Origin of the sequence: Solwaraspora sp. WMMD937 (assembly GCF_029581175.1) — a bacterium.
GTDB lineage: Bacteria > Actinomycetota > Actinomycetes > Mycobacteriales > Micromonosporaceae > Micromonospora_E.
This window is the reverse complement of sequence record NZ_CP120738.1, coordinates 922,746-1,036,916: the sequence shown is the minus strand read 5'-3', so window position 1 is coordinate 1,036,916 and position 114,171 is coordinate 922,746. Positions and strand designations below refer to the sequence as shown.

Below are 114,171 nucleotides of genomic sequence, written 5' to 3'. Positions count from 1 at the left end.
GTCAGGCCGAGACACTGTTTTCGGTCACGACCGGCTCTACTGCTGAGCTGATCGCAGCCACTGCCGACGAGATCGCCGGGTGGCGGGCGGACGGGATCGGCGTACACACCTTCTCAGACGACAGCTACCCGGCCCAGTTGCGCGGCATCAAGGAGGCGCCTCCGCTGCTGTTTACCCGTGGCCAGCTCTGGGCCAACGACCCTTCCATAGCCGTCATCGGCAGCCGCAAGGCGTCAGCGCGTGGACTGAGCATCGCGCGATCGGTAGCCGAGTCGCTGATCAACCGGGGAGTGACGGTCGCCAGCGGGTTGGCTCACGGCATCGACACCGCCGCCCACACCGCAGCCCTCGCCGCTGGTGGCCGGACCGTCGCGGTCATCGGCACCGGCATCCGCAACTACTATCCGTCGGCCAACCGGCGGCTGCAGGACCACATCGCCGAAGTCGGCCTGGTGGTCAGCCAGTTCTGGCCCGACGCCGGCCCCACCAGGCAGAGCTTTCCGATGCGCAACGCGGTGATGAGCGGGTACGCGGCGGCGACCCTCGTCGTCGAAGCCAGCGAGACCAGCGGCGCCCGCATCCAGGCTCGCCTTGCCCTCGGGCACGGCCGGCCGGTGATCTTGACCAGCCACGCCATGCAAAGCAAATGGGCGCAAGCCCTCGCCACCAAGCCGGGCGTCCACGTCGTACGCGGCACAGCAGAGCTGATCGAAGCCGTCGACGGCATCCTCAACCGACTGCCCGCCGAAACCGGCGGGAGGGCGCTACGACTCCGCGAGCGCAAGCCACGTGGTAACGATGGCAATGACCAAGAACCAGCCGCCGACCCATCCGGTGACCAGCCCTCGCTTGAACATTCGATTGCCGCGTTCGGACCAGACGAAGACGAGGCCGACGTTCAACAGGAGCACATGTACGACAGCGTAGGTGCACAACACCCCGTAGAAGACGCCGAACCGGTCCCCGGCATCCAGGTTCGCGTTGGGATCTGACGGGCCGAGCTTCGTAACCGGGATCGCGAGGGCTGCGACGGCCAGTGCGTGACCCAGCGTGGCAACGCCAAAGCCGCCAGCCAACGGCCACCAGCCCTTGCTGCGGACTGCCTGGGTTGCGCTGCTCGGATCCGCCACCCGCACTCCGCTTCGACGCTGCGTCAACCTGCCGACAGAGATCCTATGGGGTCAGCCCCAGCGAAAGCGTTCGCTGATCGAGCGCGTGACGCTGGTGATGGTATGCAGCATGGCGAACTCGCCGCCACCGGTCAGGCAGTCGGGGGAGACGTCGGGCAGGTCGAGGTCGCTGGTCGACGGGTTGGCGTAGCCGCCACCGCCGACGACCCGGCTGCCGATCGCGATCGGCTCCCGGCCCGGCACGTCGACCCCGGCGACCTGCCCGCCGTCCCGCCACACCTTCGTGTCGGGCGGCCAGACGGCGACGTTGCGCATCCCGTCCGGCCCGGTCGTCGCGTCCGGTTCGAGGACGAAGCAGTCCGCGTCGGCGAGGTGGCGCAGGTACCCGTCGATCTGCGCGTCGTCGCCGCCGCGCCGGACGTCGTGGACGAGCAGCGCCGGGTCCGACTCGGCCATGGAGACCGGCGGACCCGACGTACAGCCGAAGCACACTGCGGCGGACAGGGCAGCGAGGAACACCCGAGCGGTCCGGCTACACCGGAGGCAGCTTTCCCGCCCGGTCATGTCGTCGCGGGTTGCGTCGAACCGGAGACGAGGTCACGCCAGCGGGTGATCGTCGCTTTGTACAGTGCCGGCATGTGCAGGTCGGGCACCTCGTCGTAGCTGAACACACCGAGTTCCTTGTGCTCGTCGGTGTAGGTCAACTTCTCGGCGCCGGTGTAGACCGCACCGAAGCTGACGATGAACACGTGCCGGAGCGGGGTGATCTCGTACACCCACGAGTCGATGATCTGTACGCCGGTGATGGTCAGGCCCAGCTCCTCGGCTACCTCTCGGCAGACGCCCTGCTCCGGGGATTCGCCGACCTCCAGCTTGCCGCCGGGTAGCTCCCACTCGTCGCGCTCGTTCTTCAGCAGCGGCACCCGACCGCGGTGGTCGACGACCAGCTTCACCGAGATCGGCAACTGGTACTCGAAGTAGCCCGGGTTGCGTTCGACGAGGTACGGCGGCCGGTCGGACATGGCAGGTGCTCCCATCTGTACTGCCTCAGCCCGCGCAGATCAGGACGGCGGCGACGTCGTCGGCGCGTTTGAAACGGTCACCGCCGACGGCCGGGTCGCTCTCCGTCTGCCGGATCAACTTCTCCAGGTACGCCACCCCACGCTCCCGGGCCTCGGCGACGACCTCGGACCACCCGGCGAAGAGCTGGTAATCGGTGACCAGCCGGGCGAACCCGTCCGTGCAGAGCAGGATGTGGCCGGTCCCTGCCCAGTCCGCGGTGATCCGGTGCGGGACGAGGCGGCGTTGCGGGTGGCCGGAGAAGACCGACTCGACGTCACCGGAGGTCATGGTGTGCCGGCGTCGCTGCTGCATGGCGGCGACGACCATCGCCGGGTCGGTCTCGCGGGCCCGCACCGCCGCCGCCTCTCGCCCGTCGAAGTAGCTGGTGGCGAGGACGCGGGTGGTGTCACCGTCGATGACAGCGGTGGCGTCGCCGATGCGGGTCAGCTCGAAGCCGTGGCCCCGGTCGACGCAGAGACCGATCGAGCAGGCCGGCGGCATCCGGTCCGACGGGAAGCCGTACGCGTCCTGCCGCCACTGCACCTCGACGGCGATCCGCTCCAACAGATCGGTGGCACCGTCGATCACCCAGGCCAGCGAACCTGCGTGGCCCACTCGGTCCTCGTTCGACCTGGCCCCGCCGGCTGTGGCGACCGAATCCCGGATCTTCATCTTGATCATCCGTCCTGTGGCGTCGCCGCTCTCCTGCAGCATTGTCGAGCCAAACGATGATCGACAAGGGTGATAGTCGATGTACGGCGAGTCGATCAACAGGGCTGCCGGATCGTCGACCGGACAAAAGACCGTAGCGGCGGGAGCCGTACTCTGCCGTCGGCTGTACGCCTGTCGATCCTGCACTGCCTGATCGGACCTTACATCGGTCGGTGGGCGTCAATAGCGTCGTAGTTCAAGATGGATGGTCAACTGGCCCTCGTCAGCCTGACTGCCCTGCGGCGCAAGTTCGGGAGGAAGCATGACCGGGCGCACGATCGGAGACTGGTATGCCGACGCCGAGGGTAGGCATTGGGATGTTCCTGGTTACGACTGGGAGAACGATGACAAGCCTGACCAGACTCCTGATTCGTGGATAGACCGCCTGCCGCCACAGACTCAGCGAGTCCCTCCGGCAAGGTCGGGTTCGCCCCGCAAACCAGGTCCGTCCCGGCGGCGGGCTACGACGGGCTCGACCGCCTCGGCGGCCGACAGGCGTGTGGCTCCGGCCAGTGCGCCGGTCTTGAAGGAGGCGGCTCGGCTGCTCCGGTCGCAGCTGCCTGGCGCCAAGGCCAAGACCATCGCGCGCAAGCTGCGGGAGAAGGGCTGGCTGAATGCCACCACCGCCCAGGTGCAAGCAGTCGTCGGCGACCCGGTGCCGCAAACAGGTAAGAAGAACCGAGCGGAACCCGCTCGACAGCCGGCAAAGAAGCTGAGCCCTGTGGCCCGTACACGGCAAAGTCCGAGCCGAGGGGCGACACCGACTCGCAAGGCCAGCCGGACAAGCCCTCAGTCAACGAAGTACGGCAAGGACTTTTCGCAGTTCATCGCGGCGGTGCGGGATGCCCGCCAGCCGGAGGGTAGCGGCCAGGTGCGGAAAACGGCAGAGGTGGTCCGCATCCTCCGAGTCAATGGTTGGCCGCAGGCTTCCAAGGAAGATGTCTCGAAGGCGCTCACCCTGGCCTCGTCGCAGGATGCATCAGCGCGTCGCCGGCCGGCGAAGTCCTCTCAGCCGGCACGTGGCCGCAGTAAGCCGCAACCGGAGCAGAAAATGGTCCGTCCTGATGTCTGTGCAGCCTGTGGCATTGTGCCCAGTCCGCTGGGGCAGTGTCGATGCTCATGACTCCCTCGCACGAGGGGCCGATCGCATGAGGACGGTGTCGTGGGGAGCCGTTACGGTGGCGGGCATGGGTGAGGCGGGCGTACTCGGCAGACCAGACGCGGGCGTGATCCGCGACGAGCTGCAGGCGCTGGTCCTGGCCGACCTGCTCGGGCCGCTCGACGGGCCGGACGAGGAGTTCGGCACCCAGGAGAGCCCGCTCGACCGCTACCTGCTCGGCCGGCTCGCCCCCAACGGCCAAGCCGTCGAGCCCGACACCCAGGACGAGCTCTCCGACGCCAGCGCACCGGACATCATGGAGGGCCAGCCGGAGCCGAGCGCGCCCAACGTGCCCAGCCTCGCCCCGTCTGCGCTCGGCTTCACCGCCACCGTGGACGGTGCCGCCACCGCGCTGCGGGTCACCGGCGGCTGGGGTCGCTACGACCGGGCCACCTCGCAGCGCGAGGAACACGCCGGCCGGGTCTGGCAGCGCCAGAGCCACGGCGGCACCATCATCGTCGTACTCGCCGAAGGCCCGCTGCCGCCGCAGGCCCCCGACCCGGACCAACCCGACATCGTGGTACGCGGCCGGGCCCGCCGCCGCGACGGCCGCTGGCTGATCTCCCTGTTCCTGGAGAACCGGCAGCGGCCCGGCGCGCGGCGCGACGCCAGCTCCTGGATCTTCCAGGTGGAGCTGTCCGCCACCGGCGACGGCGACCAGCCGGTCTTCTGGCCCCGACCCGAGCAGATCACCGGCGGCGACGCCTCCGACCAGGCCGAACGCCGCCGGCTCGCGATGGCCTACCGCTTCCACCCCGAGTACGCCGTCGGCCACGGCACCGCCGTGCGGGCCGACCCGGCAGCCGCCGGTGACCCCGCGCTGCGCGCCCACCGGATCCGCACCTGCCCGGTGCCCGTACACGAACTGCCGTTCACCGACGTGCCGACCGCCGACACCGACCCCGATCTGCCGGAGCTGGCCGCCGTCGAGCTCGACATGAAACGCCTCGCCGAGCTGGCCGCCACCCCGCCGGCCGCCCCGGCCAGAGGCACGGCACGCGGTCCGGCCGGTGATCCGCTGCTGGCGGCGCTGACCCCGCTCGTCGACGGCTACCGGGCCTGGATCGCCGGCAACGAAGCCGCCGCCGACCAGCCGCACCGCTGGCTCACCGAACACCGGCAGCAGGTCACCGAGGCGCTGCGCGACGCCCGCCGGGCCGCCGACCGGATCGCCGCCGGCATCGGCCTGCTCGCCACCGACCCGGCCGCCCGCCGCGCCTTCGGCTTCGCCAACCAGGCGATGTACCTGCAGCGGGTGCACACCAGGGTCGCCGACGCCCGTCGCGAACACCCCGGCCTCGGGCTCGCGGCGGCGACCGCCGCCGCCGACCAGCCCGTCAACCACCGCTGGCGGCCGTTCCAGCTCGCCTTCCTGCTGATCAATCTGCCGGCGCTGGCCGACCCCCGGCACGCCGAACGCACCGAGGACCCGCAGCGGGCCGTCGCCGACCTGCTGTGGTTCCCCACCGGTGGCGGCAAGACCGAGGCGTACCTCGGGTTGACCGCCTTCACCATCGCGATCCGCCGGCTGCAACCCGCCCACGGCGGACTGGTCGCCGCCGGCGGCCTCGCCGTGCTGATGCGCTACACGCTGCGGCTGCTCACCATCCAACAGTTCGAGCGGGCCGCCACCCTGATCTGCGCCGCCGAGACGCTGCGCCTGGCCGACGAAACCACCTGGGGCGACACGCCGATCCGGATCGGACTGTGGGTCGGCGGCAAGGTCACCCCCAACCACACCGACCAGGCCCGGCAGTGGCAGCAGCAGCAGCGTGGCCGGCGCGGCGCCGCCACCCGGGGCCACGGCTCACCGCACCAGCTGACCAGCTGCCCGTGGTGCGGCAGCCGGATCGAACCCGGCCGGGACATCGTGATCGACCCGACGTACCGCCGGACCCTGGTCCGCTGCCCCGACGTCGAATGCCCGTTCAGCGACCTCGCCGGCTTCGGCCGGCCCGACGACCAGCGCGGGCTGCCGGTGCTCGTCGTCGACGAGGAGATCTACCGGCACCCGCCGGCCCTGCTGATCGCCACCGTCGACAAGTTCGCCCAACTGGCCTGGAAAGGCGCGACAGCAGCGTTGTTCGGGCAGGTCAGCCGGCGCTGCGAACGGCACGGCTACGTCACCGAAGACCTGGAACACGCCGACTGGGAAGCGACGTACCACCGGGCCGCCGGCACCGCCGGGCCGGCCAGCATCGTCGACTGCCCCCGGCTGCGACCCCCCGACCTGATCATCCAGGACGAGCTGCACCTGATCTCCGGTCCGCTCGGCTCCCTCGTCGGCCTCTACGAGACCGCCGTCGACCGGCTCGCCACCTGGCAGCCGGTGACCGGTCACTCGACCCGGCCCAAGGTGATCGCCTCCACCGCGACCGTCCGCCGCGCCCACCAGCAGATCGGCGCACTGTTCCACCGCTCGACCAGCGTCTTCCCACCGCCCGGCCTGGACGCCGCCGACAGCTTCTTCGCCCGCCAGCGCGACCCCGACCAGCGTCCCGGCCGGCGCTACATCGGCATCTGCGCCCACGGCACCCGGATCAAGTCGGCCCTGATCCGGGTGTACGTGTCGGTCCTCGGTGCCGCCCAGAAACTGCACGAACGCTACGGCCGCAACGACGTCACCGACCCGTACATGACCCTGGTCGGCTACTTCAACAGCCTGCGCGACCTCGGCGGCATGCGACGCCTCGTCGAAGACGACGTCACCACCCGACTCGCCCGCGCCGACGAACGCGGCCTGGCCCGCCGCTACGACCCGCTGCTGGAGGAGCTGACCTCCCGGATGCCCTCCGACGCGATCCGGCCACTGCTGGACCGGCTCGCCGTCCGGTTCACCGGCGGGCGCGGCAAAGCCGGCCCGCGCCCGATCGACGTGCTCCTCGCCACCAGCATGATCTCCGTCGGGGTCGACGTGTCCCGGCTCGGCGTGATGGTCGTCGCCAACCAGCCCAAGTCGGCCGCCGAGTACATCCAGGCCACCAGCCGGGTCGGCCGCGCCGCCCCCGGCATCGTCTTCACCGTCTACAACTGGGCCCGCCCCCGCGACCTGTCACACTACGAACGCTTCGACCACTTCCACGCCACCGTCTACCGGCAGGTCGAAGCGCTGTCGGTCACCCCGTTCGCCGAACGGGCCATCGACCGCGGATTGACCGGGGTGCTGGTCGCCCTGATCCGCAACCTGGAACGCACCTACAACGGCAACCTGAGCGCCCAGCACTTCGACCGCTACGGCCCCCTCGCCGACCACGTGGTGCGTTTCCTCGCCCGGCGCAGCGACGTCGCCGCCGACAACGCCGTACGGCTACGCGTCGAGGACGAGCTGGAAGCGCGGCTCGACGCGTGGGCGCGGGAACGGGCCATGCCCGCCCGGCGGCTCGCGTACGACAAACCACGCCGCAGCGACGACACCGCCGGGCTGCTGCACCGCCCCGAGGAGGGCCGCTGGCGGCAGACCACCTGCCCCACCTCGCTGCGCGACGTCGAACCCGGCGTACAGCTGCAGCTGCAGCTCGCCGGGGCCGCCATGGCGGAACCACCGCCACCGTTCGTGCCCCGCGTCGATCCGGCGACCGGCACCGGGGCCGCTGCCGGTGGGGCCGCTGGCGGAGCCGACGGGCCGGAGGCGCTGGCGTGAGCGAACCACAGCTACGGCAACTGCGGGTCGGCGCGCTGCGCCCCAACCAGCTGCTGCACACCTACGGCATAGGCTCCGTCGCCGACCTGCCCAGCCTGTCGGTGATGCCGCTCGGCCTCGACCACTGGGAGCTGGCCCGCGCCACCGTCATCACCGAGGACCGGCTGCTCGCCGCGATGCGCGCCAAACTCGGTCACCAGGTGCAGGCGCTGCGGCTGCCGCCGCACCTGCCGGAAACCTCCGACCCGTACGCCGAATGGGCCCGCATCGGGGTGCCGGTCGCGTTGTTCCCCGCCTGGTTGCGTTGCTCCGACACCCGGTGCAACCAACTCGCCCCAGTCGAGTCGGGTCTGTTCGAGCTGGTCTCGGCGCCGACGCCGGACAAGGTCCGCTACGTGCACACCTGCCGCGGCAACGGCGGCGGCCGACCCACCGCCGTACCGGCCCGGTTCGTGCTGGCCTGCGGCAACGGCCACCTCGACGACTTCCCCTGGTCGTACTTCGCGCACCGGGGCAGCGACCCCGGTGCCGGGCACCCGCTGCAACTGTCCGAACGCGGCAGCACCGGCGAGACCACCAACATCTTCGTCACCTGCGGCCAGTGCGAGGCGGCGCGGCCCATCTCGGACGCGATCGGGGCGCTCGCCGACCGCAACCTGCCCGCCTGCCGGGGCCGCCACCCGCACCTGGGCAGCTACGAACCGTGCGACGCGCCGCCGCGCACCCTGGCGCTCGGCGCCACCAACAGCTGGTTCGCCATGCAGGCGGCGGTGTTCAGCGTGCCGAAGGCCGAACACCCGGTGGACCACCTGGTCGCCGAATTCTGGCCGACGCTGAGCGTGCTCGCCCCGCTGCCAGCGCAGACCGGGACGATGATCCTGCCCACCCAGACCTGCTGGCCCGAGCTGCAACCGCACGGAGTGGACAAGGTGTGGGCGGCGATCCAGCGGCGGCACGAAGCCGGCGACGCCCCCGGCGGCGGTGACTGGGACAATCTCGACCTGCACCTGCCCGAGTGGCGCGCGTTCACCGCCAGCGTCGGCGCGGCACTGCCGGACTTCACCACCCGGCCGGAGCCGGTCCCGGCCGGGCACCGGGACTGGCTGAGCCAGGTGGTGCTGGTGCCCCGGCTGCGTCGGGTCGCCGCACTGTACGGCTTCACCCGCATCGACGCCCCCGAACGGGACGTGCTCGACACCCCCGACCAGTGCCGCGCACCGCTGTCCGCCGAGCCGCCCACCTGGGTGCCGTGCGCCGAAACCCGCGGTGAAGGCATCTTCCTGCGGTTCGCCGAGGAACGCATTGTCGCCTGGGAGCACGACCCCGCGGTCAAAGCCCGCGAACACCTGCTGATCCGGGCCCACGACAAGTGGCGGGCGCAGCGTCAACTACCCCCCGGAGGCTGGCCCGGCCTGCGCTACCTGCTGCTGCACACCCTCGCGCACACCCTGATCCGGGAGCTGGCGCTGGAATGCGGCTACAGCGCCTCCGGCATCGGCGAGCGGGTGTACGCGCGTGCCGGCGACTCGCCGATGGCCGGGGTGCTGCTCTACACCGCCGCCCCGGACAGTGAAGGCACCCTCGGTGGCCTGGTCACCCTCGGCCGGGCCGACCGGCTCGGCCCACTCATCGACCGCGCGTTGCACGGTGCCCGGCTGTGCAGCTCCGACCCGCTCTGCGCCGAACACGACCCGACGGTGCACGGCCGGCTCGCCGGAGCCGCCTGCCATGCCTGCCTGTACGCCGCCGAAACGTCCTGCGAAGGCGGCAACCACTACCTGGACCGGTCGTTGCTGGTCGACACCCTCGCCGACAACGAGTGCGGCTTCTTCCGGTGACCGGCTGCCAGCGGTGAACCCGTCCGAGGCCATGGCGCAGACCGTCGCCGAGCTGGCCGCCGAGCTGCCGGCCGGACACGTCGCCGCGTGGGCCGGCGTCCTGGCGTCGGTCGCCCGGCCGGACGCCACTGTGGAAGCCGCGTTGACCGACGCCCGACCGGGGTACGCGGTCGCCGGTCACGCCCGGCGGCTGGTCACCGCCTGGCGGACCCACGCCCCCGGCCTGCCCGGCCCGGCCGTCGCGCTCGCTCTGCGCAGCGCCGCCCACCTGCAGCGACGGGCCGAGGCACGGCGTACCGAACTGGTGGTCAGCGGGCCGAGTAGCCCGGCTGTCGCGGTTCGGCTGACCCGGTCGGTGGTGGTCGAGTTGATCCGGCAGGCCCGCCGGTCGCTGCTGATGGTCAGTTTCGCCGCGTACGGCGTCGCCGAGGTCGTCGCCGAGGTGTCCGCCGCCGCCGATCGCGGCGTCCGGGTCGACCTGGTGTCCGAGAGCGGCGCCGCCGACGGCGGACCGCTGCGTGGGGTGACCGGAGCCGACGTCTTCGCCGGCCTCGGTGACCGGGTCACCTGCTGGCACTGGCCGGTGGCGGCGCGGCGACAGTCCAGCCGGTCACTTCCGGCCCTGCACGCCAAGGTGATCGCCGCCGACACCGACGTCGCGCTGGTCAGCAGCGCCAACCTGACCGACCGGGCGCTGTCGGACAACCTGGAAGTCGGGGTCGTGGTGCGGGACCCGGACGCGGTACGGCGACTCGTCGACCACTTCGCCGCGCTGACGGACCCGCGCGCCGGAGTCCTGCGGCGACTCTGACCGGTAGGTCGCGGCCCCACAAGGCACCCCGGCCCGGGGGTGTCCGCCAGCGGACACCCCCGGGCCGGAAGGCGGGGCAGGGATCAGCTGGCGGTGGCCGGCCGGTCGTCGGCGAGCTCGCGGCGGGTCTCGAAGCGGGTCGGCGCGGCGGCGCGGCGGGCCGGGTCGGAGCAGAGCTCAGCGATCTGGGCCTCGGTCATCGGGCCGCCCCGGGACCGGGTGACGCCCAGGTGGTCGGGGACCTCGACGGTCGCCTCGAAGTCCCAGATGTACCACTCCTTGCGGCCCCAGGCCTTATTCTTCAGCTTGATCTCGATCGTGCCCTGGGCGGTCTGCAGCTTGGGGCTGCGGTCCAGCGCGGCCCAGCCCGACGGGCCGGCGTTGAGCGACGTGGTCCGGGAGACCGTCGACTCCCAGTTCCACTGCCGGCCGATGCTCTGGCTGATGCTCGTCGACACGTTGCTCAGCGCGCTGGAGCCGAAGGTGGTCGCGGGCACCTTGGCGGTCATGCTGATCGACCCACCGGTGGTGTCGGACCATTCGACCGACAGGCTGTTGTCGTACGGGGTGCAGTTGAAGTGCGAGGCGACCTCGTGGAAGCCGGCGGTGGTCTCGGTCACCGGCGTTCCCGAAACGAACTGGCAGGACACGGCCCGGCTGTCGCAGTGCTCGAAAAGCTCCGCGCGGGACGGTCCGTCCCAGAACCTGACCGAGCTGTACTGGTTGTCGGCGGGCACCCGCGCGAGCTGGTCGTTCGAGTACCACATGTGGGGGGTGCCGGACTGGTTGGTGTTGACGTAGTAGTTGCTGGCGCAGTCGGTGACGTTCTTGTACGAGCTGATCACGTCGCTCCAGCCGGCGCCGGCGCCGGCAAGGTTGTTGAAGTAGAAGTACTTGCCGCCACTGCAGGTGCCGGATTGCGAGATCATGCTCAGCGAGCCGCCCAAGAAGTTGGGGTCCCGGTACGCGATCCCGAGCACCACCTGGGCGGCTGCGGCCCTACCCGCGGCCATGGCGCGGGTGGCGGTCTCGCCGGCGGCGGCGATCCGCTCGGTGGTCGCCGCGTCGAGTCGGCTGCCGTCGCGCGGGGCGTCGGTCACCGCGCCGTCGGTCGCCACCTTCATCGCGGTCTGGAAGTCGCGGTAGCAGGCCAGCTCGTCGGTCGACTCGTAGAGCAGGCAGTCGGCCATCTCCGCGGTGGGCACGGTGGAGGAGGCGGCGGCCGGGGTGCTCACGGCGAGCATCGGACCCAGCATCAGTACGGACAGGACGGTCGCGGTGCGGGCGTGTCGGAACATCCGACGGCGTTGCAGGAATGTCATAGCACCAAGCCTTGCAGCGCTGAACCGCGCAGACTTGGTGGCGATCGAAGGATTCACTGAGGAAAATGTGAGGAAGGATTGCGGTCGGTGACCCGTGCGGTGGATTTATGTGATCACTGCAACGCCAATTCTGACCGGAACGCTACACCATTTCTGTCGGGTCTCAAACAGTCCGACTGTGAGAGGTGCCGCTGACCTGCGCATCCGGGCCCAGACCAGTCGGAGCTCAAGATCGTCCGCCGAGGGGTGGGCGCGGACCGGGCGGTACGCTCAGCCGATGGCCGGCGACACCTACCGCTTCGGCGAGTACGAACTGGACATGGCCCGCTACCAGCTGCGGCGATCCGGTGAGCCGGTCCACGTGGAGCCCCGGGCACTCGACCTCCTGCAGTACCTCATCGAACACCGGGACCGGGTGGTGTCGAAGAACGAGCTGCTCGACAAGGTGTGGGGCGACCGTTTCGTCAGCGAGGCGGCGCTGACCACCGGGCTGCGTACCGCCCGGATCGCCGTCGGTGACACCGGCCGTCACCAACGGCTGATCCGAACCGTGCACCGGCGGGGCTACCAGTTCGCGGCGTCGGTGACGGTGACCCGGGCCGGTGACCCGGCCGACCCTGGGCCGGAGCCCGCCGCGTACCCGACCCGACCGGCACCGGCCCGGTCGGTCGTCGCTGGGGAGACCGGCGGTGCGGACCGCCAGGTCGTCCGGTTCTGCCGAGCCGACGACGGCACCCGGATCGCCTACGCCACCGTCGGATCCGGTCCGCCGCTGCTCAAGGCGGCCAACTGGATGACCCATCTCGATCTGGAATGGACCACCCCGGTGTGGTCGCACTGGCTCAACGGGCTCGCCCGGGACCGGCAGTTGGTCCGCTACGACGAGCGGGGGTGCGGGCTGTCCGACTGGGATGTGCCGAGCTTCTCCTTTGACGACTGGGTCGACGACCTGGACACCGTGGTCGAGGCGGTGGGGCTGGACCGGTTTCCGCTGCTCGGCGTCTCCCAGGGCGGTGCGGTGGCGGTCGCCTACGCCGTCCGCCGACCGGAGCGGGTCAGTCGGCTGATTCTTGCCGGCGCGTACGCCCGGGGCCGCCAGGTCCGGGCCCGCAGCCAGGCCGAGCAGGACGAGGCGGCCCTCGACCTGAACCTGGCCCGGGTCGGCTGGGCGCATCAGGATCCGAGTTTCCTCGGCGTCTTCGCTTCCCAGTTTCTGCCCGAGGGCACCCCGGAGGAGTTGGAGGAGTTCATCGGCTTCCAACGGCGGACCACCTCGGCGGCCAACGGGGTCCGGTTCCTGGAGGAGTTCGCCCGGATCGACGTCTCGGACATCGCCCACCGGGTGCAGTGTCCGACGCTGATCCTGCACTGCCGCGACGACATGCGGGTGCCGACCTCGCAGGCCAGCGAGCTGGCCACCCTGATTCCGGACAGTCAACTGGTGCTGCTGGACAGCCGTAACCATCTGCTCACCGCGTCCGAGCCGGCCTGGCCGGAGTTCCTGGCCCAGATCGACGCCTTCCTGACCGATTGACCAGCGGAGAGCCAGCATGAGGATCCTTGTCGTGGGCGGGTCCGGCCTGATCGGTACGCACGTCGTCGACCTGCTGCGCGAGCGCGGCCACGCGGTGACCACGGTGGCGCGGACCGCCCGTACCGGGGTCGACCACGTGCTCGACGTCGAGACCGCCTCGGTCGACGACCTGCGGCCGCTGCTCGCCGGCCACGACGGCGTCGTGTACGGCACCCGGGTCGACGAGCAGCGGGTGCTCCCCGCGCCGATCCATCGCGTGCTGCGCAGTGAACTCGTCGATCCCGTGGCGCGGATGTTCACCGCTGCCCGGCACGCCGGCCTGACCCGTGGGGTCCTGCTCGGCTCCTACTACACCTACCACGACCGGCTTCGTCCCGAGTGGCGGCTCGGCGAGCGGCACGCGTACATCCGGTGCCGGCTGGAACAGGCCCGGCAGGTGCGGACGGCGGCCGGAACCGACCTGCCGGTCACCGTGCTGGAGCTGCCGTTCGTCTTCGGTCGAGCCGGTGACCGGCTACCGAACTGGGCCGGTCCACTGGACCGGTGGGCACGGTCGGCGGCGCCGCTGCTGGTCCCGGTCGGCGGAACCGCCGCGGCCTCGGCCGGCAGCGTCGCCGTCGCGGCGGTCGACGCGATCGAGGGAGCGTACGGCGGGGACGTTCCGGTCGCCGACGCCAACCTGACCTGGGTCGAGATGCTCGGGCGGATCGCCGATGCGGTGGGCCGGCCACGCCCGGTCCGGCGGCTGCCCGCCGGTGCGGTCCGCGTGGCCCTGCGGGCCGGCGGCGCACTGCAGGCGCTCGCCCGCAGGGAATCTGGGCTCAACCCCGCTCACCTGGCCGACCTGCTCCTCGCCGAGCTGTTCATCGAGCCGCTGACCGGCCGGTCGCTCGAACCGTCGTTGCAGGAGACCTTCCGCGCGTCACCTGCCGGCAGGTGAGCGGGTCACTCCGCCGGCTGCAGGGGTTCGCAGGCGGCCAGCGCCGCGGCGACGGTCGGATCCGAGGAGTCCAGGTCGTCGGCCCACTCGACGTCGTTCTCCGCCAGGCAGTTGCGGTACGCGACGATGCCGCTGGCGTCCGCCCCGTTCTCGGTGCCGCCGCCGGGTCCACGGGCCGGTAGCTCGGACTGACACGCCTCCTGCGCCGCCGCCCAGGTGTCGTCGTCGACGTCGTCAGGTCGGAGCATGTCGCCGAATCCGCCGCCCATCCTGCCGCCGCCCGGTCCCGCACCGCCTGGCCCGCCGGACGGGAACCCCGACGGCGCGCCGGACGGCAACCCCGACGGCCGGTCGCCGGGCTGCCCCGACGGCATCCCGTTCGGGGCACCACGTCGGAAACCTCCTCCGGCCTCGGGAACCTCCACGCCGTCGACCCCGTTGTCCCGCAGGCAGTCCACGTACTCCGCCATGGCTCCGGCGCCAGCTGCCGCGGTTTCGCTGTCCGAGTCCGGGTCGGACGCTCCACAGGCGGCAAGTAGCAGCAGGCAGACGCCTCCGGCAGTGCCCCACATCGAACGACTGAGCGCAACGTGCACGATCATGCCCTCCCCATCAGATGGCCTGCGACGGACGTCGCCGGTGCGGGCGTCAGCAGAGCTGACGAACCTCCGCGTCACGTCAGGGTTTGCTGTGACGGCGCTGGGGATGGCGACCAACGCGGGGAGGGCACCGGCGAACCGTCGGTTCACAGGAAACGCCGAGCTGTCACCGAGCCGGTCCTGAGCCGGTGCCGGAACACTTCCCGGTCATGAGACTCGGCTCCATCAGGGCGCTGGTCAGCCGGCTGCCCGCGAGCCGGTGGCTTGTCGCCGTGGCGGCCGGTGCGACGCTGATCCCGGCGGGTGTCGTCGCCTACGCGGTCGCCGTCCCGACGAGCACCGACGACGCCGTACCCGTAGCCATGACGCAGGTGGACAGAGGGACGGTCACCGTGGCGATCGCCGCGGCCGGCTCGGTCGCACCGGCCGAGGACCGCCAACTCGGCTTCGCGGTTGCCGGCACGGTGACCAGGCTGGACGTACGGCTCGGGCAGGACGTCGCCGCCGGTGACGTGCTCGCCGCCGTCGACGACAGCAACGCGGCGGCAGCTGTCGAACAGGCTGAAGAGGCGCTGACGGCAGCGCGGGAAGCCCTCGCCGAGGCGCAGGCGGACGCCCGCACGGACGGGACGGACACCGACGTGAGCACCGGGTGCACGACGACCGCGCTGGCGGCCTGGACCGCTTCCGACCCCTCCACCAGCCCGACGCCGGAGGCGACTAGGTCGGCCACCCCGGACCCGTCCCCTACTGTCGGCACCACCACCTCGCCGGCACCTTCGCCCACCGCGTCCGTACCGGCGGAATCGCCCACCCCGACCCCACCGGCCACGCCGGCGAACTCGCCGGCCGCGCCCACCGGCGACCCCGGGGACCGGGCCGACGGTTCCGACAGCGGTTGCGGTAGGGCGGCGGACGGGCGCTCCAGCGGAGACCCGGTGCTGCGGGCCCGGCAGCAGGTCACCGCGGCGCAGCTACGACTCGCCGCCGCCGAGGACGATCTCGCCGGTACGGTGATCAGCGCTCCAGTCGACGGCAAGGTGCTCGGTGTCTCCGGCACCGTCGGCAGCACGGTACGAGCCGGTGACACCTTCATCGAACTCGGCGCGGTCGCCCAGATGCAGGTGACCGCGAGTTTTCCCGAGGCCGACGCCGCGCGGTTGTCGGTCGGCCAGCCGGCCGTCGTCACCCTGGCCACCCGGCCGGGCGAGGAGTTCCCCGCCCACCTCGGTCAGGTCGACCCGGTGGGCAGCGTCGACGGCCAGCTGGTGCGCTACGGCGTGATCGTCGACTTCGACGACGTCCCGGCCGGCCTGCTGGTCGGTCAGAGCGCCGGGGTACGGGTCGTCGTTGACGAGGTGACCGACGTGGTACGAGTCCCGGTCACCGCGGTGAGCCGCAGCAGCGTCGGCGGCGAGGACATCGTCGTCGTGCGGGACGGATCCGGCGTTGAGCAGCAGCGGGTGGTGACCGTCGGCGTCCGTGGCGACCAGTACGTCGAGGTCATCGACGGCCTGGCGGTCGGCGACGAAGTGGTGGATGGGTGATGCGATCCGCCGGTCGGCTCTCAGCCGCCACCGAGCCCGCTCCGAGTCCGCGTCGAGGAAGTCACCAGAAGCTGTCCGCCATGCCTGTGCGTCGCCTCGCCGGCCTTCGCCGGCCGTTGATCCTCAATGCGATTCTTGTCCTGGCCGTACTCGGCCTGCTCGGCTGGACGTACCACACAGTGGTCGGGCCGGACAACACCGCTGTCGCCGCCGGCTCGGCGGCAACCGCGACCGTCGTCGTCGAGCAGGCCACGGTCACGGCGACGGTCACCGCCTCCGGTTCGGTACGCAGTGCGAAGACGGCGGTCGCTGACTTCGTCACCGGCGGCACGGTCACGGAGATCCTGGTGTCCGTCGGGCAGCAGGTCGACGAGGGCGCGGTCCTCGCCCGGGTCGACGACACGGTGGCCCAGCGGGAACTGGACGCCGCGCGGGCCAACCTCGACGCCGCGCAGGACGCCCTCGACACCGCCGAGGTCGCTGGCGTGTCGACGGCTGACGCCGTCGCCGCGGTGACCGAGGCGGAACTCGCGGTCGACGAGGCGCAGGCGGCCGTCGACGGCACGACGTTGACAGCCCCGGTGGCCGGTACGGTCGTCGCGGTCAACGGCAGCGTCGGCGCGTCGACCGGAGGCGGCACCGGGTCGTCGTCGGCGGGTGGCGGCACCGGGTCGTCGTCGGCGGGTGGCGGCACCGGGTCGTCCTCGTCGTCGGGTGCCAGTGGGTTCGTGGATCTGGCCGACCTGACCCAGTTGGAGGTGACCGCCTCGGTGTCGGAAACCGATGCGACGCGGCTCGAGACCGGTCAGCCGGCGACCGTACGGTGGAACGCGCTGCCGGACACCGAGGCCACCGCGAGCATCGGGGTCATCGACCCGAACGCGGCCACCACCAACGGCGTGGTGAGCTATCCGATCACCCTCGACCTGGACTCGCTGCCCGAAGGCGTCCGGCCTGGACAGACCGTGGAAGTGACGGTGGTTGTCGGCGAGGCGGTGGACGTGCTGACCGTCAGCCCGGCCGCGCTGACCGGCACCGGCACCCGGCAGTCGGTCACCGTGCTGGTCGACGGCGCACAGGTCAGCCGTACCGTCGAGGTCGGCCTGCAGGGCGACGACGCGGTGGAGATCATCTCCGGGCTGGCCGTCGGCGAACAGGTGGTGGTCGTCATCCCCACCGAGTCGGAGAGCGGGTCCGGCGGCTTCCCCGGTGGCGGCGGGTTGACCGGCGGTGGCGGCTTCCCCGGCGGGGGCGGACCGGGTGCCGGTGGCTTCTCCGGTGGCGGCAGGCCGGGGGGTGGCCGGTGAGCCCGGTTCTGGACGTACGGGACGTGACCAAGGTGTACGGCGTCGGTGAGTCGGCGGTCGCCGCTCTGCGGGGCGTGTCGCTGCAGGTCGACCGGGGTGAGTTCATCGCCGTGATGGGCTCGTCCGGCTCCGGCAAGTCGACGCTGATGAACATCCTCGGCTGTCTGGACGTGCCCAGCACCGGCCGCTACCTGATCGACGGGGTGGACGTCAGCCAACTCACCGAGCGGCAGCTGGCCATGGTCCGTAACCGCCGGATCGGCTTCGTCTTCCAGTCGTTCAACCTGATCCCGCGGACCACCGCCGTGGCGAACGTCGAGCTGCCGCTGGCGTACGCCGGGGTCCGTCCGACCGTGCGACGCCGGCGGGCGCTGGCCGCGCTCGACCTGGTCGGGCTGGCCGGACGGGCTGGGCATCTGCCGAACCAGCTCTCCGGCGGCCAGCAGCAGCGGGTCGCGGTCGCCCGCGCGTTGGTGACCGAACCGGCGCTGGTGCTGGCGGACGAACCGACCGGAAACCTGGACAGCGCGTCCACCGAGGAGGTGCTGACCATCTTCGACCAGCTCAACGCCGACGGCCGCACCATCATGCTGATCACCCATGAACCGGAGGTCGCTGACCGGACCCGCCGGCTGCTACGGGTCCGCGACGGGCGGATCGTCTCCGACGACCGACGCCACGGTGCCGGTCAGCCGGGTGCGGGCAGACCGTACCGGGAGGTCGCCCAGTGGGGCCCGTAGAGATTGTCCGCTCCGGGCTGCGCGGCATCGGCGCGAACAAGCTGCGTTCGGCGTTGACCACACTCGGCATCCTGATCGGCGTGGCCGCGGTGATCCTGCTCGTCGCCGTGGGCAACGGGTCGGCGCAGACGGTCAACGAGCGGATCGAGGCGCTCGGCACCAACACGATCACCGTGTCGGCGTCCAGCGGTGGCGGCGCCGGGCTGACCGTCGCGGTCGCCGAGGCGCTGCACGATCCGGTGCTCGCCCCGGACGTCCGTTCGGTGTCGCCGGTGGTCAGCACCTCGGCGACCCTCACCTACGGCGACGCCGACCACTCCGTCGGGCAGTTCGTCGGCAGCTACCCGAGCTACCTGGCGGCGTCGAACACGCCGGTCGGCGAGGGGGTCACCTTCACCGAGGCCGATGTCGCGCAGGGCCGCCGGGTGGCGCTCGTCGGGCAGACCGTGGTCGACGAGCTATTCGCCGGAGCGGATCCGCTGGGCAGTCAGATGATGGTCGACGGCACCCTGTTCACCGTGGTCGGCGTGCTCGCCGAGAAGACCTCCACCGGCGGTCTGCAGGACGCCAACGACCTGGTGGTGGCGCCGTTGACCGCGGTGCGCCAGACATTGACCGGGTACGGGTCGATCAACTCGGTGCTGGTGGAGGCGGCTGGGCCGGACCGGGTCGACGCCGCGCAGGCACAGGTCAGCGCGATCCTGGACCGCAAGCTGGCCACGGACGGCGCTGCCGGCTCCGGCGGCGTCTCCGGCGGTTCCTCGTACCGGATTCAGAACGCGGCACAGCTGCTGGAGACGCAGGCGTCGACGGCGGAGACGTTCACTGTGCTGCTCGGCGCGGTCGCGGCGATCAGCCTGCTGGTCGGCGGGATCGGCATCACCAACATCATGCTGGTGACGGTGACCGAACGGACCCGCGAGATCGGTGTCCGCAAGGCGCTCGGCGCCCCACCCGGCACCATCATGGCCCAGTTTCTTGTCGAGGCGACGCTGCTCAGCGCGATCGGCGGCGGGGCGGGGGTCGCGGTCGCGGTGATCGGCAGCCGGTTCACCATCGTCGGGGTGGAGCCGGTGATCGTGCCGAGTTCGGTGCTGCTGGCGCTGGGCGTGTCGGTGGCGATCGGCCTCTTCTTCGGCAGCGTCCCGGCCCGCCGGGCGGCGAATCTGCGACCCATCGACGCCCTGCGGTACGAGTAGGTGACCGACTGATGACAACGGGTGGAGATGACGTGCGCGACGACGACACCGAATGGCTGGCCGCGGCGACGCCTCGGCCGTGGACGAACCGGCTCACTCCGTGGCTGGTTGCCGTGCTGCTGTTGGTCGCCGGGTTCGCCGTCGGCGTGGCGGTGCCGTCCAACGACGACACTGGCGCGGGTGCCGGGCCCGGACTGCGCGGATCCGGCGCCGGGCAGTTTCAGCCGGGGGCGGGGCAGTTGCAGCGGGGCGGCGCGGCCGACGCGACGGGTGCGGAAGGGGGCGGCCCGCAACCGGCAGCGGTCGGCACGGTCAAGCTGGTCGACGGCGACACGGTGTACGTGGAGACCGAGGCCGGGGAGGTGGTGATTGTGCGCACCGATGGCGGGACGGCCGTTCGGGTGCCTGGTGACCTCGACGGGTTGGCCGTCGGCGTGCCGGTGTCGGTGGCCGGCGAAACCGCGACGGACGGCACCGTCAGCGCCGAGTCGATCGTCGCCGGTGACTGACAGCTGACGCTGATCACATCCAGATCGACAAGATCAACAGTAGTTGGCAACATTGATGTGACGTCGGCAACACGATAGCGCAACGTCGATTTCCCACTCTTGGGCAATGGGCGACCACGGCAGTCCCGACCTGGTCGGGAACGTGCCGACCCACTGCCCGTACTGCTCGCTGCAGTGCGGCGTACGGATGCGGCCGGCGCCGCCCCGACCGCCCGTCATCGAGCCGGCGGACTTCCCCACCAACCGGGGCGGCCTGTGCGCCAAGGGCTGGAGCGCGCCGGAACTGCTCGACCACCCCGACCGGCTGCTCACCCCGCTGGTGCGCGCCGACCCGGCCGACCGGCGCAGCCCGCTGCGCCCGGCCAGTTGGGACGAGGCCCTCGACCGGATCACCGCCGCTGTACAGACCAGCCAGCACCGGTACGGCGCGGCCAGCGTCGGCCTGTTCGGCGGCGGCGGGCTGACCAACGAGAAGGCGTACCAGCTCGGCAAGTTCGCCCGGGTCGGGCTGCGCACCCCGCACATCGACTACAACGGCCGGTTCTGCATGTCGTCGGCGGCCACCGCCGGCAACCGGGCCTTCGGCATCGACCGGGGCCTGCCGTTTCCGCTGGCCGACATCGCCGACGCCCGCGCGGTGCTGGTCGTCGGCGGCAACCCGGCCGACACCATGCCGCCGGCGATGCAGTACTTCGACGCCGGCCGGGCCGCCGGCGCGGTCCACATCGTCGCCGACCCGCGCCGCTCGGCGACCGCCCGGGGCGCCGGCATCCACCTGCCGGTGGCGCCCGGCACCGACCTGGCCCTGGCCAACGGGCTGCTGCACATCGCCATCCGGGCCGGCCACGTCGACCAGGCGTACGTGCGGGACCGCACCACCGGGTTCGACGCGGTCCGCACCGCCGTCGCCGGCTACTGGCCGGATCGGGTGGAGCGGATCACCGGTGTGTCCGAGGAGTTGCTGCAGCGTACGGTGCACGCGCTGGCCACCGCGCCGACCGCGATGATCCTCACCGCCCGCGGTGCAGAGCAGCACAGCAGCGGTACCGACACCGCCCAGGCGTACATCAACCTCGCCCTCGCCCTCGGCCTGCCCGGCCGGCCCGGCAGCGGCTACGGCACCATCACCGGGCAGGGCAACGGCCAGGGCGGCCGGGAACACGGCCAGAAGGCCGACCAGCTGCCCGGCTACCGGCGCCTCGACGACCCGGCCGCCCGCGCCCACGTCGCCGCCGTGTGGGGCGTCGACCCGGCCGACCTGCCCGGCCCGGGGGTCTCCGCCACCGAGATGATCGACCGGATCGGTACCCCCGGCGGGGTGCGCACCATGCTGGTGTTCGCCTCGAACATCCTGGTCTCCGCGCCCGACCGGGACCGGGTCGCCGACCGGCTGGCCGCGCTGGACTTCCTCGCGGTGTCGGACATCTTCCGGTCCGAGACGGCCGCCGTCGCCGACGTGGTGCTGCCCACCGCCCAGTGGGCGGAGGAGGAGGGCACCATGACCAACCTGGAGGGTCGGGTGCTGCGCCGCCGCCGGGTGCTGCCACCACCGGACGGGGTACGCGACGACCTGAGCGTGCTGGCCGCGCTCGCCGACCGGCTCGGCCGGGGCAAACACTTCTCCACCGACCCGCAGACCGTCTACGACGAGCTGCGCCGGGCCAGCGCCGGCGGGATCGCCGACTACGCCGGCATCAGCTACCAGCGGATCGAGGCCGAGGACGGGGTGTTCTGGCCGTGCCCGGCCGACGGCCATCCGGGTACGCCGCGACTGTTCACCGAACGGTTCGCCACCGCCGACGGGCGGGCCCGGTTCATCCGCGTGGAGCACCGTGACCCGGCCGAACTGCCCGACCGCAGCTACCCGTACCTGCTCACCACCGGCCGGATCATGGGCCAGTACCAGAGCGGCAACCAGACCCGCCGCTCGCCGTCGCTGGCCAGCACCGCCAGCGATCCGAAGGCCGAGATCCACCCCGACCTGGCCCGCCGGCTCGGCATCGGCACCGCCGACCTGGTCGAGTTGACCACCCGGCGGGGTCGGGCGGTGTTCCGGGCGTACCTGACCGAGCACATCCGGCCGGACACCGTCTTCGTGCCGTTCCACTGGGGCGGCACGGCCAGCGCCAACGCCCTGACCGATCCGACGTTGGACCGGTATTCCCGGATGCCGGCGTTCAAGGTCTGCGCGGTGGCGGTCCGCCGCCTCGCCGGACCCGACGGAGCCGGCCGGGCCACCGCCGGCCCGGACGAAGCCGGCCGGAGCAGCGCCGCCCCGGACGATCCCGCCATGTGACGAAGGGACCCATGATGCAGTCGACCCCACGTTTCCTGCAAGGAGTGTTCGCGTTCGACGGCAAAGGGTTGGACACGCCGCTGCCGCTGGACGGCACCCTGCGCTACACGGTGCCGGACGGGCAGGTCGCGCAGACCGTCTACTTCCGGGGCGGCAACAGCTGCGGTGAGCTGGTCTACGTCCTGCTGCTGCGCGACGGCGACCCGATGCGCTACTTCCCGATCGGTGCCCGCGACGCGGTGCACGTGCCGTTGCGGGTGGTCGAGGACCTGGTCGCCGGCACCGTGGTGGAGCTGCAACTCGCCGCGCCGGCCGGCGTCACCGGCACCGTCGTGCTCGATCTCGGTCTGGTGGAGGTGTGAGGTGACGCAGCGACGACCGCGGCTGGTGGTGGTCGGCAACGGCATGGCCGGTGCCCGTACCGTCGAGGAGATCATCGACCGGGTCGGCCCGGACCGGTACGACATCACCATGTTCGGCGCCGAACCGTACGGCAACTACAACCGGATCCTGCTGTCCAACGTGCTCTCCGGCGCCGAGGAAGAGGACGGCATCTTCCTCAACAGCCTGCCCTGGTACCAGGAGAACGGCATCGCCCTGCGGGCCGGGGTGGAGGTGACCCGGATCGACCGGTTCGCCAAGGTCGTCCACGCCGTCGACGGCACCCTTACTCCGTACGACAAGTTGGTCATCGCCACCGGCAGCGTGCCGTTCGTGCCGCCGATCGACGGCGCCCACCACCCACGACGCGGCTTCCACCAGGGCGTATTCACCTTCCGCACGCTCGACGACACCCGGGCGATGATCCGCTACGCCCGCGACCACGAGCGGGCGGTGGTGATCGGCGGCGGCCTGCTCGGCCTGGAAGCCGCCCGCGGCCTGCAGCAGTACGGCGTGTCGGTGACCCTGCTGCACGCCGCCGGGCACCTGATGAACGCCCAGCTCGACGCAACCGGCGGGGACATCCTGCGGCGCAGCGTCGAACGGCTCGGCATCGACGTGGTCACCAAAGCCCGCACCGAACGGATCCTCGGCCGCGACGCCGTCGAAGGGGTCCGGCTCGCCGACGGGCGCACGTTCGCCGCCGACATGGTGGTGATCGCTGCGGGGATCCGGCCCAACACCACCCTCGCGCAGGTCAGCGGCCTGCCGGTGGAGCGGGGAATCGTCGTCGACGACCAGCTGCGGGTGCTCGACGAGCCGGACATCTACGCGGTCGGTGAGTGCGTGCAGCACCGAGGGCAGACGTACGGCCTGGTCGCGCCGCTGTGGGACCAGGCGAAGGTGCTCGCCGGCCAGCTCACCGGCACCGACCCGACGGCGGCGTACCACGGCTCGCGGACCGCGACCAAGCTGAAGGTCGCCGGGGTCGACGTGGCCGCCATGGGGGTGACCGCGCCGGAACGCGACGACGACGAGTTCGTGGTCTTCGCCGAACCCCGGCGCGGCGTCTACAAGAGCGTGGTGGTCCGCGACGACCGGCTGATCGGTGCCACCCTGGTCGGCGACGTCGGCAAGGTCGGCTTCCTGATGCAGGCGTTCGACCGGGGTTCGCCGCTACCGGAGGAGCGGGTCCGGCTGCTGTTCGACCTCGGCGGGCCGCCGGCCGAGGTGTCCGCCGCCGAACTCGACGACGACGCCCAGGTGTGCAACTGCAACGGGGTCAGCAAGGGCACGCTGGTCGCCACCGTCGCCGGCGGGGTCCGCACGGTGACCGGGGTGATGGACGCCACCCGGGCCGGCAAGGGCTGCGGCTCGTGCAAGAGCCTGGTTGGCCAGATCGTCGAGTGGGCGGCCGGCGGCGAGGTCGCGGAGGACCCGGCCGCCAACTGGTACGTGCCCGGGGTGCCGATGGACAAGCCGACCCTGATGGCCGAGATCCGCGCCCGCGGGCTGCGCAGCGTGTCGGCCGTCTTCGACGCGCTCGCCGACGGCCGCGAGGACGCCAGGAGCAAGATGGGGCTGGTGTCGCTGCTGCGGATGATGTGGGGCGACGAGTACGTCGACGAGCGCGGCGCCCGGTTCATCAACGACCGGGTGCATGCCAACATCCAACGCGACGGCACCTTCTCGGTGGTGCCGCAGATGAAAGGCGGCTGCACCACTCCGGCCCAGCTGCGTCGGATCGCCGATGTGGCGGAGAAGCACCAGGTGCCGTTGGTCAAGCTGACCGGTGGGCAGCGCATCGACCTGCTCGGCATCCGCAAGGAGGACCTGCCGCAGGTGTGGGCCGACCTGGACATGCCGTCCGGGTACGCGTACGGCAAGAGTTTCCGGACCGTGAAGACCTGCGTGGGCAGCGAATTCTGCCGGTTCGGCCTGGGTGACTCGACCGCGCTCGGCATCGCGATCGAGGAACGGTTCCAGGGGCTGGAGGCGCCGGGCAAGCTCAAGCTGGCGGTCACCGGGTGCCCGCGCAACTGCGCCGAGGCGTACGTCAAGGACCTCGGGGTGGTCGCGATCGAGGGCGGCCGTTGGGAGATCTACGTCGGCGGCGCGGCCGGTGCCCATGTCCGCAAGGGCGACCTGCTGGCCACCGTCGACACGCCGGCTGAGGTGATGACGCTGACCGGCCGGTTCCTGCAGTACTACCGGGAGAACGCGAACTGGCTGGAACGCACTTACGCGTTCGTGCCCCGGGTCGGCGTCGACCGGCTGCGGGAGCTGATCGTCGACGACGTCGACGGGCTCGGCCCCGGACTCGACGAACGGATGGCGGCGGCGGTGGCCGGCTACCGGGATCCGTGGCGGGAACGGGACGCCCCGGCGACCCCGGGCCAGTTCCGGACCGCGTTGCCGCTGGTGCCGCTGCCGGCGGTACCGGTCCGCGCCGAGAGCAGCCGGTCGTGACCGCAGCGAACGGCGGCCGGCCGACCGACGGTGAGCCAGCCGTGACCGCCGTCGACGACGGCCGGCTGGTCGAGCACCGGATCGGACCCGGCGACGACATCCCACCCGGCGAGGGCCGGGCCTACCCGGTCGCAGGTGACCTGGTGGCGGTGTTCCGGCTGACGTCGGGGCAGTTGCGGGCGGTGTCGGCGGTCTGCCCGCACGCCGGCGGTCCGCTCGCCGACGGGCTGATCGACGCCGAGGTGGTTGTCTGCCCGCTGCACCAGCACGTCTTCGAGTTGGCGACCGGATGCTCGCGCACCGGGCAGCCGGCACTGCGCAGCTATCCGGTCCGGCAGGACCCAGCCGGCACGGTGTGGGTCTCGGTGCCGGCGACACGGGTCTCGGCACCGCCCGCCGGTGGCGGCGGCGAAGACGGCGACGCCCGGTAGATCTCACAACGTCGGGGCCGGACCGGTGCGAACCACGACCACGCCCCGACATCACCGTCTTCCACGCCAGGAAACATTCGGTTCATAACCTGATTCCCCAATGCCACCCCGGCCGATGCCGATCATCGCCGATCCGCAAACGTCGCTCGGCAGCATCTCGATCGCCACCCTACGGCACCCGATGGCTAAGGAGCCAACCTGATGGCCAACGAGACAGTCAACGCGGAGACCATCGAGACCCGCCCCCCGGAGAACCGGAAACGGTGGATCGCCCATTGGGAGCCGGAGGACCCCACCTTCTGGCGTACGGTGGGCCGGCCGGTGGCCCGGCGCAACCTCATCTTCTCCATCTTCGCCGAACACATCGGCTTCTCGGTGTGGCTGCTCTGGAGCATCGTGGTGGTGCGGCTGAGCAGCGCCGGATGGGACCTCAGCGTCAGCCAGACGCTCTGGCTGACCGCCGTACCGAGCGGTGTCGGGGCGTTCCTGCGGCTGCCCTACACCTTCGCGGTGCCGATCTTCGGCGGCCGCAACTGGACGGTCGTCTCCGCCCTGCTGCTGATCATCCCGTGCGCCGGTCTCGCCTGGGCGGTCAACAATCCGGAAATCGGGTACGGCACCCTTCTGGTGATCGCCGCGACAGCCGGATTCGGCGGCGGAAACTTTGCATCCAGCATGGCCAACATTTCGTTCTTCTACCCGGAACGGGAAAAAGGCTGGGCGCTCGGCCTGAACGCCGCCGGCGGCAACATCGGCGTCGCGGTGGTGCAGTTCCTGGTGCCGAAGGTGATCGTGCTCGGCGGTGGGCTGGCGTTGTCCCGGGCCGGTCTGATGTACATCCCGCTGGCGGTCATCGCGGCGGTCTGCGCCTACCTCTACATGGACAACCTGGCCGAGGCGAAGGCGGACGTCGAACCGGTCTGGTCGTCGCTGCGCCACCCCGACACCTGGATCATGTCGCTGCTCTACATCGGTACGTTCGGCTCGTTCATCGGCTACTCGGCGGCGTTCCCGACCCTGCTGAACGCGGTGTTCGACCGGGCGGACATCGCGCTCGGCTGGGCGTTCCTCGGCGCCGGGATCGGCTCGGTCGCCCGGCCGCTCGGCGGCCGGCTGTCCGACCGGATGGGCGGCGCCCGGGTGACCGCGGCCAGCTTCGTCGTCCTCGCCGCCGGTGCCTACGCGGCCCTGTGGGCGGTGCAGCAGCAGAACCTGGGCGTCTTCTTCGTCAGCTTCATGGTGCTGTTCGTCGCCACCGGCGTCGGCAACGGGTCGACGTACCGGATGATCTCGAAGATCTTCCGGGTGAAGGGTGAGGACCGGGGCGGCTCTGCGGAGACGATGCTGCGGATGCGCCGGGAGGCGGCCGGCGCGCTCGGCATCATCTCGTCGGTCGGCGCATTCGGCGGCTTCCTGGTGCCGATCTGCTATGCCTGGGCCAAGTCGACATACGGCAACATCGAGCCGGCGCTGCGCTTCTACGTCGTGCTGTTCGTGGTGATGCTGGCCGTCACCTGGTTCGCCTATCTGCGGCGGGGTTCCCGGATGGCGCAGGCCGGCGTCTAGGATCGGCCGTTGTGCGCGTACTTCTCATCGGCAGCGGCGGACGCGAGCACGCGCTCGCGTCCAGCCTGGCCGTCGACCCCGCCGTCGACCAGTTGATCGCAGCTCCGGGCAATCCGGGCATCGCGGCGGAGGCCGAGCTGCGCCCGGTCACCGCCACCGACCCGCAGGCGGTCGCCGCCCTCGCCGTCGAGGCGGCGGCCGACCTGGTCGTGGTCGGCCCGGAGGCACCGCTGGTCGCCGGGGTCGCCGACGCGGTACGCGCAAAGGGCATCGCCTGCTTCGGGCCGTCCGGCGCGGCCGCCGTCCTGGAAGGTTCGAAGAGCTTCGCCAAGGACGTGATGGCCGCTGCCGGCGTGCCGACCGCCCGCGCCGTGACCTGCCGGAGCGCCGACGAGGTGGCCGCCGCGCTGGACGCGTTCGGCACCCCGTACGTGGTGAAGAACGACGGGCTGGCCGCCGGCAAGGGGGTGGTGGTGACCGACGACCGGGCCGCCGCCCTCGGCCACGCCGACTCCTGCGGGCAGGTGGTGGTCGAGGAGTACCTGGCCGGGCCGGAGGTGTCGCTGTTCGTCGTCACCGACGGCACAGCGGCGGTGCCGCTGCTGCCGGCCCAGGACTTCAAGCGGGTCGGCGTCGGCGACACCGGCCCCAACACCGGCGGCATGGGTGCGTACGCGCCGCTGCCGTGGGCACCGTCGGACCTGGTCGACCAGGTGATGGCCGAGGTGGTGCACCCGACACTGGCCGAGATGCGCCACCGGGGCACCCCGTTCGCCGGGCTGCTCTACGTCGGGCTGGCGGTCACCGCCGCCGGCCCCCGGGTGATCGAGTTCAACGCCCGGTTCGGCGACCCGGAGACCCAGGTGGTGCTGGCGCTGCTGGAGACCCCGCTGGCCGGCCTGCTGTACGCGGCGGCGACCGGTACGCTCGCCGACCACCCGCCGCTGCGTTGGCGGGACGGGGCAGCGGTGACCGTGGTCCTCGCGTCGGCCGGTTACCCGGCGGCGGCCCGCACCGGCGACGTGATCACCGGTGCCGGGCAGGCCGGGATCAGCCACGCCGGCACCGCCCGCGACGCCACGGGGCGGTTGGTCTCGGCCGGTGGTCGGGTGCTCAGCGCCACCGGCGTCGGTGCCGACCTGGCCGGCGCGCGGGACGCCGCGTACCGGCTGCTGGCCGGGGTCGACCTGCCCGGTGGGCACTTCCGGGCGGACATCGCCCTGGCCGCCGCCGAAGGCCGGATCACCCTGCCCTGACCCGGGTGCCGGATCACCCCGTGCCGGCCGGATAGCGGCCCGCTCGGCGGGTACGCCCCGGCGCATGGGGACGAGCTACCAGGACGTGCTGGACAGCCTGAACGAGCTGGACTTTCCCGCCGACAAGGAACAGATCGTCGCGGAGGCGCGGCGGGTCGGCGCCAGCCCCGGCGTGGTACGCGCGTTGCGCGGCCTGCCGCCGGTCGAGTACGCCAACCGTACGGAGGCGGCCCGCTCGGCGCACATCGACGCCGCGCCGGAGCAGGACCCGGCCCAGCGGGCGGCGCGGGCGCGGTTCCGGGACCATCAGCGGGTGGCGCAGCATCTGCGCCAGCCGTGAGTGCCGGGGTTCACCAAGTCCGGGCCGGGGGTCAGCTGCCCGAGGGCCGGGGCAGGTCCCGGGTGACAACCTTGCCGGCGGCGTTGCGCGGCAGCGCCGACAGGAAGATCACATGCCGGGGGACGGCGAACCGGGCGCGGTAGCGGCGCACGTACTCCCGGACCGCCTCGGCGTCGAGCGTCTCCTCCGGGTGCAGCACCAGGTACGCGGCGAGCCGCTGGCCGTACTCCGCGTCGGGCAGGCCGACCACCGCGGCCTCGCGTACCTGCGGTAGCTGGGCCAGCAGGTCGGCGACGTCGGACGGGAAGACGTTCTCCCCGCCGGAGACGATCATGTCGTCGGCCCGGCCGCCGACGAAGAGCAGCCCGTCGGCGTCGACGTGGCCGAGGTCGCCGGTGCCGAGCAGCCCGTGCCGGCGTTCGGCCGTGCCGTCGTCGCTGGTGGTGTAGCCGTCGAAGAGCAGCTCGTTGCCGACGAAGATCTGCCCGACCTGCCCGGTCGGCACCGGTTCGCCGTTCGGCCCGAGCACCGCCAGCCGGGTGCCGTACGGCGGCCGGCCGGCGGTGTTCGGTGCCCGGCGCAGGTCGGCCGGGGTGGCGATGGCCGCCCAGGAGACCTCGGTCGACCCGTACAGGTTGTAGAGCACGTCGCCGTACCGGTCCATGAACCGGGTGGCGATGCCGCCGCCGAGCGCCGATCCGCTGACCGCGACCACCCGCAGCCCGGTCGGCTGCTGCCGAGACTCCGGTACGTCGTGCAGGAGCCGTTGCAGCATCACCGGCACGGCGAACAACGCGGTGCAGTCGTGCCGGTCGACGGCGGCCAGCGCGGCTACCGGCTCGAATCGTCGGTGCAGCACCACCGTGGCCCGCAGCGCGAACGCGATCTGCAGGGCGGCGTACCCCCAGGTGTGGAAGACCGGCGTCGCGATCATGATCCGGTCGTGGACCCGCAGCGGGATCCGGTCGATGATCGACGCCAGCGGTCCGAACCCGGTCGGGGTCCGTCGCCGGGCGCCCTTCGGGGTGCCGGTGGTGCCGGAGGTGAGCACGATGGTGCGGCCGTCGCGGCGCGGCGGCTCCAGCCGGGTGTCCGTCGGCGCGTCGCGCTGCAGTTGCGCGACCCGGGTCTCGTCGACCCGGATCACTGCGGTGTCGACCTCGACGACCTGTTCGCCGAACTCGCGGTCGTGCAGCAGAACCCGCAGCCGCAGCTCATCGGCGACGGCGGCGAGCTGCGGCCCGGCCAGCCCGGTGTGCAGCAGTACGGTGTCCGCGCCGAGTAGTCCGGCGGCGACCATCGCGGCCACCATGTCGGGGTGGTTGCGGCAGAGCAGGCCGATCCGGTCCCCGGCGGAGACGTCCAGCGCGGTACGCAGCGCGCCCGCCAACCGCTCGGCGCGGTCCAGCAGCTCCCGGTAGGTCAGCTGTCGTCCGCCGTCGTCGATGAGCGCGACCCGGCGCGGATCGCGGGCGGCGGCCTGGCGCAGTTCGCCGACGAGGGTGAACCCCCAGCGACGCAGTGCGGCGAGTTGGGCGACGGTCCGCACCGGCGAGCCGGGGGTGAGCACCCCGCGTCGGGTCAGCGTGGAAATCAGGAACGGCAGGTCCACCGGCACACACCCCCAGCTGCGGGCGTGACCGGTCGGAGGGATGGTCGACCCCGCTGATACAGGACACGTATCAGGCGGGGTTACGGATCGGTGGTCAGCTCTTGGGGATGTCGAACAGGTTGGGGATCTGGGCGGCAAGTCCGAGATCGCCCTTAGCCTTGAGTTTGCCGGTCATGAACATCATCATCGGGTTCGCCGTGCCGGCGACGACCTTGAGGAAGTCGACCGGTCCGAGGGTCAGGCTCAGCCGCGGTTCGCGCTCGGCGGCCGGGGATACCACGCAGGTGCCGTTGTCGACGACGATCTCGTAGGTGTCGGTGCCGCCGTCCGGTCGGCCGGTGATGTTCCAGTGGATCACCGCGCTGGTGGCGCCGGCCTTCTCCGGACGGAACAGCACGGGCATCCGGTTGAACACCTCGTCGAGGACCTTGCCGCGCAGGTCGCCCTGCATCACCTCGGCGATCTTGGAATCCGGGGTGGTCTTGACCAGCTTGCTGAACTCCTTGGCGTCGATGGACGCGAAGTTGGCCGGGTCGAACTCGGTCATCGCATACCCCTCCAGATCGGAACGTCGGGCCTACCTTAGCGTAATGTTACGCGTCGGTAGGTTCGGTCGGTGGGGCCTGACGCGACCCCAGCCGCTGCGGGGGCCCGACCACCCGTAGAGTCGGGCGTGCTCAGTCCTCGCCTCGGTAGACGCAGCCGGAGGTGCAGGTTTCCCGGACCGTAACCGCTGACAACGGCAACTGACCGGCAAGTCGCTGCCAGATCCATCGGGCCAGCACTTCGCTCGTCGGGTTCTCCAGCCCGGCGATCTCGTTGAGATAGTGGTGGTCGAGTTGCTCTCGGACCGGTGCGAACGCCTGCTTGAGGTCACCGAAGTCGATCACCCAACCGGTTCGCGCTCCGACCTGGCCACTGACGTGCACGGTGACCCGGTACGAGTGTCCGTGCAGGCGGGCGCACTTGTGGCCTTCGGGTACGTAAGGCAGCCGGTGTGCGGCCTCGAAGGTGAACTCCCGAAAGATCTCCATCAGGCAATCCCAATGTATTTGTGAGTCTGTAAACTCAGACGCCACTGCGGATTCTCTAGGCAGTACCGCACCGCAGCCGCAGTATTGGCGACTCGATCCGGCCCGTCCATCGGCTGCAGCAGAAAATGGCCGAAGTCGAGGTGCTCGAAGCGAGCCGGGTCGGCCTCCGGCTGGGGAAAGACGAGCTTCAGGTCGTCACCCCGGGTGAGTACCACATTCGCGCCGGCCTTGGGACTGACACAGATCCAGTCGATGCCCGCAGGTGCGGGCAGAGTGCCGTTGGTCTCGACCGCGACCTCGAAGCCTGCTTCGTGCAGGGCGGTCACGGCCGCCTCGTCCAGCTGCAACAAGGGTTCGCCGCCGGTGCACACCACATACCGTCGGCTGCGGGGGTGCGCCCGCCCTCGCCAAGCCTCGGCGACGGCGGTGGCCAGCTCGGCGGCGGACGAGAACCGCCCGCCCCCGGTGCCGTCCGTGCCGACGAAGTCGGTATCGCAGAATTGGCAGATCGCACGATGTCGATCGCGTTCCCGCCCGGTCCAGAGGTTGCAACTAGTGAATCGGCAAAATACTGCGGGGCGACCGGCATGCGTACCCTCGCCCTGAAGCGTGTAAAAAATCTCCTTGACCCGGTACACGCCGATCATCCGTCGCCGGAGATGGCAGGATCGATCATGCCGAGCTCGGCGAAACCGCGTTGACGGAGCAGGCAGGAGTCGCAGCTGCCGCAGGCCCTGTCGTCGATCGGGTCGTAGCAGCTGTGAGTCCAGGCGAAGTCGACCCCCAGCTCCAGGCCCCGCTGGATGATCGCGGCCTTGGTCAGCCGGATCAGCGGGGTGTGGATGCGCAACCGCTGTTGCCCCTCGACGCCGGCCTTGGTGGCAAGATTGGCCATCGCCTCGTACGCAGCGATGTACTCAGGGCGGCAGTCCGGGTAGCCGCTGTAGTCCAGTGCGTTGACCCCGATGAATATGTCCGACGCGTTCAGGGTCTCCGCCCAGGCCAGCGCGAACGATAGGAAGATCGTGTTGCGTGCCGGTACGTAAGTGACCGGGATGGTGTCGTCCATCTCGTCGGGGTTGGTACGGTGCGGTACCGCGAGCGCGTCGTCGGTCAGTGCGGACCCGCCGAAGGCCCGCAGATCGATGTCGGCGACGATGTGTTGGGCCGCGCCGAGCGCCTTCGTCACGCGGGCGGCGGCGTCAAGTTCGACAGTGTGTCGCTGCCCGTACCGAAAACTGAGCGTGTGGGCCCGGTAGCCCTCGTGTATCGCGATCGCGAGCGCCGTCGTGGAGTCGAGGCCGCCGCTGAGCAGCACCACAGCATTCCGCGTCCCTGTCGGCAGGTGCTCCGTCACCTTCCACCCCCGTCCATCGGCACAGGTCTAGCCAGCTGGCAAGCATACCCAGCGTGCCGCCGGAGCCTCGCTCAGGGCCGGCGTTCCGGCCGGGAGCGGAGTCCTCGTATCAGTCCATTCGAGTGGGGTGTTGTTCCGTTGGTGACCAGGGGAATACCCGTTCCTTGCGGGCGGGGAGGAAGCCAAGCGTTGTGGGCGTTCAGACAGGCCCTTCATCAGGCGGCCGTGGCTCAGCGCCGGTAGGTGCTCGACGCTGCCAGCGCGATGCCGCCCCGGACGTTGAAGTCAACCGTGACCTTGAGAAAGACGGGGTCGAGTGCGGCTACCAGATCATCCCGCATCCTCGTGGCCAGGTGCTCGTGGAAGATGCCTTCATCCCGGAAGGTCTCCAGGTAGAGCTTGAGGCTTTTGGTTTCCACACCCCGGTCACCCGGACGGTAGTCGATCCGGATGGTCGCCCAGTCCGGCTGCCCCGTGATGGGGCAGCGGCAGGTGAACTCCCGGCAGTCGATCGTGATTTCCTGCGAGCTGTCCGTGATCGGAAAGGTGTCGAGTGTCCCGTCAGGCTTGGCCTGCGCCTGCCCGAGCTTAGTCAGCGCCATGGACCGATCATAGGCTCTGCCGTAATGTGTCCATCTTGTCCCTGGTCCCGGCCGCTGCGTGCGGCATGCCCGGTACGTCCACTCGCTGCTGGTGACCCGGGAAGCCGCCCGCACCCGAGGTCATGATCTTGCTAGTTTCGAAGCCGGGTGGCAGCGTCACGTACCGTGGTGCTGCATGGAGATGGAGGCTGCTTGACCCTTCGGTGCCGGTTGCGGAAACAAGCCTCACACCACCACGAGAGGCGTTGGCTGAAGACCGTCGTCCTGAGCGTGGTTGGAAAGCGCACGGCCGGGATCGCGTCAGGTACGGACGGGGAAGGTCGGAGGTGATTCTCGGGATGAACCTGGGGGAAATTTGCCCACTTCCCCGGTCCGCTCTGGGCGGTGGAGATCCTGAGGAGGGGTGGTGCCAGGATTCCGGGCATTCCCAACGCGGTCGGCCGGGTGGCGCAGACCGCCTTCGTGCACTATGGATCAAGCAATGACGCAATCTGCGGGCGACAGCCGAGTCGACGAGATCGAGCAGGCCATCGTGAAGAGTCGGCGCTACCAGACGGTGGCTTCAGCCACCGTGCGACGTCTGGCCGGAGCAGCTCTCGTCGCGGCTCGCGGCGATGTTCCCGATGCGGTGAAACGCACCAAGCGCGGGCTACATGAGATTTACGGTGCGTTTCTACCGCCCAAGCCGCCCAACTATGCAGCGTTACTCAGGCAGATCGAATCTGCCGTTGACACCGGAGACGACGAAGCGGTACAGGCGGCCCTCCGACGTGCGATGACGGTGCATCTATCCACCCGGGAGCGGCTGCCACACCTGACGGGGTTCTACCAAGAAGTCTTCCGTGAACTGCCCGAGCCGAGTACGGTGCGTGATTTAGCCTGCGGCCTCAGCCCGCTGGCTGTGCCGTGGATGGGCCTACCCGAGCAGGCCGTGTACGTCGCGTCCGACATCGACGCCCGCCTGATCGACTTCGTGGGTTCCGTGCTGACGAGATTGGGTGTAAAACACCGGGTGGGGGTGGCTGACATCCTTGAGGATCGCGCTCGCGAGCCGATCGATGTCACACTGCTGCTGAAGACGTTGCCCTGCCTGGAAACTCAGCGCAGGGGATCCGGTTGGGAAGCGATCGACCTCGTCAACTCGCCGATCATCGTGGCTACCTTTCCGACCAGATCTCTCGGTCAGCGGTCGAAAGGGATGTTCCAGACCTATTCGCGGAACTTTGAGTCGCAGGTCCGGGAGCGGTCATACAGCTTTCGGCAACTGGAAATTGGCAACGAGCTGGTCTACATCATTCAGAAGTAGCTTTCGCTGAGCCTTCAGAAGAACTGGAACGAGCGGAGTCGCGGCTCAGGGAGGACTGAGACCACCTGGTCTCACCCCTTGTGGATCGCTATCAGCTCCTCCGACGCCAGGCTGGCCCGTGAAATGCGCCAACCCCGATCGCGGGCCAGCTCGGCGAGCTCCTCGACATGTCGAGACACGAAGACCGCAGCTCGACCGTTCATGGCCCGGGTGGGGAACGAAACCACCACGTCGCGGCAGTCCAGTCGGTCGATGAGCGCCTGCCCGGCACCAGTACGGCGTCCCTCCATGCAGTGGTACGTCTTGAGCAGTAGCGCCAGGTCGGCGCTCACCTGCCGGCCGTCGGCGAGCACATCCTCGTGCTGCACCTCGCAGTCCGGGTAGGCTCGCGCCAGAAATGCGTTACCCAACCCTACGAACGACGCGTTGAAGTCGTAGCCGACGTACCGGGCCTCGCTGAGCTGCCTCAACCAGGGCAGGGTGAACGGGTTCAGCGCGCACGCGAGGTCCGCCACCGTCCGTGGCGGCGGTACCAGTCCGAACAGGACGGGGTAGAAGTCGTCGAGGTCGGGCAGACGCTCGGCGGTGGAGAAGTGGCCGCCCAGTATCTGCCGGCACCAGTCCCGCCGGCCTTGGGGATCGTCGAGATCGGCTCGGTCGACCGCCCGTCGTAGCGCCGGTGGCCGGGCGGTGAGCAGATGCAACGCAGCCACTTTGTGCAACCGGGCCCGGACCCGCCGTTCCAGCTCGGCCGGGTCGCCGGTGCCCCGCCCTTCCCGCCGTACCAGGTCGACAATGGTCTCCGGGTGGATGTCGCGGTATTTGGCGGCCGAGGTGATCCGGGCGATCACCTTGTGGACGGCGGGAGGTTCGGCGGTTCGTGCTGGGGACGCGGTGATGCCCGGCGGGTGGGCACCTGCTGGTCGCAGCCTGGCCAGTGGTTGGTCGTGGTCCGGCGCCTGGTCCGGTGGAGGTGCGGTCACCGGCCGGTCATCCCTGCCCGCCCGGCTCGGGTGCGGCGGATCCGGCAAGCTGGCCGGACCGGATCATCTCCAGCAGGCGGGTGTAGAAGCGAAGATTGTGCAGGGTGGCGAGCCGGTCCGCCAGTCCGTCCTTCACCCGGAACAGGTGGTGCAGATAGCTGCGGCTGTACCGCTGGCAGGTCGGACAGTCGCAGGTCGGGCAGATCGGCTGGTCCTTGCGGGAATTCTCCTCGTCGAGGATGTAGATGTTCTGGTAGAAGCTCCGATCCGGAGTGAGCTGCCGGCTGGCGATATCAGGTTTGAACGCGTAAAGGCGGCCATGCCGGGCATCCCGGGTCGGGATCGTGCAGTCGAAGATCCATCGAGTGTCGAGTTCGCAGAGGGAGACCAGATGCTCGGGCCGGCCGACTCCGAGGGCGAACAGCGGCGCGTCGGGTGGAGTGATCCGGGCGAGCAGGGCGAACATGTCGCGCTCCAACTCGCCAGCGGAGTTCAGCGGCCAGCCGCCGAATCCGAACCCCTGCGCCCCCGACTCGACGAGGGCGTCGACGCAGCGTTGGCGCAGCGTCGGATCGGTACCGCCCTGGACCACCCCGACCAACAGGGGCGGCTCCGATGTCCGGCGCTGCCGACACTGGAGGTCGTACGCCTGTCGGGCCTGCCGGAACCAGCGGATCGTGCGCTCGGTGGAAGCGAGCTGCTGAGCCGGGGAGTCCTCCGGGCCGGTACAGTCATCGAGGGCGATCACCACGTCGGATCGGAGGCCGAACTGCCATTCGATGACCTTCTCGGGGGTGAGCACGATCTTCTTCGTGTCCGGCGACTCTTGGAAAGTCACCCCGTTCGATCGAATTGACCCGACTTGTCCCCGTTTGCGGATCAGGGAGAGGATCTGAAACCCGCCGGAATCTGAGACGATCACACCGTCCCAGGCCATGAAGTGGTGTAGCCCGCCGGCCCGTCGGACGGCCTGGAGCCCGGGGCGCTGCGCCAGGTGCATGGCGTTCACCATCACCGCCTGGATTCCCACTGTTGCCAGATCACGGCTGTCGACCGCGCGGACCGAGGCCCGTGTGCCGTCGGGCAGGAAGGTCGGCAGAACGATCGAACCGTGCCCGGTTTCCAGCTGGTGCCCGGCCTGCAATCGGTGCCCAGCGGGAGCGGCAGGGTCTGCGGAGATCATCAGGTCGCAGCTCCTCGACGGCGGCAGACGGCTTCCCCACGATACGCGACCCGCCGGACGCCATCTCGGCCGCCACCTGGACGGGCGGCGGACTGGTAGGTCTTGACCGGGCTGTCCTTGCCGGACCGGCATATGTCCTTCTCGGACATGAACGTGCAGGGGCTCGAACGCTACCACTGTCCGGCGGCATTTTCCTGGCCGGCCCTACGGTGAATCCTGCTGGACAGCATTTCCTTATGGTCCGATCATAAACTGGCGTCCCGGTCGTCGGATGGCAGCCGGGCTCAACCGACTCCATCACCCTGATGCGCATTTACTCTGGTCGGCCAACACAAGGGTGACCATTGGCCGTGGAGCATCTACTCGGTCGGCGGCTGATACGAAAGTGCCTGCGGCGGGCGGACGTCGCCGATCCGTCGCGTCCCGGGGCCGAGTAGTCCGCCGGCGGCGAACCGCAGGGCGGCGCCAACCAGGATCGCCAGAAGGCCGCTGACAACGAGCGGACCCAGCGTGCGCCCAGTGACCGGAAGGCCGTCATCCGAGGTGCCGTCGCCCGGTTCGTCGCTCACCGGCGGTCCTTCCCCGACGTACCGGAATGCGATCTCGTTGGAGGTGCCGACCGGGGTGCGGACGGAGATCGTCGTCTCGCCGGCCTCGCAGGCTGGGGTCGGGAAGGTCAACACGTTGAACGCGCCACTGACCATGACGACCTCCGGCCCGAGCGTCTGGCCGCAGATTGTCACCCGGGTCTGCCCGGGAACGAAGCCAGTACCGCTTACCGTCGCCGTGGTGCCGCCGGCGGCGGTTCCTTCACCGGGGTTCACCGAGTCGATCCAGGGCGTGGCAGCGCTGCGATACGTGGAGTCGGTGAGCGTGTCGACGCCCGTAGGTCCTGCTGCTTCCGGGTCGGCCGGCTGTGCTGGCCGCGCGCACGCCACCTCGGCGACGGTCACCGTGCCGGCCGAAACCGTGACCGAGCCATCGGCCGTGTCGCCGGTGATCTCGAAGGTCGCCGTGGCGGCGGTGACGGCGGTGACGCGGGTGCCGAGCTCGCGGATCTCGGTTCCGGTGACGCTCGCGGTCAGCCGTGCGCCGGTCAGCCCGGTAACCGGCAGCGGCCGGCTCGACGTGATCGGTGACCCTTCGACAGGCAGGCTGACGGCTGCACCGAACACGGTCAGCCCGTCGAGCGCCGTCTCCACCGCCGCCCGCCGGTCCGCTCCACAGCTCACCGAGGCGGAAGCTTCGGTCACCGTCAGCGCGGGTACGCCGAGAACACTGACGGCCAGGTCGCTGACCGTGCCGGACCCGGTGCTGTGGTACGGCCATCTGGTGACGGACACCTCCTCGACCGTCCCGCTGGCTGATACACCGACGGCCGTCGGCAGGACGACCTCGATCGCGGGTCCGCTGTCGGTGCCGGGCTTCGGCGGGGCGGTGGCGCTGCCGACGACGGCGTCCGCGTCGATCACGGTGGTGCCGAGAATGTCTGCGGCGAGGTCGAACCGGACGCCGACGGCGTGCCCGTCACCTTCCGTTGCCGTGACGGGCCCGGACACGGACAGGCTGGCGAGCGCTCCGGCCAGGGCTGCGACGGTGAGCATGGATGTATTGCGGCGTGTGGTGGTACGCACAGTTCCTCGTCTCGGACTTCGGCATCACACCGCGCCAGGTGGGGATACGACTCGCACTGGCGGGCAGGAGCAGGAGTGGTGTGGCCGGAAGAATTCGGCAACGACAGGCTGAACGAGAGAAAATGCGACCAGTTACGCAATTATCGCTAGATTGGCCAGATCGGTCAGATCGCGACCGACTGCCAGGGTGCTGGTGCAGCTACGGAGCACGAGGAACGCCGAGAGGGTCAGCGGTCCGCGGGTGCTCGCCGGCTGCCCGGCGGTGCCGGCAGGTCGGCATGTCAGACTGCCGTACGTGACATCGCGTCCGCAGATTCCCAACGTGCTCGCCGCCCGGTACGCCTCCGTCGAGCTCGCCGATCTCTGGTCCCCGCAGGAGAAGATCCGGCTGGAGCGCAGGCTCTGGCTCGCCGTCCTGCGCGCCCAGCGCGACCTCGGCATCGCGGTGCCGGACGGGGTGATCGACGCGTACGAGCGGGTCGTCGACCAGGTCGACCTGGTCGCCATCGCCGAGCGCGAGCGGGTCACCCGGCACGACGTCAAGGCCCGGATCGAGGAGTTCAGCGCGCTCGCCGGTTACGAGCACATCCACAAGGGGATGACTTCCCGGGACCTGACTGAGAACGTCGAACAGCTGCAGATCCGGGCATCGCTGGAACTGATCCGCGACCGGGTCGTCAGCACGCTGGCCCGGCTGGCCCGGCTCGCCGTCGAGCACACCGATCTGGTCCTCGTCGGCCGCTCACACAACGTCGCCGCCCAGGCCACCACGCTGGGCAAGCGGTTCGCGTCGGCGGCCGAGGAACTGCTCATCGCGTACGAACGGTTGACCGACCTGATCGACCGCTACCCGCTGCGCGGCGTCAAGGGGCCGGTCGGCACCGCCGCCGACCAGCTGGACCTCTTCGACGGTGACGCCGCCAAGGTCGCCGAGCTGGAGCGCCGGGTCGCCGGTCACCTCGGCTTCCGGCGGGTGCTGGACAGCGTCGGCCAGGTCTACCCCCGATCCCTCGACCTGGACGTGCTCTCCGCCCTGGCCCAGGTCGCCGCCGCCCCGTCCTCGCTGGCCACCACCATCCGGCTGATGGTCGGCCACGAGCTGGTCACCGAGGGCTTTCGGCCCGGGCAGGTCGGCTCCAGCGCCATGCCGCACAAGATGAACACCCGCTCCAGCGAGCGGGTGAACGGGCTGGCCGTGGTGATCCGGGGCTACCTGTCGATGGTGGGCGAGCTCGCTGGCGACCAGTGGAACGAGGGCGACGTCTCGTGCTCGGTGGTACGTCGGGTGGCGCTGCCGGACGCGTTCTTCGCCGCCGACGGGCTGTTCCAGACCTTCCTCACCGTGCTTGACGAGTTCGGCGCGTACCCGGCGGTGGTCGCCCGGGAACTCGACCGCTATCTGCCCTTCCTGGCCACCACCCGGATTCTCGTCGCGGCGGTGCGTGGCGGCGTCGGCCGGGAGACAGCGCACGAGGTGATCAAGGAGCACGCGGTCGCGGTGGCGCTGGCCATGCGGGAGCAGGGTGCCGCCGACAACGACCTGTTCGACCGGCTCGCCGCCGACGGGCGGCTCGGGTTGAGCCGGGACGAGATCGCCCTGGTGGTCGCCGACCGGGCTGGCTTCGTCGGCGCCGCGCCGTCGCAGGTGCGGGCGGTGGCGGACCGGGTGGCCGCGGTGGTCGCCGACCACCCGGTGGCCGCCGCCTACCAACCGGCCCCGATCCTGTAGAGCTAGCTGCTGCCGGCCCCGATTCGGTGGACCTATCTGCCGCCGGAGCCGGCCGAGCCGCTGGTGTCGTTGCCGGCGCTGGCGTCGGAGTGACTCGCGTCGACCTTGGACTGCTTCGAGTCGTCGCCGGCGTCGGGCCGGAGCTGCAGCACCACGGCGGCCGTCCCGTACGCGCAGAGCTCCATGTGGGTGCTGCCCACCTGCCGGGTGTCGAACCGCATTCCGATGACGGCGTTCGCGCCCTTCTTCTTGGCGGCATCGCCCAGCTTGCCGATGATCTCGGTCCGGTACTTGGTGAGGCTGGCCGGTCCGCCCGGGTCGGACTTGCCGCCCCGCAGCGCCTTGACGCCTTCCTTGAAGGGGTTGATCGAGCGGACCACCGAGGTGACCACCTCACCCAGCACGATCCGGATCTCGTATCCCGGTAGATCGTTCGTCGTCACGATCAGCACGGAACCGATGCTATGAGTGATGGTGTGCCCTGCTCGCGGGCATTGGTGGGGCCTGCGCCATCCGTCAAACGGCACAGCGCGGCCACTTGGTACCTCAGCGGAGCCCGCGCCAGCTAACGGTCAGCGGACACCCGCTGGGCAGGCACTAGTCAACTGCCGGGAATAGAGGATCCACGGCCGCGGAGCGACGGCCCTCCTCGCCAACGAAACGGCAGTTCATCCGTTTCTTGGCTGGTTGGGGCTACTGGGCGGTTCTTGGGCACTCCTGCCAGGATTGCCGCCGTGTCCGACTACGACTACGCGTACCGCGGGCTCTCCCGCCTCCAGGGAGATGCAGGCCGGCTGACCATGCTGCTGGAGACATCCGGCGGGGTGACCCCCGAGGGCCCGGTGACGCATCCGCAGCTGTTCACAGGTTTCCTTACCGCCCCCGTCGCTGCCGCGACCGCGTTCCTCGTCGTCGCCGACGTGGCGGCGACGCGTTACTACCGGCCACAGCTCGCCGCCTCGCTGGACCCGGTGGTCACGGCCAACGGCGACCGGCTGCGGATCGAGTCCTTCTCCGGATGCTGCGGGGTCTACGCCCGCCTCGACATCCTCGACGACGGCCTGGACGGCGAGGTGATCCGGCACGGCACCACCAACGTCGACGTCAACTCGGATTTCCGCCGAGCGCTCAACCGGGTCGGTGCTGCCACGCCGCTGCACCTGCTCGTCGGGGCGGACGAGGTTGCCGTCACGACGCTCGACGGGCGGTACGTGGAAAAGCAGGTACCCCTGCCGTCGCGGTGGGTGCGCGGCTTCGCCGAGGCGCAGGTGCTGGCCACCGGGCTGAGCCTGCGGGCGGAGGTGTCGCCGGCGGACGCGGAGGCGGTCCTGCGGGCAGCGCCACGCCCTACCACCCGGTCAGTCATCGGCACCACGCACTGGGTGAGCGTGACCGGCCGCGGCCTGCGCCCGGCCACCCGCCCCGGACCGGGCACGATCGGCCTGCCCGGCGTCGAGCGGCTGACCACGCTGTGGCCGGTCCTACCGTACGCGGACGCCGTCCGGATCTACGCCCCAGCCGACGGGACCCTCGGGCCCGTCGCGTGGGAGGCACGGCTGCCGGGGATGCGGCTGACCTTGATGCTCTCGCCGGCGGCGGCACGGGGCTTCTCCGGCGAGGGCGGGGTGCTCGACGATCTGGCCACTTCGACGGCGACCGAGGACGCCGCCCTGGTGTCCGCGCTGCTGGCCTGGGACCCGACGATCGATGTCGACCAGCTGGCCCGGATGGCGGACCTGCCGTCACACCGGGTCCGGGCAGCCCTGACCACCCTGGGCACGGCAGGTCAGGTCGGCTATGACCTCGCCGAGCAGTCGCACTTCCACCGCGACCTGCCGTACCGGCCGCAGCAGGTCGAAAGGTTCAATCCGCGGCTGCGGGCAGCGCGCAAGCTGGTCGCAGCCGGTGCCGTCACGATCGCCGACGGGTTGGCGACCGTCGGTACGGGCAAGGAGATCCACACCGTACGGTTCGGTGCCGCCGGCTGGGTGAGCTGCACCTGCCTCTGGTGGGCGAAGTACCAGGGCGGACGGGGGCCGTGCAAGCACGTGCTCGCCGCCCGTATCACCACGAACTCGATGTGAGGCTACAGTGGACATGATGGACCGGATCGTCGCTGGTGACGTGGCCGGGGTGGGCCGGGCGATGAGAAAGCTCACCTCGGCGCAGCGCGCCGGACATGCCGAGACGCTTGCCGAGTTCCGGACGGCACTGCTGTGTCACAAGTGGGAGGAACTGCCTCAGCCGGAGCGGTTCGCGCGCCTCGCCGCCGAATTCGCCGCGCAACCCGACCCCAGCACAGCCGGAAAATGGCTCACCCGGATGGAGAACCACTACTGCCAGAAGGCTGACATCAGTTGGGAGGACGACAAGAACAAGACCGCTGGGCCGCACCGGTGGGTGGTCGAGGTGGTCGACCACTGGACGGCCGAGCAGCAGACCGAGCTGGTCGCCGCGATCGACAGTGCAAGGAAACTCTTCCCGCTTGCCGACTACCTGATCCGGCGCACCGGCTGCCCCCCGCCGACCTCCCGCTCGTTCCTGCTCAACTGGCTCTCAGCCCGATGGTACGGCGGGGACCCGGATCTGGTCCCCAACCCGCCCGGCATGACATTCGGAGAACGGGTGCGAAACGATCCGCTCGCCCCGATCCTGTTGCCTATCGCCCGAACGAACCCAGACAGATATATGTCGGACTCTGCACAGGCCGAACTCATCGAGGCTGGCCTGATCAGCGGCGACTACGTCGTCGACCTCGTCTTCCGCCGAGTGGACTGGGGCCATCTCTGCTCGCCGCGAGGGGACAAGGCGCTGGTGCGGTTGATCGCTGATGATCCGCGGTGGCGTGCCCTGGCGGCGGAGTACTGGTCGACGAGGCTGCAGGGGTGGTTGGAGCGGGTCCGGCAGACGAGCGAACGCAGGGAGCTGCGGAGCTGCCTCGAGATGATCAACGACCTACCCCCCGCCTTGGCGCAACATGCCGCAGTGGGCCGCGACTATCTCACCTTTCTGGACCTGTGGGTTCCGGTGGCCGAGTACGCCCGGGTCCGCCTCGCCGAGCTTGACGAGGCCGGCCTGATCGAGCCGGAGCTGGTCACCGAAACGACCCGACGACTCCTTCGCCGAGCGGACAAGAAGCTCATCCGGGCGCACCTGACGTGGCTCGACCGGACAGCGCGACGAGACCCGGCACGAGCCGGCCAGCTGGTGCGATCGGCAGCTCTGGCGTTCGGACATCCGGACATCGCTGTGCAGGAGCAGGCGCTCAAGGTGGTCGCCCGGCATCTGGATACCGCGTCGGCGGCGGAGCACGCCGGTGCCGACGAGCCGATCCGGACTGCCCTTGCGGCAGCGGCGGCCCGGCTGACGCCCGCACTGTTGGCGCAGGCCGCTGACCTGTTCGGACCGGTGGCGCGGTGCGACGAGCCGTACGTCGAGACGCTGCCGCTGGTCGAGGCACCCGCCGCAGTGCCCGAACCGCTCGGCACGCCCGCCGAGGTCGCCGAACAGGTGGCGGCCGTGCTGGCCGGCAGTCAGGACATCGTGGTGTTCGAGCAGGCGCTCGACGGACTCGTCCGCCACTCGGCCCGCAACCGGGCCGGGCTCGCCGCGGCGCTGGTCCCCGTCGTACGGCGGGTACCGGGACGGCCGAGTGACTGCACACCCGAACACCTGTGGGTCGTCGTCCAGGCGGTGACCGGAGCGGTGCCGGACGACGACTGGCTCGTTGCGCGCTGCTGCTGTTGCCGCGGCGAGCTCTCGCCCCCAGGTCAGCTGCTCGCCGCACGTATTCGGGAGGTCGCCGGGGCGGTACGCGCCGGTGACCTTCCGTACCTGCTGGCGGTCCCGACCGACGCCACCGGAGCCCTCGACGCGGCGGTACTCGTGGAGCGCCTGACGGGGTATGCCGAGCGTGGCATCGCCGCGCGATCGGCCGATCTGGGTCAGGCCCTGCTGCGGGTCATTCCCACCACCGACGAGCGGATCATCGATGCGGCCGACAGGCTGCCGGGCGACGCCGGTCGCCGCCTGTCCAGCTGGCTACGGGCCGGCGGCTACCCGCATCAGCCGTCGACACCGGACGACTGGGAAAAAATCAGTGCCTACAACATCGTGCACAACTTGATCGACCTGCCCGCGGCCGTGACCGATCTACAGCTACCGGCCGACGCCGAGCGGCTCTTCCGCACCGGCACGAGGTGGGACCGGCAGTGCCGCAACCAGTTGGCGGCCTGGGTGGCCACGTTGCCGCACCACCGGGACAGGGTGGCGAACTGCTACTACGACTACAGCGCTCGTGAGCCCTACACGGAGCGGGACAGGCGGGCCTGGATGCGTCTGCTTCCGCAACTGGCCGAGTCGGGCGGCCCGGCCGATTTCGCCCTGCATCTCAGACTCGCGCTGGCCATGGACGCCGACCGTCCTCGGGAACGCGCGGCGGCGATTGACGCGATCCTGGTCCTGGCTGCCCGCGGTGACCTCAACGGCGAACTGCTCGGCCGGCAGATCGTGAAGCTTGGTCCCGAGGGGTATTCGTTTGTGACTCTCAGCCGGGCAGTCGAGACTCTGAGGGAGATGGCCGCTACCGGTGCGTACGCCACGGTGTGGTCGGTGTGTCGAGGCGCGCTCCCCAACCTGCTCGAAGGCGAACCGGTGGCGCGGGGGGTAGGGAAGTTGCTGACCCTTGCGGTGGAGTGCGTGCTGCGGTGCGGGGCGAGCGGCGAGATTCCGCAGGTGACCACCGTGGCGGCGCGTCGTGGGTCGAGCGAGCTGGTCAAGAGCGCCCGAGCGCTGGTGGCGGCGCTCGCCGGCACCAGCCGGTAGCGACCGGATGCCGCACAGCCGGTTGGAGCAGGGCGGCGCGGACTCCGTGGTCAGTCCACGGGGTCCGCGCCGTCGCGCGCCAGAACCAGTCGGTCCCAGACCAGGTTCAGCTCGGATCAGACGCCGGTCACCGACCGGATCCAGGACCGGTTGTACGCGACACTGCCGTAGTTCTGGATGTTGACGCCGTTGGCGGTCGACGCCACCCCGACCTGCTGGCCGTTGTAGAACTGCGGGCCGCCGGAGTCGCCCCGCCAGGCGTTGCCGTTGATCCGGGTGCTGCGGATCGCCCGGCCGCCGTACGCGTCGCTGACGCTGGTGCTGGTCACCTGGACCGAGGCGGTCTTCAGCTGGGTCGACGCGCCGCAGCCGCTGTAGCAGGTCATGCCCCAGCCGTAGATGCTGTTGGTCGAGCCGACCGGCGGGTAGCTGCTGGACAGCGTCACGTAGCTGGTGCTGACCGGGCTGGAGAAGTAGAGCAGCGCCAGGTCGTAGCGGCCGTACGCGGAGCTGATCGTACGGGTGACGCCGCCGGAGGAGCGGTAGACGCTGCCGATCCGGACCGACATCGAGCCGCCGACACAGTGCCGTGCGGTGAGTACCCAGTTGGCGGCGATGATCGTGCCGGAACAGGTGAACGAGCCGTTGCTGAAGACCGCAGCAGCCCACGGGGCGGACGACACCGTCCCGCCGCCAATGATCTCTTCCGGTGCGGCCGTCGCCGCGGTCGGCGTGGCCAGCAGGCCGATCAGGGTGGTGGCGACTGCTGCCGCAGCCAGGCGAACACGCATGGGTGGGGCTCCTTCCGAGGGGCGACCCGGGGTACGGGTGGTGAGCCACGCCGCCGGACCTGTCATCCGGCGGCAGAGTGTTGCAGCGCCCGTCCGACGGTCGTCATCGGGCGTTTGACGAATGACGTTAAGCGCTTCGACGGTCATCTACAAGAATCAAATCGAAGTCATACGATGCATTGATGTCCCGCGGTGGCGTCCCGCGCCCCTCGAGGTCCCGCGCTGCGTCCGGTGGCGGTCGCCAACGGGGTGCGGCAGGCCGTCCGTGGCTGCCCGGTCCGCCCAGTGACCCGGTCCGTCGGCGGTGGCGAATGTCGTCGTTACCGGTTCGTGGCTGATTTGTGGCCCGATCACCGATTCGGCTCTTCGACCGCCGGTGCGTCGTACCCGGTGCCACCAGGTAGGCTGAGGGGTGCGCGGCCCGTTCGAGGCCGGCACCCCCAACGCGTACACGGTCAGGAGTGCCACGTGGCTCGCGTCGTCGTCGACGTCATGCTCAAGCCGGAAATTCTCGATCCTCAGGGTCAGGCTGTCGCGAACGCGCTGCCGAGGCTCGGTGTCAGCGACGTCTCGGCGGTGCGCATCGGCCGGCGGATCGAGATCGAGTTTGCCGGCGAGCCCGACCTGGATCGGGCTCGTGAGATCGCGGACAAGCTGCTGGCCAACCCGGTCATCGAGGACTACCAGGTCCGGCTGGCTGAGCAGCCTGAGACAGCCGGTGATCCGTCATGAGCGCCCGGATCGGGGTGGTCACCTTCCCAGGCTCGCTCGACGACGGCGACGCCGCCCGCGCGGTGCGGCTCGCCGGTGGGGAGCCGGTCCGGCTGTGGCACGGCGACGCCGATCTGCGCGGCGTCGAGGCGGTGGTGCTGCCCGGTGGCTTCTCGTACGGCGACTATCTGCGCTGCGGAGCCATCGCCCGGTTCGCCCCGGTCATGCAGTCGATCGTCGCCGCCGCCGGTGACGGCCTACCGGTGCTCGGCATCTGCAACGGCTTCCAGATCCTTTGCGAGGCCCACCTGCTGCCCGGCGCGCTCACCCGCAACCAGCACCTGCACTTCCGCAACCGGGACCAGATGCTCCGCATCGAGACCGCCGGGACCGCGTTCACCAACGCGTTCTCCCCGAAACAGGAAGTCCTCGTCCCGCTCAAGAGCGGCGAAGGCTGCTACGTGGCCGACCAACAGACCCTCGACGAGTTGGAGTCGACCGGCCGGGTGGTGGCCCGCTACGTCGGCGGCAACCCCAACGGTTCGCTGCGGGACATCGCTGGCATCACCAACCCCGCCGGCAACGTCGTCGGGCTGATGCCCCACCCGGAACACGCCGTCGAGGACCTGACCGGCCCGTCCCGGGACGGACTGGGCTTTTTCACCTCCATCCTCAAGTACCTCGCGGGAGTGCCGGCATGACCACCCAGTCGGAGGCGGCGGCCGCCGTCGGCCCGGCAGCGACCGACCTCGCCGTACCGGTCGACCGGTACGCCGGTGGCCCGGACACCGTCGAACGCGCCACCGACACCCCTGGCGAGCTGCAGCCGTACACCGAGCTGGGGCTGCGCGACGACGAGTACGAGCGGATCCAGCAGATCCTCGGCCGCCGGCCGACCCAGTCCGAGCTCGCCATGTACTCGATCATGTGGAGCGAACACTGCTCCTACAAGTCGAGCAAGGTGCACCTGCGGCAGTTCAGCGAGAAGGCCCCGGCCAGTGAGCTGATGCTCGCCGGCATCGGGGAGAACGCCGGCGTCATCCGGGTCTCCGACACCCTTGCCGTCACCTTCAAGGTCGAGTCGCACAACCACCCCAGCTTCGTCGAGCCGTACCAGGGGGCGGCCACCGGCGTCGGCGGCATCGTCCGGGACATCCTCGCCATGGGCGCCCGCCCGGTCGCGGTGATGGACCCGTTGCGGTTCGGCGCCGCCGATCACCCGGACACGGCCCGGGTGCTGCCCGGCGTCGTCGCCGGGGTCGGCGGTTACGGCAACTGCCTGGGCCTGCCCAACATCGGCGGCGAGGTCGTGTTCGACCCCTGCTATCAGGGGAACCCGCTGGTCAACGCGCTCTGCCTCGGCGTACTGCCGGTGGACCGGCTGCAGAACAAGGCCGCCGCCGGCGCCGGCAACGTCGTGGTGCTGATGGGTGCCAAGACCGGTCGGGACGGCATCGGCGGGGTGTCGGTGCTGGCCAGCGCCACCTTCGACGACGCCAGCCAGCAGCGTCGCCCGTCGGTGCAGGTCGGCGATCCGTTCATGGAGAAGCTGCTGATCGAGTCGTGCCTGGAGCTGTACGACGCCGGGCTGGTCGTCGGCATCCAGGACCTCGGCGGTGCCGGCCTGACCTGCGCGCTCACCGAGACCGCCGCCGCTGCCGGCACCGGTATGCGGGTCTGGCTGGAGCGGGTCCCGCTGCGTGAGCCTTCGATGGAGCCGCACGAGATCCTGGCCAGCGAGTCACAGGAACGGATGCTGCTGATCGTCGAGCCGGCGCAGCTCGACGCGGTGCTCGCCACCGCGGAGAAGTGGGGCGTGCTGGCCACCGCGATCGGTGAGGTCACCCCGGCCGAGCCGGACGGTCGCCCCGGGCGGCTGGTGATCAGCTGGCGTGACCACGTGGTGGTCGACGTACCGCCGGGGTCGCTGGCCGACGACGGCCCGGTCTACGCCCGGCCGATGCGTGAGCCGGCTGACCTGATCCTGCTGCAGGCCGACCGGGCGGAGACGCTGCCCCGCCCCGGCACCCCGGACGAGCTGCGGGAAACCCTGCTGCGGATGATCGCCTCGCCGAACCTGTGCGACCGCAGTTGGGTGACCGAGCAGTACGACCGGTATGTGCTGGGCAACACCGTGCTGGCCCAGCCCGAGGACGCCGGGGTGATCCGGATCGACGAGCAGAGCGGCCTCGGTGTCGCCCTGTCGGTCGACGGCAACGGCCGGTACGCCCGGCTCGACCCGTACCAGGGGGCGAAGCTCGCTCTTGCCGAGTCGTACCGCAACGTGGCGGTGACCGGTGCCCGTCCGGTGGCGGTCACCAACTGCCTCAACTTCGGCTCCCCCGAGGACCCGAGCGTGATGTGGCAGTTCGCCGAGGCGGTCCGCGGCCTCGCCGACGGTTGCGCCGAGCTCGGTATCCCGGTGACCGGCGGCAACGTCAGCTTCTACAACCAGACCGGTGCCGCCGCGATCCACCCCACCCCGGTGGTCGGTGTGCTCGGGGTGCTCGACGACGTGGCGCAGCGCGTTCCGATGGGCTTCGTCCCGCCGTCACACAGCGACGGTGACCTGATCATGCTGCTCGGCGAGACCGAGCTGGAACTCTCCGGATCCGAGTGGGCCTGGGTCACCCACCGGCACCTCGGCGGTACGCCGCCCAAGGTCGACCTGGACCGGGAGCGGGTGCTGGCCACAGTGATCGGTGCGGCGGCCCGGGTGGGGCACATCACCTCGGCCCACGACCTCTCCGACGGCGGGCTCGCCCAGGCACTGGTCGAGGCGTGCCTGCGCCGGTCGATCGGGGCGCGGATCGCGTTGCCGCCGGAGTTCACCGACGGCTCGATGCCGTTCGTGTTCCTGTTCAGCGAGTCGGCGGGGCGGGCCATGGTCGCCGTGCCGCGCGGGCACGAAAAGGCGTTCACCGCGCTCTGCGTGGAGCACGGACTGCCCTGGACCATGATCGGAGTGACCGACCCGGCGGCCCGGCTGCTGGAGGTCCGCGACCAGTTCAGCGTCGGCTTGGACGAGCTGCGGGGTGCCCACACCGGTACCCTGCCGGCGCTGTTCAGCGCGGTGGGGCCGCGTAACGTGCCGGCAGACCCGCAGGATCCGGACGCCGTCGGGGTGCTGGCCAGCGACGCGGTCGCGATTGACGCCCCGGCCGGTACGCCGGAGCAGACCACGGCGACGGTGGACGTCGACCCGGACAGCGACGAAGCCGAAGCGGTGACCGAGCCTGCTGCGGTGACCGAGCGGGAAACGGAAGCAGTCACCGAGAGCGAGGCGGTAGCCGAGGACGCGGCAGACAGCGGCGGTGTAGCGGCGGCCGAGGAAACGGTGGCCGGCGACGCGACCGCCGGCGACGCGACCGCCGACGACGCGGCTCAGCCGGTGGACCGCCCCGACCCGTCCCCCGGTAAGCCGAAGAACCAGAGCCGACCGGGCGGTCGGCAGGCTGACTGACCGACGAGATGGGTCGGACCCGTTCGGGTCCGACCCATCTCGTCGATGTGGCCTCGAGTGGCCGTCAGTCGTCGAGCCAGTCGAGGGAACGTCGCTCACCCCGGTTGCCTGCCTGCGGCGTGGCACCGTGCCGAGGTTGGTCGCCAGGGGGCTGCTCGGCGCCGTACGGCTGCTGGTCGTAGGGCTGCTGTCCGTACGGCATCTGCTGGTCGTAGCCGCCCCGTTGGTCCCGTTGGTCCGGGACGCGGCGGTCGTCGTAGCCGCCGCCGGCAGGCGGGTAGCCGCCACCTTGGTCGTAGCCGCCACCGGTTGAGGGGCCGTACCCGCCCGGTTCCCGGCCGGACTCGTAGCCCGCCGACCCGCCGGGGGCGTAGCCCGCCGACCCGTAGCCCTGGTCGGAGCCGTATCCACTGCCCCGGTCGTCACCGTAGCCACCGCTCGGGTAGCCCGCATCGGGGTAACCGCCGGCCTGGGGTGGGCTTTCTCCGTAGCTTCCGCCGTAACCGGCACTTGCGCCGTAACCGTCGCCGCCCGGCCCGTAGCCGGGGCTGCCGCCCCGGTAGCCGGGCTGCGGCGGTTCCGGACCACGCGGTGGCGGCGGCACCTCGCCACGCCCCTGATCCGGGCCAGGGTAACCAGCGGATTCGTACGGTGGGCCGGACTGCCCGTAGCTGCCCGGCTCGTAGCGCCCGGTCGGCTCGTCGTAACGGTCGGTGCTGTACCCGCCAGCGGGGGAGTCCGCTCCGTATCTGGCGCCGGAGTAGCCCGCGCCGCCGACGTCGCCGTAGCCTCGGCCGCCGCGGTAGCCGTCGGCCTCGTCGGCTGGCGGCCGACCGGCAGGCTCGCCGTACTGACCAGGTACCGGCGGGGTGCCGTAGGTGCCGGGTGCCCCGGACGACGGGGCGTTGCCGCCATATGGACCACCGGACGACGGGGCACCGCCGTACGGGCCGCCCGACGAGGGCGGGGTGCCGTAGGCGCCGGGCGCCCCGGACGACGGGGCGTTGCCGCCGTACTGACTGCCGCCGTAGGTGCCGCCCGGGCGGGCCCCACCGCCCGGCTGGTCGGCGCCGGGAACCGCGCCGTACACGCTGGTGGCACCGGCGGGGCCGGAGCCGTAGCCGGGTTGGGTCGGCGGTCCGCCCCAGCCCGGGCGCTGGTCCGCGCCGTACCGTTGCTCGGGCCCGGCCGGCGGGTTCGGGCCGGGGGGCGGCGGAGCACCGTACGGGTCGGGGAACTCGTCCTTGATGGGTGGCATTTGGTGCAGCATCGTTGGCGCGTCCGACAGCGACGGCCGGGTCACCATCGTGGCGTCAGAGACCGGCCCGGGCGGCATCGGCGGCATCGCCACCCGGGTCGCGTCGTCGGCACCGTGGTAGACGCCGCGACTGCCCGGCGCGGCGGTCCGCCCGCCAGCTGGGTCGTCGTCGGCCGGCTCCGGGTCGTCGTCGACGTCGCCGTCCTTGCGCCGCACCAACAGCAGCACGATGGCCCCGACACCGAGCGCGACCAGCAGGCCGCCCATGATGATCAGCAGCCAGGAGCCCATCCCCCCGCCGCTGCTCTCGTTCGCCAGGTTCTGGGTGTCGACCGGTGGGGCGTCGGTGGCCGCGCCGCTCGGCGTCGCCTCGGCGGTCGCCGACGGGGTCGCCTCCGGGGTGGCCGACGGGGTCGGCTCCACGTTCGACTTCAGGGTGATCCGGTCGACGGTGATCGACTGCCCCGCGGCGGCGGTGACAACCTTCACATCGCTGTCGTCGTACTCGTCGGCGGTCGCCGCGATCCGGATGTCGCCGGGGACGATGGGGCGGTCGTTGCTAGAGGTGAACCGGTAGTTGCCGTTGCCGTTGGTGGTGGTGTCGTAGCTGTTGCTCTGCGAGTCGCTCATCACGACCACGGCGCCTTCGATAGGTTCACCGGTGGAGACGTCGGTGACCTTGCCGGCGACCTCCTTGACCCGGGGCGCCTCCTGCGGGCCGCGGACCGAGACGTCGCGCTGGACCCGGCCGTTCTCTCCGTCGACCACGGCGACGATCTCCACCCGGCCGTTGCGGTTCTGGTTGGTCCCGACGTTGCCGGCGATCAGCTCGACCGTGTATTCCTTGCTCGCGCCCCGCTCGATCGTGTCGGTGAAGTCGCACTGACCTTCGCACCGCAGCTCGTTGATGTTCGCGGCGACCCGGATGTTGAAGGACGTCCCGCCCTCCACCTCTTCGCCCGCCGGGTTGTTGTTGACAATCTTGAACACGAGGGTGGCCCGGCCACCGGAGCTGAGGTTGGCGTTGGAGAGGCTGGTGATGGTGACTGTGGGTGCAGCGGCGGCCGCTGGCGCGGCGGGCAGGCCGACTAGTGTGACGGCAGCCAGCGCTGCGACAACACCGGCCCGCGAAAGCCAGGCTCGTAGGTGTGTTGTCACGTCCACCGCCTTCCGGTTTGATCCTTCCCCCGCACCAGGATTCGGGCAGGGGTCACCCGTGACGAGTACACCGTCGGCAACTATGCCTTGCCGGGACGGATGTGCGCGACCCAGGGGCGGGGGCAACTGGTACCGGAGCTAGTCGTATCGTCCCGATGTGTCCTCTCCGTACAGTAAGTCCACTGCGGTCGCCGCCGTGCGGGACGCCCTGGCGGCCGGTGCCGTCCCCGCCCGTGTGCAGCTACGCGATGCGGTCCGCCTGCTGTTGGCGGCGCTGGTCGAGCGGGCGCCGGGCCGATCGGTGGAGGTCCGTGTCCCACCTTACGGTGCAATTCAGTGTGTAGCCGGGCCGCGACACACCCGTGGCACCCCCGCGAACGTGGTGGAGATCGACCCGGCGAGCTGGGTGCTGCTGGCGACCGGCGATCTCGACTGGGCCTCGGCCGTGGCGAACGGTCTAATCTCCGCGAGTGGCCCGAGGTCCGATATTTCGCGATACCTGCCGCTGTGAGCCGGGTCGGCGATTCGCCCGCCCGGCTGCGGCGGTCACCCGCCCGGTGTGGGGCCAAATGGAGCACTCTGGGCCAACCGGAACCTCGCGTACACTGTTCGGCGACGGTAGTCCGGTGACACCCCGCGCTGAGGCGTGCAGGCCACCTGCAGGCCAGGCGTCAGTGCAGACCAGTACGAGGGAGCGGCAGGTGCCTCGAGGCGACGGCCGGTTGAGTCACGATCTTGATCCCCAACGACCCGGTCCGCAGGACGCCTGTGGCGTGTTCGGGGTGTGGGCACCGGGGGAAGAGGTTGCGAAGCTCAGCTACTTCGGTCTCTACGCCCTGCAACACCGGGGCCAGGAAGCCGCCGGGATCGCGGTGAGTGACGGCTCCGGCGTGGTGGTCTACAAGGATCTCGGTCTGGTGGCCCAGGTCTTCGACGAGCCGACCCTGGCCAGCCTGCGCGGCCACCTCGCCATCGGGCACGCCCGCTACTCCACCACCGGTGGCTCGACCTGGGAAAATGCCCAGCCGACGATCAAGGCGACCAGCGCCGGCACGACGATCGCCCTGGCGCACAACGGCAACCTGGTCAACACCGCGCAGCTCGCCCGCGAGGTGGTCGACCGAGGGCTGTCCGGTGACGGCTCGACCTCGGACACCGCCCTGGTCACCAGCCTGCTGGCCAGCCGCCCGGACCTGTCGGTCGAGGCCGCGGCGCTGGAGGTGCTGCCGACCCTGCGCGGCGCGTTCAGCTTCGTCTTCATGGACGAGACCACGCTGTACGCGGCCCGCGACCCGCACGGCGTCCGGCCCTTGGTGCTCGGCCGGCTGGAGCGAGGCTGGGTGGTCGCCAGCGAGACCGCCGCGCTGGACATCGTCGGCGCCACGGTGGTCCGCGAGGTGGAGCCGGGCGAGCTGATCGCCATCGACGAGCACGGGCTCCGGTCGGCCCGGTTCGCCCCGCCGGAGCCGAAGGGCTGCCTGTTCGAGTACGTGTACATCGCCCGCCCGGACACCACCATCGCCGGGCGCAACGTGCACGCCGCCCGGGTGCAGATCGGCCGCCGACTGGCCCGGGAGCACCCGGTCGAGGCGGACCTGGTGATCCCGGTGCCGGAGTCGGGCACGCCGGCCGCGATCGGCTACGCCGAGCAGTCCGGCATCACCTACGGCGCCGGCCTGATGAAGAACTCGTACGTCGGCCGGACGTTCATCCAGCCCTCTCAGACGCTGCGCCAGCTCGGCATCCGGTTGAAGCTCAACCCGCTGCGCGAGAACGTCCGCGGCAAGCGCCTGGTGGTGGTCGACGATTCGATCGTGCGGGGCAACACCCAGCGGGCGATTGTGCGGATGCTGCGCGAGGCGGGTGCTCTGGAGGTGCACGTACGCATCTCGTCACCGCCGGTGAGCTGGCCGTGCTTCTACGGCATCGACTTCGCCACCCGGGCTGAACTGCTGGCCAACGGGCTGGACACTGAGGGTATACGCCGGTCCATCGGTGCGGATACTCTCGGTTATGTCTCGCTTGCTGGTCTGATAGCGGCAACCGAGCAGCCGAAGACACGATTGTGTCGGGCATGTTTCGATGGGGAGTACCCGATCGAGTTGCCAGCTGGCAATCTGATCGGCAAGCACGTGCTCGAAGGTGTGGACCGCCGGGTCGCTGGCGGGGTCGGCCATCCGGGGGACATCACCGAGCAGGACTATCAGGCCGGTGGCGACCGGACCGGCCCGGGCGCTCAACGGTTCGCTGTCAGCACTGGCGGCCCCGAGGCCCTGCACCGCCCGTAGCACCGGCCGGACCGGCCTCGGTCGTCCGACCTGCAGCCCGAGTCGAGCGATCCTCGACAGCTACCCGACGCGGCCCCGCCGCGAGAAGCACAAAGGGGAGAACCGTGACGCACGTGACTGAGCGCGGCAGCGCGGACGTCGGCCCGACCGCCGACGACTCCGGCGCCCGGACGGTCAACCGCCAGCCGTGGACGGCCAGCGCCGGCCGGTCCGGCCGCAAACGCACGGTGACGTACGCGGACGCCGGCGTCTCCATCCACGCCGGTGAGCGCGCCGTCGAGCTGCTCAAGTCGAAGGTGCACAAAACCACCCGGCCCGAGGTGATGGGCGACATCGGTGGCTTCGCCGGGCTCTTCCGGCTCGACGTGCAGAAGTACCGGCACCCGATCCTGGCCTCGTCGACCGACGGGGTGGGCACCAAGCTGGTCATCGCCCAGCAGATGAACATCCACGACACGGTCGGCATCGACCTGGTCGCGATGGTGGTCGACGACCTGGTTGCCTGCGGGGCGGAGCCGCTGTTCCTGCTCGACTACATCGCCTGCGGCGAGGTCGTGCCGGACAAGGTCGCCGAGATCGGCGCCGGCATCTCCGACGGCTGCCGATACGCCGGCTGCGCGCTGCTCGGCGGCGAGACCGCCGAACACCCCGGGGTGCTGCGGCCGGACGAGTACGACGTCTCCGCGACCGGCGTCGGCGTGGTCGAGGAGAGCGAGATCCTCGGCCGGGACCGCGTCGAGGTGGGCGACGTGGTGATCGCGATGCGGTCCTCCGGTCTGCACTCCAACGGCTACTCGCTGGTCCGCCACGTGCTGCTCGGCGCCGGTCGGATGCGGCTGGACACGGTGGTCGAGGATTTCGGCCGGCAACGGACCTTGGGCGAGGAGCTGCTCACCCCGACCAAGATCTACGCTCGGGACTGCCTGAAACTGATCGAGGAGTGCGAGGTCCGGGCCCTGGCCCACGTGACCGGCGGTGGCATCCCCGGAAATCTGGTACGTATCCTTCCCGAGCACGTCGACGCGCTGGTCAACCGCGCCACCTGGAAGCCGCAGCCGATCTTCGACCTGGTGCAGGCGAAGGGGCGGATCGAGGACAACGAGATGGAGTCGACGTTCAACATGGGCGTCGGCATGTTCGCCATCGTCTCCGCCCAGGACGCCGACCGGGCGCTCGCCTGCCTGACCGGCAGCGGCATCGACGCCTGGCAGGCCGGCGACATCATCGAGGGCACCGGCACCGTACAGATGGTCGGCCACCACACCCGGGGCTGACAGCGGGCCGCTGCCGCGCTACCTTGGCGGGCCGTCGCCGCCGCGCTCCGGCGGGCCGTACCGCCGATTCACCTCGGCAGACCCCGACACCTAGCCTGAAACGACATCCGTCACAGGCAGGAGGATGGGGATGAGCAGGGCCGAAACCCGGCAGGACCCGGCCGGTGGGGGGCGGTCGGCCCCCACCGGCATGCGCGGCGTGGCGACCGTCCCGAGCTACGTCGTCATGCAACCCACTACGCTGTGCAACCTGGACTGCAGCTACTGCTATCTGCCGTTGCGGGCGGCCAACCGACGGATGCCGGTCCCCGTGGCCGCCGCCGTCGCCCGACCGGTGAACATCTGGGCCGCGCGGCAGGGACGCCGGTTCTCCGTGGTCTGGCACGGCGGTGAGCCGTTGGCCGCCGGGCGGGACCACCTCGCGGCGCTGATCAGCCCGTTCAGCGCCGACGTGGAGCACCACGTGCAGACCAACGCGACCTTGATCGACGACCCCTGGTGCGAGTTCTTCCGCGAACACCGGATCCGGGTCAGCGTCAGCGTCGACGGCCCGCGGGCGCGTAACGACAGCCGGCACACCCGGGGTGGTCGGCCCGCGTACGACCAGATCCGGAGCGGTGTCGAAGCGCTACGCCGGCACGGGATCGAGTTCTCGGCGCTCTGCGTGGTCAGCGACCCGAGCCCCGGCCTGGCCACCGAGTTGTACCGGTTCTTCCTCGACCTCGGCTGTGACGTGCTGGGTGTCAACATCGAGGAGACGGAGGGCGTGAACGTCCGGTCGAACCGCTGGCCGGACCGGGCCGTCGCCGGCTTCTGGTCGGAACTGGTTGGAGCCTGGCGGCAGGCACCGCAGATCCATCTACGCGAGGTGGAATGGTCGCTGCGGTACGCGGCAGCCGTACTGGACGGCGCGGCCGACGAGGTACTGCCCCGCCAGCTCGACCCGATCCCCACCATCGGGTACGACGGGTCGGTGGTGCTGCTCTCGCCGGAGCTGGCCGGCTTCTCCGATCCGCGGTACGGGGACTTCACCAGCGGAAACGTGTTGGCCAGCGGGCTGGCCGAGATCCTCGCCACGCCGGAACGGACACCCTGGGTCACCGAGTTCGTGGCGGGCGTCGAGGCGTGCCGGACCACCTGCCCGTACTTCGGGTTCTGCGGAGGTGGTCACGCTGCCAACCGTTACTTCGAACACGGGCGTTTTGATGGTACGGAGACCAACCACTGCCGTAACAGCAAGATCCATCTACTGGAGGGAGTGTTGGCCCATGCCAGAGACCAGCCGGCAACGGCCTGAACCGGTCCGTGCAGCCCCGGGAGCCACCGTCGCCGGGGCAGGCGACGATCAGGTGGCGGACCGGGTGTACGCCGTCCGGGACGGTCTGGAACTGCTGCTCGCCGAAGCGGAACAGGCCCGGCGGCGTCGCGCCGAGGCAGCCGGTGCCGACGGCGCGGTCTGCGCCTGGAACCACTTCGAGAACATCCCGACCTTTTACAACTGGAACAACCGCCCCCGTTGACCGCTCCGACCAGCCGCGTACCTGGCGCCCTGCCCTGCCCCCGTCCCCGGGCAGGGCGGCACCTATCAGTCGCCCGCCTGGCGCGACGGACATCCGGTGGTGCCTACCCCGAACGGGGTACGCACCACCGGATGGTGGCATTCCGACACACGTACGGCGACCAGCCGGGCCGGAGTCCTCGTCGACATGAATCAGCACGCGGACACTGACCGCGTGCTCTGATCAGTCGGACCCTCAGCGGGACGATGAGGGTGTCCAGTTACCCCGGTCGTCGTCGGCTGGGTCGTCCTCGTCATCGTCGTCGAGGTACGGATCGTACTCGTCGTCGAAATCACGGTCCGACTTGCCGCTGCCGGCGAGCTCTCGCTGCAAGGCGGCGAGGTCGGTGTTCGGGGAGTGGTATTTCAGCTCCCTGGCCACCTTTGTCTGCTTGGCCTTAGCACGGCCGCGCCCCATGGCTCGACCCCCTCGCACAGAATTCGGGGCAGCCCGAAGGCGGGCCCCGATGACGTCAGGCATCTCTCGTGGCTCTTACGGTACATGGGCGGACCCAGGTTCGGCACCTCGGGTTGCATCGGGTCGCTCCCGCGCGTCATCGGCGGCCGACATCGTCAGGGGCAGCGGCGGGGTCCGTCACGGGCAGCGGCGGGGTAAGGAGCCGGATCCCCGCCGCTCGTGACCCGTACGGGTGATTCTCCACACGTCCGGTGACGGCCACCCCCGGGGGACCGGCGGGTCAGCGCCCGGGACGGCTGCGCTCGGACTGGCGGCTCACCGGAGATGGATCGCGCGCAGCCGACCGACCTCGGCCATCCGGCGTTCGGCGAGCCGGTCGGCCGCCACCGCCGGGGGCACGCCTTCCCGGTCGGCGCTGCGCAGGATCTCCCGGGTGGTCTGGTAGATACCGGTCGCCCGGGCCTTGGCCCGGTCGAAGTCGAACCCGTACCGGCCGTCGGCCGACGGTGTGGCGGCCCCGGTCACCTCGTCGGCCACCTGGATCACCCCGCCGGCGTTGACCACGTAGTCCGGGGCGTAGAGGATGCCCCGTTCGGCGAGCAGCTTCTCGACACCGGGGTGGGCCAACTGGTTGTTGGCGGCCCCGGCGACGATCTCGGCCCGCAGCGCCGCAACGGTGTCGTCGTCGAGCGCCCCACCGAGCGCGCACGGCGCGTAGACGTCGATCTCCTGGCGGATCAGCACGTCGGTGTCGTCCACCAGGTCGACCTGCGGGTAGGTGCTCCGGGCCCAGTCCACCGCCCGTTCGCTGACGTCGGTGGCCACCACCGCGGCCCCGTCGTCGAGCAGGTGACCGGTCAGGTAGCGGCCCACCTTGCCGAGTCCGGCGATGCCGACCCGCCGGCCGGCGAGGCTGGTCGAGCCCCAGCGGTGCTCGGCGGCGGCGCGCATGCCCTGGAACACCCCCCAGGCGGTGAGCTCGGAGGAGTCACCGGCCCCGCCCTGCGCACGACTACGCCCGGTGGCGAACCGGGTCTCCCGGGCCACGACGTCCATGTCCGGCACGTAGGTGCCGACATCACAGGCGGTGTAGTAGCGCCCGCCGAGCGATTCGACGAACCGGCCGTACGCGCGCAGCAGCGGCTCGGTCTTGAGCTGCTCCGGGTCGCCCCAGATGACTGCTTTGCCGCCACCGAGGTCCAGTCCGGCCATCGCGTTCTTGTAGGCCATCCCCCGGGACAGCTCCAGCACGTCGTGCAGGGCGTCGGCCTCGGAGGCGTACGGGTAGAACCGGGTGCCGCCGAGCGCCGGCCCGAGCGCGGTCGAGTAGATGGCTATGATCGCTCGCAGCCCGGTCGGCTGGTCCTGGCAGAAGATGACCTGTTCGTGCCCGGTGGCGGTGCCGGGGCCGGCGGTGGTGGTGAAGACGCCCATGTCTGCTCCTGAGACGGTGTCGGCACCCTCGTGAGGTGCGTCCGGTGCGCCGGGCCGGTGGGCCCTGCTGGCTCCGAGCCTAGTATCGGCCGCAGCGCGACGGACCAGCCCGCTGCGGGGGTGTTTGCCCCCGGCAGGGGCGGTGTCGTGCGGTTTCGTGGGAGGATCGCGCCGTGCCGTCCCTCTTCGCTTCCTTCGCCTCATACCTGCGGGTGTACGAGCCGCTGGCCGCGTTCGACCGCGAGCGACAGGTCTACTGGCGCCGATACGTGCGGGAAGGCCGCGCGGTGGGCCCGCTGGAGGGGCCGGGCCGGCAGCGGACGGCGGTGATCGAGGCGCTCGGCGCGGGCTGGACCCGGCTGCCCGACCTGCCGGATGAGGCGTACGTGCTGGAGTCGGACGACACGCTGCTGGTCTGCCCGTGGAACCTGCGGGTGCGGGTAGCGGAGGCGGCGTTGAGCGCGCGCGACGGTGTCCCGTCGGTGTTGGCCGACGCGTTCGTCCCGCCGGTACTGGCCGGTCAGGCCAGGGCGGTGATCGACGACTGGCGCAGCGGTGCCCGGGTCTTGGAGCACGGGGTGCCGCGGGTGCACGAGCAGGCCGCTACCTGGGGGGTGCCGTTGCGGTGGTTCGTCTTCGTGGACCTGGCCGAGCGTGACCTGATCGTCACTGGCGCGCGCCGGGCGCTGCGCTATCGGACCGAGATCTCCAAGGCCCGTCGCCGGGCGTCGCGCGGACTGTCGGTGTTGCGCAAGTCGGTGGGGGATGCGCCGATCACCGAGGCGGTGGAGGAGAGCGCCCGGTGGCTCGAGGAGTTCCATCCCCGGTCGGTGGTGGAGCTTGACTACGGTGGGTTGGTGCGGCTGCTGCCGGACGAGACGCTGGAGGCCGACGATTCGCCGGGTCTGGTGAGCGCCGGGCTGGCGGCGCTCGGCCGAGGCGACGCCGAGGCGGCCGGCGAGGCGTACGAGAAGCTGGTTGCCCGGTGGCGTGCCGTTCAGCTACTGGAGCGCTGCAACTAGTAGTCGATCAAAAGGACGAATCGGGTTCAATCACCGGGTATTAGGCGCAGATTCTGCCGCGAATCCTGAATAAGATTCGTAATCACCCGTTCACGACCGGTGATCAAGAGTCCGATTATGGTATGTTCTGTCACAAAAAAGGGATAAAAATCGGTCATTGCTCATCCGTCCATCCAAGGACGTTCGGCCGTTCGGCCCATGTCGGACATCGGGGACTAGCCGGACCATGGGAGACGCGTCGGCCGGCGGGACCCCGGCCGATGTCTATAGCACTGTGGAGGAGTGACTGATGGCATCGCGTACGCACGAACCAGAGCCGTTGCTCACGCCGGCCGAGGTGGCGTCGATGTTCCGAGTCGACCCGAAAACCGTCACCCGGTGGGCGAAGGCCGGCAAGCTCAGCGCCATACGGACGTTGGGTGGCCACCGCCGATACCGGGAGTCGGAAGTACGTGCCCTGCTGCAGGGGCAGATTCCCCAGCAGCGGCAGGGTGATTGACTGGCCTCTCCAAGTGGCTGACATCGGCTACGCCAAGGGGCGGTGATCCCGGCTCGTCCGGGTCACCGCCCCTTGTTTCATGAACGTCGACGTGCTGCACTGCGTCGACGGCGGCCCGGCGGATCTCCGCCGGGCCGCCGTCGACACGATGCGTACCGTACTCAGCTCGCCGGCGGGTGCCCGCCGTCGCCGTCGACCACCTCGTCCGGGGTGCCGTCCTCGTCCAGATCGACCATGGTGATGTCCACCTTGCCGTCCCCGTCGGTGTCGAACTGGTACATGTCGGCCTTGCCGTCCCCGTCGGTGTCCACCACCCAGACGTCGGTCTGCCCGTCGTTGTTGGTGTCGGCCTTGAGCAGATCGACGCGATCGTCACCGCGCGTCTCCACCGACTCCTGTGCCTCGGTCATCCCAGGTCCCTTCATCGCTCAGTCACAACAGCTGCGGATGTCGACAGTAGGGTGCCATCCGGCCGGCCGCGACCCGGGCGCGACCCGGCCTCACCTCGTCGCGTACGGGTTGGCCGTCGGATGCAGGTAGGTCACCGTCTCGGGCACGCCGTCCTGGTCGGCGTCGCGCAGCGTCTGGTCCGCCCGACCGTCGTAGTCGGTGTCCTGGACCCAGGTGTCCGTCCGTCCGTCGTGATCGGTGTCGGCCGCCACCTGGTCGATCAGGCCGTCACCGTCGGTGTCGGTGGCGACGACGTCGATCCAGCCGTCGCCGTTGGTGTCCGCACTGACCTCGTCGACCAGCCCGTCGCCGTCGAAGTCGCGCAGCATCCTCTCCAGCCGACCGTCCCCGTCGCCGTCGACGTACGCGGCCTCCGCCAGACCGTCGCCGTCGCCGTCGTGCAGGACCACGTCGGCGAGGCCGTCCCCGTCCCGGTCGACCAGCACGTCGGTGGAGCCGTCAAGATTGTGCTGGACGATCGTGTAGGACCCGCCGTCGCCGTACGGCTCGTAGCCGGCATCGTCGTGGCCCGGGTCGCCGCTCGGGCCCAGTCCCTGTTCCGCTTCGACCGCCTCGTCACCGAGGGCCGGATCGACCCACTCACTCATCCTGCCGCCTCTTCCGCAGATCGTCCTGGCTGCTGACAAGGGAAACCGTACGCAGCGGTGACCTGCCTGTGATCCCGAGAAAGTGCCAGCTGGGCGGACCGCCCGGCGGGGGCCCGGCGACCCGCCGGCCCGGTCTGCTGCCGGCCGGGTCTTACTCGGCGATCGGCAGCCCGGCCGCAGCCAGCGACTTGATCACCTCGGCCGACTCGGCGAAGCCGATGATCAGGACTGCGTCCGCGCCGAACGCCTTGATCTCCTGGGCTTCGCTGTCGAAGTTCACCGGCGGCGCGTCCGCTCCGGCCGGCGGGTCGTAGCCGAGCAGCTTGAGCCGGTCCGGTCCGACCCCGGCCCGGTCCAGTTCCGCCCGGACGTTCTCCTGCAGGCCCTCTCCGTACGAGTCCCTGCGGGCCACCAGAGCGATCCGCTGCGACCCGTCCCGTAGGATCACGTCGGCGAGCGCCCGCCCCTGCAGCAGGTCCGACGGCGCGGTACGGAAGTACAGCCCCTGGTCGTCGACCTCGCTCAGCCCGGCGTCGGTGTTGCTGGGCGAGAACAGGATCAGCCCGGCGGCTGCCACGTCCGGCAGCACCTCGCGAGAGATGCCGGACGCACCGGCACCGATGATGACGTGTACCCCTTCGTCGACGTGCCCGGCGACTGTCCGGCGGGCCACATCCGGGTTGGTCCCGTCGTCGCCGTCGAACCACTCGACCGGCTCACCGAGCACCCCGCCGGACTCGTTGATCTCCCGGACCGCGAGCGCCGCGCCGGCCGCCAACGGCGGGTACGCCAACGCCAGGTCGCCGGTGCGCGGCAGCAGGCCGCCCAGCTTCAGCGGTGCCTCGGCGCGGGTGGCGAAGGTCTCCGGCTCGGCCGGTGGCGGCGCGGCCGTTGTGGTCGTCGACTCGTCACCGGCGCCGACGAACTCGGTCTTGCCGTCGTTGATCTGGCCGTCGCCGTCGAAGTGCAGGGTGGCGTAGCTGGCGGTGGACGGCTCCCCGACGTCGGTGAAGCCACCCCGTTTCAGGGAGACCCCCCGGTAGGCGATGTCCGTCCCGTCCCGGGCCAGCTCCAGGCACACCGCGACGACGTCGCACTGCTCACCGCCGGTGGTCACCCCGTTGATCTGGGCGGCGATGTCGGTCGGGTCGGTGCTGCCGGCCAACTGGGTGGCGAGCGCGCTGATCACTACCGCGTCGTACGCCTCGCCGGCGTACAGGAAGTCGTTGAGTTGCCGGTCGACCGTGCGCAGCCTGCTGATGAAGTCGTCCGACAGCGGGGTGAGCGGGCTGGTGCCCTTCATCCCGGACAGCAGCGTGGTCTGCCCCTCGAACTCTGCCCCGAACGAGTTGCTCATGTTGCCGTCGGTGCCGTACAGCCGCACCGGGTTGACCTGGGACTCCTCGGTGGCCGCCGGTTCGGCGCAGCCCGCCGCGCCGACCAGCATGATTGCGCAGAACGCCAGGGCGGCGGTGCGGGAGCCGCGTGACACGAGCATGGGGACGTCCTCCATCGGCCGAAGGTCCGCAGGGCACCTTAGCGCCTCCTCGGCTGGAACGCGACGTCAGCCGGCCCGCCGGTGACGGCGACCCCGCCGGCGCCTTGACCTCGCCGCCTACCCTTCGGCTCATGACCGACCGACGCGATGGGTCCGACGAGGCGTTCACCGACGCTGCGGAGATCCTGCGCTCCGCCCTGGCCGGTGACAGCGACGGCGTAGCGGATGTCTTCGACGCGGTGGTGGACCGCAGCGGGGTCACCGGGGCGTACGACGTCGCGTGGTGCCTGGCCGCGACGATGGTCGGCGACGACGTACCGGCTGGCGGCTGGGCCCTCGACTTTCCCGGCATCGACGAGGCGGGCTATGACGCGCGGTGGGTGGCCAGGTTCATCAGCGCGTACGCCAACTCGGACGACTCGACCGGGGAGGCGCTGTTCGGCGCCGCGCTGGCCGACGGGCAGCTGCCGGAGTGCCTGCTCACACTGGCCGGGTCGGCGGTCGCCACGCTGCGTCGCCGCCGGGCCGCCTAATGGGAGCCCGGTTGGCCGTCGGTCACCTGCTCCAGTCGTGTTTGGCCGCCCGGACCAGCTTGTCCTTCAGCTCCCGGGTGTGTCGGCGGGAGACCGGCAGCTCGGTGCCGTCGATCACCACCACGTACCCGGAGTTGGCCAGCCGCAGCTCGGTGATCAGCCGGAGCTGGACCAGGAACGACCGGTGGATGCGGACGAAGCCGGCGTCGGCCCAGCGTTCGCCGAGGGTGGCCAGCGGCACCCGGACCAGGTGCGAGCCGTCGGCCGTGTGCAGCCGGGCGTAGTCGCCCTGCGCCTCCACCCAGCGCACCGCCGACCGGGGCAGCATCCGGGTGGTCCCGGCCAGCTCCACCGGGATCGCCGGGTCCTCCTCGTTGCGGGCGATCGCCGCCGGATGGGTCGGTACCACCCGGGCGGTCAGCACCCGGCGGACCGACTCGGCCAGCCGCTCCGCGCGTACCGGCTTGCGGACGTAGTCGGTGACACCGAGGTCGAAGGCGTCGACCGCGGCGTCGTCGTACGCGGTGACGAAGACGATCGCCGGTGGCCGGGCGAACCGGCGCAGCACCCGGGCCAGCTCCATGCCGTCCAGCCCGGGCATCCGGATGTCGAGGAAGACGGCGTCGACGTCGGTGTCGCGCAGCACCCGCAGCGCATCGGTGGCGTCGGCGGCGGTGTGCAGCCGGGCCACCCGGGGGTCGGCCCGCAGCAGGTACGCCAGTTCGTCGAGGGCGGGGGGTTCGTCGTCCACCGCGAGTACCCGCAGGAACGGGGTCACGACAGCACCTCCCACCGGCCGGTCGCGCCCGCCCCCGGCCGTACGTCGGGGTGGAACTTCGGCACCCGCATGCTCACCTTCGTACCCGCTCCCACCGCCGTCTCCACCACCAGCCCGAACTCGTCGCCGAAGACCGAGCGCAGCCGTTCGTCGACGTTCGACAGGCCGACGTGCTGGCCGGCGTCGTCGGCCGGGTCGGCGCCGCGACGTACCGGGTCGGCGCCGGCGGTCAGCACCGCCGGGTCCATCCCCACCCCGTCGTCCTCGACGGTGATGTGGCACTCGGTCCCGGCGTCGCGCGCCTCGATGCTGACCGTGCCGAGCCCAGGCTTGCGGGACAGCCCGTGCCGTACCGCATTCTCCACCAGTGGCTGCAGGCAGAGGAAGGGCAGATGGACCGGCAGCACCTCCGGGGCGATCTGCAGCCGGACCTGGAGCCGTTCGCCGAACCGGGCCCGTTCGATGGTCAGGTAGCGGTCGATCGACCGCAGCTCCTCGGCCAGCGTGGTGAACTCGCCGTGCGCCCGGAACGAGTAGCGGGTGAACTCAGCGAACTCCAGGATCAGATCCCGTGCCCGTTCCGGGTCGGTGCGGACGAACGACGCGATCGCGGTCAGCGCGTTGTAGATGAAGTGCGGGCTGATCTGCGCCCGCAGTGCCCGAACCTCGGCCCTGGCCAGCCGTTCCCGCGACGAGTCCAGCTCGGCCAGCGCCAGTTGGCTGCCGGCCCACCGGGCGGTCTCCAGGGTCGCCTGCACCAGCCCCGGTGCCGGATCGTCGTCGACCACCGCGACCAGCGCGACGGTGGCGCCGCCGTCGGGCCCGGTGAGCGGGGCGACGACGGCCCCACGCACCAGACAGTCGGGTCGGTCACAGGGCAGGTCCCGGGCGGTCAGCACGAGGGACCGGCCGGCGTCGAACGCCCGCCGGGCGGCGGCGGTGAACTGGTCGGCGTGGTGCTGGCCGCGGCCGTCGAACGCGAGCACCGCCTCGCTGCCGGTCAGCGCCGCGCCCGGGGCGCCGACCAGTGCCCGCAGGTGCCGGACGGCCTTGGCCGCGTCGGCCGCGCCCAGCCCGTTGCGCAGCGGTTCGGCGGCCAGACCGGCGGTGTGCAGGACCTGGTACGTCGCCCGCTGCGTCGCGGTGGCGATCCCGCGCCGGGCGCGCAGCCGGACGACCGCGTACACCGCGGCGGCCAGCGCGGTCACCAGAGCCAGGACCGCCAGTGGTGCGGATAGGTTTGCCGCCACGGACAGATCTTGTCCGCTACCGGCGGTGCTGCCAAGCGGAAGGCGACGATCGGTCGGTCAGCGGTCGGCTGCCCGCTTTCGACGGACTTTCTGTCATCCGTCGGCATCCGGGATCGGTCAGTAGGCACCCTTGCGGGCCAGCACGACGCCGATGGTGCGCCACAGGATGCTCAGGTCGTAGGTCAGCGACCAGTTGTCGACGTAGTAGAGGTCCAGCCGGACCGCTTCGTCCCAGGACAGGTCGGACCGGCCGGAGACCTGCCACAGCCCGGTCATCCCGGGCCGGACCAGCAGCCGCCGCCGGACGTCGCCGAGGAAGTCACCGTCGTCGGCGGGCAGCGGCCGCGGCCCGACCAGCGACATCTCGCCCTTGAGCACGTTGATCAGCTGGGGCAGCTCGTCGATCGAGCTGGCCCGCAGGAAGCGGCCGATCGGGAAGACCCGCGGATCGTTGCGGATCTTGAACAGCATGCCGTCGGTCTCGTTCTGGTCGACCAGGGAGGCGAGCCGCTCCTCGGCGTCGACGTACATGGTCCGGAACTTCCAGACCCGAAACACCCGGCCCTCGTGGCCGACCCGGGGCTGCCGGAAGAAGACCGGGCCCCGGTCGGAGAACCGGATCGCGACCGCCACCGCCAGGAACAGCGGTGCCAGCATGATCAGACCCAGCCCGGCGGCCACCCGGTCCAGCAGGTTCTTGGCCAGCCAGCCCAGCCCGGACAGGGTGGGCTCCTCGACGTGCAGCAGCGGCAGACCTTCGATCGGCCGGATGTGCACCCGTGGACCGGCGATGTCGGTCAGCTGCGGTGCGACCACCAGGTCGATCCCGCTGCCCTCCAGCTGCCAGGCGAGCCGGCGCAGCTCGCCCGGCTCGGAGCTGGCCGAGCCGCAGACCGCGATGGTGTCCGCGCCGACCTCCCGGACCAGCGCGAGGACGTTGCGGCCGGCGTACACCGGCACCGGGGTCTCGAGGCCCCGGGCCGCCGCGTAGCCGTCGGTAAGGTGGATGGCGACCGGCATCAGCCCGGCGGCGGGACTGCGGGTCACCGCCGTGAAGACCTCCAGGGTCTCCGGCAGGGTGCCGACCAGCACCATCCGGTGCGTGGCCTGCCCGATCCGCCGACGCAGTACGTGCAGGGCGTACCGGGCGAGGAAGCGGAACATCAGGATGAACGCCAGCGCGCCGACCAGCGCGGTGGCCACCGAGAGCCGGGACAGGTCGGTCTTGGTGGCGAAGGCGAGGAACGAGACGCTGGCGGCGACCGTCACCCCACCGCGCAGCACCCGCTTGAACTCGTCGGTCCCGAGCCCGAGGTAGCGCCGGTCGTAGGCGCCGGTGCCCCAGAGCACCACCACCCAGCCGAGCGGCAGCAGCAGGTAGGTGACGGTGTGGAACCAGGTGGCGTCCACATCGGCGTCGGAGAACCCGGAGGTGGCCTTCTCGAACAGCGAGATCGACAGGTAGCTGGCCAGGACCGCCGCCGCGAAGTCCAGCGCGAGCAGGATCGCGGTGTACGGACGGTGCCAGCGCGACGCGCGACGGCGTGCCCGAGCCCAGGCGGACCGGGGTACGCCGTTGGTCGGTGTCGGCGTCGGCGGTTGGATCTCGAAGCTGTCGACGTGGCGCACCCTGTTGCTCCGGCTGGTGTTGGTTACCGGGCGCTGGAGGCTTGTCGTCACCTCACCCACGTCCTCCCGCGTGACACGTGCCGCCCACTCTCCGTGAAGGCTTGGCTCGCCCACCAGCTCAGTCTCTCACGGTGCCCGTACACGGACGGTAACCCGAAAGACTTTACGCCCCCCGGCCGAACGGTGGGGACCGGCGGTTCCGGTGGCGTTGAAGCATTGGGACCGGGCCACTATACCGATGGATCGGCTCCGCGGAAGTCTCCGTTGTGGTGCAGATCGCCGTGGCGCGGGACGTACGGGCTTCTGCGCCCCATTTGGTCACCTAACGCACAAGACGGGACAACCGTCGGTCAGCGAGTGGGCGGCCGCCGGTCTGGCAGGTGGGGCAGTACTGCAGGCTCGAATCTGCAAAAGAGACTTCTTTCACCTGATCGCCACAAACGGGGCAGGGTAGGCCGGTTCGACCGTGCACCCGCATCCCCGAGCGCTTCTCGCCCTTCAGCTCGGCCGCCCGCTGACCCACCGACCGGTCCACCGCGTCGGTCAGCACCCGCCGCGCCGCCTCGTACAACCCCGCCAGCTGATCGTCGGTGAGGCGGTTCGTCAACGCGAACGGCGACAACCGCGCGGTGTGCAGGATCTCGTCCGAGTACGCGTTGCCGATGCCGGCCAGCACCTCCTGCTCGGTCAGCACCCCCTTGACCTGCCCCCGCCGACCGCGCAGCCGCTCCGCGAAGGTGTCCGGGTCCACCGCGAGCGCGTCCGGACCCAGCCGGGCCACCCCGGGCACCTGCGCCGGATCGGTCACCAGGTACGCGGCCAGCTTCTTCTGCGTACCGGCCTCGGTCAGGTCGAATCCCGAGCCGTCGTCGAGGCGGACCCGTACGGCGATCGGCCCCTTGCCCGGCTTCAACGGCGCGGCCGAGGCAAACGACTCCCGGTAGTGCAGCCAGCCGGCCCGCGCCAGATGCACCACCAGGTGGAGGGCGCCGTCCAGTTCGATGTCGAGGAACTTGCCGTGCCGGCCGGCGTCGGTCACCGCCGCGCCGGCGACCGCCGACGGCGGCGGATCGTACGTCTTGAGCGCGTTGATCGCCGACACCTCGACACGCTCGACCCGGCGGCCGACCGCGCGCTGGCGCAGGTAGGCCGCGAGCGCCTGTACCTCCGGCAACTCGGGCACCCTCAGACGGTAGCGTCTGACGACGTCGAGCAGGAGGGTTGACCGGGTGAGAGTCGTCGTGGCGCACAACCGATACCGGCAGGCCCAGCCGTCCGGCGAGAACGTCATCGTCGACAGCGAGATCGACCAGTTGGCCGCAGCCGGTGTCGAGGTGATCCCGTTCCTGCGCAGCTCCGACGACATCCCGGCGCTGCCGGCCACCGGCAAGGCGCTGCTGCCGATCTCGCCCAGCTACGCCCCGGCCGCCCAACGTGACCTGGACCGGCTGCTCACCGAGCACCGACCGGACGTGCTGCACCTGCACAACCCGTACCCGCTGATCTCGCCCTGGGCGATCCGCACCGCGCACCGGCACCGGGTGCCGGTGGTGCACACCGTGCACAACTACCGGCAGGTCTGCTCGGCCGGGCTGTACTTCCGCGACGGTCGGATCTGCACCGACTGCCGGGGCCGGGCGATCGGCCTGCCCGGCGTGGTGCACCGCTGCTACCGCGGCTCCCGGGCGCAGAGCGCGGTGATGGCGGCGACCCTGGCCCTGCACCGGCCCACCTGGCGGTCGGTCGACCGGTTCATCGCGCTCACCTCGGCGGTCGCCGGGCACCTGCGGGACTACGGCGTCCCCGACGAGCGGATCGTGGTCAAGCCGAACGCGATCGCCGATCCCGGCCCGCCAGCACCGCTCGGCGACGGTTTCCTCTTCTTGGGCCGGCTCACTCCGGAGAAGGGCATCGGGCTGCTGCTCGACGCCTGGCAGCGGCACCCGGACGGGGCGCTCGGCACACTGCGGATCGGCGGCGACGGCGAGCTGCGGCCGCTGGTTGCCTCGGCCGCCGCGGGCCGCACCGACATCGACTTCCTCGGCCCGCTGGACAGATCAGCGGTACGCGACGCGCTGCGCACCAGCGCCGTGGTGCTGGCCGTCTCCACCTGGCACGACGTCCTGCCGACCGTGGTGATCGAGGCGTTGGCCAGCGGCCGGCCGGTGCTCGGCACCGCACTCGGCGGCATCCCGTACCTGGTCGGCGCCGACACTGGCACCGCTGGCACCGGCACCGCTGGCACCGGGGCTGCTGGCCCCGCCGGCTGGGTGGTACCGCCGGAGGCCGCCGCACTCTCCGCCGCCCTGCCGGTCGCCCGTGACGGCGCCGCCGCACTGGCCGGCGTCGCCCGCACCCGCTACGAGACCACCTTCCACCCCGACGTGGTGATGAAGCAGCACCTGGCCGTCTACGACGCGGTCGCCACCAGGATCAGTTGACCGCCACCAAGATCAGTTGACGAAAAACCGGCCGACACGCCGGTGCCATCCCGAATTTCCATCATGTGATCTTCAGGCCCGCGAGGGTGATCTTCCGGCCCGTGAGGGTCGGTCAGCGCAGGGCGGCGCGGGCCGAGAAGGTGATGCTGGCCAGCAGGAAGCCGCCGTTGACCACAGTGAACGCGGCGATCAGCCAGACCGTCAGCGCCGGAGCGGCGATCAGCACCAGCCCGGCGACGAAGATCACCGCGCCGTAGTCGCGGATCAGCTTCACCAGCCGTACGGGCAGCGAGGTCGAGGTGACCATGCTGGCTGCGTTCGGGCCGGCCTGCATCACCGAGGTCACCAGGTTCACCATCCAGGTGCCGGCGAACGCCGCGAGCAGCCACACCGGGGTCTCCGGCAGCTGCGCCACCGCCACCGCGGACAGCGCCGTGACCAGCGCGATCTGCGCGGCAACGTCGCAGAGCACGTCAACCCGGGCACCGGCCGCGCTGGTCTGCCCGGTTACCCGGGCCAACTGCCCGTCGGCGCAGTCCAGCGCGTACGCGATCTGCCAGCCGACCAGCGCGACCAGCCCGATCAGCCAGGCCGGGACGGAGCCGTCGGCCACCGCGTCGGCGGTCGCGATCACCACCACCGACGCGGCCAACCCGAGCAGCAGGTTCGTCACGGTCAGCACGGTCGGTGCCAGCCGCAGCCGGGCGGCGGCGTACGCGAACACCGCCCCCAGCCGCTGGCTGACCGCCTCGCTGAACAGCCCACCCCCTCTGTTCGCCTGAAAGAAGGCTTTCAGGAACGGGGTAGACACTGTTTGTTCACCTTGCGGGCATGCTGAGGGCACCGAGGTATTCTGCCAGCCGCTCCCGGACGGCATCCGCACCGAGGTGCAGGTGTTCCAGGACGGTGTACCGGTCCGGCCGGGTGTGCGGGGCGTGCAGCACGGCGGCGACGAAGTCGTCGTCGGTCAGCCCCAGGTCAGCGGGGCGTACCGGCAGCCCGTGCCGGCGCAGTGCCGCCGCCAACTGCCCGAACCGCAGCTGGTCCCCACGCAGGAAGGTGCAGAACAGCGCGCCCAGCCCGACCTGCTCGCCGTGCGAACCGGCACCGGGGTGCAGCAGATCGAGGGCGTGCGAGATCTCGTGGCAGCCGCCACTGGCCGGCCGGCTCGACCCGCACACCGCCATCGCGATCCCGCCCAGGATCAACGCCTCGGCGAGGGTGGTCAGGAACGCGTCGTCGCCGAGCCCGCCCGGATGGCTGATCAGCGCCTCCGCCCCGGTGCGGGCCAGCGTCACGGCGAGACCGTCGATCGGCTCGTCGCGGACCGCGTGTGCCAACTCCCAGTCGGCGACCGCGCTGAGGTTGCTCAACGCGTCGCCGATGCCGGCCCGGGTCTGCCGGTCCGGGCCGTCGGAGACGAAGTCCAGATCGACCACGATCGCCAGCGGGATGTGCACGCCGTACGACCCACGTCCGCCGTCGTGGTCCAGCGACGCCACCGGGGAGGCGATCCCGTCGTTGGCCAGGCTGGTCGCCACGCTAACCATCGGTACGGCGTACCGGGAGGCGGCGTACTTGGCGGTGTCGATGGTCTTGCCGCCGCCGATGCCGACGACCGCGTCGTAGGAACGTTGCCGCAGCTTCTCGCCCAGATCGTGGGCGGCGTCCAGAGTGCCGCCGGCGACGGTGAAGACGTCGGCCCGGCCGAGCCCGGGAGCGATCAGCTCGGCGATCCGCTCGCCCTGGCCGGGGCCGACCACCACGGCGACCTCGCCGCCGGCGGAGATCCGGCGGTCGGCGAGCAGCGTCCCCAGGCCGGCGACGGCACCCCGACGCACGTCGATGGCGAGCGGGGTGTGCACGGTACGGGCTAGTAGCGGCATGCGATGTCCCGAGCCTTGATCAGGTCGTCGTGGTTGTCCACCTCGACCCAGTCGACGTCGCCGATCGGCGCCGCCCGTACCTCGCCGCCACGGTCGGCGTACTCCTGGTAGCCGTCCTCGTAGTAGAGGTTGGGGTCGCGTCGCCAGGTCGCCTCCAGCGCCTCGGCGAGCCCGGCGGCGGCCGACGCCTCGATCAGCGTCGCGCCGATGTACTCGCCGTGCGCCTGCGCCGGATCCATCAGCTTGGTGATCCGGGTCAGCTGCCCGGCGTCGTCGAAGACGACCTTCATCTCCTCGTCGGCGAGCTTCTTGACCGTGTCGACCGCGAGCAGGATGCCCGGTCCGCGTCCGGCCAGCAGCGTCTGCTCGACGCTGGCCGGGTGCACGGTGTCGCCGTTGACCAGCAGCGCACCGGCGGCGAAGTGCTCCCGCGCCAGCCACAGCGAGTACGCGTTGTTCCATTCCTCGGCGCGGTCGTTGTCGACCAGGGTCAGTTTCACGCCGTGCCGGTCCTGCAGGTCGACCTGCCGGGTCCGGACCGCGTCCGCGGCGTAGCCGACGACGACGACCACGTCGGTGAGCCCGGCGGCGGCGAGGTTGCGCAGCCCGATGTCCAGGATCGTGGTCTCCCCGTCGACCGGTACCAGCGCTTTCGGCAGAGTGTCGGTGTACGGCCGCAGCCGCCGTCCCGCTCCGGCAGCGAGCACGAGACCGATCATCAGACGGTCCTCCTGGTGAGGGGTGGGTGGGGTACCGGTGGAGGATAGCGGCATCAGCCGGGTAGCGCGGCGAGGTCGGCGAGCAGCGCCAACCGCTGCTCCGGCTCCAGCGACTGGTACGGGCCGGCGGCCCGGCGGTCGGTCTCCTGCTCGATGGCCAGCCGGGCCGGGCCGGGCGGCAGGTCGACGATGCTGCGGGCGGTGTGCCCGGCGGCGGTCCAGGCGGCGGCGTGCGCGTCGGCCCGGTGGTAGCGCAGCACGGTGAGCCGGTCGAGCAGCAGCACCCCGGCCGGGGTGCCCTCCGGCTCGTACGGCGGGGCGACCGCGCGGAACGCGTCCTGCCCGCCTGCCGCCAGCCCGTCGGTGTCCTGCCCGCCGGTGTCACTACCGGCCAGCGCGGCGGACAGCAGCCGGCCGGTCAGTTCGACCAGCCGGACCAGCCGGGCCGCGTGTCCGGCACCCCAGATCTGCCCGGTGACCGCGGCGTGCAGCGCATACAGGTCGGTGAGGAAGGCGGCGCCGCGTTCGGTGGCCCGCAGCGTCCCGTCCGGATGGCGTACCAGCATCCCGTACGCGACCTGCTTGTCCAGCACCCGCTGGCAGCTCGCCGGGTCCTGGTAGCGGGTGACGGCGGCGAACCCGGCGGCGTCGACCAGGCCGTTCGGCGCGGCCAGCCGGGTCCGCAGGTCGACGAGGTAGCCGACGGCGGCCGGACCGCCGTACCGCTGACGCAGCTCGGCCCCGGCGGTGTCGGCGGCGGCCATCGCGGCCCGGTGCACCCGGTCGACGACGGGGGCGGTGAGCGCCGCGCACCGGTGACCGGGCAGCCACAGCTGGTCGCCGGCGCTCACAGGCCCAGGGAACGCAGTACGGCGAAGCCGTTCTCGGCGATCCGCCGGATCAGCCCGTCGTTGATGTGAGCCGATTCGTCGAGCACGTCGAGCGCGTCGGCGGCGAGCCAGCGGAACTCGGTGTGCTTGCCGGCTTCGAGCTGTGGATTGGCCAGGTCGCCGTCGACCCGTACCAGATAGTCGAGCTCGACCCGGGCGATGCCGTCGTTGCCGACGTAGGTGTACTCGCCGACCTCGGCGAGGATGTGGGAGACGGTCCACCCGGTCTCCTCGTGTACCTCCCGGTGCAGGGCTTCGATCGGCGTCTCGCCGGCTTCGAGGTGGCCGCCGGCGATGTCCCAGGTGTCGGGGAACAGCCGACGCTGCGGCGAGCGGCGCTGGAAGAAGATCCGGCCGTCGTCGTCGACGATCAGCGCCGCGACGCAGCGCAGCGGTTCGCTGGCTGCCGCACGGTCGGGGGGTGGGGCGGACACGCCTGTGACCCTAGCGAGCACCCCGGGGGAAGAACCAGGACCAGCATGTGTGCTGGCGCACCGGCCGACGGTGATCGGCCGGGCAGGTCGTACGCTGGCACCCATGAGCGCCGAGCAGCTGATCTCGTTCGCCCGTGGGGCGCCCTCGCTGGACATCGTCGACATCGACGGGCTGAAGGCCGCCGCCGGCCGGGCCTTCGACGCGGACCCGGCCGGGGTGACCGCCTACGGCACCTCCGTCGGCTACGTTCCGTTGCGCCGCTGGATCGCCGACAAGCATCGGGTCGCGCCGGAGCAGGTGCTGGTGACCAACGGGTCGCTGCAGGCCGACGCGTTTCTCTTCGACCACCTGGTGAAGCCGGGCGACGCGGTGGTGGTGGAGCGGCCGACGTACGACCGGACACTGCTCAACCTGCGCCAGCTCGGTGCCGAGGTGCACCCGGTGACGCTGCAGCCGGACGGGCTGGACACCGACGAGCTGCGCAAGCTGCTGGAGTCCGGGGTGCGGCCGCGGCTGGCGCACGTCATCCCGAACTACCAGAACCCGGCCGGGGTGACGCTGTCGCTGCCGAAGCGGCGGGCGTTGCTGGAGCTCGCGGCCGAGTTCGGGTTCACCATCTTCGAGGACGACCCGTACGCCGACATCCGGTTCCGCGGCGAGGCGCTGCCGTCGATGCTCGCGCTGGACACTGCCGGCGTGGTGGTGCACGCCTCCAGCTTCACCAAGACGGTCTGCCCGGGCGTGCGGGTCGGCTACCTGGTCGGCGAGGCCACTCTGATCAAGGAGATCGCGGCGCGCGCCACGAACCTGTACATCTCGCCGGGCATGGTGGCCCAGGCGATCGTGCACCAGTTCTGCGTCTCCGGTGACCTGGACCGGTCGATCACCACGGTGCGCACCGCGCTGGCCGAGCGCGCCCGGGTGCTGGCCGAGTCGTTGCGCAAGCACATCCCGGGGGTACGGTTCACCGAGCCGGACGGCGGGTACTTCCTCTGGGTCGACCTACCTGACGACGTGGCGGTGGACGCGCTGGTGCCGGCGGCCGCGCAGCGCGGTGTCGCGGTGGTCAAGGGCAGTGACTTCCTGCTCGACGGCGGCGAACACGCGCTGCGGTTGGCGTACTCGGCGGTCACCGTCGACCAGATCGACGAAGGCGTCCGCCGGTTGGCGGCCGCGATCGACGAGGTACGCGCGGGGTAGCCGGTTGGCGTCTCTGCCGGCTTCGGCCGGCCGGGTGCCGGGGAGCCGGAGTGCCGGGAAGGAGACGGGCGGATGGCGGACCAGGACCGTGGGCAGCAGCGGTGGCCGGACGGCGGGAGCAGCCGGGCGTTGTCGCGGGCCTGGACGGCCCCGGTCCGGGCGGTCAGCCGGATGCTCACCTCGACCGAGACCCCGCTCGCGCCGGACCCGTCGCCGGTTGAGGAACGCAGTGGGGTGGTCGACTGCGCGCTCTACATCGACGGCATCCGCCAGCCGGGCTCGTGGCAGCATCCCGAGGCGCTGGCGACCGCCCGCCGGGAGCGCAACGCGTTCGTCTGGCTGGGGCTGCACGAGCCGAGCCTGGCCGAGATGGCCGGCATCGCCGACACCTACGGGCTGCACGAGCTGGCCGTGGAGGACGCGGTCAAGGCCGAGCAGCGACCGAAGCTGGAGCAGTTCGGCGAGGTCAACTTCCTGGTGCTGCGGACCGCCCGGTACGTCGACCACGAGAAGCTGACCGGCGACTCGGAGGTGGTGGAGACCGGCCAGGTGATGCTGTTCATCGGGCAGGGTTTTGTGATCAGCGTGCGGCACGGCGACGCCTGCCGGCTGGCGCCGGTGCGGGCCGACCTGGAACGCAACCGGGACCTGATGGTGCAGGGGCCGTGGGCGGTGGCGTACGCGATCACCGACCGGGTGGTGGACCTCTACCTGGAGGTGGTGGACCGGGTGGAGACCGACCTGGACACCGTCGAGGCGGACGTCTTCTCGCCCGAGGCCAGTGACAAGGTGCACGAGATCTACCAGCTGAAGCGGGAGCTGGTGGAGTTCAAACGCACCGTCGCGCCGCTGCAGCGGCCGATGATGACCCTGACCGCCGAGATCAACGAGGACGTGCCGGCCGAAATCCGCCGCTACTTCCGGGACGTGCAGGACCACCTCAGCCGGGTGGTGGAGCAGGTCAACGCGTACGACGACCTGCTGAACTCGATTTTGCAGGCCCGGCTGGCGCAGGTGACCGTGGCGCAGAACAACGACATGCGCAAGATCGCCGCCTGGGCCGGTATCGCCGCGGTGTGGACCGCGTTGGCCGGCATCTACGGGATGAACTTCGAGTTCATGCCGGAGACCGGTTGGGAGTTCGGCTACCCGGTCGTGCTCGCCCTGATGCTGAGCATCTCACTGGTGCTGTACCGGTCGTTCCGGCGCAACGGTTGGCTCTGACAACCGCCAACCGTGCGCCGGTCCGACCGCCGGTGCTCAGGCGCGCCCGTTGTGGGCGGTCGTCGTCGGGTCGCTGTCCATCGCCGAGATCGGGTCGCCGTGCGGCTTGCCGCCGTCGGCCGGCTTCGGCGTGACCGACTCGTGGGTGGCACTGCCGGCCGCCCGCATCGTGTCCAGCGCCTGACCCGGGTCGTACTCCTCCCACTGGGCGGCCTGGCGACGCCGTACCGCGATGGTGCCGATCGCGGCTCCCGCCGCGAGCACGCCGACGATCATCGGCCAGCGGCGGCGGCTGTGCTTGGCACGCTTCGACGGGGTGAGCTTCGCCTTCATCGCCGGCATCGCGGTCCGTCTCGCTACCTTCATGTTTTTCATGTTCTTCGTCTTCGCCTTCCTGGTTGCCCGGCGGGCCTGGCGGGCGCCGTCGGCGGCGGCCACCGCCAGTGGTGCCAGCGTGGCCATGGTCGCGGTCATGCCCTGGGACGCGGAGCCGCGTACCCGGTCGGCGGTGGGCGCCACCGCGTCCCGGGCGGCGTGGATCCGGGGTCCGACGGTGGCCCCCACGCCCCCGGCCGCGTGCGTCGCTGCCTGCATGAAATGATCTAGGCTCTCGCCGAGCTCCACTCGGACGAGGTCCCGCCGCCTGGCGCGCCTGGAGATCCTCAACACCGCTGCCTACCTCCTGTGCCGTCGTTACGCCGTCATCCTCCACCTTCGGGTGCCTCCGTGTGACCGGATCGGGCACATGGGAGGATCCGCATGGAACTGACCAACAACTGAGGAGTACCCGTGGCTGAGGCTGTCTACGCCACCTTGCACACCAATCACGGACCGATCCGGTTGGAGCTGTTCGCCAACCACGCACCGAAGACGGTCCGCAACTTCGTCGAGCTCGCCGAGGGCACTCGCGAGTACACCGACCCGCGTACCGGTCAGCCGGGCAGCGGTCCGTACTTCGACGGCACCATCTCGCACCGTGTGATCAGCGGGTTCATGATCCAGATGGGCGACCCGACCGGCACCGGTCGGGGCGGTCCGGGCTACACGTTCGCCGACGAGTTCCACCCGGAGCTGCGCTTCGACCGTCCGTACCTGCTGGCGATGGCGAACGCCGGACCGGGCACCAACGGTTCGCAGTTCTTCATCACGGTCAGCGCGACCACCCACCTGAACAACCGGCACACGATCTTCGGTCAGGTGGCGGACCAGGACTCGGCGAAGGTCGTCGACTCGATCGCGAACACGCCGACCAACCCGGCGGACCGTCCGCTCAGCGACGTGGTGATCAACCGCGTGGAGATCGAGCGGGTCGGCTGAAGCCGACCGGTTACGAGGCGGCCGCCGCGAAACTCGCCGGGTAACCTTGGCGCTCATGAACGAGCACCGGGTTGCCGGCTCTCGGCACGGGCCGCCGGCTCCGGCGCGGGTCGTCGTCCCCGGCGCGGTGAGGTGGCGTGCAGTGAGGTGGCGTGATGAGTGATCCGGCCCCGACGGTGCCGGTCTGCTACCGGCACACGTCCCGGGAGACCTGGGTCAGGTGCGCCCGGTGCGAGCGGCCGATCTGCCCCGACTGCATGCGGGACGCGGCGGTCGGGCACCAGTGCCCGGAGTGCGTCGCCGAAGGGCGACGGACCCAACGGTCGGCGCGCACTGCCTTCGGTGGCAGTGCCGCCGGCCAACAGGGCACCGTCACCAAGGTCCTGATCGGCATCAACGCGGTCGTCGCCCTGATCGGGGTGGCGATCTCCGGCGGCGGCTCGCTGCTCGGTGCCGGGCTCTTCTCGGCCGCCGGGCGGCTGCACGCGTTCGGCGGGGTCATCGGCCCGGACGTCACCGTCCGGGCCAACGGCACCGTCCTCGCCGGGGCGCTGCCCGGGTACGGCGACGTCTTCGTCGGCATCGACGGCGGCGGCGTCTACCGGCTGATCACCGCGATGTTCATCCACTACGGGCTGCTGCACCTGCTGTTCAACATGTGGGCACTGTGGGTGCTCGGCCGCAACCTGGAGGCGGTGCTCGGGCCGGCCCGGTTCCTCGCGCTGTATCTGATCGCCGGGCTCGGCGGCAACGTCGCGGCCTACCTGGTCGACCCGGGTGCGCTGTCCGCCGGCGCGTCCACCGCGGTCTTCGGCTTGTTCGCCGCGTTCTTCATCGTGCTGCGCCGGCTGAAGCGGGACACCTCAGCGGTGGTCGGCATCCTGGTGATCAACTTGATCCTGACCTTCACCGTGTCCAGCCTGTCGATCGCCGGTCACCTCGGCGGTCTGATCACCGGCGGGTTGATCGGGGTGATCCTGGCCTACGCTCCGCGTACCAACCGCACCGTCGTGCAGGCGGTCGGTGCCGGTGCCGTGCTGCTCTTCCTGATCCTGGTCACGGTGGCCCGGATAGCCCTGGTGCACGCCGGCTGACGGTCCGGGCGCGGCCGGGCGCAGGTTCCGCGGCGCCGCCCGCTGCAGCGCCGCCGCGACGTCGTCCGGCGAGGCGCCACCCAACTCGTTGCCGCCGATCAGGTGCAGCGAGTCGCCCGCGTCGATCTCCAACAACTCGCTGCGGATGCCCCGGTGGCCCCGGCGGTCCACGCTGATCGACTCGATCCGGTCCCAGGCGATGGTGTGCCGGCGGCGAAACCGGTTACGACGCCGACCCCGTCCGGCCCGGCGGTCAGCCGTACCGGCACCACCAGGTCGCGGACCGCCCAGCCGACCAGACCGGTGGCGGCAAGCAGCGCGAGGACCAGCCGGACCGGATCCCCGTCGCCGAGGAACAGGCCGGCGGCGCCGATCAGTACGGCGACCGCGATCTTGCCGGCCGGGACCTTGCCGGCGACCCGCCAGGTCAGCTCCAGGGGTTCGCTGTGCACCGGTCAAGGATGGCTGTGCACCGGCAGAGGATGCCAGTCGCGCGGGTCGCGGCGTACGATTCGGGGAACGATAGTTACCCGGGAGTAGGTAGGCATGAGGGACGCGGTCATCGTCGGAGCGGTCCGGACCCCGATCGGGCGACGCAAGGGTGCCCTGGCATCGGTGCACCCGGTTGAACTGTCCAGCCACGTGCTGCGGGCGCTCGCCGAGCGGACCGGTCTCGATCCGGCCGACGTCGATGACGTCGTCTGGGGCTGTGTGTTCCAGGCGGGCGACCAGAGCTGGAACATCGGGCGCAACGCCGTACTCGCGGCCGGCTGGCCGGAGTCGGTGCCCGGCACCACCGTCGACCGGCAGTGCGGGTCCAGCCAGCAGGCGCTGCACTTCGCGGCAGCCACGGTGATCGCCGGCCAGGCCGACCTGGTGGTGGCCGGCGGCGTCGAGTCGATGACCCGGGTGCCGATGGGGGCCAGCACCGGTGCCGGACGGCCGTTCGGCGACCAGGTGCGGGACCGGTACCGGGGGGTCGACGGCGTGGTCGCGGACGATCCCGTCCCGTTCAACCAGGGGGTCGGTGCCGAACTGATCGCGCGGCGCTGGGGGTTGTCGCGCACCGCGTTGGACGAGTTCGCGCTGACCAGCCACCAGCGGGCGGCGGCCGCCCAGGACGCCGGCGAGTTCGACGCCGAGATCGCGCCGGTGCCGGTCACCGACGCCGCCGGGCCCGACGCCGACAAGTTCGGTGCCGACGAGGGCATCCGCCGGGACACCTCACTGGCGAAGCTCGGTGAGCTGGCCACCCCGTTCCGGGCCGACGGGGTGGTGACCGCAGGCTCCGCGTCACAGATCTCCGACGGCGCGGCGGCGCTCGCGGTGACCACCTCGGAGTGGGCCCGGGCACACGGCGTACGGCCGTTGGCCCGGGTGCACACCGCCGTGGTGGCCGGTGACGATCCGGTGATGATGCTGACCGCCCCGATCCCGGCGACGGCGAAGGCGTTGCGCCGGTCCGGGCTCGACCTGACCGACATCGGGGCGTACGAGGTCAACGAGGCGTTCGCGCCGGTTCCGCTCGCCTGGCTGGCCGAGACCGGTGCGGACCCGGCCCGGCTGAACCCGCGTGGCGGCGCGATCGCGCTGGGCCATCCACTCGGGGCCAGCGGCGCCCGGATCATGACCACGATGCTGCACCACATGCGCTCCAACGGCATCCGGTACGGGCTGCAGACGATGTGTGAGGGCGGCGGGATGGCCAACGCGACCATCGTGGAAATTCTGTAGCTGAAATTTCGCCGTTACCCCGAGTCATTGAGCGTTGACGTGTCGTTAACACGACATGGACGTCTTCTCCCGCACGTTCCTGCCGGCGGCGGCAGAGACCGCCGTCCCGATCTCGACCACCAGCCGGCACATGCCGGTGTTCCGCCGCTGTGTCTCGCCCAACGAACGCACCGTGCTCGTCACCCGGTGCCAACGCCCCGACCAGTCGATGCAGGGTGACTACCTGCTCCTGTTGACCCGGCGGCGACTGGTGGTGACCCAGGAGACACTGCTGTGGCGCCGGCTGCGGCTGCACCTCAACAGCGAACTGCGTCACCTCGACCACGTCACCTGGACCACCGATCCGCGGGCCGGCATCGTCGAGCTCGCGGTCACCGCCGTCGACGGCATCCGGGAACGGTTCCTCATCAAGGCCGGCGACCCGGCCCGGGCCAGCCACATCGAAGCCCTGTTCGGCTACGCGTTCCTGGCCCGCCCGTTGGACGCCCGCAGCGGTGCCGCCGCCTGACTGGCGGTGCCCGGCCGCCGGCATGCGGCGTAGTCGTAACGGCCGGCGACCAGCCGGTCACGGACCGGCGATCGGCGACTGGATCGACCCGGAACAAGCCGAGCACTTCAACCACACCTCGCGGGTGCGGCCACTGATCAGGGCGAAGGTGAAGGCCTTACCGGCGCCGAGGCATTTCGGGCAGATCGGCGGCCGCCGTCTCCTCGGTCCCGGCAGGTCATCTTTCTCGCCCATGGGGCGAGATTACCGCCCACCATTACTCCGAGTGGAAGTCGACCACCGCCGAAAATCTTTCGGCGACCTGGGGGTGCACCTGCGGCTCGCCGGGCCGGTACGCCTCTACGGGTTGGGCTAGTCTAGGTCCACTGCCACCGTACGCATTCGGAGACCACCGTGAAGCTCTCGATCCTCATGCCGGTCTACAACGAGGAGGCGCGGGTCGGCGATGCCCTCAAACAGGCGCTCGCTGTCGACTATCCGTGCGAGATCGAGTTCCTGGTCGTCGACGACGGCAGCCGGGACGGCACCGGTGCGATCCTGGAGAGCGTCGACGACGCACGGCTGCGGGTGATCACCCATCCGCGTAACGCCGGCAAGGGCGCGGCGATCAAGACCGCAGTGGATTCCGCCGAGGGTGACTACATGGTGATCCTCGACGCGGACCTGGAGTACGACCCGCAGGACATCCCGAAGCTGCTCGAGCCGGTGCTGGACGGTCGGGCCACGGTGGTCTACGGCAATCGGACCTTCGGCAGCCACAGCGCCTACAGCTTCTGGTATGTGATGGGCAACAAGGCCGTGACCACGGCGGCGAATGTGATGTTCAACTCCTACATCGGCGACCTGGAGACCTGCTTCAAGCTGCTGCCGCTGTCGTTGTACCGCTCACTCGACGTGCGCTCGCGCGGGTTCGGCATGGAGGCGGAGGTCACCGGCAAGCTGCTGCGTCGCCGGATCCGCCCGTACGAGGTGCCGATCTCCTACCGGGCCCGGGGCCGTGAGGAAGGCAAGAAGATCACCTGGAAGGACGGGGTCGAGGCACTGTGGATCCTGGGTCGGGAGCGGACCCGGCGCCAGGGGCGTGCCGTCCCCGGCGCCTGAGCCCCGCCGTCTCCCGCCCCGCCGTCTCTCTGGTAAACCGCTGACGAATGCCGGTCAGCCGGTGACGAACCGGGTGACCGAGCGCCGCAGCCCGGCCGGGTCCAGCCCGTGCCAGCGGTCGTGGTCCGCCGCACTGCCGTACCGATGCAGGTCGTCCCGGCCGACCCCCAACGACAGCAGCCGGTGCGGCCGGTCCGCCAGCGCCGCGCCGACCAGGTGACTCGACGTGCCGGCCAGGTACGGCTCGACCAGCACCACCACCGGGTCGACATAGTCGACGAGCGTCCGTAGGCCGGTGACGTCGAACGGGCGCGGCGTGTTCGTGTACGCCACCGTCACGTCCAACCCGGCGACCGCGTCCAGCGTCGCATCGAGCATCGGGCCGACCGCGACGACCACCGGGGCTCCCCCGCTGCCCCGACGCACCGTCACCAGTCGACCCGACACCCCGTCACCATGTGCGCTGTGGTTACCGCGCGCGGCCAGCCGCAGGTAAACGGCGTCGTCGTGACCGGCCGCCGCCCGCAGCAACGGCCCGACCTCGTCCGGATGGCCCGGTACGTGCACCGTCCACGACCCGGCCGTGTCCAGCAGCGCCACGTCACCAGGGGACATGTGGGTGCGGCCCTCCGCCGCCGCGTCGTACGACCCGCCGATGCTGACCAGCACCGCGCCGACGCCCTGGTGGTCGAGGTCGAGCTTGATCTGCTCGTACGCCCGGTCGACCAGGAACGGCGCGTAGGAGTGGGCGATGGCCCGCAGCCCGGTCAACGCCAGCCCGCCGGCCACGCCGATCATCAACTGTTCGCGGATGCCGACGTTGAGCACCCGGTCGGGGTGCCGGCGGGCGGCCGGGGCGAACGCGTCGGCCGAGATGTCGGCCAGCACCAACGCGGTACGCGGATCGTCGTCCAGCAGGCCGGTGGTGGCGCGGGTGAAGGCGTCACGCATGGCCGTTCTCCTTGCTACCCGAGGTGGTGTACTCGCCCGGCTCCGACGCGGCGTACTTGGCCGGGGTCCGGGCGACCACCAGGTGCGGGTGTACCCCGTCGTGTCCGGTCAACGCGTCGGTCAGTGCCTCGTGGTCGCGGCCGTCGACGATCGTCGTGGTCCAGCCGTTGACGCTGAACCGGCTGGCCAACCCGCCGGGCCAGCCGTGGGTGGCCGAGTCGTTGTCGACGACGATCGCGGTCAGCTCGGCGAGCTGCCGGCTGCCGGCGTACGCGATCGCCTCGTGGTTCGACCCCTCGTCGAGCTCGGCGTCGCCGACCAGGACGTAGACCCGGGCTCCGCCGACCCGACCGGCCCGACCGACCCCGCCAGCCCCGCCGGCCCGATTGGCCCCGCTGGCCTGGTCGGTCAGGCCCTGGGCGCGCAGACCGAGCAGCATGCCGACGCCGAGGCCGAGCCCGTGCCCGAGGGAGCCGGAGCCGATCTCCACCCCGGGCACCAGCAGCCGGTCCGGGTGGTGACCGAGCGGGCTGTCCGGCCCGGCCAGGTCGTCGAGCCAGGCGTCGGGGATGAACCCCTTAGCGGCGAGTACGGCGTAGTAGGCGGCCGGCCCGTGCCCCTTGGACAGCAGGAACCGGTCGCGGTCGGCGGCGTCGACGGTCTGCGGACTGATCCGCAGAATCCGGTCGTAGAGGACCCAGAGGACGTCCAACGTCGAGTTGGCGCTGGGCTCATGCTTCTCGTCGCCGGTGATCCGGCGCAGCAGCGGCGGAAGGGCCGCGTACCCGGTGTCGGTGGGCGGCTGATGCGGCGGTGCGACCGGGCTGGCTACGAAGGCTGACATGGCCCTACCCTGCAAGTTGAAGTTGACTTCAACTCAAGGGTGTTGTGATGCAGCGGACACTGACCATCGGCGATCTGGCCGCCCGGTCCGGGGTGGCACCGTCCGCCCTGCGGTACTACGAACGGATCGGGCTGGTCCGGAGCGGTCGTACCGGCGGAAACCAACGCCGGTACGACCGCTCCGAGCTGCGCCGGGTCGCGTTCATCCGGATCGCCCAGCAGATCGGGGTGCCGCTGGACGAGATCCGCCAGGCGCTGGACGAGCTGCCCGAGTCGCGTACCCCGACGAAGGCCGACTGGGCGCGGCTGTCCCAGCGCTGGCAGGCCCGGCTCGACGAGCGGATCGCGCTGCTCACCCGGCTGCGCGACGACCTGACCGGGTGCATCGGCTGCGGCTGCCTGTCGCTGCGGTCGTGCACGCTGTACAACCCGGCGGACCGGCTGGCCGCCACCGGCCCCGGCCCGCGCATCCTGCTCGATGGTGGCTAGCTTTCCCGGCGGCGGCTGGCTTGCGGCTAGCTTTCCCCGGCCACCAGCAGCACCTTGCCCAGATGGTCGCTGCCCTCGACGATCCGATGCGCCTGCGTTGCCTGCGCCATCGGCATCCGGCGGTCGATGACCGGGCGGATCGCACCCGAGGCGACCAGCGGCCAGACCTGGTCGTGCACCCGGCGGACGATCTCCGCCTTTTCGGCGGGCGGCCGGGACCGCAACGTGGTCGCGAAGATCGTGGCCCGCTTGGTCAGCAGCGCACCCAGGTTCAGCTCGGCGGTGCGGCCGCCCTGCAACCCGATGATCGTCAACCGGCCGCCGGTGGCCAGCGTCCGGACGTTGCGCTCCAGGTAGGCGCCGCCGATGATGTCGAGGATCACGTCCACCCCGCCGTCACCGTCGCCGGTCAACTCGCGGGCGCGGGCGACGAAATCCTCCGTGGAGTAGTCGATCGTATGGTGGGCGCCGAGCGCCCGCAGCTGTTCGTGCTTGGCCGCGCGGGCGGTGGTCAGCACGGTCGCGCCGAGTGCCGCACCGAGCTGGATGGCGAAGGTGCCGATCCCGCTGCCGCCGCCGTGCACCAGCAGCGACTCGCCGGCCCGCAGCCCGGCCAGCTTGACCACGTTCGACCAGACGGTGCAGGCCACCTCGGGCAGCGCGGCGGCGTCGACCAGGCTCAGCCCGGCCGGCACCGGCAGCAGCTGCCCGGCGGGCACGGCGACCCGCTCGGCGTACCCGCCGCCGGCCAGCAGCGCGCACACCTGGTCGCCGACCTTGTGGTGGGAGACGTCCGCGCCGACCGCGCTGATCACCCCGGAGCATTCCAATCCGAGGTACGGCGACGCGCCCGGCGGCGGTGGGTAGTGTCCCTGCCGTTGCAGCAGGTCGGCCCGGTTGACGGCGGTCGCGGCGACGTCGACGATCACCTCGTCCGGGCACGGGGTGGGGTCGGGCACCTCGGCCCGGACCAGGGCGTCGGGTCCGCCGGGCTGCGGCACGGTGATCGCGTACATGGGATAAGTCTTACCGGGTCGGCCCGTGTGCCGCCCGGCGAACCCGGCTGGTGAATCCTGATGGCACCCTCGGCTACCGCCGCGTTAACCTGCGGCGCGGAGTGCCGTCGGACGTCCGTGGCACACTAGGGCACAGTGACGCGGTGGCCGACCGTCCCCGGCCCGCCGCACCGGGAGGGCTCGCCTAGTGGCCGATGGCGCTGGTCTTGAAAACCGGTAAGGCAGCAATGTCTTCGTGGGTTCGAATCCCACGCCCTCCGCTCCAGCAAGCAAGTGTCCGTCCGGGGCGAGACCGTATACGATCGGACCGCCAGGCAACTACTGAGAGTTGTTCCAGCGGTCGTCCTCAGCTGGCGGGACGGGTCGGTCCGTAACGTCGGGCGGTAGTGGGCGGGCCAAGGCCAGTTCCCGCCGGGGCGAATCGGCAGACCGGAGCAGACGCGCGGCCAGGCTTCCCGGTCGGTGGGCTGGGCGGCACGGTTACCGCGAACTTTACTGACCGGCCGACCTGACGGCGCCGGCCGCCCGGCTTCCCGTCCACGTCGAACAGCTGAGTGCCCGGCGCGGGCGTGTTCGCCGTTTAGTCGGATGGACCACTCGTCCGATCGGACCAACTACGCGCACCGAGTCCGCCTGGCGGAACGGGGCATTGAGCTGCCCCGACAGTCGCGACGTATGTTTCGCCAACATTTCATGTAACACAGGTCGCACCAGGGGGTCATGGTGACGCAAACGGCGCACGATCGGCGTTTCTTCGTCGGCACTGACATCGGTGGCACTTTCACCGATCTCGTCGTGCTTGAGGACGGCGCGCCGCCCCGGCTGTTCAAATCACCGACGACGCTTCCCGACAGGTCCGGCGGCGTGCTCGCCGCACTGGAACTGGCGGCCGAGGCGTACGGCCTTGAGCTGTCGGAATTCACCCGGCGTATCGATCACTTCGCCCATGGCACTACGGCAGCGACCAACGCGCTCATCGAACGCAAGGGTGCGCCGACCGCGTTGCTGACCACGCGCGGCTTCGCGGACACGCTGTTGATCCAGCGAAGCATGACCTCCTGGGTGGGGCTAGGCGCGGCGACCGGGCACTACAGTCGCCGCCGGAACCCGGAGCCGATCGTGCCCCGGGCCGGCATCGTCGAGGTCACCGAACGAGTCGACTCGGCGGGCCGCGAGGTGGTGCCGATCGATTTGACTGAGGTTCGCGCGGCTCTGGTCGAGATGCGCGATGGCGACACCGAGGTCGGGGCATTGGCGGTCAGCCTGCTCTGGTCGTTCGTCAACCCGGCGCACGAACGCGCGCTGGCCGAGTTGATCAAACAGGAGTGGCCGACGGCGTACGTGACGTTGTCGCATCAGGTGGCCCCGGTGATCGGCGAGTACGAGCGGACCGCCACCACGGTGATCAACTCCTACCTCGGTCCGGTTATCCGGGACTACGTGAACCTGCTGCAGACGCGGCTGCGGGAGGCCGGCTTCACCGGCGAGTTGTCGATCATGGATTCAGGCGGCGGCGTGATGCGGGCCGGCGACGCGGCCGCCCGAGCCGCGTCAATGCTCACCTCCGGCCCGGCCGGCGGGGTGCTCGCCTCCGTGGCGCTCGCCCGCCGGCTCGGTCATCGCAACGTGATCACCAGCGACATGGGCGGGACGAGCTTTGACGTCGGCCTCATTGTCAACGGCGAACCGCTGGTGGAGCGAACCAGCGAGGTTGGCAACTATCACCTGGCACTGCCCCGGATCAAGGTCCAGGCGATTGGTGCGGGCGGCGGTTCGATCGCGTGGGTGGACGAAGTGGGTGCCCTGGTCGTCGGTCCGGAGAGCGCCGGGTCGGTGCCCGGCCCCGCATGCTACGGCCGCGGCGGCGAGCGGCCCACCGTCACCGATGCCGACGTGGTGCTTGGGATCATCGATCCGGACCACTTCCTTGGCGGCCGGATGAAGCTGGACCGCCCCGCCGCGGAGGAGGCCATCCGCCGGTACGTTGCGGAGCCGCTGGGCATGTCAGTCACCGATGCCGCCGCCGGCATCCGGCAGGTCGCGGACAACCAGATGGCAGACCTGTTGCGCAAGGTCACCGTCGAGCAGGGCCATGACCCGCGCGACTTCGTGATCTACGCGTACGGTGGTGCCGGCCCGACCCACGCCTACGCGTATGCCGACGCTGCCGGCATCGGCACTCTGGTGGTGCCCCCGACGGCGACGGTCCACTCCGCGTTCGGGACGGTCATCTCCGATCGTTACCGGGCAGTACAGACCACCGACCCGCAGCGTACGCCGCCCGGCGCCGATGACCCGGCGGCCCATTTGGACAGCGACCGCATCGCGGCGACCTTCGCGACACTCATCGACCGCTGCCACGCCGACCTCGACCGTGATTCGCGAGCCACCTTCACACGCATCGTCTACCTCAAGTTCCGCCGGCAGACCCAGGAACTTCCGGTGGTCGTGCCGGAAGGCCGGCTCGACGGGCAGGTGGCTCGGCGCCTGGTCGATGACTTCCTGGCCAGCTACGAACGAATCTACGGCGCGGGCACCGCGTTGCGCAGCGCCGGGCTTGAGCTGCTCACCCTACGGGTGGAGGGGCGGGTCCGGTTGACCGAGCTGGCTGCGGCGGCACCGCGGCGGGGCGGAACGCTCGCCGCGGCGGTGCTCGGACAGCGTTCGGTGCACTTTCCGGAGACCGGGCTGGTGCCGGCCACCGTCTACCGCGGGGAGTCGGTCGGGCCGGGCCTCTCACTGCCCGGCCCGGCAGTCCTGGAATTCGCCGGCACCACCGTGGTCGTTGGCCCTCGCCAACAGGCCGATGTCGACGACGACGCCAACCTGGTGATCACCGCTCGGGAGGATTCATGACCACCGCCAGCTCCACCGGACCCGCCGGCCACTCCACCGCCGGACGGGACGTGGACCCTGTCACCTTCGAGGTGATCCGGCACCGGCTGCTGGCCATCACCGACGAACAGGGCGCCGTCCTGTCCGCCATCTCCGGCTCGCCCCACGTCACCGAGGCCAGCGACTACAACGTCGGGCTCTACCTGCCGGACGGCTCGGTAGCCGCGATGGGCCGTACCATTCTGCTGCACTCCGCGTCGATGGCCGCGATCACTCGGCACGTGATCGCCGATTGCGGCGACGATCCCGGCATCGCGGCCGGCGACATGTTCATCGTGAACGACCCCTGGAAGGGCGCCGTTCACGCTCCTGACCTCGGCATCGTCGCCCCGATCTTCTACGAGGGCGAACTGCTTGCCTGGAGTGGCGCGATGTGCCACATGGTCGACGTGGGCGCCATGCAGCCTGGTGGGTTCTGCTCCGCGGCGACCGAGTCGTTCCAGGAGGGCCTGCAGCTTCCGCCGACGAAGCTGATCGACGGTGGTCGGACCCGCACCGACGTGTGGAACATCGTTCTGGCACACACCCGGATGGCGAGCACCGCGAACCTGGACCTTCGCGGCCTTGTCGCAGCCAACCACACCGCCGTACGGGCGATGACCGAGCTGGCTGATCGGTACGGCGCCGCGACGGTCCGTGAGGTCATGTCAGGCCTTATCGAGCTCTCCGAGACCCGGCTGCGCAACCGGCTCCGTGAACTGCCGGACGCCACCGTCCGGTCCCGGGCCTACCTGGACAACGACGGCGGACTCGCGGCCAGCAAGGTCGACGCGGTCTACGACGTGGACTTGGTGCTCACCAAGCAGGGCGATCGGCTGCACTTCGACTACTCCGGCTCGTCACCCCAGGCAACCGGGTACATCAACTGCACTCGGTCCGGCCTGATGGCTGGAGTCGCTGCGGCGCTGCTACCGACCCTGGCCTTTGACTCGCCCTGGAACGAGGGGTTGTTCCACCCGGTCGAGGTGTACGCACCGGAAGGGCTGATCATCAACGCCCGTCGACCCGCGCCGGTGAGCGGTGGCGTGCTGGAGGCCGCCTGGCTGGTGGAAATGACAGCGGTGGAGTGCCTGTCCCGGCTGGCGGCCTGCTCCGACGACCTGATCGGTGAGGCTCAGGCCGCGCCGGCCGGCGGACCCGATCAGTTCGTACTGACCGGCACCAACTCGCACGGCGAGCATTTCACCCACGTGATCCTCGACTGCCTCGCCACCGGTGGCGGTGCGTACGCGCATCGGGACGGGGTCTGGACCCAGGGGCAGCACAACATCGAGCGGCAGCGGATCGCCAACGCCGAAACCGTGGAGTTGGACATGCCGTTGCTGTACCTGTGGCGGGGCTTGGTGACCGACTCGGGTGGGGCCGGCCGGCACCGCGGCGGGCAGAGTATCGGGGCACACTACGCCGTGCACGGCAGCGACGACGTCAGCGCCGTCTGCTCCGGGCACGGCTGGTTGGCGCCGAACTCCACCGGGCTGTTCGGCGGCTACCCGTCCGGCCCGAACGGTCGGCGCCTGGTCCGCGATAGCGACCTGCCGGAGCGACTGGCCGGCGGGGAGATTCCGGACCCGGCGACACTCACCGGTGAGCGGCCGCCGATGCGGGGCCGGGCTGGGAAGTTCCGGCTCGGCGCGGCGGCGACGCTCAGCTATACCCACCAGGCCGGAGGTGGTTGGGGAGACCCGCTGGAGCGCCCGATCGAGGCACTGCGGGTGGACCTACGGCAAAGGGCTGTCAGCCCGGAGGCAGCCGTCCGACTCTACGGTGCGGTGCTCGGCGCGGACGGCGAACTCGACGCAGCAGCGACCGCAGATCGCCGGAGCCGGCTGCGTGCCGAGCGCCGGGCCTGGCCGGCGGCCGAGGCGTTGCCTGCACAACCAGCAGCCGCCGGCCGGCGCCGGCTGGGTCCGATCGGTGACCGGTTGGAGCGGATCGAGGTCGACGGGGCGCGCTACGTAGCCTGCCACTGCGGCACCGTGCTGGCTCCGTTGGGCCAGTCGTGGCGTCGCCGGGCAGCCTGCCTGGTGAGTACCGACGTGTTCCAGTTCAGCCCGGCCACCCGGCTCGCCGAGGAGTTGGAGATCCGGCAGTACGCCTGTCCCGGTTGCGGACTGCTGCACGCCACTGACGTGAGCCGGCGCGACGCCGACCTCGCCACCGACATCACCTTCGCCGATCACGCGCGGGCCTCGGCGGAGGTGCGCTGATGGGGACCGTGGCGTACGCGGCGGCGACTTCGCATGTCGGCGCGATCATCAAGAACCCGTTGGGAGGCGCAGACCGGTCACGGGCGTTGCACGATGCGTGGCGCCGGATGGACGAAGCCATCGGTCGGGCCGATCTGACAGCGATGATCGTGGTAGGCACCGATCACTACGAGACCTTCGGGCTCGACAACTACCCGACGTACTGCCTCGGCCTGGCCGACCGGTACGAGGGTTGGGGCGAGTTCGGCACTCCGGACGGCACCTTCCCGGGCGCGCCCGGGGTCGCCCAGGCGCTGCTGGCCGGGTTGGTGGAGCGCGGCTTTGACTCCGCCCGCTCGCACACCATGCGGCTGGACCACAGCTTCACGGTGCCGTTGACCAAGCTGCCGAACGCGGCGCGCGCCGGAGTCGTTCCGCTCTTCCTCAACTGCAACACGCCGCCGCTGCCGTCGCTGCGGCGTTGCCTGGAGTTGGGCAGGGCGATCGGTGCGGCCGTCGCGACGTTGCCCGCCGACACCAGGGTCGGGGTACTGGGCACCGGCGGCATCTCACACTGGGTTGGCCTACCTCGGTTCGGTGAGATCAACGAGGAGTTCGACCGGGACTTCGTGTCGTGCCTGCGGGACGGTCGTCTGGAGCCGATCCTCGCACTCTCAGACGAGGAGATCCTGGAAACGGCCGGCAATGGGGCACTGGAGATTCGGACCTGGCTGGTGGCCGTCGGCGCGACAGCTGGCGCGGGGGAGCCCGCGCCGGGAACGCTGCTGGCGTACGCGCCGATGGCCGAGTGGGCGATCGGCGCCGGGATCATGGAGTTCGTGCGATGAGCCTCGTGGAACTCAACCGGCTGGCCTGGGACCTGGAACACAAGTCCGGTTTGCTGGCCCGGGTTCGGGACGGCCTCCTCGACGGCTACGCGCTCGACGAGGAGGAGGCCCGCGCGGTGCGCGACCGGGACTCCTGGAAGCTGCTGGCCCAGGGGATGAATCCGGTGGCGCTGCGGAATCTGATGGTGATGCTGGGCGTCCCGCACGCCCAGATGTACCCGCCTCGGGACACCCCGTGACCGCCCCGCTGCTGTCGCTGCGTGGCGTGAGCAAGTCCTTCGGGGGCGCTCGCGCTCTGATCGACATAGATCTGGACCTGCACGCCGGCGAGGTCCACGCCCTGCTGGGGATGAACGGCGCCGGCAAGTCGACTCTCGTGGAGATCGTTTCCGCGTCGCTGACGCCGGATGCAGGAACCCTGTCCGTGGCCGGCGAACCGGCCGGCCCTCTCACTCCACGGCGGGCCCGGCAGATCGGCATCACCACCGTGCACCAGCGCCGGTCCCTGGTTCCGTCGCTTTCCGTTGCCGAGAACCTGCTGCTCGGCCGGCTGCCGCGTCGAGGCCCGTGGGTGCGCTGGGACGAGACGCGGCGGACGGCCCGCGCGGCACTTGACGACATCGGGGTACGGATCGATGTCACCGCCCCGGTCCGGACACTCCCTGCGGCCCAACAGGTGCTGGTGGAGATCGCCCGGGAGGTGCACGCCGGCGGCAGGGTGCTGATCCTCGACGAGCCGACCGCCGCCCTCGGTGGCGGCGACGCGGCCCATGTCCACGACCTGGTCCGCACCCTCAGCCAGCGGGGGGTCGGCATCGTCTACGTCTCGCATCACCTGGACGAGGTGCTTGCCCTCGCCAACTCGATAACCGTGCTGCGCGACGGCCGCCGGGTCACCACCGTGCCGGCTGAGGGCACCACCGTTTCGGATCTGGTGACCGCGATGACCGGCGGCAAGGCCGACATCGGCCAACGCCGGCCGGCCGTCGAGCCCGGGCCGGTGGTGCTGGACCTGGCCGGCATCAGCACCGGCGACAGGCTGCGTGAACTCAGCCTTCAGGTCCGCGCCGGTGAGGTGGTCGGCGTACTCGGTCCAGCCGGTGATGGTCAGTCCCAGCTTTTCGGCCTGCTGTCAGGCACCCGTCGCCCACGCACCGGAAGCATCGTGGTGGACGGCCAGCCGGTACGGCCGGGCAGCGTACGTGACGCGCTGCGGCACGGCATCCGGTGCGTCACCGGGGACCGGCTTGCCCTGGGCCTGATTCCCGAGCTTTCCGTGGACGAGAACGTCACGCTGGCCAGACGGGCGCTGTCTGGCCGGCCGTTCGTGCGCTGGCCGGCGCTGCACGCCATGGCCGCCGAGGCCCGCGACCGCTACCGGGTCGTCAGCATCGCCGCCGACCCGCCGGTCCGGGCACTTTCCGGTGGCAATCAGCAGAAGGTGCTTCTGGCCAAGTGGCTGCCGACGGGCGGGCGGGTCTGTCTGCTGGAAGAACCGACGAACGGGGTCGACGTCGCGGCCAAGGCCGAGATCCATGAACTCGTGGAGGGTCTGGCCGCGGATGGAACAGCGCTTCTGCTGACCTCCTCCGACGTCGACGAGGTGCTGCGGCTGGCGGATCGGGTGGTGGTGATCCGGGGCGGCTCGGTGGTGGCCGAGTGTGCCGTGGCGCAGACCAGCAGGGACGAACTGGTGACCATGACGGCCGGAGGGACAGTGGGATGACAACGTCGGTGCTCAACAAACGGACCCGGCTCGCGGTGCCGGGCGGGTTGACCCACCACGCCGGACTGATCGGCCTGCTGATCGTTCTGGCGATATTCACGGCGACCCAGTCGGACGCCTTCCTGACGGGGCCGAACCTGCTGAACGTCGTCCGGCAGATCTCCGTGGTGGCCGTGCTCGCCGCGAGCCTCACCCTGCTGATGACGGCCGGCGGTATCGACTTCTCCCTGGCCAGTCTCGCCGGAGTCAGCGCCGGGGTGCTCGCCCGGCTTCTCGAGGCCGGCGTGTCAGAGCTGACGGCGGTGGCGCTCACGGTCGGCGTGGGCATCACTGTCGGGCTGCTCAACGGCGCGATCATCACCGCCTCGGGAGTAGCGCCGTTCGTGGTCACGCTCGGCACCGCGACGGCGTTGGAGGGGGTCGCGCTCCTGGTCATCCGCGGGCAGAGCATCTCGATCGGGCAGAACCTGTCCGGCCTCGGCTTCGGCGAGGTGGTGGGCATTCCGGTGTTGTCGCTGATCGCGCTCGCAGTCTGCGTCGGGGTGGGGCTGGTGATGCGTTACACCACGATCGGCCGGCACGCGTTCGCGATCGGCGGGAACGAGGCCGCCGCACGGCTTTCCGGCATCCCGGTGACCGGTGTGAAGCTGGCCCTCTACGGACTCAACGGGGCGCTCGCCGCCATCGGCGGCACGATGCTGCTGGCCAGGCTGGGAGCGGCCAGTCCGGGCACCGCCGGGCTGCACCTGGAACTGACCGTGGTCGCCGCCGTGGTGATCGGTGGAACGGCGCTGGCCGGTGGCAGCGGCACGATCATCGGCACCGTCCTCGGCGTGATCCTGCTCGGGGTGGTAGCCAACGCGCTGAATCTTCTCCAGATCGACTCCTACTACCAGCAGGTCTCCGTCGGCGCCGTGCTGCTCGTCGCGGCTGTCGCCAATCAGGTACGTCGCCGGCACAGCGGCTGATCTGGTGCCGTTGCCCGGCCGTAGACCGTTCTCCCGTACGACCACACTAGTCCGTCTTTGAGAGGTTGACCGCTATGAAAAGGAAGAACCGATTCTTTATCGGGGTCGCCGTCGCCGCCCTGACGGTGTCGGCCTCGGCCGGCTGCGGGAACGACGACGCAACCGTCGACTCCGGTGGCCAGGAGGGATACCGGATCGGCTTCGTGAACGGCAATACGATCCAGTTCCACACTTGCCTGGAGAAGTCGGTACGGGCGCAGGCCGAGGCGAAGGGCGTGGAGCTGCTGGTCGCCAACTCCGCCGGTGACCCCGCCAAGGAAATTTCCAACGTGGAGGACATGATCATCAAGCAGGTCGACGCGATCATCGTGCAGACCGTCAACATCGATGCTCAGCAGGGCGACGTCGACCGAGCCAACCGCGCCGACGTCCCGATCTTCCTGACCTCCGTGGCGGCTGTCGATCCCAACAAGATTCTCGGCGCGGCCACCACCGACGTGGAACACGCCGGCGCCCTGCTCGGCCAGTGGGTGGCCGAGGACGGTGGCCAGGAACCGGCAGAGATCGCGATCATCGGCGGCGCCCCTGGCGCCTCGGCCGACCTGATGAACAAGGGGTTCAAGGCAGCCCTCGGGGACGGTCAGCAGGTGGTCTTCGAGCAGCCGGCGCTGTGGCAGCGGGCCAAGGCGCAGGAGGTCGCGGAGAACCTGCTGCAGGGCAACCCCGGCATCAAGTACCTCTTCGTTCACAACGAGGACATGGCGTTCGGCGCGCTCTCCGCGCTACGAGCCGCCAACCGCGACGACATCAAGATCGTCACGATCAACGGCACCGACGACGGCCTTGCAGCAATCCGGGACGGCCAGATCTCCGCGACGATCAGCCAGCCGCCGCGCCTGATCGGCGAGATGGCCATCGATGCCGTTGTGTCCCTGCTCGACGCCGAGAACGGTGGTTCCGGCCCGACCGCCCCCAAGGTGCAACAGATTCCCGACCAGCTCATCACAGCGAGCAACGTGGATCAGGCACCGCAGTACTGCCTGTAGTCCGAGCCCGGTGACGGAAGGCTTTCTGATGATCGACCTCGATGAGGACCCGGACCGTCGGCGGGGCGTGCGCTCGGTGGCGCGGGCGCTGGACATCCTGACCGCGTTCAGTACCGCCCACCCGAGGTTGCACCTGTCCCAGCTTGCGGAGGCCGCCGGGCTGCCGCGCCCGAGCGCCCACCGGATCGCGGTCACGCTCGTCGAACGGGGCTTCCTCCGGCAGGACCCGGACGGTGCGTACCTGCTCGGCATCCGGTTGCTCGAACTGGGCAACCAGGTCTCGGAGAGTTCTGCCCTGACCCACCTGACCCAGCCGGCAGCCGACGAGCTAGCTCGGATCACCGGCGAGACCGTCCTGGTGGCCGAGGTCGACTGGTCGGACTGCACGTTGATCATCACGGGCAAGCGCCCGGCGGCCCACCCGCTGGCCGTGTCCTCCCCAGTCGGACGGCGCTCGGTGCTCGGCGGCGGATGCATCGGCAAGGCGGCTCTGTCCGGGCTGCCACCCGAGCGGGTCGCCGAGATCGTGCCCCGGCTACGACTGACCCGGCGCACCCCACGGGCGATCGTCGACCATCAGGAGCTCTGCGCCGAGGTCGAGGTGAGCCGCGCCCGGGGCTACGCGATCGAGTCCGGCGAGTATCTGGTCGGCGTGGCCGGGGTCGCCGTACCGGTGACGGTCGACGGCCGGGTCGCGGGGGCGCTCGCCGTCATCGGCCCCGCGTCCCGGTTCCTGCGGCGCCAACTCGACCGGACCGGGCAACTGGTCCGGCAACAACTCACCTCCGCGTCCCCGGGCGAACGGCGTCCGGTGGCAACCGCCGTCGAACCGGAAGGATGGGAACACCTGTGAGTCCCAACGAGACACCCGGTTGGGTCACCTTTCCCAGCGGGACCGACCAGATCCAGGGCTACCTGGCCCTGCCCGAACCGCGCGCCGACCGGCTCCCGCCGGTCGTGCTGATGGCGCACGAGAACCTCGGCGTCACCGAGCACCGGCAGGACGTCACCCGCCGCTACGCGGCGCAAGGGTTCGCCTGCCTGACCGTGAACATGTTCAGCCGCGTCGGTGGTCGACCCCCACAGGACTACACCACTGTGGAGGAGCGACGTGCCAAGGCGTTTCTGGCGGCGACCGACGAGCAGGCCGTACCCGACTTCGAGGCTGCGCTCGACTACCTCGCCGGGCGCGGCGACGTGGACACCTTTCGGGCCGCTGCCGTCGGCTTCTGCCTCGGCGGCGGGACGGTACTGGTCTGGGCGACCCGGACGGACCGGCTGCGGTGCGTCGTGCCGCTCTACGGCCTGCCGGTGCTGCCACCGGAGTACTCCCCGACCGGGCGACCACGCTCCCGGATCGAGGCCGCCGAGTCGGTCCGCTGCCCGGTTCAGGCCCACTACGGGGAGGCGGACCAGTTCATCCCGCTCGACGAGGTCCGCCAACTCAAGCAGGCGTTGGCCCGCAGCGGCCAGTCCACCGAGCTGCACCTGCATCCGGACGCCGGGCACGCGTATCACGACGACACCCATCCCAACTACCACTCCAAGGCGGCCCAGGAAACCGACCGGCTCACGTTCGACTTCCTGCACGCGCACCTCGACCGGTGAGGCGCCGGCCGTGATGACGCTCTGGACCGAACTGCTCGGCGCCGAGGTGCGCTGGGTCGACGCGGGCGGTGTGCGCACCCGAACAGTGACCCAGGGCGACGGCCCGCCGGTGCTTCTCCTGCACGGCCGGGGCGGGCACCTGGAGACCTGGTCGCGCACCCTGCCGGCGCTGTCCCGACGGCGCCGGGTGATCGCGGCCGACCTGATCGGCCACGGACTGACCGCCGCACCGCCCGGCGAGTACTCCGTCGACCGGCTGCTCGGCCACGTCGTGGACCTGCTCGACGCGCTCCGGCTGCCCCGTGTCGACCTGGTGGGACAGTCACTCGGCGGCTGGGTAGCGGCCCTGCTCGCGATCACCCGACCGGAGCGGGTCGACCGGCTGGTCCTGGTCGAACCGGCTGGGCTGCAGTCCGAGCAGGAACGGCTCGACGACCCGAGGGTACGCGCGGCGTACGAGCGCGGCGGTCGGGCCTTCGCCGAGGCGAGCGGAGACAACGTCCGGACCCGGCTGACCGGCCTGTTGGCCGACCCCGACCTGGTCACCGACGAACTCGTCGAGGTCCGGCGCCGGCTCTACGCTCCCGACGCCGCGCGGGCGGTCCACCAGTCCGTCCGCCGCGCCGACAACAGTTGTTGGCTGCTCACCCCCGAGCAGCTGACCAACGTCGCGTCACCGGTGCTACTGGTGCACGGCGAGTCCGGCCATCTCCCGACCACCGTGCTGCGCGCGGCCGTCGCCGCGCTTCCCCGAGCCCGGTTGCGAACCGTGCCCGGCGCCCGGCAGTGGCCGCACTACGAACGTCCGGACCTGGTAAACCCCGAGATCGAGAAGTTCCTTGAGGAGAACGATGACATTCTGGCTTGACGCGCTCGGCGCGGAGGTGCGGTTCCGGGACGCGGGCGGCTGGCGTACCCGATCGATCGAAGCCGGTGATGGTGAGCCGGTCATCATGATGGGCGGCCTGACCGGGCACGCCGAGGGCTTCATCCGCAACGTGCTGCCGTTGGCAGAGCGCGGCCTGCGGGTGTACGCGATCGACTGCCTGGGGCACGGGCTCACCGCACGACCCACCGATGTCACATACCACACGCCGGTGTTCGTGGACCACCTGCTGCGGTTCCTCGACGCGATCGGCGCGCCCCGGGCGCACCTGGTCGGCCAGTCACTCGGGGGATGGGTCGCGATGTGGGCGGCCCTGCACCACCCGGACCGGGTGGGCCGGGTGGTCTCCGTCACCGGCGCTGGCCTGCTGCTCGACGACGAGGAGAGCCGCCGGGAGAGCGAGCGGGTGCACCAGCGGGTCGGCGACGTGACCCGGCGTGCCGCCCAGGCTCCAACGCTGGACAGCGTGCGGAAGCGGCTGGAGTGGCTGATGCACGACCCGTCGACCGTCACCGACGAACTGGTGCAGACAAGGTACCGGTACTACACGTTGCCCGGGGGTCAGGAGGCGATGGCGAAGCTGATCGCCGAGCAGCCCGGTGAGGAGAACCGGCGCTACCTGTTACGCGAATCCGACCTGCGACAGATCTCGCACGAGACTCTGGTGCTCTGGAGCGAGCACAATCCGACCACGCCCGCCACGGTCGGGGAACGGGCCAGCAAGCTCCTGCCGGCCGGGTCGTTCGCCCTGATCGAGGCCGCCGGTCACTGGCCGATGTTCGAACAGCCGGCGGCGTTCAATCGGGTCGTCGGTGACTTCCTGGCCCGGCCGTGACGCGGCCCGTTGCGGCACCGGCGGAACAGGTCGCCCAGGGCTGCCGGGTGCTCGCCGCCAACGGTCATTCGGATCTGGTGTGGGGCCACCTTTCCCTGCGCGACCCGACCGGCGCCGGGATCTGGATGAAGGCGGCCGGGTACGGCTTCGAGGAGGTCGACGCGGACGGGGTGCTCCTGCTCGACTCCGCCGGAACCGTGCTGCCGTTCCCGCAAGCGGGGTCGCGGGCTGCGGGCCGGCGGCACCTCGAGTATCCGATCCACACTCAGATCCTGTCCCGACGGTCTGATGTAAACGCTGTCGTGCACAGCCACGGCGAGGCGGCCGTCACCTTCGCCGCCACCGGCCACCCGCTACGCCCGCTGGCACACGAAGGCACCCTGTTCAGTCCGCCAGACGTCGCCCGGTTCACCACAACCGGCGACCTGATCCGAACCCCGGAGCAGGGCGCGGCGGTGGCCGAGGCGCTAGGTGACCGCAACGCCCTCCTGCTGCGCCATCACGGGCTGGTCACCGTGGGGGTCGATGTCCCGACCGCGGTGCTGACGGCGGTGTTCCTGGAGAAGGCCTGCCGGATGCAGCTCGCCGCCATGGCCACCGGCGCCGAGTTCACCTGGTCGGACGACGCGGAGGCGCGCGCCAAGCGGGACCGCTGCTACGGCCCTCGCCAACTCGCCGACGCCTGGGCCTACCTCGTGCGAACCCTGCCCGGGTGACCTCATGACCGCCATCGGACCTGTCAGCCGGCCTCAGCGCCGGCCTCTCACATCCGCGAGGAGTCCTGTCGTGTCGCAGCACCCACCCCACCTGCGCGACCGGGCCGCAGCCCGGTTGCGTCGTGCGGCATACGAACGCATTCCCTGCCAGCCCGTCCGCGACCTGCTCGGACCGGACGATGTCGATGCTGCCTACGCGGTGCAGGCGACGAACACCCGGCACGCCTGCGAGCTCGGTCGCCACCGGATCGGGCGCAAGGTCGGACTGACCTCGTCGGCAGTGCGACGGCAACTCGGAGTGCATCAGCCGGATCTCGGCACGCTCCTCGACGACGCCCTGGTCCCGTCCGCTGGTCGGGTCGATTCGGGCCGGCTGCTGCAGCCCCGGATCGAGGCCGAGGTGGCCTTCGTGCTCGGCCGTGACCTCGACGCCGTGACGGCCGACGTAGAGCAGGTCCGGGACGCTGTGGAGTACGCGGTCGCCGCGCTCGAGATATGCGACAGCCGGATCGCCGGCTGGGACATCTCGATCACGGACACCGTCGCCGACAACGCATCGGCCGGGCTGTTCGTGCTCGGCCCGGATCGGGTCGGCATCTCCGACTTGGATCTGGCGGCGGTGACGATGACCATGCATCGCAACGGAACGCAGGTCGCCAGCGGGTCCGGCGCGGACTGTCTAGACGATCCGCTCAACGCCCTGCGGTGGTTGGCGAACGCGGCCCTGACCTACGGCGAACCGCTCCGGGCCGGAGAAATCGTCCTCAGCGGGGCGCTCGGTCCCATGGTCCCGGTCGCCGCCGGCGACGAGGTCGCCGCCACCATCTCCGCGGTCGGTTCGGTGACTGTCTCGATCGGGTCCGCCGAGGAGGTCCACACCCATGGCTGAGGCGCTCACGTCCACCGCTGGCAGGTCCGACGACCGGCCGGCCGCGAAGGCGGCGGTGATCGGTTCGGGCAACATAGGCACCGACCTGATGATCAAAGTACTGCGGCAGTCGGCCGTGCTGCGAATGGGTGTCCTGGTCGGCATCGACCCCGACTCCGACGGGCTGGCCCGGGCCCGCCGGCTCGGAGTCCCGGTCACTTCGGACGGGGTGCGAGGGCTGCTGGCCCGGGACGACTTCGACGAGATCGAGGTCGTCTTTGACGCCACCTCGGCCCGGGCACACCGCGACAACGCCGCCGCACTGCGGCACACCGGAGTACGCATGGTCGACCTCACGCCCGCCGCGATCGGTCCGTACGTCGTGCCCTCTGTCAACCTCGACGCCAACCTGGCGGCACCGAACCTGAACATGGTCACCTGCGGCGGCCAGGCGACGATCCCGGTTGTCGCGGCGGTCGGGAGTGTCGCCCCGGTGCGTTATGCCGAGATCGTCGCCTCGATCGCCTCCCGGTCGGCCGGTCCCGGCACCCGGGCGAACATCGATGAGTTCACCGAGACCACGGCCCGGGCGATCGAGCAGGTCGGTGGCGCGGACCGGGGCAAGGCGATCATCGTCCTGAATCCAGCCGAGCCACCGTTGCTGATGCGGGACACGGTGCTTTGTCTGGTCGACGACTGCGACCCGCCGCTAGTGGAGGCCGCGGTTACCGAGATGGTCGCTCGGGTGGCTACCTACGTACCCGGCTACCGGCTCAAACAGCGGGTCCAGTTCGATCGGATCAGGGCTGGCGACCCGCGCGCCCACCTGGCGCCATCGGCGAGGAACCTGGCCTGGCAGGTCTCCGTGTTTCTGGAAGTCGAGGGCGCCGCGCACTACCTGCCCGCGTACGCCGGCAATCTCGACATCATGACGTCGGCCGCACTACGGGTCGGTGAGTGTCTGGTTCGGACGGAAGGGGCGGCATGACCGATCGGCTCTACATCCAGGACGTTACGCTACGGGATGGCATGCATGCGATCCGCCACCAGTACACCCTGGCGCAGGTCCGGACCATCGCGGCCGCGCTGGACGCGGCCGGGGTGGACGCTATCGAGGTGTCACACGGCGACGGTCTCGCCGGTGGCAGCCTCACCTACGGCCCCGGCGCACACTCCGACCTGGAGTGGATAGCCGAGGTCGCGCAGGTGGTCCGACGGGCCCGGCTGACCACCCTGCTGCTGCCCGGCATCGGCACCGTCGACGATCTGCGCCGCGCCCGGGAGCTTGGGGTCGCCTCCGTCCGAGTCGCCACCCACTGCACCGAGGCCGACATCGCCGCACAGCACATCGAGGCCGCCCGGGAACTCGGTATGGATGTGGCCGGGTTCCTGATGATGTCGCACCTGGCGGAGCCCGCCGAACTCGCGGCGCAGGCTCGGCTGATGGAGTCGTACGGCGCACACTGCGTCTATGTCACCGACTCGGGCGGTCGGCTCACGATGACCGGAGTGCGGGACCGGATCCGGGCGTACCGGGACGTGCTCGACCCGCGTACCGGCATCGGCATCCACGCCCATCACAACCTCGGTCTCGGTGTGGCGAACTCTGTAGTCGCGGTGGAGGAGGGCGCCGTACGGGTGGACGCGTCGTTGGCCGGTCAGGGTGCCGGCGCCGGCAACTGCCCGATCGAGGCGTTCGTGGCGGTGGCCGAACTCACCGGGTGGGCCTCCGGCTGCGACCTGTTCGCACTGATGGACGCCGCCGACGACCTGGTCCGGCCACTGCAGGACCGGCCGGTCCGCGTCGACCGGGAGACCCTCAGCCTCGGCTACGCGGGCGTGTACTCAAGCTTCCTCCGGCACGCCGAGCGGGCCGCGGCCGCCCACGGGGTCGACACCCGCGAGATCCTGGTCGAGGTGGGCCGGCGCGGCCTGGTCGGCGGCCAGGAGGACATGATCGTCGATATCGCCCTGGACCTGGCAGCCGGCCGGTGACCCGGCGCAGCCGACGGTGGAGACGACAACGGTGATCGAGACGCGCGAGACTCCTTGCAAGGTGCAGCGGATCGACGGCCCGAACCAGCCAGGGTAGGACGAAGGTGAGAATCGCCGGTTTCACCGGCGCGAAGGCGCTGACCTACCGGGTGACCGCCACCGACGGGTGCAGACCGGGCGGACGGCCTACGGGATCACCCAGATCCGGGCCCACAGCCAGTACACCAGCGACACCAGCGACATGATCGCGACGAAGGCCAGCGGCACCGCGATCAACGCTGTCAGGATCGGAAACCGGCGGTGCAGCCGTTGCCGCTGCTGCCAGCGCCACCAGGCCCGGCGGACTGTTCGTCCGCCGGGCAGGCGCAGCGCGGCGAGTTTCGCCCGCTGCCGCCAGGTGGCCCGGACCGGCTCCGGGTCGCGGATCCAGTCCGGCAGGGTGACCGGCTGCCGGCCACGCCGGGGCTGACCTACCTCGTCGGTACGCGGACCGGCAGCGCTGCGGTCGCCGGACATGTCGGCCATGGCTTCCTCGCTGATCGAAGGGTGTTGGCGTCGGCCATGCCGAACCACGGCCTGATGGTGACAGCGGTACGCCAGTTTGTCGTGATCATTTCGCCTGGTCAGGACGCCCAGACGAGACAGAAGGGGTGGCCGGCGGGGTCGGCGTAGACGCGCCAGCCGGGGCCGGCACCGTCGAGGCGGGTGGCACCGATGGCGAGGGCGGCCCGTTCGGCGGTGTCCACGTCCTGGACCTGCACGTCGAGGTGGATCTGCTGCGGGTACGCCGGGTCCGGCCAGAGGGGCGCGGCGTACCGCTCGACCTGCTGAAACAGGACGGGCTGCGCACCCTGTTCGCCGATCATGGCGATGCCGTCCCCCTCGTAGGAAACCGGTTTGCCGAGCAGTCCCGCGTAGAAGTGGCTCAACTCCTTGGCGTCGGGGCAGTCGAGCATGACGCCCGCCAGGGTGGTCCGCGGCTCGTCAGCTTTCAGACACAGGCAGAACGGGTGGCCGGCCGGGTCGGCGAGGGTGTGCCACCGTTCGTTGCGTTGCAACAGGCTGGCACCGAGCTGCTGGGCGCGTTCCGCCGCCGCGTCGATGTCCGACACCTGGAAGTCGAGGTGGGCCTGCTGCGGTCGGTCCTGGCCGGGCCAGTCCGGCGGTACGTGGTCGACGGCCTGTTGCAGCCCGATCCGCCAGCCGTCGTCGGTGACGAGGGTGATCCAGTCATCGTCATCGTCGCCGGTGGGCCGGCGTTGCCAGCCGGCGAGCTGTTCGTAGAAGGTGGCCAGGCGGTCGATGTCCGGTGCGTCGATCGCCACGGCCCGCAGTGAGCCGACCGCCTGCCGGTCTGGTTCGGTGGTCATGGCCCGATCCTGCCGACCCCGGTGCCGGCCCGCCACCGGAATTCGGCGTCGGCGGTCGTTCAGGCCGCAACGCAGGTAGCAAATCTGAAAAACCCTCACAGAAACAACAGTGGACAGTGATACCTATACTCGCCGGCCGTGGATCTGTCATGGACGTTGGGGTCGGCTGGTGGGTGCGGGTGGAGGCGGTGCGGGCGTTGGCGGTGGGTGGGTCGTTGACGCCGGTGGTGGTGGAGGCGTTGACCTCGCTTGTCATGGACGCCGGGGTGGATCCGTCGGTGCGGGCGGGGGCGGTGGATGCTCTGCGGCAGGCGTCACCTACGGAGGACGTCATCGCCAGGTTGGTGTCCCTATTCGCCGACGAAGAACAACGCTTGCGAGCCGCAGCTGGACGTACTCTGATTGCGCTTGCTCGCAGGCATTCCGCCAGCGCCGATTCGATCGTCGCAACTCTTGCCGCCGTCTGTAGTCAGTTCAGCGGCCATGATCAGGACACCAAAGACCGACCGGGAGTGGACGAGGCTTACCACGCGCTCCGTTCGCTAGTTGGCGATCCTGCCCCAGCATTGCCGTAACGCTGCATCGGCGCGTCTAGGACAGAGCCCAGACGGTCCTGCCACTGGGCAAGATCGGGCCGCCCCTACGTCAATCTTCCTGCTGGGTCGGGCGGTGGGTGCGGATCCACTCGGCGACCTCGTCGCGGTCCCAGATCCGCATCCGGCCGGAGGCGACGAGTGCGACTGGTGCCGGGAAGCTCGCCCGGTTGGTGATCTCGGTGGCGCGGGTGCGCGATACGCCACCGAGCATCTCGGCGACGTCGGACAGCGCGACCAGCTTCACAAGGTCAAGCTATGCACCTTGCCTCCGTGAACATTGCCAGTTGCAAGGTTGACGGTGCGCACGTTGCAGGGGATGCTGATGAGGCGAAACCGCCGGTGCCTTTCGTGGGTGTGCCGGCAGGGCGCCGCCGTGGGCTTGATCGATTGCGTGGCACGAAAACGATCTTGAAAGGGAGAGAGCAGTGATCGTCGAGATGATTCGTGAGCTGGTGGTGCGGTGGCGGGAGTGGCGGGACGGGCGGTCGGCGGCGTCGAAGCGCCTGGCCCGGCTCGACCAGGAGCGGGCGGCGGCCAGGCAGCGGCGGTTGGCGGGCAACCGTGGGCACCGCTGGTCGTCCGAGCCGACGATGCTCACTCCGACGCTGCGTCCGCTGATGACCTACGGCCAGATGGTCGGCTACCGCGTACCGGCCGGGTTGTGATTCTGGTGGACGACGGTGCGAGCGAGTCGGGTCCGAACGACGCCGACGACGCCGACGACGCCTACTCCACCCGCGAGTGCGAGACCGATGAAGCGGCCGAGGTGGCTCTCACGCTGCGGTGGAGTTTCGAGGACCTGAAGGCTGAGCACGGTGAGGCCGGTGCCCGCCGGATCCTCGCCGAGGTCCTTGCCCGGTGGCAGGCCAACGGCGGTGAGCCCGTGTCGCTCGACGACGCGTGACTGCTTGGAATCGTCATTCTTCGAGAGGGACGGATCGATGTGGGATATCGGGGCGCTGTTCAGCGCGGCGCTGCTGGGCTTCTGCGCCGGGCTGTGGTCGTTCAAGGTCAAGTCGCGGTGGTGTCCGGACTGCGGGCGTACGACGTATCCGTTGGCGGATCGGCGTGGCGGGTAGTCGGCTGCTCCGTGCGTCCGAGCCGAGACCGGGTGACGTCCTGGTCGTCGGCGGTGAGGCCAGTGTGCAGTTCGCTGGTGGGCGCAGACTGAGGTTCCGGGTCATCTCCGTCGACCCCAGGCCGACGTACGAGGGCTGGCTCTGGGTCACGGGTTACGTGATCGACAATTCCGGTGATGCCGCCGAGCGGCGGGAGATATTCGTGCAACGTGATGGACTCTATCGTCTGCCCCGGCACGACGGGTCGTAGCCCTGTCCGGCGGCCGGGGCGGACGGTGGTCAGGCGGCGCGGTTGTAGACCGTGATCGTCAGGTTGATCGAGCTGAATACGGTATATCCCATCCGGACGTCTTCGCGGTTGAACCACACCGAGGCGAAGCGGTCTTCGTTGGTGATTGCGCAGGCGTACCTGGTCTCGGGCAGGTCCTCGTCAAGCGTCAGTTGGTACTGCGCCGTCGCCCGCTGGCAGAGCTCCGGGCCGTCACCTGCGGCTTCCCGTAGCTCGGCGTTGTTGATCGCTTCGAGGCCGATGGTGCTGAACCGAAGATCGGCCCGGCCGGTCTCGTCGTAGCCCGCGACGTCCCAGTCTGGCGCGAGTGAGTCGAGGTCGATCTCCGTTCTCGCAGAGAGGGGGACGACGGTTTCTGCCCGGTGCACCGTCACCGATGTGCCGCCGGTCGCGGGATCCGGCCCGGCGGTGGTTGGCGACGAACCCGACGAACTGCTCCCGGTCGGGCCCGGTGCCGGCGCGGCGACGTCCGGTGCCGCGACGTCCGGTGTGGCGCCCGGACGCACCGACCAGCCGAAGACGCCGGCCCCGACCAGCGCCAACGCCAGCGCACCGGTGAAACCAAAGCGAGGGCCGCCGGCCGTACGCCATCTGAAAGCGAGCGCGACCCCGCCGACGAGCAGGCTGCCCGCGATGAGCCGCAGCCCAGCGGTGGGGTGCTCGGTGAAGAAGGACGCGACACCGGCGATCGACCCGGCGACGGCTGCCGCCTGAATGAGACGGTCGACCCAGTTGATCTTTTGCCGGGGCGTGGACGGATCTGTGCGCGGCGGCGGTGGATCCACGGTGGCCGACACAGCCCCAGGGTAGCAATCAGTCTCGACAGATTGGCGCATACGGATTCACAACATTCCTGTCGTGAGGGTACTGAAACACGCGGTCCTGCCGGCCCAGTGACCATCTCCCGTTGTCCTTGCTCCGGTGACTCTTAACGAACTCTCATCAAGTTCTCGTCAGGCTTCCACCCGCCTGGGGTGAGATCTGTCGGTCGAGATCGAAGCTGAGCAGGTCGTTTGTGTGAGCTGCTTCACCTTCTGACCGATCGGTCAGGATTTCTGGGCTGGCTCCGGCATCCTTGGTCCCGGCAGGTAACCAGAGGGAAGGAGGTGGGCAAGGTGACGCAGGCGGGCCGGGGCGGCGTAGCGCGGCCCGAGCTACGCGAACAGATCCTCGACGTGGCCGCCCAACGCTTCGCGGCGGTCGGCTTCCGGGGCGCCTCCCTTCAGGACATCGCCGCCGAGGTGGGCTGCGCCAAGGCGTCCCTGCTCTACCACTTCGACAGCAAGGACGCGATCCTCGCCGCCCTGATGAACCCGGCGGTCGCCAGCCTGGCCCAACTCGACCAGCAACTGGCCGGACTCGACGACGAGACCGCCCGCCGTACGGCGATCGACGGCTTCATCGAACTCTGCCTGCGCTACCAGCGGCAGATCGCGGTGCTCTACGCCGAGATCCCGCAGATGCTGCACCAGCCCGCCTTCTGCGACCTGGAGCAGATGATCGACCGGCTGCTCGACGCCCTCACCGGTCGGTCCGGGCGCCTGGAGGACCGGTTCGCCGCCCTGGTGGTGCTGGCCGGGGTCGCCGCCGCCAGCTCCAAACACCTCGACCTCGACGCCGACCGGCTCCGCCCGCTGCTGGGCCAGGTGATCGACCGGACCCTCGGCGAACCGGGCCAGACGCGCAACCGAGACCTGACGCCAGCTGAGGATCCGAAGCCCGGCGCCAGCTGAAACCCGAAGTTCCGAAACGACCGACACGACAGAGGATGCCGCATGGCCACCCTGCTATACCGGCTCGGCCGGACCGCTTTTCGTAAACGACACCTGGTCGTTTCGATCTGGTTGATCGCCCTGGTCGGTCTCGGTGCCGCCGCGCTCGCCTTCCGCGGGCCGACCGCCAGCGACTTCAACATCCCCGGCACCGAATCCCAGGAGGCGTTGGAGCTGCTCCAGGAGCAGTTCCCGGAGGCCAGCGGGGCCGGCGGCACGATCGTGATCGCCGCGCCGGAGGGCGAGCAGCTCACCACCCCCGAAGGCCAGGCCGCCGTCCTGCAGGTGGTCGGCGAAGCCAACCAGATCCCCGGTGTGATCGCCGCGCTCGACCCGTTCCAGACCGGCAGCGTGTCGCCCGACGGCCGGTTCGCCCTGGTCAACGTCCAGTTCGCCGTGCCTAACGACGAGGTCAGCGACGAATCGCGCCGAGCGTACGAAGCGGTCGGTGGCCCGGCCCGCGACGCCGGCTTCCGGGTGGCCCACGGCGGCGAGGTGATGAGCACCGAGCCGCACGTCGGCTCCCAGGAGGCAATCGGCGTGGCGATCGCCCTGGTCGTCCTGATCATCACCTTCGGTTCGCTGGTCGCCGCCGGGATGACGATGCTGAACGCGCTGATCGGCGTCGGCGCCGGAATGGCCGGCCTGTTCGTGCTGAGTGGCGTCATCAACCTCACCTCCACGGCCCCGGTGCTGGCGCTGATGCTCGGCTTGGCCGTCGGCATCGACTACTCGCTGTTCATCACCTCCCGGCACCGGCAGCACCTGCTCGAAGGCCTGGAGCCGGAGGAGGCGGCCGCCCGCGCCGTCGCCACCGCCGGCTCTGCGGTGGTGTTCGCCGGTGCCACCGTGGTCATCGCCCTCGCCGGTCTGTCCGTCGTCGGCATCCCGTTCCTGACCGTGATGGGTCTGGCCGCCGCCGGCACGGTCAGCGTCGCCGTCCTGGTCGCGATCACCCTGCAGCCGGCGCTGCTCGGCTACGCCGGTCGCCGGGTGCTGCCACGGGGCAAGCGGGCCGTCGACCCGGCCGAGGCGCCGACCAGCCACGAGAACCAGGAGTCCTTCGGGTTCCGCTGGGCCCGACTGATGGTGAAGCTGCGGATCCCGGTGATCGTGCTCGGCGTGGCCGGCCTCGGTGCTCTGGCGATCCCCGCCGCCGACATGCGGATCTCCCTTCCCGACGCCAGCACCGCCCCGCTGGGCAGCAGCGAGCGGACCGCGTACGACCTGACCACCGAAGGGTTCGGGCCCGGCTTCAACGGCCGACTGATCATGGTGGTATCCGGTGACTCGGTGGAGGCCACCACCGCCGCCGCCGGTCAGATCACCGGTACGGTGCAGAGCCTCGACGGCGTACTGGCGGTCGCACCGCCGCAGCCCAGCCGCGACGGGCAGACCGCGATCCTGGCAGTCATCCCGGCGACCGGCCCCACCGAAGCCGCGACCGAGGAGCTCGTCGAGCGGATCCGTGAGGAAATCGCCGTACTCGGGCTGGCCCCGGACGACGACGGCCCTGCCACGGTCGCGTTGACCGGCGTCACCGCCGTCGGCATCGATGTCTCCGACAAACTCGCCGACGCGATGCCGGTCTACCTGCTGCTGGTCGTCGGGTTGTCGATCCTGCTGCTGATGCTGGTGTTCCGGTCGATCCTGGTGCCGGTGAAGGCCGCCGCCGGCTTCCTGCTGACCGTCGGTGCGGCATTCGGCATCACCGTCGCGGTCTTCCAGTGGGGCTGGCTCGCCGACCTGGTCGGCCTGGACACCCCGGGCCCGCTGGTCAGCTTCCTGCCGATCCTGCTGATCGGCATCCTGTTCGGCCTGGCCATGGACTACGAGGTGTTCCTGGTCTCCCGGATGCGGGAGGACTTCGTGCACGGTGACACGGCCGTGCAGGCCACCGTCAACGGGATGGGGCACGGTGCCCGGGTGGTCACCGCTGCCGCGCTGATCATGATTTCGGTCTTCGGTGGCTTCATCCTGGTCGACGACCCGGTGATCAAGTCAATGGGCTTCGCGCTGGCGATCGGCGTGCTGATCGACGCGTTCGTGGTACGGATGACCATCGTGCCGGCGGTGATGTCGCTGCTCGGCCGGGCCGCCTGGTGGCTGCCGGGCTTCCTCAGCCGGATCATGCCCAACGTGGACATCGAAGGTGAGCAGCTGCGGGCCAGGCTGGCCGCGCAGCGCGGCGCCGAGCTGGTCGGCAGTGGAGCCAACCAGTCCTGACCCGATTTCACCCGGCATCGGTGCGCTGGGCTGCGTACCGGTGCCGGGTGCGGCAGGATGCCAGGCATGAACCTGGACCGACCGATCGCACCTGATCCGTACGACCTGCTTCCGCCGGTCGACTCGTTCGCGTTGACCAGCACCGACCTCGCCGACGGCGGGCTGCTGCCGACGGCGCACGTCTTCACCGGAGCCGGCGGTGCGAACCTCTCCCCGCAACTGTCCTGGTCGGGCTTTCCGGCATCGACCAAGGGGTTCGTGGTGACCTGTTTCGACCCGGACGCGCCCACCGGTAGCGGGTTCTGGCACTGGCTGCTGGTCAACCTGCCGGCGTCGGTGACCGAGCTGGCGCAGGGTGCCGGCGGTGACCCGGAGAAGGCGGCGCCGGGCGCGTTCGGCGTACGCAACGACTTCGGTAACCCCGGCTACGACGGCGCCGCACCGCCGGCCGGTGACCGGCCGCACCGGTACATCTTCGCGGTGCACGCCCTCGACGTCGAAGGGCTCGATCTCGGCCCGACGGCGACCCCGGCGTACGTCGGCTTCAACCTGGCCTTCCACACCCTCGCCCGGGCGAGGCTGACGGCCACCTACCAGCAGCCGGCCTGACCACCACCCCCCGCGTGGCCGGGTCGACCGGCCGCGCGGCGCGGGGTCACGGGCGGATGCAGCAGCCGGGGCAGATCTTCGGGTCGGGCAGGGTGAACGCCAGACAGCAGGTGCGTCGCTGCACGGTGACCGCCCCGTCCTCGCCGGGCACCAGCTCGATCAGGTCGCCGATGTCGAGCGCGTCGAGCAGCGTGCCGATCGTCTCGGTGGACGAGCCGGGCAGCGCGTCGGCCGCCTGCAGCACCGCGTAGGCGATGCCGGAGGAGAGGGAGCCGAGCAGCGTGCGCGGGCCGAGCTTCACCCGGCTGTGGATCGTGTCCAGCAGCGGGCTCATGTGCTGGTCGAGCAGGGAGATCCGCAGGACCCGCAGCAGCTCGGCCTCGTCGGCAACGACCAGCACCTCGGGCAGCCCGGCCGCCGCGATCGGGTCGTGCGGCAGCACCGCCACCGGGATCCCGGTGCGCAGGCCCACGTCGACCAGCGGGCCGTCGTCGTCCATCCGCAGCAGTACGTCGTCGGCGCGCATCAGCGGCACCCGGCGGGCCGATGCCCAGCCGAGCGCGACCGGCAGTGCCACCCAGTAGCTGTACGCCTTCCAGGCGAGGGCGGCTGCGGCGTGCCGCTTCGCCTGCCAGCGCCGGGCGGCCGAGTCGAGCAGCCGGGGCAGGTGGTCGCCGTGGATCAGCTCGGTCGCGGGCAGCCAGCCGGTCTGGTTGTCGACGAGCAGACCAGCGTGCAGGCCGGGCAGGTCGTCGGTGCCGAACGCGGTGCGCAGCGTGGTGGTGATCGGGGCCAGCGGCGCGGCAGCGCGGGCCCGGGGGTCTATGACGGCGGTCACGATGAGCAACCATTGGTCGGTGCGGTGACAACCGGGCAGGTCACGGTGGCAACCGAGAAGGAGGTGGCGCTCCCGTGGTCAACCGGGTCGCACGTGCCTCGCCGCAACGTTCTCACCTTTCGATCCTTCCGACAGCTGCCGATGGTTCACCCTAGCTTGCTAAGGCTAGGCTAACCAGAGTATCGGCGAAACTATCAGCCGGGGTGGTGACACTCCGTGGCGGTGGGTGATGGGCGAATCTCGCAGAGTGCTCTGATCCGTGCTGTCAAGTGCTCTGTCGGCAACGCGCCAAATCCGACCGGGCGTCCTAGTCGGAAAGCAGACTGTGGATCCGGCCTGAGGGGACGCCTTGCAATGACCAGCTCGCCCATCGACCGCGCCGCGGACACCTTCGCGGCCGAGCTCGCCCAGTGGCGTCTGGACCGGGCGATGACCAAGAAGCAGCTGGCTGCCCGGATGGGCTTCGACCCGTCGTACATCAGCCACGTCGAAGGCCGCCGGCACCGCCCCACCGAGGACTTCGCCCGCCGGGCCGAAGCGGTGCTCGGCGCCGGCGGCGCGATCTGGCAGCGCTACCAGGAGTACGACGAACTGCGGCACAGCCGTACCAGCACCCCGCCGCGCGACCCGCCGGTGCCCGAACAGTGGATGCCGCCCGGCACCGGCCTCATCGTCGAGCAGGAGGTGGCCACCCTCGCCTACCGGGACGGCTACTACCACTGCACGATCCGGCGGGCCCTCTACAACGCCGGCACCGACCCGGTCACCCGCTACCTGGTCCGGGTCGCCGTCGACCGGTATCCCGACGACCCGGACCGGTCCAACCGGCACCACCGGGAACACCCGCTCACCTTCGTCGAGCTGGACCTGCACGCCTTCTGCGGCACCCCCGGGCACCAGGAGCCGATGCAGTGGCGCAAGAAGCACGACCGGGACGCCTTCAAAGAGGTCTGGCTGCTCTTCGAGAACTCCGACGGCCGGTTCCCGCTGTACCCGGGGCAACGCACCAGCATCGAGTACACCTACCGGGTCGGCCAGGAGAAGTGGGGACAGTGGTTCCAACGCGCAGTCCGGCTGCCCACCCGGCAGCTCACCGTACGGCTGGATTTCCCGGAAGCGCTCGACCCCCAGGTCTGGGGGGTCGAGACGTCCCTGTCGGCGGAGGACGCCCCGCTGCGAACGCCGGTGCGCCGGCATCGGGTGAACGGCCGGTCGGTGCTGGAGTGGTCGACCGACGCGCCGCTGCTCAACGCCCGGTACCGGCTGGAGTGGCGGTTCCGGTCCGGGCCGCCGACGCACGGCGGCGGTCAGGTCGGGTCACCGGCCGGGACCGGGACCGGGACCCGGCCGGAGCCGCGGGCCAGTGAACGGATGCGGGCCATCGGGATCGTGCAGCGGGGCGCCGAGATGCTCCGGCAGCAGGTGCAGCCGTTCGAGCTGCCGGCCGACGAGGCGGTGGCGTTGGACACCGTCGCCCGGCTGCGGGCCATGCTGGCCCGGCTCGACGAGCTGCACCCGTTCGGCAAGGGGGTGGGCCTGGCCGCACCGCAGATCGGGCTGCCCTGGGCCGCTGCCCTGGTCCGGCCGCCGGAACCGGGAGCCGAGGCGCTGGTGCTGCTCAATCCGCGGGTCGTCGACGCCTCGGTGGAGACTGACGACCAGTACGAGGGTTGCCTGTCCTACTTCGACGTGCGTGGGTTGGTGCCGCGTCCGCTGCGGATCGACGTCGAACACTCCCGGTTCGACGGCGGCCGGGTGATCACGTCCTTCGACCGGGCGATGGCCCGGCTGGTCGCGCACGAGATCGACCACCTGGAGGGCCGGCTGTACGTCGATCGGATGGCACCGGGGACCAGCCTGGTGCCGGTCGAGGAGTACCGGGACAGCGGCCGGCCCTGGGTGTACTGACCGGGCAAAGCGGTCACACCTCGCCGAAGCTGTCGTAGCGGATGTGCTCGGCCGGGACGTCGAGCTCGGCCAGCCGACGCAGACTGGACCGGACCATGCCGGCCGACCCGGCGACGAAGAAGTCGTGCTCGTACCACGGGCCGTAGCGGGCCAGCACGTCGGCGACCTCGCCGTGCTCCCCGGTCCAGCCCGGGTCGTCCGAGCAGCACGGCACCACGTTCAGCCAGGGGTAGGCGGCGCAGAGCTGGCTCAGCTCGGCCAGGTCGTACAGGTCGTCGCGGGTCCGTCCGCCCAGGTAGACGTGCACCCAGCGGCTGCGGTTGTACCGGGTCAGCTCGTCGATCAGGGCCTTGACCGGAGCGAAACCGACTCCGCCGGCCAGGCAGACGATGTCCCGTGGCGAGTCCCGGTCCAGCACCATGGAGCCCATCGGGGCGGCGACCCGCAGCAGATCACCGGGGCGGACCCGGCGGACCAGCGCGCTGGACACCCAGCCAGCAGCGGCCGCCCGGACGTGGAACTCCAGTGTGTTGTCCGCCCGGGGCGCGTTCGCGATCGAGTAGCTGCGCCACAGCCTCGGCAGATAGCGCGGCACCTCGACACTCACGTACTGCCCCGCCTGGTACTCCAGTCGGTACTGCAGCGGCCGGCAGGTCAGCACGGCGACGTCGGTGCCCCGGCGTTCGTGGTCGAGCACCTCAGCGTGCCAGAACGCCGGGTTCGGGTCGCTTTCGGCACCGACGACCAGGTTGGTGGTGAGCAGTTCCAGCGCAGTGCCCCAGGCCTCGTCGTACTCGAAGCTCCACCGGTCACCGGCGACGGTACGTAGCGCTTCCAGCAGCATGCCGCCGAACGCGGCGTAGTCCGCAGCTTGCACATGGAACTTGCGGTGGGCCCGCCCGAGTGACTGCAGGTAGTCGGTGAACTGCTCCGGGTCGTCGATCGAGCCGACGGCAGAGACGATAGCCTCGATCAGACAGCGCCGCTGGGTGTCCATCTGCACCGGGAAGAGCTGGCGAAGATCCGGCCGGTCCAGGAACAGTCGGGCGTAGAAGTAGCCCGCCACCTGGTCGTGCTCCTCCTCGACGAGCACCCAGCTCTCCTTCAACAGTTGCGCGAGATCGCTCATCGAGGCCTTCCCGTCACCGTGCCGCCACTGACTCCGTATCGCTGAGTTTCAGGGTGAGCACTCTTCGTAGCGGGTCGACGTACCCGATGTGCGACATTGCCGTGCCGTACCCGCTCGGGCACAGTGGTCCGGTGACGGTCGACCTCGCCGGTACGCCACCACCGGCCAGCGGCAACCCGGACGCCCACCGGGCGGCCCCGCTGCCACCGCGCCTGCTGCGCGCCGAGGTGCTCCTGGTCCTGGGCGTGTCGCTCGGCCA

General features: G+C 70.6%; 108 protein-coding genes, 1 tRNA gene and 1 pseudogene (2 of these 110 running past the window's edge). 67 read left to right on the top strand and 43 right to left on the bottom strand.

Features of this window, described 5'->3' with window-relative positions:
* Positions 1-992, top strand: partial view of a DNA-processing protein DprA gene (locus O7621_RS04590; RefSeq protein ID WP_282232880.1) — the 3' portion only. The gene continues 19 nt to the left of window position 1, outside the view; the window shows 992 of its 1,011 coding nt (coding positions 20-1,011); the start codon falls outside the window, past its left edge; the stop codon is at positions 990-992.
* 189 nt (positions 993-1,181) lie between these two features.
* On the opposite strand, the gene O7621_RS04585 is transcribed toward O7621_RS04590, so the two are convergent.
* The 3 genes from O7621_RS04585 to O7621_RS04575 are packed head-to-tail and all read right to left on the bottom strand — an operon-like array spanning position 1,182 to position 2,864.
* On the bottom strand, positions 1,182-1,649 hold the full coding sequence (locus O7621_RS04585; protein ID WP_282232879.1) for a hypothetical protein: 468 nt from the start codon (positions 1,647-1,649) through the stop codon (positions 1,182-1,184).
* A 41-nt stretch (positions 1,650-1,690) separates the two neighbouring features.
* Positions 1,691-2,152: an NUDIX hydrolase gene (locus O7621_RS04580; protein ID WP_282232878.1), complete on the bottom strand. Its 462-nt coding sequence runs from the start codon at positions 2,150-2,152 to the stop codon at positions 1,691-1,693.
* Positions 2,153-2,177: 25 nt separating this feature from the next.
* Positions 2,178-2,864 (bottom strand): hypothetical protein, encoded by a 687-nt coding sequence (locus tag O7621_RS04575; RefSeq protein WP_282232877.1) that lies wholly within the window; start codon positions 2,862-2,864, stop codon positions 2,178-2,180.
* A 1,226-nt stretch (positions 2,865-4,090) separates the two neighbouring features.
* Between O7621_RS04575 and drmA the strand changes: the two genes are divergently transcribed.
* Genes drmA through drmC form a run of 3 tightly spaced genes read left to right on the top strand, consistent with a single transcriptional unit; the run spans position 4,091 to position 10,351 of the window.
* Entirely contained in the window at positions 4,091-7,702 is a 3,612-nt protein-coding gene (gene drmA / locus O7621_RS04570) for a DISARM system helicase DrmA (RefSeq protein WP_282232876.1), read from the top strand.
* Entirely contained in the window at positions 7,699-9,540 is a 1,842-nt protein-coding gene (locus tag O7621_RS04565; RefSeq protein ID WP_282232875.1) for a DUF1998 domain-containing protein, read from the top strand. The genes drmA and O7621_RS04565 overlap by 4 nt, the downstream gene beginning before the upstream one ends.
* 13 nt (positions 9,541-9,553) lie before the next feature.
* Positions 9,554-10,351, top strand: coding sequence for a DISARM system phospholipase D-like protein DrmC (gene drmC / locus O7621_RS04560; RefSeq protein WP_282232874.1), 798 nt, complete (start codon positions 9,554-9,556; stop codon positions 10,349-10,351).
* A gap of 83 nt (positions 10,352-10,434) precedes the next feature.
* On the opposite strand, the gene O7621_RS04555 is transcribed toward drmC, so the two are convergent.
* Positions 10,435-11,673: a hypothetical protein gene (locus O7621_RS04555; RefSeq protein WP_282232873.1), complete on the bottom strand. Its 1,239-nt coding sequence runs from the start codon at positions 11,671-11,673 to the stop codon at positions 10,435-10,437.
* Positions 11,674-11,950: 277 nt separating this feature from the next.
* Here O7621_RS04555 and O7621_RS04550 point away from each other — a divergent pair, with 277 nt between their 5' ends.
* Positions 11,951-13,207: an alpha/beta fold hydrolase gene (locus O7621_RS04550; RefSeq protein ID WP_282232872.1), complete on the top strand. Its 1,257-nt coding sequence runs from the start codon at positions 11,951-11,953 to the stop codon at positions 13,205-13,207.
* 16 nt (positions 13,208-13,223) lie between these two features.
* Positions 13,224-14,147, top strand: a complete 924-nt coding sequence (locus tag O7621_RS04545) for an NAD(P)H-binding protein (RefSeq protein WP_282232871.1) — start codon at positions 13,224-13,226, stop codon at positions 14,145-14,147.
* Between the two features lie 5 nt (positions 14,148-14,152).
* Here the strand turns inward: O7621_RS04545 and O7621_RS04540 are convergent, their stop codons facing one another.
* Complete coding sequence (locus O7621_RS04540; protein ID WP_282232870.1) at positions 14,153-14,617, bottom strand: hypothetical protein; 465 nt, start codon at positions 14,615-14,617, stop codon at positions 14,153-14,155.
* 338 nt (positions 14,618-14,955) lie between these two features.
* Here O7621_RS04540 and O7621_RS04535 point away from each other — a divergent pair, with 338 nt between their 5' ends.
* From O7621_RS04535 to O7621_RS04480, 12 genes are all read left to right on the top strand, one after another.
* Entirely contained in the window at positions 14,956-16,293 is a 1,338-nt protein-coding gene (locus tag O7621_RS04535; protein ID WP_282232869.1) for an efflux RND transporter periplasmic adaptor subunit, read from the top strand.
* An 80-nt stretch (positions 16,294-16,373) separates the two neighbouring features.
* Positions 16,374-17,600 carry a biotin/lipoyl-binding protein gene (locus tag O7621_RS04530; protein ID WP_282232868.1) on the top strand — a complete coding sequence of 409 codons (1,227 nt, stop codon included), beginning with the start codon at positions 16,374-16,376 and terminating at the stop codon, positions 17,598-17,600.
* Positions 17,597-18,340: an ABC transporter ATP-binding protein gene (locus tag O7621_RS04525; RefSeq protein WP_282232867.1), complete on the top strand. Its 744-nt coding sequence runs from the start codon at positions 17,597-17,599 to the stop codon at positions 18,338-18,340. The genes O7621_RS04530 and O7621_RS04525 overlap by 4 nt, the downstream gene beginning before the upstream one ends.
* Positions 18,328-19,539 carry an ABC transporter permease gene (locus tag O7621_RS04520; RefSeq protein WP_282232866.1) on the top strand — a complete coding sequence of 404 codons (1,212 nt, stop codon included), beginning with the start codon at positions 18,328-18,330 and terminating at the stop codon, positions 19,537-19,539. Before O7621_RS04525 ends, O7621_RS04520 begins: the two co-directional genes overlap by 13 nt.
* Positions 19,540-19,571: 32 nt before the next feature.
* A complete protein-coding gene (locus O7621_RS04515) occupies positions 19,572-20,048 on the top strand; it encodes a hypothetical protein (protein WP_282232865.1) in 477 nt (158 codons plus the stop codon).
* 106 nt (positions 20,049-20,154) lie between these two features.
* The gene (locus tag O7621_RS04510) at positions 20,155-22,344 is read left to right on the top strand and encodes a molybdopterin oxidoreductase family protein (protein WP_282232864.1); all 2,190 of its coding nucleotides are present in this window, start codon (positions 20,155-20,157) and stop codon (positions 22,342-22,344) included.
* Positions 22,345-22,358: 14 nt separating this feature from the next.
* Positions 22,359-22,706 (top strand): molybdopterin oxidoreductase, encoded by a 348-nt coding sequence (locus tag O7621_RS04505; RefSeq protein WP_282232863.1) that lies wholly within the window; start codon positions 22,359-22,361, stop codon positions 22,704-22,706.
* 1 nt (position 22,707) lies between these two features.
* Positions 22,708-25,194, top strand: a complete 2,487-nt coding sequence (nirB, locus tag O7621_RS04500; RefSeq protein ID WP_282232862.1) for a nitrite reductase large subunit NirB — start codon at positions 22,708-22,710, stop codon at positions 25,192-25,194.
* Positions 25,191-25,625 (top strand): Rieske (2Fe-2S) protein, encoded by a 435-nt coding sequence (locus tag O7621_RS04495; RefSeq protein WP_282232861.1) that lies wholly within the window; start codon positions 25,191-25,193, stop codon positions 25,623-25,625. Before nirB ends, O7621_RS04495 begins: the two co-directional genes overlap by 4 nt.
* A 201-nt stretch (positions 25,626-25,826) precedes the next feature.
* Complete coding sequence (locus O7621_RS04490; protein ID WP_282232860.1) at positions 25,827-27,191, top strand: nitrate/nitrite transporter; 1,365 nt, start codon at positions 25,827-25,829, stop codon at positions 27,189-27,191.
* Between the two features lie 11 nt (positions 27,192-27,202).
* Positions 27,203-28,447, top strand: a complete 1,245-nt coding sequence (purD, locus tag O7621_RS04485) for a phosphoribosylamine--glycine ligase (protein ID WP_282232859.1) — start codon at positions 27,203-27,205, stop codon at positions 28,445-28,447.
* 64 nt (positions 28,448-28,511) lie between these two features.
* The gene (locus tag O7621_RS04480) at positions 28,512-28,787 is read left to right on the top strand and encodes a DUF2795 domain-containing protein (protein WP_123606462.1); all 276 of its coding nucleotides are present in this window, start codon (positions 28,512-28,514) and stop codon (positions 28,785-28,787) included.
* A 31-nt stretch (positions 28,788-28,818) separates the two neighbouring features.
* Here the strand turns inward: O7621_RS04480 and O7621_RS04475 are convergent, their stop codons facing one another.
* The 6 genes from O7621_RS04475 to queF all read right to left on the bottom strand — a co-directional run bounded on the left by O7621_RS04475 (position 28,819) and on the right by queF (position 33,392).
* Positions 28,819-30,399 (bottom strand): AMP-binding protein, encoded by a 1,581-nt coding sequence (locus O7621_RS04475; RefSeq protein ID WP_282232858.1) that lies wholly within the window; start codon positions 30,397-30,399, stop codon positions 28,819-28,821.
* A gap of 94 nt (positions 30,400-30,493) precedes the next feature.
* Positions 30,494-30,946 (bottom strand): SCP2 sterol-binding domain-containing protein, encoded by a 453-nt coding sequence (locus O7621_RS04470; RefSeq protein ID WP_282232857.1) that lies wholly within the window; start codon positions 30,944-30,946, stop codon positions 30,494-30,496.
* Between the two features lie 130 nt (positions 30,947-31,076).
* Positions 31,077-31,433, bottom strand: coding sequence for a 6-carboxytetrahydropterin synthase QueD (queD, locus tag O7621_RS04465; protein ID WP_282232856.1), 357 nt, complete (start codon positions 31,431-31,433; stop codon positions 31,077-31,079).
* Positions 31,433-32,080 carry a 7-carboxy-7-deazaguanine synthase gene (queE, locus tag O7621_RS04460; RefSeq protein WP_282232855.1) on the bottom strand — a complete coding sequence of 216 codons (648 nt, stop codon included), beginning with the start codon at positions 32,078-32,080 and terminating at the stop codon, positions 31,433-31,435. Before queE ends, queD begins: the two co-directional genes overlap by 1 nt.
* Positions 32,077-32,790, bottom strand: a complete 714-nt coding sequence (queC, locus tag O7621_RS04455; protein ID WP_282232854.1) for a 7-cyano-7-deazaguanine synthase QueC — start codon at positions 32,788-32,790, stop codon at positions 32,077-32,079. Before queC ends, queE begins: the two co-directional genes overlap by 4 nt.
* A 230-nt stretch (positions 32,791-33,020) precedes the next feature.
* Complete coding sequence (queF, locus tag O7621_RS04450) at positions 33,021-33,392, bottom strand: preQ(1) synthase (protein WP_282232853.1); 372 nt, start codon at positions 33,390-33,392, stop codon at positions 33,021-33,023.
* 481 nt (positions 33,393-33,873) lie between these two features.
* Here queF and O7621_RS04445 point away from each other — a divergent pair, with 481 nt between their 5' ends.
* Entirely contained in the window at positions 33,874-34,698 is an 825-nt protein-coding gene (locus tag O7621_RS04445; RefSeq protein ID WP_282232852.1) for an Rmt family 16S rRNA (guanine(1405)-N(7))-methyltransferase, read from the top strand.
* 71 nt (positions 34,699-34,769) lie between these two features.
* Here the strand turns inward: O7621_RS04445 and O7621_RS04440 are convergent, their stop codons facing one another.
* From O7621_RS04440 to O7621_RS04430, 3 genes are all read right to left on the bottom strand, one after another.
* On the bottom strand, positions 34,770-35,681 hold the full coding sequence (locus O7621_RS04440; RefSeq protein ID WP_282232851.1) for a hypothetical protein: 912 nt from the start codon (positions 35,679-35,681) through the stop codon (positions 34,770-34,772).
* A gap of 7 nt (positions 35,682-35,688) precedes the next feature.
* Complete coding sequence (locus tag O7621_RS04435; protein WP_282232850.1) at positions 35,689-36,864, bottom strand: tRNA guanosine(34) transglycosylase Tgt; 1,176 nt, start codon at positions 36,862-36,864, stop codon at positions 35,689-35,691.
* Between the two features lie 359 nt (positions 36,865-37,223).
* The gene (locus O7621_RS04430) at positions 37,224-38,498 is read right to left on the bottom strand and encodes an IPT/TIG domain-containing protein (protein ID WP_282232849.1); all 1,275 of its coding nucleotides are present in this window, start codon (positions 38,496-38,498) and stop codon (positions 37,224-37,226) included.
* A gap of 295 nt (positions 38,499-38,793) precedes the next feature.
* On the opposite strand from O7621_RS04430, the gene purB reads away from it, so the two are divergent.
* Complete coding sequence (gene purB, locus O7621_RS04425; RefSeq protein WP_282232848.1) at positions 38,794-40,227, top strand: adenylosuccinate lyase; 1,434 nt, start codon at positions 38,794-38,796, stop codon at positions 40,225-40,227.
* Positions 40,228-40,259: 32 nt separating this feature from the next.
* On the opposite strand, the gene O7621_RS04420 is transcribed toward purB, so the two are convergent.
* Positions 40,260-40,679, bottom strand: a complete 420-nt coding sequence (locus tag O7621_RS04420; RefSeq protein WP_282232847.1) for a heavy metal-binding domain-containing protein — start codon at positions 40,677-40,679, stop codon at positions 40,260-40,262.
* A gap of 282 nt (positions 40,680-40,961) precedes the next feature.
* Between O7621_RS04420 and O7621_RS04415 the strand changes: the two genes are divergently transcribed.
* Positions 40,962-42,311: an SWIM zinc finger family protein gene (locus tag O7621_RS04415; RefSeq protein ID WP_281552546.1), complete on the top strand. Its 1,350-nt coding sequence runs from the start codon at positions 40,962-40,964 to the stop codon at positions 42,309-42,311.
* A 16-nt stretch (positions 42,312-42,327) separates the two neighbouring features.
* Positions 42,328-45,051, top strand: coding sequence for a hypothetical protein (locus O7621_RS04410; RefSeq protein WP_282232846.1), 2,724 nt, complete (start codon positions 42,328-42,330; stop codon positions 45,049-45,051).
* 116 nt (positions 45,052-45,167) lie between these two features.
* Here O7621_RS04410 and O7621_RS04405 read toward each other — a convergent pair whose 3' ends face one another.
* Entirely contained in the window at positions 45,168-45,842 is a 675-nt protein-coding gene (locus tag O7621_RS04405) for a DUF1986 domain-containing protein (protein WP_282232845.1), read from the bottom strand.
* Positions 45,843-46,310: 468 nt separating this feature from the next.
* Between O7621_RS04405 and purS the strand changes: the two genes are divergently transcribed.
* From purS to purL, 3 genes are read left to right on the top strand one after another with little or no spacing between them, the layout of a single operon-like run.
* Positions 46,311-46,574: a phosphoribosylformylglycinamidine synthase subunit PurS gene (gene purS / locus O7621_RS04400; RefSeq protein WP_278172523.1), complete on the top strand. Its 264-nt coding sequence runs from the start codon at positions 46,311-46,313 to the stop codon at positions 46,572-46,574.
* Positions 46,571-47,254 (top strand): phosphoribosylformylglycinamidine synthase subunit PurQ, encoded by a 684-nt coding sequence (gene purQ, locus O7621_RS04395; protein WP_282232844.1) that lies wholly within the window; start codon positions 46,571-46,573, stop codon positions 47,252-47,254. The genes purS and purQ overlap by 4 nt, the downstream gene beginning before the upstream one ends.
* Positions 47,251-50,016 (top strand): phosphoribosylformylglycinamidine synthase subunit PurL, encoded by a 2,766-nt coding sequence (gene purL, locus O7621_RS04390; RefSeq protein ID WP_282232843.1) that lies wholly within the window; start codon positions 47,251-47,253, stop codon positions 50,014-50,016. The genes purQ and purL overlap by 4 nt, the downstream gene beginning before the upstream one ends.
* A 64-nt stretch (positions 50,017-50,080) precedes the next feature.
* On the opposite strand, the gene O7621_RS04385 is transcribed toward purL, so the two are convergent.
* Positions 50,081-52,432, bottom strand: coding sequence for a carboxypeptidase regulatory-like domain-containing protein (locus O7621_RS04385; protein WP_282232842.1), 2,352 nt, complete (start codon positions 52,430-52,432; stop codon positions 50,081-50,083).
* 196 nt (positions 52,433-52,628) lie between these two features.
* Between O7621_RS04385 and O7621_RS04380 the strand changes: the two genes are divergently transcribed.
* The 5 genes from O7621_RS04380 (at position 52,629) to amcA (ending at position 57,514) form a co-directional block, all read left to right on the top strand.
* The gene (locus O7621_RS04380; protein WP_282234452.1) at positions 52,629-52,943 is read left to right on the top strand and encodes a sterol carrier family protein; all 315 of its coding nucleotides are present in this window, start codon (positions 52,629-52,631) and stop codon (positions 52,941-52,943) included.
* A 190-nt stretch (positions 52,944-53,133) separates the two neighbouring features.
* Positions 53,134-54,720, top strand: coding sequence for an amidophosphoribosyltransferase (gene purF / locus O7621_RS04375; RefSeq protein WP_282232841.1), 1,587 nt, complete (start codon positions 53,134-53,136; stop codon positions 54,718-54,720).
* A gap of 104 nt (positions 54,721-54,824) precedes the next feature.
* On the top strand, positions 54,825-55,994 hold the full coding sequence (gene purM / locus O7621_RS04370; RefSeq protein WP_282232840.1) for a phosphoribosylformylglycinamidine cyclo-ligase: 1,170 nt from the start codon (positions 54,825-54,827) through the stop codon (positions 55,992-55,994).
* A gap of 190 nt (positions 55,995-56,184) precedes the next feature.
* Positions 56,185-57,291: a cyclophane-forming radical SAM peptide maturase AmcB gene (gene amcB, locus O7621_RS04365; RefSeq protein ID WP_282234451.1), complete on the top strand. Its 1,107-nt coding sequence runs from the start codon at positions 56,185-56,187 to the stop codon at positions 57,289-57,291.
* Positions 57,263-57,514, top strand: coding sequence for a multiple cyclophane-containing RiPP AmcA (amcA, locus tag O7621_RS04360; protein ID WP_282232839.1), 252 nt, complete (start codon positions 57,263-57,265; stop codon positions 57,512-57,514). Before amcB ends, amcA begins: the two co-directional genes overlap by 29 nt.
* A 234-nt stretch (positions 57,515-57,748) precedes the next feature.
* On the opposite strand, the gene O7621_RS04355 is transcribed toward amcA, so the two are convergent.
* Positions 57,749-57,970, bottom strand: coding sequence for a DUF3073 domain-containing protein (locus O7621_RS04355; protein ID WP_123606444.1), 222 nt, complete (start codon positions 57,968-57,970; stop codon positions 57,749-57,751).
* Between the two features lie 315 nt (positions 57,971-58,285).
* Positions 58,286-59,404 carry a Glu/Leu/Phe/Val dehydrogenase dimerization domain-containing protein gene (locus O7621_RS04350; RefSeq protein WP_282232838.1) on the bottom strand — a complete coding sequence of 373 codons (1,119 nt, stop codon included), beginning with the start codon at positions 59,402-59,404 and terminating at the stop codon, positions 58,286-58,288.
* A gap of 173 nt (positions 59,405-59,577) precedes the next feature.
* Here O7621_RS04350 and O7621_RS04345 point away from each other — a divergent pair, with 173 nt between their 5' ends.
* Complete coding sequence (locus tag O7621_RS04345; RefSeq protein ID WP_123606442.1) at positions 59,578-60,426, top strand: hypothetical protein; 849 nt, start codon at positions 59,578-59,580, stop codon at positions 60,424-60,426.
* A gap of 289 nt (positions 60,427-60,715) precedes the next feature.
* Positions 60,716-60,925, top strand: coding sequence for a BldC family transcriptional regulator (locus tag O7621_RS04340; protein WP_007073996.1), 210 nt, complete (start codon positions 60,716-60,718; stop codon positions 60,923-60,925).
* 161 nt (positions 60,926-61,086) lie between these two features.
* Here O7621_RS04340 and O7621_RS04335 read toward each other — a convergent pair whose 3' ends face one another.
* The 3 genes from O7621_RS04335 to O7621_RS04325 form a co-directional block, all read right to left on the bottom strand.
* The gene (locus O7621_RS04335; RefSeq protein WP_278172509.1) at positions 61,087-61,335 is read right to left on the bottom strand and encodes a hypothetical protein; all 249 of its coding nucleotides are present in this window, start codon (positions 61,333-61,335) and stop codon (positions 61,087-61,089) included.
* A gap of 90 nt (positions 61,336-61,425) precedes the next feature.
* Entirely contained in the window at positions 61,426-61,983 is a 558-nt protein-coding gene (locus O7621_RS04330) for a hypothetical protein (RefSeq protein WP_282232837.1), read from the bottom strand.
* Between the two features lie 151 nt (positions 61,984-62,134).
* Positions 62,135-63,481, bottom strand: coding sequence for an ABC transporter substrate-binding protein (locus tag O7621_RS04325; protein WP_282234450.1), 1,347 nt, complete (start codon positions 63,479-63,481; stop codon positions 62,135-62,137).
* Positions 63,482-63,612: 131 nt separating this feature from the next.
* Here O7621_RS04325 and O7621_RS04320 point away from each other — a divergent pair, with 131 nt between their 5' ends.
* The gene (locus O7621_RS04320; protein ID WP_278172505.1) at positions 63,613-64,014 is read left to right on the top strand and encodes a hypothetical protein; all 402 of its coding nucleotides are present in this window, start codon (positions 63,613-63,615) and stop codon (positions 64,012-64,014) included.
* A gap of 22 nt (positions 64,015-64,036) precedes the next feature.
* Here O7621_RS04320 and O7621_RS04315 read toward each other — a convergent pair whose 3' ends face one another.
* From O7621_RS04315 to O7621_RS04300, 4 genes are all read right to left on the bottom strand, one after another.
* Positions 64,037-64,792, bottom strand: coding sequence for a LytTR family DNA-binding domain-containing protein (locus O7621_RS04315; RefSeq protein WP_282232836.1), 756 nt, complete (start codon positions 64,790-64,792; stop codon positions 64,037-64,039).
* Positions 64,789-66,042: a histidine kinase gene (locus O7621_RS04310; protein ID WP_282232835.1), complete on the bottom strand. Its 1,254-nt coding sequence runs from the start codon at positions 66,040-66,042 to the stop codon at positions 64,789-64,791. Before O7621_RS04310 ends, O7621_RS04315 begins: the two co-directional genes overlap by 4 nt.
* A 117-nt stretch (positions 66,043-66,159) precedes the next feature.
* Complete coding sequence (locus O7621_RS04305; protein ID WP_282232834.1) at positions 66,160-67,671, bottom strand: sugar transferase; 1,512 nt, start codon at positions 67,669-67,671, stop codon at positions 66,160-66,162.
* Between the two features lie 322 nt (positions 67,672-67,993).
* A complete protein-coding gene (locus tag O7621_RS04300) occupies positions 67,994-68,854 on the bottom strand; it encodes a DNA-formamidopyrimidine glycosylase family protein (RefSeq protein ID WP_282232833.1) in 861 nt (286 codons plus the stop codon).
* A gap of 46 nt (positions 68,855-68,900) precedes the next feature.
* On the opposite strand from O7621_RS04300, the gene O7621_RS04295 reads away from it, so the two are divergent.
* Positions 68,901-70,112: a glycosyltransferase family 4 protein gene (locus tag O7621_RS04295; RefSeq protein ID WP_282232832.1), complete on the top strand. Its 1,212-nt coding sequence runs from the start codon at positions 68,901-68,903 to the stop codon at positions 70,110-70,112.
* Positions 70,113-70,224: 112 nt separating this feature from the next.
* Here O7621_RS04295 and O7621_RS04290 read toward each other — a convergent pair whose 3' ends face one another.
* Genes O7621_RS04290 through O7621_RS04270 form a run of 5 tightly spaced genes read right to left on the bottom strand, consistent with a single transcriptional unit; the run spans position 70,225 to position 74,041 of the window.
* A complete protein-coding gene (locus O7621_RS04290) occupies positions 70,225-70,923 on the bottom strand; it encodes a CDP-alcohol phosphatidyltransferase family protein (protein WP_282232831.1) in 699 nt (232 codons plus the stop codon).
* Between the two features lie 7 nt (positions 70,924-70,930).
* Complete coding sequence (locus tag O7621_RS04285; protein ID WP_282232830.1) at positions 70,931-71,998, bottom strand: iron-containing alcohol dehydrogenase family protein; 1,068 nt, start codon at positions 71,996-71,998, stop codon at positions 70,931-70,933.
* A complete protein-coding gene (locus tag O7621_RS04280) occupies positions 71,986-72,717 on the bottom strand; it encodes a phosphocholine cytidylyltransferase family protein (RefSeq protein WP_282232829.1) in 732 nt (243 codons plus the stop codon). Before O7621_RS04280 ends, O7621_RS04285 begins: the two co-directional genes overlap by 13 nt.
* Positions 72,718-72,770: 53 nt before the next feature.
* A complete protein-coding gene (locus tag O7621_RS04275) occupies positions 72,771-73,568 on the bottom strand; it encodes a hypothetical protein (protein WP_282232828.1) in 798 nt (265 codons plus the stop codon).
* The gene (locus tag O7621_RS04270) at positions 73,565-74,041 is read right to left on the bottom strand and encodes an NUDIX domain-containing protein (RefSeq protein ID WP_282232827.1); all 477 of its coding nucleotides are present in this window, start codon (positions 74,039-74,041) and stop codon (positions 73,565-73,567) included. The genes O7621_RS04275 and O7621_RS04270 overlap by 4 nt, the downstream gene beginning before the upstream one ends.
* Positions 74,042-74,144: 103 nt before the next feature.
* Here O7621_RS04270 and O7621_RS04265 point away from each other — a divergent pair, with 103 nt between their 5' ends.
* Together O7621_RS04265 and corA are read left to right on the top strand one after the other, a co-directional pair.
* The gene (locus O7621_RS04265) at positions 74,145-75,242 is read left to right on the top strand and encodes a PLP-dependent aminotransferase family protein (protein WP_282232826.1); all 1,098 of its coding nucleotides are present in this window, start codon (positions 74,145-74,147) and stop codon (positions 75,240-75,242) included.
* A gap of 171 nt (positions 75,243-75,413) precedes the next feature.
* Positions 75,414-76,466, top strand: coding sequence for a magnesium/cobalt transporter CorA (gene corA, locus O7621_RS04260; RefSeq protein WP_282234449.1), 1,053 nt, complete (start codon positions 75,414-75,416; stop codon positions 76,464-76,466).
* 36 nt (positions 76,467-76,502) lie between these two features.
* Here the strand turns inward: corA and O7621_RS04255 are convergent, their stop codons facing one another.
* Positions 76,503-77,060: a hypothetical protein gene (locus O7621_RS04255; protein WP_282232825.1), complete on the bottom strand. Its 558-nt coding sequence runs from the start codon at positions 77,058-77,060 to the stop codon at positions 76,503-76,505.
* Positions 77,061-77,255: 195 nt separating this feature from the next.
* Here O7621_RS04255 and O7621_RS04250 point away from each other — a divergent pair, with 195 nt between their 5' ends.
* Entirely contained in the window at positions 77,256-77,783 is a 528-nt protein-coding gene (locus O7621_RS04250) for a peptidylprolyl isomerase (RefSeq protein WP_278172488.1), read from the top strand.
* Between the two features lie 155 nt (positions 77,784-77,938).
* Positions 77,939-78,877: a rhomboid family intramembrane serine protease gene (locus tag O7621_RS04245; protein ID WP_282232824.1), complete on the top strand. Its 939-nt coding sequence runs from the start codon at positions 77,939-77,941 to the stop codon at positions 78,875-78,877.
* A 30-nt stretch (positions 78,878-78,907) separates the two neighbouring features.
* Here the strand turns inward: O7621_RS04245 and O7621_RS04240 are convergent.
* A pseudogene (locus tag O7621_RS04240) lies at positions 78,908-79,308 on the bottom strand (PH domain-containing protein); the annotation flags it as partial.
* 115 nt (positions 79,309-79,423) lie between these two features.
* On the opposite strand from O7621_RS04240, the gene O7621_RS04235 reads away from it, so the two are divergent.
* Both O7621_RS04235 and O7621_RS04230 read left to right on the top strand, forming a co-directional pair.
* On the top strand, positions 79,424-80,611 hold the full coding sequence (locus O7621_RS04235; protein ID WP_282232823.1) for a thiolase family protein: 1,188 nt from the start codon (positions 79,424-79,426) through the stop codon (positions 80,609-80,611).
* Positions 80,612-80,666: 55 nt separating this feature from the next.
* On the top strand, positions 80,667-81,119 hold the full coding sequence (locus tag O7621_RS04230; protein WP_282232822.1) for a hypothetical protein: 453 nt from the start codon (positions 80,667-80,669) through the stop codon (positions 81,117-81,119).
* Between the two features lie 57 nt (positions 81,120-81,176).
* Here O7621_RS04230 and O7621_RS04225 read toward each other — a convergent pair whose 3' ends face one another.
* On the bottom strand, positions 81,177-81,353 hold the full coding sequence (locus O7621_RS04225; protein ID WP_158632417.1) for a hypothetical protein: 177 nt from the start codon (positions 81,351-81,353) through the stop codon (positions 81,177-81,179).
* Positions 81,354-81,512: 159 nt separating this feature from the next.
* On the opposite strand from O7621_RS04225, the gene O7621_RS04220 reads away from it, so the two are divergent.
* The gene (locus tag O7621_RS04220) at positions 81,513-82,220 is read left to right on the top strand and encodes a glycosyltransferase family 2 protein (protein ID WP_123606422.1); all 708 of its coding nucleotides are present in this window, start codon (positions 81,513-81,515) and stop codon (positions 82,218-82,220) included.
* Positions 82,221-82,274: 54 nt separating this feature from the next.
* Here O7621_RS04220 and O7621_RS04215 read toward each other — a convergent pair whose 3' ends face one another.
* Together O7621_RS04215 and O7621_RS04210 are read right to left on the bottom strand one after the other, a co-directional pair.
* Positions 82,275-83,171 (bottom strand): transketolase, encoded by an 897-nt coding sequence (locus O7621_RS04215; protein WP_282232821.1) that lies wholly within the window; start codon positions 83,169-83,171, stop codon positions 82,275-82,277.
* Complete coding sequence (locus tag O7621_RS04210; protein WP_282232820.1) at positions 83,164-84,015, bottom strand: transketolase; 852 nt, start codon at positions 84,013-84,015, stop codon at positions 83,164-83,166. The genes O7621_RS04215 and O7621_RS04210 overlap by 8 nt, the downstream gene beginning before the upstream one ends.
* A gap of 47 nt (positions 84,016-84,062) precedes the next feature.
* Between O7621_RS04210 and soxR the strand changes: the two genes are divergently transcribed.
* Entirely contained in the window at positions 84,063-84,503 is a 441-nt protein-coding gene (soxR, locus tag O7621_RS04205) for a redox-sensitive transcriptional activator SoxR (protein ID WP_282232819.1), read from the top strand.
* Between the two features lie 26 nt (positions 84,504-84,529).
* Here the strand turns inward: soxR and O7621_RS04200 are convergent, their stop codons facing one another.
* Positions 84,530-85,519 (bottom strand): NAD(P)H-quinone oxidoreductase, encoded by a 990-nt coding sequence (locus tag O7621_RS04200; RefSeq protein ID WP_282232818.1) that lies wholly within the window; start codon positions 85,517-85,519, stop codon positions 84,530-84,532.
* 173 nt (positions 85,520-85,692) lie between these two features.
* Between O7621_RS04200 and O7621_RS04195 the strand changes: the two genes are divergently transcribed.
* The 16 genes from O7621_RS04195 to dmpG all read left to right on the top strand — a co-directional run bounded on the left by O7621_RS04195 (position 85,693) and on the right by dmpG (position 102,096).
* A tRNA-Ser gene (locus O7621_RS04195) sits at positions 85,693-85,779 on the top strand.
* 460 nt (positions 85,780-86,239) lie between these two features.
* Complete coding sequence (locus O7621_RS04190) at positions 86,240-88,375, top strand: hydantoinase/oxoprolinase family protein (protein WP_282232817.1); 2,136 nt, start codon at positions 86,240-86,242, stop codon at positions 88,373-88,375.
* The gene (locus O7621_RS04185; protein WP_282232816.1) at positions 88,372-90,621 is read left to right on the top strand and encodes a hydantoinase B/oxoprolinase family protein; all 2,250 of its coding nucleotides are present in this window, start codon (positions 88,372-88,374) and stop codon (positions 90,619-90,621) included. The genes O7621_RS04190 and O7621_RS04185 overlap by 4 nt, the downstream gene beginning before the upstream one ends.
* Positions 90,621-91,448: a hypothetical protein gene (locus O7621_RS04180; RefSeq protein WP_282232815.1), complete on the top strand. Its 828-nt coding sequence runs from the start codon at positions 90,621-90,623 to the stop codon at positions 91,446-91,448. The genes O7621_RS04185 and O7621_RS04180 overlap by 1 nt, the downstream gene beginning before the upstream one ends.
* Positions 91,445-91,687, top strand: coding sequence for a hypothetical protein (locus tag O7621_RS04175; protein ID WP_282232814.1), 243 nt, complete (start codon positions 91,445-91,447; stop codon positions 91,685-91,687). The genes O7621_RS04180 and O7621_RS04175 overlap by 4 nt, the downstream gene beginning before the upstream one ends.
* Positions 91,684-93,174: a sugar ABC transporter ATP-binding protein gene (locus O7621_RS04170; RefSeq protein ID WP_282232813.1), complete on the top strand. Its 1,491-nt coding sequence runs from the start codon at positions 91,684-91,686 to the stop codon at positions 93,172-93,174. Before O7621_RS04175 ends, O7621_RS04170 begins: the two co-directional genes overlap by 4 nt.
* Positions 93,171-94,142 (top strand): ABC transporter permease, encoded by a 972-nt coding sequence (locus O7621_RS04165; protein WP_282232812.1) that lies wholly within the window; start codon positions 93,171-93,173, stop codon positions 94,140-94,142. Before O7621_RS04170 ends, O7621_RS04165 begins: the two co-directional genes overlap by 4 nt.
* A 74-nt stretch (positions 94,143-94,216) precedes the next feature.
* Entirely contained in the window at positions 94,217-95,188 is a 972-nt protein-coding gene (locus tag O7621_RS04160) for a sugar ABC transporter substrate-binding protein (RefSeq protein ID WP_282232811.1), read from the top strand.
* 28 nt (positions 95,189-95,216) lie between these two features.
* Positions 95,217-96,041 carry an IclR family transcriptional regulator gene (locus O7621_RS04155; RefSeq protein ID WP_282232810.1) on the top strand — a complete coding sequence of 275 codons (825 nt, stop codon included), beginning with the start codon at positions 95,217-95,219 and terminating at the stop codon, positions 96,039-96,041.
* Positions 96,038-96,796 carry a dienelactone hydrolase family protein gene (locus tag O7621_RS04150; protein WP_282232809.1) on the top strand — a complete coding sequence of 253 codons (759 nt, stop codon included), beginning with the start codon at positions 96,038-96,040 and terminating at the stop codon, positions 96,794-96,796. The genes O7621_RS04155 and O7621_RS04150 overlap by 4 nt, the downstream gene beginning before the upstream one ends.
* Before the next feature lie 13 nt (positions 96,797-96,809).
* Positions 96,810-97,664: an alpha/beta fold hydrolase gene (locus tag O7621_RS04145; RefSeq protein ID WP_282232808.1), complete on the top strand. Its 855-nt coding sequence runs from the start codon at positions 96,810-96,812 to the stop codon at positions 97,662-97,664.
* A complete protein-coding gene (locus tag O7621_RS04140; RefSeq protein WP_282232807.1) occupies positions 97,648-98,517 on the top strand; it encodes an alpha/beta fold hydrolase in 870 nt (289 codons plus the stop codon). The genes O7621_RS04145 and O7621_RS04140 overlap by 17 nt, the downstream gene beginning before the upstream one ends.
* On the top strand, positions 98,514-99,233 hold the full coding sequence (locus O7621_RS04135; protein WP_282232806.1) for a class II aldolase/adducin family protein: 720 nt from the start codon (positions 98,514-98,516) through the stop codon (positions 99,231-99,233). Before O7621_RS04140 ends, O7621_RS04135 begins: the two co-directional genes overlap by 4 nt.
* Before the next feature lie 91 nt (positions 99,234-99,324).
* Positions 99,325-100,122 (top strand): fumarylacetoacetate hydrolase family protein, encoded by a 798-nt coding sequence (locus O7621_RS04130; RefSeq protein WP_282234448.1) that lies wholly within the window; start codon positions 99,325-99,327, stop codon positions 100,120-100,122.
* Positions 100,115-101,089, top strand: coding sequence for an acetaldehyde dehydrogenase (acetylating) (locus O7621_RS04125; RefSeq protein ID WP_282232805.1), 975 nt, complete (start codon positions 100,115-100,117; stop codon positions 101,087-101,089). The genes O7621_RS04130 and O7621_RS04125 overlap by 8 nt, the downstream gene beginning before the upstream one ends.
* A complete protein-coding gene (gene dmpG / locus O7621_RS04120; protein WP_282232804.1) occupies positions 101,086-102,096 on the top strand; it encodes a 4-hydroxy-2-oxovalerate aldolase in 1,011 nt (336 codons plus the stop codon). Before O7621_RS04125 ends, dmpG begins: the two co-directional genes overlap by 4 nt.
* A gap of 186 nt (positions 102,097-102,282) precedes the next feature.
* On the opposite strand, the gene O7621_RS04115 is transcribed toward dmpG, so the two are convergent.
* Positions 102,283-102,621, bottom strand: a complete 339-nt coding sequence (locus tag O7621_RS04115) for a hypothetical protein (RefSeq protein ID WP_282232803.1) — start codon at positions 102,619-102,621, stop codon at positions 102,283-102,285.
* A 98-nt stretch (positions 102,622-102,719) separates the two neighbouring features.
* Positions 102,720-103,466, bottom strand: coding sequence for a VOC family protein (locus O7621_RS04110; RefSeq protein ID WP_282232802.1), 747 nt, complete (start codon positions 103,464-103,466; stop codon positions 102,720-102,722).
* 149 nt (positions 103,467-103,615) lie between these two features.
* Here O7621_RS04110 and O7621_RS04105 point away from each other — a divergent pair, with 149 nt between their 5' ends.
* On the top strand, positions 103,616-104,041 hold the full coding sequence (locus tag O7621_RS04105) for a HEAT repeat domain-containing protein (RefSeq protein ID WP_282232801.1): 426 nt from the start codon (positions 103,616-103,618) through the stop codon (positions 104,039-104,041).
* A gap of 70 nt (positions 104,042-104,111) precedes the next feature.
* Here O7621_RS04105 and O7621_RS04100 read toward each other — a convergent pair whose 3' ends face one another.
* A complete protein-coding gene (locus tag O7621_RS04100; RefSeq protein ID WP_282232800.1) occupies positions 104,112-104,306 on the bottom strand; it encodes a hypothetical protein in 195 nt (64 codons plus the stop codon).
* A gap of 181 nt (positions 104,307-104,487) precedes the next feature.
* Between O7621_RS04100 and O7621_RS04095 the strand changes: the two genes are divergently transcribed.
* From O7621_RS04095 to O7621_RS04085, 3 genes are read left to right on the top strand one after another with little or no spacing between them, the layout of a single operon-like run.
* On the top strand, positions 104,488-104,727 hold the full coding sequence (locus O7621_RS04095) for a hypothetical protein (RefSeq protein ID WP_282232799.1): 240 nt from the start codon (positions 104,488-104,490) through the stop codon (positions 104,725-104,727).
* On the top strand, positions 104,724-104,966 hold the full coding sequence (locus O7621_RS04090; protein ID WP_282232798.1) for a hypothetical protein: 243 nt from the start codon (positions 104,724-104,726) through the stop codon (positions 104,964-104,966). Before O7621_RS04095 ends, O7621_RS04090 begins: the two co-directional genes overlap by 4 nt.
* Positions 104,967-105,003: 37 nt before the next feature.
* The gene (locus O7621_RS04085; protein ID WP_282232797.1) at positions 105,004-105,141 is read left to right on the top strand and encodes a hypothetical protein; all 138 of its coding nucleotides are present in this window, start codon (positions 105,004-105,006) and stop codon (positions 105,139-105,141) included.
* 279 nt (positions 105,142-105,420) lie between these two features.
* Here O7621_RS04085 and O7621_RS04080 read toward each other — a convergent pair whose 3' ends face one another.
* Positions 105,421-106,227 (bottom strand): hypothetical protein, encoded by an 807-nt coding sequence (locus O7621_RS04080; RefSeq protein ID WP_282232796.1) that lies wholly within the window; start codon positions 106,225-106,227, stop codon positions 105,421-105,423.
* Positions 106,228-106,545: 318 nt separating this feature from the next.
* Between O7621_RS04080 and O7621_RS04075 the strand changes: the two genes are divergently transcribed.
* The 3 genes from O7621_RS04075 (at position 106,546) to O7621_RS04065 (ending at position 110,037) form a co-directional block, all read left to right on the top strand.
* The gene (locus O7621_RS04075; protein WP_282232795.1) at positions 106,546-107,163 is read left to right on the top strand and encodes a TetR/AcrR family transcriptional regulator; all 618 of its coding nucleotides are present in this window, start codon (positions 106,546-106,548) and stop codon (positions 107,161-107,163) included.
* A gap of 42 nt (positions 107,164-107,205) precedes the next feature.
* Positions 107,206-109,428, top strand: a complete 2,223-nt coding sequence (locus tag O7621_RS04070; RefSeq protein WP_282232794.1) for an MMPL family transporter — start codon at positions 107,206-107,208, stop codon at positions 109,426-109,428.
* Between the two features lie 66 nt (positions 109,429-109,494).
* Complete coding sequence (locus tag O7621_RS04065; RefSeq protein WP_282232793.1) at positions 109,495-110,037, top strand: YbhB/YbcL family Raf kinase inhibitor-like protein; 543 nt, start codon at positions 109,495-109,497, stop codon at positions 110,035-110,037.
* Between the two features lie 46 nt (positions 110,038-110,083).
* On the opposite strand, the gene O7621_RS04060 is transcribed toward O7621_RS04065, so the two are convergent.
* Complete coding sequence (locus O7621_RS04060) at positions 110,084-110,875, bottom strand: hypothetical protein (RefSeq protein ID WP_282232792.1); 792 nt, start codon at positions 110,873-110,875, stop codon at positions 110,084-110,086.
* A gap of 354 nt (positions 110,876-111,229) precedes the next feature.
* Here O7621_RS04060 and O7621_RS04055 point away from each other — a divergent pair, with 354 nt between their 5' ends.
* A complete protein-coding gene (locus O7621_RS04055) occupies positions 111,230-112,783 on the top strand; it encodes a peptide deformylase (RefSeq protein WP_282232791.1) in 1,554 nt (517 codons plus the stop codon).
* Positions 112,784-112,796: 13 nt separating this feature from the next.
* Here O7621_RS04055 and O7621_RS04050 read toward each other — a convergent pair whose 3' ends face one another.
* A complete protein-coding gene (locus tag O7621_RS04050; protein ID WP_282232790.1) occupies positions 112,797-113,912 on the bottom strand; it encodes an FAD-binding oxidoreductase in 1,116 nt (371 codons plus the stop codon).
* A 53-nt stretch (positions 113,913-113,965) separates the two neighbouring features.
* Between O7621_RS04050 and O7621_RS04045 the strand changes: the two genes are divergently transcribed.
* Positions 113,966-114,171: the beginning of a CPBP family intramembrane glutamic endopeptidase gene (locus O7621_RS04045; RefSeq protein WP_282232789.1), read on the top strand. It continues 688 nt past the right edge of the window; 206 of the gene's 894 nt are visible here — the first part of the coding sequence; it begins with the start codon at positions 113,966-113,968; its stop codon lies off the right edge, out of view.

Excerpts from the sequence above, each read along its gene's own strand:
- O7621_RS04580 (WP_282232878.1), bottom strand. The coding sequence starts at position 2,152 with ATGTCCGACCGGCCGCCGTACCTCGTCGAACGCAACCCGGGCTACTTC.
- O7621_RS04575 (WP_282232877.1), bottom strand. The coding sequence starts at position 2,864 with ATGAAGATCCGGGATTCGGTCGCCACAGCCGGCGGGGCCAGGTCGAAC.
- drmA (WP_282232876.1), top strand. The coding sequence starts at position 4,091 with ATGGGTGAGGCGGGCGTACTCGGCAGACCAGACGCGGGCGTGATCCGC.
- O7621_RS04555 (WP_282232873.1), bottom strand. The coding sequence starts at position 11,673 with ATGACATTCCTGCAACGCCGTCGGATGTTCCGACACGCCCGCACCGCG.
- O7621_RS04550 (WP_282232872.1), top strand. The coding sequence starts at position 11,951 with ATGGCCGGCGACACCTACCGCTTCGGCGAGTACGAACTGGACATGGCC.
- O7621_RS04545 (WP_282232871.1), top strand. The coding sequence starts at position 13,224 with ATGAGGATCCTTGTCGTGGGCGGGTCCGGCCTGATCGGTACGCACGTC.
- O7621_RS04540 (WP_282232870.1), bottom strand. The coding sequence starts at position 14,617 with ATGGCGGAGTACGTGGACTGCCTGCGGGACAACGGGGTCGACGGCGTG.
- O7621_RS04535 (WP_282232869.1), top strand. The coding sequence starts at position 14,956 with ATGAGACTCGGCTCCATCAGGGCGCTGGTCAGCCGGCTGCCCGCGAGC.
- O7621_RS04530 (WP_282232868.1), top strand. The coding sequence starts at position 16,374 with ATGCCTGTGCGTCGCCTCGCCGGCCTTCGCCGGCCGTTGATCCTCAAT.
- O7621_RS04510 (WP_282232864.1), top strand. The coding sequence starts at position 20,155 with ATGGGCGACCACGGCAGTCCCGACCTGGTCGGGAACGTGCCGACCCAC.
- O7621_RS04505 (WP_282232863.1), top strand. The coding sequence starts at position 22,359 with ATGCAGTCGACCCCACGTTTCCTGCAAGGAGTGTTCGCGTTCGACGGC.
- O7621_RS04490 (WP_282232860.1), top strand. The coding sequence starts at position 25,827 with ATGGCCAACGAGACAGTCAACGCGGAGACCATCGAGACCCGCCCCCCG.
- O7621_RS04480 (WP_123606462.1), top strand. The coding sequence starts at position 28,512 with ATGGGGACGAGCTACCAGGACGTGCTGGACAGCCTGAACGAGCTGGAC.
- O7621_RS04470 (WP_282232857.1), bottom strand. The coding sequence starts at position 30,946 with ATGACCGAGTTCGACCCGGCCAACTTCGCGTCCATCGACGCCAAGGAG.
- queD (WP_282232856.1), bottom strand. The coding sequence starts at position 31,433 with ATGGAGATCTTTCGGGAGTTCACCTTCGAGGCCGCACACCGGCTGCCT.
- queE (WP_282232855.1), bottom strand. The coding sequence starts at position 32,080 with ATGATCGGCGTGTACCGGGTCAAGGAGATTTTTTACACGCTTCAGGGC.
- queF (WP_282232853.1), bottom strand. The coding sequence starts at position 33,392 with ATGGCGCTGACTAAGCTCGGGCAGGCGCAGGCCAAGCCTGACGGGACA.
- O7621_RS04445 (WP_282232852.1), top strand. The coding sequence starts at position 33,874 with ATGACGCAATCTGCGGGCGACAGCCGAGTCGACGAGATCGAGCAGGCC.
- O7621_RS04435 (WP_282232850.1), bottom strand. The coding sequence starts at position 36,864 with ATGATCTCCGCAGACCCTGCCGCTCCCGCTGGGCACCGATTGCAGGCC.
- O7621_RS04410 (WP_282232846.1), top strand. The coding sequence starts at position 42,328 with ATGGACCGGATCGTCGCTGGTGACGTGGCCGGGGTGGGCCGGGCGATG.
- O7621_RS04405 (WP_282232845.1), bottom strand. The coding sequence starts at position 45,842 with ATGCGTGTTCGCCTGGCTGCGGCAGCAGTCGCCACCACCCTGATCGGC.
- purQ (WP_282232844.1), top strand. The coding sequence starts at position 46,571 with ATGAGCGCCCGGATCGGGGTGGTCACCTTCCCAGGCTCGCTCGACGAC.
- purL (WP_282232843.1), top strand. The coding sequence starts at position 47,251 with ATGACCACCCAGTCGGAGGCGGCGGCCGCCGTCGGCCCGGCAGCGACC.
- amcB (WP_282234451.1), top strand. The coding sequence starts at position 56,185 with ATGCGCGGCGTGGCGACCGTCCCGAGCTACGTCGTCATGCAACCCACT.
- amcA (WP_282232839.1), top strand. The coding sequence starts at position 57,263 with ATGCCAGAGACCAGCCGGCAACGGCCTGAACCGGTCCGTGCAGCCCCG.
- O7621_RS04355 (WP_123606444.1), bottom strand. The coding sequence starts at position 57,970 with ATGGGGCGCGGCCGTGCTAAGGCCAAGCAGACAAAGGTGGCCAGGGAG.
- O7621_RS04350 (WP_282232838.1), bottom strand. The coding sequence starts at position 59,404 with ATGGGCGTCTTCACCACCACCGCCGGCCCCGGCACCGCCACCGGGCAC.
- O7621_RS04340 (WP_007073996.1), top strand. The coding sequence starts at position 60,716 with ATGGCATCGCGTACGCACGAACCAGAGCCGTTGCTCACGCCGGCCGAG.
- O7621_RS04335 (WP_278172509.1), bottom strand. The coding sequence starts at position 61,335 with ATGACCGAGGCACAGGAGTCGGTGGAGACGCGCGGTGACGATCGCGTC.
- O7621_RS04330 (WP_282232837.1), bottom strand. The coding sequence starts at position 61,983 with ATGAGTGAGTGGGTCGATCCGGCCCTCGGTGACGAGGCGGTCGAAGCG.
- O7621_RS04325 (WP_282234450.1), bottom strand. The coding sequence starts at position 63,481 with ATGCTCGTGTCACGCGGCTCCCGCACCGCCGCCCTGGCGTTCTGCGCA.
- O7621_RS04320 (WP_278172505.1), top strand. The coding sequence starts at position 63,613 with ATGACCGACCGACGCGATGGGTCCGACGAGGCGTTCACCGACGCTGCG.
- O7621_RS04285 (WP_282232830.1), bottom strand. The coding sequence starts at position 71,998 with ATGCCGCTACTAGCCCGTACCGTGCACACCCCGCTCGCCATCGACGTG.
- O7621_RS04280 (WP_282232829.1), bottom strand. The coding sequence starts at position 72,717 with ATGATCGGTCTCGTGCTCGCTGCCGGAGCGGGACGGCGGCTGCGGCCG.
- O7621_RS04265 (WP_282232826.1), top strand. The coding sequence starts at position 74,145 with ATGAGCGCCGAGCAGCTGATCTCGTTCGCCCGTGGGGCGCCCTCGCTG.
- corA (WP_282234449.1), top strand. The coding sequence starts at position 75,414 with ATGCTCACCTCGACCGAGACCCCGCTCGCGCCGGACCCGTCGCCGGTT.
- O7621_RS04255 (WP_282232825.1), bottom strand. The coding sequence starts at position 77,060 with ATGCAGGCAGCGACGCACGCGGCCGGGGGCGTGGGGGCCACCGTCGGA.
- O7621_RS04245 (WP_282232824.1), top strand. The coding sequence starts at position 77,939 with ATGAGTGATCCGGCCCCGACGGTGCCGGTCTGCTACCGGCACACGTCC.
- O7621_RS04235 (WP_282232823.1), top strand. The coding sequence starts at position 79,424 with ATGAGGGACGCGGTCATCGTCGGAGCGGTCCGGACCCCGATCGGGCGA.
- O7621_RS04230 (WP_282232822.1), top strand. The coding sequence starts at position 80,667 with ATGGACGTCTTCTCCCGCACGTTCCTGCCGGCGGCGGCAGAGACCGCC.
- O7621_RS04225 (WP_158632417.1), bottom strand. The coding sequence starts at position 81,353 with ATGGGCGAGAAAGATGACCTGCCGGGACCGAGGAGACGGCGGCCGCCG.
- O7621_RS04215 (WP_282232821.1), bottom strand. The coding sequence starts at position 83,171 with ATGCGTGACGCCTTCACCCGCGCCACCACCGGCCTGCTGGACGACGAT.
- O7621_RS04210 (WP_282232820.1), bottom strand. The coding sequence starts at position 84,015 with ATGTCAGCCTTCGTAGCCAGCCCGGTCGCACCGCCGCATCAGCCGCCC.
- soxR (WP_282232819.1), top strand. The coding sequence starts at position 84,063 with ATGCAGCGGACACTGACCATCGGCGATCTGGCCGCCCGGTCCGGGGTG.
- O7621_RS04200 (WP_282232818.1), bottom strand. The coding sequence starts at position 85,519 with ATGTACGCGATCACCGTGCCGCAGCCCGGCGGACCCGACGCCCTGGTC.
- O7621_RS04190 (WP_282232817.1), top strand. The coding sequence starts at position 86,240 with ATGGTGACGCAAACGGCGCACGATCGGCGTTTCTTCGTCGGCACTGAC.
- O7621_RS04185 (WP_282232816.1), top strand. The coding sequence starts at position 88,372 with ATGACCACCGCCAGCTCCACCGGACCCGCCGGCCACTCCACCGCCGGA.
- O7621_RS04180 (WP_282232815.1), top strand. The coding sequence starts at position 90,621 with ATGGGGACCGTGGCGTACGCGGCGGCGACTTCGCATGTCGGCGCGATC.
- O7621_RS04175 (WP_282232814.1), top strand. The coding sequence starts at position 91,445 with ATGAGCCTCGTGGAACTCAACCGGCTGGCCTGGGACCTGGAACACAAG.
- O7621_RS04165 (WP_282232812.1), top strand. The coding sequence starts at position 93,171 with ATGACAACGTCGGTGCTCAACAAACGGACCCGGCTCGCGGTGCCGGGC.
- O7621_RS04160 (WP_282232811.1), top strand. The coding sequence starts at position 94,217 with ATGAAAAGGAAGAACCGATTCTTTATCGGGGTCGCCGTCGCCGCCCTG.
- O7621_RS04155 (WP_282232810.1), top strand. The coding sequence starts at position 95,217 with ATGATCGACCTCGATGAGGACCCGGACCGTCGGCGGGGCGTGCGCTCG.
- O7621_RS04145 (WP_282232808.1), top strand. The coding sequence starts at position 96,810 with ATGACGCTCTGGACCGAACTGCTCGGCGCCGAGGTGCGCTGGGTCGAC.
- O7621_RS04140 (WP_282232807.1), top strand. The coding sequence starts at position 97,648 with ATGACATTCTGGCTTGACGCGCTCGGCGCGGAGGTGCGGTTCCGGGAC.
- O7621_RS04125 (WP_282232805.1), top strand. The coding sequence starts at position 100,115 with ATGGCTGAGGCGCTCACGTCCACCGCTGGCAGGTCCGACGACCGGCCG.
- dmpG (WP_282232804.1), top strand. The coding sequence starts at position 101,086 with ATGACCGATCGGCTCTACATCCAGGACGTTACGCTACGGGATGGCATG.
- O7621_RS04115 (WP_282232803.1), bottom strand. The coding sequence starts at position 102,621 with ATGGCCGACATGTCCGGCGACCGCAGCGCTGCCGGTCCGCGTACCGAC.
- O7621_RS04110 (WP_282232802.1), bottom strand. The coding sequence starts at position 103,466 with ATGACCACCGAACCAGACCGGCAGGCGGTCGGCTCACTGCGGGCCGTG.
- O7621_RS04105 (WP_282232801.1), top strand. The coding sequence starts at position 103,616 with ATGGACGTTGGGGTCGGCTGGTGGGTGCGGGTGGAGGCGGTGCGGGCG.
- O7621_RS04085 (WP_282232797.1), top strand. The coding sequence starts at position 105,004 with ATGTGGGATATCGGGGCGCTGTTCAGCGCGGCGCTGCTGGGCTTCTGC.
- O7621_RS04070 (WP_282232794.1), top strand. The coding sequence starts at position 107,206 with ATGGCCACCCTGCTATACCGGCTCGGCCGGACCGCTTTTCGTAAACGA.
- O7621_RS04065 (WP_282232793.1), top strand. The coding sequence starts at position 109,495 with ATGAACCTGGACCGACCGATCGCACCTGATCCGTACGACCTGCTTCCG.
- O7621_RS04055 (WP_282232791.1), top strand. The coding sequence starts at position 111,230 with ATGACCAGCTCGCCCATCGACCGCGCCGCGGACACCTTCGCGGCCGAG.
- O7621_RS04050 (WP_282232790.1), bottom strand. The coding sequence starts at position 113,912 with ATGAGCGATCTCGCGCAACTGTTGAAGGAGAGCTGGGTGCTCGTCGAG.